At 42.1% G+C, this 94437-nt stretch carries 96 protein-coding genes and 5 pseudogenes; 14 read left to right on the forward strand and 87 right to left on the reverse strand.

The window, feature by feature from the left end:
* Positions 1-758 (forward strand): ISL3 family transposase (locus FZ952_RS04540; protein WP_148880780.1); only part of this gene is annotated, 758 nt, incomplete at its 5' end.
* A 208-nt stretch (positions 759-966) separates the two neighbouring features.
* Here FZ952_RS04540 and rplQ read toward each other — a convergent pair.
* The 31 genes from rplQ to FZ952_RS04695 form a co-directional block, all read right to left on the reverse strand.
* Positions 967-1353 carry a 50S ribosomal protein L17 gene (gene rplQ / locus FZ952_RS04545; RefSeq protein WP_148880781.1) on the reverse strand — a complete coding sequence of 129 codons (387 nt, stop codon included), beginning with the start codon at positions 1351-1353 and terminating at the stop codon, positions 967-969.
* Between the two features lie 11 nt (positions 1354-1364).
* Positions 1365-2303, reverse strand: coding sequence for a DNA-directed RNA polymerase subunit alpha (locus FZ952_RS04550; protein ID WP_148880782.1), 939 nt, complete (start codon positions 2301-2303; stop codon positions 1365-1367).
* A 45-nt stretch (positions 2304-2348) separates the two neighbouring features.
* Positions 2349-2732: a 30S ribosomal protein S11 gene (gene rpsK / locus FZ952_RS04555; RefSeq protein WP_001118386.1), complete on the reverse strand. Its 384-nt coding sequence runs from the start codon at positions 2730-2732 to the stop codon at positions 2349-2351.
* A gap of 19 nt (positions 2733-2751) precedes the next feature.
* Positions 2752-3117 carry a 30S ribosomal protein S13 gene (gene rpsM / locus FZ952_RS04560; protein WP_005591288.1) on the reverse strand — a complete coding sequence of 122 codons (366 nt, stop codon included), beginning with the start codon at positions 3115-3117 and terminating at the stop codon, positions 2752-2754.
* Between the two features lie 17 nt (positions 3118-3134).
* On the reverse strand, positions 3135-3251 hold the full coding sequence (rpmJ, locus tag FZ952_RS04565; RefSeq protein ID WP_001808836.1) for a 50S ribosomal protein L36: 117 nt from the start codon (positions 3249-3251) through the stop codon (positions 3135-3137).
* Between the two features lie 24 nt (positions 3252-3275).
* Positions 3276-3494, reverse strand: coding sequence for a translation initiation factor IF-1 (gene infA, locus FZ952_RS04570; protein ID WP_001029883.1), 219 nt, complete (start codon positions 3492-3494; stop codon positions 3276-3278).
* Between the two features lie 115 nt (positions 3495-3609).
* Positions 3610-4248, reverse strand: coding sequence for an adenylate kinase (locus FZ952_RS04575; protein ID WP_037617752.1), 639 nt, complete (start codon positions 4246-4248; stop codon positions 3610-3612).
* Between the two features lie 96 nt (positions 4249-4344).
* Positions 4345-5655 (reverse strand): preprotein translocase subunit SecY, encoded by a 1311-nt coding sequence (gene secY / locus FZ952_RS04580; RefSeq protein ID WP_062201681.1) that lies wholly within the window; start codon positions 5653-5655, stop codon positions 4345-4347.
* Between the two features lie 12 nt (positions 5656-5667).
* Entirely contained in the window at positions 5668-6108 is a 441-nt protein-coding gene (rplO, locus tag FZ952_RS04585; RefSeq protein ID WP_045498220.1) for a 50S ribosomal protein L15, read from the reverse strand.
* A 155-nt stretch (positions 6109-6263) separates the two neighbouring features.
* Complete coding sequence (rpmD, locus tag FZ952_RS04590; protein WP_003029471.1) at positions 6264-6446, reverse strand: 50S ribosomal protein L30; 183 nt, start codon at positions 6444-6446, stop codon at positions 6264-6266.
* A 13-nt stretch (positions 6447-6459) separates the two neighbouring features.
* A complete protein-coding gene (rpsE, locus tag FZ952_RS04595) occupies positions 6460-6954 on the reverse strand; it encodes a 30S ribosomal protein S5 (RefSeq protein ID WP_037617759.1) in 495 nt (164 codons plus the stop codon).
* Positions 6955-6972: 18 nt separating this feature from the next.
* The gene (gene rplR, locus FZ952_RS04600) at positions 6973-7329 is read right to left on the reverse strand and encodes a 50S ribosomal protein L18 (RefSeq protein WP_005592009.1); all 357 of its coding nucleotides are present in this window, start codon (positions 7327-7329) and stop codon (positions 6973-6975) included.
* Positions 7330-7414: 85 nt separating this feature from the next.
* On the reverse strand, positions 7415-7951 hold the full coding sequence (gene rplF / locus FZ952_RS04605; RefSeq protein ID WP_062201683.1) for a 50S ribosomal protein L6: 537 nt from the start codon (positions 7949-7951) through the stop codon (positions 7415-7417).
* Positions 7952-8144: 193 nt separating this feature from the next.
* Positions 8145-8543 (reverse strand): 30S ribosomal protein S8, encoded by a 399-nt coding sequence (rpsH, locus tag FZ952_RS04610; protein ID WP_002899666.1) that lies wholly within the window; start codon positions 8541-8543, stop codon positions 8145-8147.
* Between the two features lie 283 nt (positions 8544-8826).
* Positions 8827-9012, reverse strand: a complete 186-nt coding sequence (locus FZ952_RS04615) for a type Z 30S ribosomal protein S14 (RefSeq protein WP_001085697.1) — start codon at positions 9010-9012, stop codon at positions 8827-8829.
* Between the two features lie 17 nt (positions 9013-9029).
* Positions 9030-9572, reverse strand: coding sequence for a 50S ribosomal protein L5 (gene rplE / locus FZ952_RS04620; RefSeq protein WP_037617766.1), 543 nt, complete (start codon positions 9570-9572; stop codon positions 9030-9032).
* Between the two features lie 23 nt (positions 9573-9595).
* Complete coding sequence (gene rplX / locus FZ952_RS04625) at positions 9596-9901, reverse strand: 50S ribosomal protein L24 (RefSeq protein ID WP_015604250.1); 306 nt, start codon at positions 9899-9901, stop codon at positions 9596-9598.
* 79 nt (positions 9902-9980) lie between these two features.
* Positions 9981-10349, reverse strand: coding sequence for a 50S ribosomal protein L14 (rplN, locus tag FZ952_RS04630; RefSeq protein ID WP_002894494.1), 369 nt, complete (start codon positions 10347-10349; stop codon positions 9981-9983).
* Between the two features lie 25 nt (positions 10350-10374).
* The gene (gene rpsQ, locus FZ952_RS04635) at positions 10375-10635 is read right to left on the reverse strand and encodes a 30S ribosomal protein S17 (RefSeq protein WP_002885836.1); all 261 of its coding nucleotides are present in this window, start codon (positions 10633-10635) and stop codon (positions 10375-10377) included.
* A 27-nt stretch (positions 10636-10662) separates the two neighbouring features.
* Complete coding sequence (gene rpmC / locus FZ952_RS04640; protein WP_005591297.1) at positions 10663-10869, reverse strand: 50S ribosomal protein L29; 207 nt, start codon at positions 10867-10869, stop codon at positions 10663-10665.
* A gap of 9 nt (positions 10870-10878) precedes the next feature.
* On the reverse strand, positions 10879-11292 hold the full coding sequence (gene rplP / locus FZ952_RS04645; protein WP_015604249.1) for a 50S ribosomal protein L16: 414 nt from the start codon (positions 11290-11292) through the stop codon (positions 10879-10881).
* A gap of 3 nt (positions 11293-11295) precedes the next feature.
* Complete coding sequence (gene rpsC / locus FZ952_RS04650; RefSeq protein ID WP_021002172.1) at positions 11296-11949, reverse strand: 30S ribosomal protein S3; 654 nt, start codon at positions 11947-11949, stop codon at positions 11296-11298.
* Between the two features lie 12 nt (positions 11950-11961).
* On the reverse strand, positions 11962-12306 hold the full coding sequence (gene rplV / locus FZ952_RS04655; RefSeq protein WP_009443859.1) for a 50S ribosomal protein L22: 345 nt from the start codon (positions 12304-12306) through the stop codon (positions 11962-11964).
* Between the two features lie 11 nt (positions 12307-12317).
* Positions 12318-12599 carry a 30S ribosomal protein S19 gene (gene rpsS, locus FZ952_RS04660; RefSeq protein WP_000533766.1) on the reverse strand — a complete coding sequence of 94 codons (282 nt, stop codon included), beginning with the start codon at positions 12597-12599 and terminating at the stop codon, positions 12318-12320.
* Between the two features lie 86 nt (positions 12600-12685).
* Positions 12686-13519 carry a 50S ribosomal protein L2 gene (gene rplB / locus FZ952_RS04665; RefSeq protein ID WP_148880783.1) on the reverse strand — a complete coding sequence of 278 codons (834 nt, stop codon included), beginning with the start codon at positions 13517-13519 and terminating at the stop codon, positions 12686-12688.
* Positions 13520-13536: 17 nt separating this feature from the next.
* Positions 13537-13836, reverse strand: a complete 300-nt coding sequence (locus FZ952_RS04670) for a 50S ribosomal protein L23 (RefSeq protein ID WP_037617777.1) — start codon at positions 13834-13836, stop codon at positions 13537-13539.
* Positions 13836-14459, reverse strand: coding sequence for a 50S ribosomal protein L4 (rplD, locus tag FZ952_RS04675; protein WP_062201685.1), 624 nt, complete (start codon positions 14457-14459; stop codon positions 13836-13838). The genes FZ952_RS04670 and rplD overlap by 1 nt, the downstream gene beginning before the upstream one ends.
* A gap of 24 nt (positions 14460-14483) precedes the next feature.
* Positions 14484-15110, reverse strand: coding sequence for a 50S ribosomal protein L3 (gene rplC / locus FZ952_RS04680; RefSeq protein WP_037617781.1), 627 nt, complete (start codon positions 15108-15110; stop codon positions 14484-14486).
* Positions 15111-15191: 81 nt separating this feature from the next.
* Positions 15192-15500, reverse strand: a complete 309-nt coding sequence (gene rpsJ, locus FZ952_RS04685; protein ID WP_005591304.1) for a 30S ribosomal protein S10 — start codon at positions 15498-15500, stop codon at positions 15192-15194.
* A 185-nt stretch (positions 15501-15685) separates the two neighbouring features.
* Positions 15686-16195 (reverse strand): kinase, encoded by a 510-nt coding sequence (locus FZ952_RS04690; RefSeq protein WP_037617783.1) that lies wholly within the window; start codon positions 16193-16195, stop codon positions 15686-15688.
* Entirely contained in the window at positions 16195-16632 is a 438-nt protein-coding gene (locus FZ952_RS04695) for a CoA-binding protein (RefSeq protein ID WP_148880784.1), read from the reverse strand. Before FZ952_RS04695 ends, FZ952_RS04690 begins: the two co-directional genes overlap by 1 nt.
* 188 nt (positions 16633-16820) lie before the next feature.
* Here FZ952_RS04695 and FZ952_RS04700 point away from each other — a divergent pair, with 188 nt between their 5' ends.
* Genes FZ952_RS04700 through FZ952_RS04710 form a run of 3 tightly spaced genes read left to right on the forward strand, consistent with a single transcriptional unit; the run spans position 16821 to position 19347 of the window.
* Positions 16821-17639 carry a class C sortase gene (locus FZ952_RS04700; protein ID WP_148880835.1) on the forward strand — a complete coding sequence of 273 codons (819 nt, stop codon included), beginning with the start codon at positions 16821-16823 and terminating at the stop codon, positions 17637-17639.
* An 11-nt stretch (positions 17640-17650) separates the two neighbouring features.
* Positions 17651-18505, forward strand: a complete 855-nt coding sequence (locus tag FZ952_RS04705; protein WP_148880785.1) for a class C sortase — start codon at positions 17651-17653, stop codon at positions 18503-18505.
* On the forward strand, positions 18502-19347 hold the full coding sequence (locus FZ952_RS04710) for a class C sortase (protein ID WP_148880786.1): 846 nt from the start codon (positions 18502-18504) through the stop codon (positions 19345-19347). Before FZ952_RS04705 ends, FZ952_RS04710 begins: the two co-directional genes overlap by 4 nt.
* A 4-nt stretch (positions 19348-19351) precedes the next feature.
* Here the strand turns inward: FZ952_RS04710 and FZ952_RS04715 are convergent, their stop codons facing one another.
* The 3 genes from FZ952_RS04715 to FZ952_RS04725 all read right to left on the reverse strand — a co-directional run bounded on the left by FZ952_RS04715 (position 19352) and on the right by FZ952_RS04725 (position 25851).
* On the reverse strand, positions 19352-20287 hold the full coding sequence (locus FZ952_RS04715) for a Cna B-type domain-containing protein (protein ID WP_148880787.1): 936 nt from the start codon (positions 20285-20287) through the stop codon (positions 19352-19354).
* Between the two features lie 102 nt (positions 20288-20389).
* The gene (locus FZ952_RS04720) at positions 20390-21913 is read right to left on the reverse strand and encodes a SpaH/EbpB family LPXTG-anchored major pilin (RefSeq protein WP_148880788.1); all 1524 of its coding nucleotides are present in this window, start codon (positions 21911-21913) and stop codon (positions 20390-20392) included.
* 11 nt (positions 21914-21924) lie between these two features.
* The gene (locus FZ952_RS04725; RefSeq protein WP_148880789.1) at positions 21925-25851 is read right to left on the reverse strand and encodes a Cna B-type domain-containing protein; all 3927 of its coding nucleotides are present in this window, start codon (positions 25849-25851) and stop codon (positions 21925-21927) included.
* 447 nt (positions 25852-26298) lie between these two features.
* On the opposite strand from FZ952_RS04725, the pseudogene FZ952_RS04730 reads away from it, so the two are divergent.
* Positions 26299-27249 (forward strand): annotated as a pseudogene (locus tag FZ952_RS04730) (DDE-type integrase/transposase/recombinase); the annotation flags it as partial.
* A 522-nt stretch (positions 27250-27771) separates the two neighbouring features.
* Here FZ952_RS04730 and FZ952_RS04735 read toward each other — a convergent pair.
* Positions 27772-29589 (reverse strand): acyltransferase family protein, encoded by a 1818-nt coding sequence (locus tag FZ952_RS04735; protein ID WP_148880790.1) that lies wholly within the window; start codon positions 29587-29589, stop codon positions 27772-27774.
* 336 nt (positions 29590-29925) lie between these two features.
* A complete protein-coding gene (tgt, locus tag FZ952_RS04740) occupies positions 29926-31068 on the reverse strand; it encodes a tRNA guanosine(34) transglycosylase Tgt (protein ID WP_148880791.1) in 1143 nt (380 codons plus the stop codon).
* 150 nt (positions 31069-31218) lie between these two features.
* Between tgt and FZ952_RS04745 the strand changes: the two genes are divergently transcribed.
* Positions 31219-32058, forward strand: a complete 840-nt coding sequence (locus FZ952_RS04745) for a DUF975 family protein (RefSeq protein WP_037616441.1) — start codon at positions 31219-31221, stop codon at positions 32056-32058.
* Between the two features lie 42 nt (positions 32059-32100).
* On the opposite strand, the gene FZ952_RS04750 is transcribed toward FZ952_RS04745, so the two are convergent.
* From FZ952_RS04750 to polA, 3 genes are all read right to left on the reverse strand, one after another.
* Positions 32101-32604, reverse strand: coding sequence for a kinase (locus FZ952_RS04750; RefSeq protein WP_148880792.1), 504 nt, complete (start codon positions 32602-32604; stop codon positions 32101-32103).
* Between the two features lies 1 nt (position 32605).
* A complete protein-coding gene (locus FZ952_RS04755) occupies positions 32606-33043 on the reverse strand; it encodes a CoA-binding protein (protein WP_148880793.1) in 438 nt (145 codons plus the stop codon).
* A gap of 149 nt (positions 33044-33192) precedes the next feature.
* On the reverse strand, positions 33193-35835 hold the full coding sequence (polA, locus tag FZ952_RS04760; protein ID WP_148880794.1) for a DNA polymerase I: 2643 nt from the start codon (positions 35833-35835) through the stop codon (positions 33193-33195).
* Positions 35836-35932: 97 nt separating this feature from the next.
* Here polA and FZ952_RS04765 point away from each other — a divergent pair, with 97 nt between their 5' ends.
* Complete coding sequence (locus tag FZ952_RS04765; protein WP_148880795.1) at positions 35933-36475, forward strand: histidine phosphatase family protein; 543 nt, start codon at positions 35933-35935, stop codon at positions 36473-36475.
* A gap of 74 nt (positions 36476-36549) precedes the next feature.
* Here the strand turns inward: FZ952_RS04765 and FZ952_RS04770 are convergent.
* Both FZ952_RS04770 and FZ952_RS11900 read right to left on the reverse strand, forming a co-directional pair.
* Positions 36550-37316: pseudogene (locus tag FZ952_RS04770) on the reverse strand (Cof-type HAD-IIB family hydrolase).
* A gap of 2 nt (positions 37317-37318) precedes the next feature.
* Positions 37319-39013, reverse strand: a pseudogene (locus FZ952_RS11900) (PTS transporter subunit EIIC).
* A gap of 162 nt (positions 39014-39175) precedes the next feature.
* On the opposite strand from FZ952_RS11900, the gene FZ952_RS04780 reads away from it, so the two are divergent.
* Positions 39176-39940: a MurR/RpiR family transcriptional regulator gene (locus FZ952_RS04780; RefSeq protein ID WP_148880796.1), complete on the forward strand. Its 765-nt coding sequence runs from the start codon at positions 39176-39178 to the stop codon at positions 39938-39940.
* Positions 39941-40074: 134 nt separating this feature from the next.
* Here FZ952_RS04780 and FZ952_RS04785 read toward each other — a convergent pair whose 3' ends face one another.
* From FZ952_RS04785 to FZ952_RS04800, 5 genes and pseudogenes are all read right to left on the reverse strand, one after another.
* A complete protein-coding gene (locus FZ952_RS04785; RefSeq protein ID WP_148880797.1) occupies positions 40075-40689 on the reverse strand; it encodes an HAD-IA family hydrolase in 615 nt (204 codons plus the stop codon).
* Positions 40686-41963: an MATE family efflux transporter gene (locus FZ952_RS04790; RefSeq protein ID WP_148880798.1), complete on the reverse strand. Its 1278-nt coding sequence runs from the start codon at positions 41961-41963 to the stop codon at positions 40686-40688. Before FZ952_RS04790 ends, FZ952_RS04785 begins: the two co-directional genes overlap by 4 nt.
* Before the next feature lie 108 nt (positions 41964-42071).
* Complete coding sequence (gene thrC / locus FZ952_RS04795; RefSeq protein ID WP_148880799.1) at positions 42072-43556, reverse strand: threonine synthase; 1485 nt, start codon at positions 43554-43556, stop codon at positions 42072-42074.
* Positions 43557-43878: 322 nt separating this feature from the next.
* Positions 43879-44010, reverse strand: a pseudogene (locus tag FZ952_RS11765) (V-type ATP synthase subunit A); the annotation flags it as partial.
* Positions 44011-44268: 258 nt separating this feature from the next.
* The gene (locus FZ952_RS04800) at positions 44269-44964 is read right to left on the reverse strand and encodes a GNAT family N-acetyltransferase (RefSeq protein WP_148880800.1); all 696 of its coding nucleotides are present in this window, start codon (positions 44962-44964) and stop codon (positions 44269-44271) included.
* 392 nt (positions 44965-45356) lie between these two features.
* On the opposite strand from FZ952_RS04800, the gene FZ952_RS04805 reads away from it, so the two are divergent.
* Positions 45357-46202 (forward strand): MurR/RpiR family transcriptional regulator, encoded by an 846-nt coding sequence (locus FZ952_RS04805; protein WP_062201707.1) that lies wholly within the window; start codon positions 45357-45359, stop codon positions 46200-46202.
* 229 nt (positions 46203-46431) lie between these two features.
* Here FZ952_RS04805 and FZ952_RS04810 read toward each other — a convergent pair whose 3' ends face one another.
* The 31 genes from FZ952_RS04810 to FZ952_RS04965 all read right to left on the reverse strand — a co-directional run bounded on the left by FZ952_RS04810 (position 46432) and on the right by FZ952_RS04965 (position 78863).
* Complete coding sequence (locus FZ952_RS04810) at positions 46432-47316, reverse strand: ROK family protein (protein ID WP_148880801.1); 885 nt, start codon at positions 47314-47316, stop codon at positions 46432-46434.
* 18 nt (positions 47317-47334) lie between these two features.
* Positions 47335-48252 carry a dihydrodipicolinate synthase family protein gene (locus FZ952_RS04815; RefSeq protein ID WP_148880802.1) on the reverse strand — a complete coding sequence of 306 codons (918 nt, stop codon included), beginning with the start codon at positions 48250-48252 and terminating at the stop codon, positions 47335-47337.
* A 33-nt stretch (positions 48253-48285) separates the two neighbouring features.
* Complete coding sequence (locus FZ952_RS04820; protein WP_148880803.1) at positions 48286-48936, reverse strand: DUF624 domain-containing protein; 651 nt, start codon at positions 48934-48936, stop codon at positions 48286-48288.
* Positions 48937-48991: 55 nt separating this feature from the next.
* Positions 48992-49444, reverse strand: coding sequence for a YhcH/YjgK/YiaL family protein (locus FZ952_RS04825; RefSeq protein WP_148880804.1), 453 nt, complete (start codon positions 49442-49444; stop codon positions 48992-48994).
* Positions 49445-49469: 25 nt separating this feature from the next.
* The gene (locus FZ952_RS04830) at positions 49470-50300 is read right to left on the reverse strand and encodes a carbohydrate ABC transporter permease (RefSeq protein WP_062201715.1); all 831 of its coding nucleotides are present in this window, start codon (positions 50298-50300) and stop codon (positions 49470-49472) included.
* Between the two features lie 16 nt (positions 50301-50316).
* On the reverse strand, positions 50317-51204 hold the full coding sequence (locus tag FZ952_RS04835) for a carbohydrate ABC transporter permease (RefSeq protein ID WP_037616474.1): 888 nt from the start codon (positions 51202-51204) through the stop codon (positions 50317-50319).
* A gap of 95 nt (positions 51205-51299) precedes the next feature.
* On the reverse strand, positions 51300-52616 hold the full coding sequence (locus FZ952_RS04840; protein WP_148880805.1) for an ABC transporter substrate-binding protein: 1317 nt from the start codon (positions 52614-52616) through the stop codon (positions 51300-51302).
* A 221-nt stretch (positions 52617-52837) separates the two neighbouring features.
* Positions 52838-53974, reverse strand: a complete 1137-nt coding sequence (locus FZ952_RS04845; protein ID WP_062201719.1) for an ABC transporter ATP-binding protein — start codon at positions 53972-53974, stop codon at positions 52838-52840.
* 14 nt (positions 53975-53988) lie between these two features.
* Positions 53989-54687, reverse strand: a complete 699-nt coding sequence (locus FZ952_RS04850) for an N-acetylmannosamine-6-phosphate 2-epimerase (RefSeq protein ID WP_148880806.1) — start codon at positions 54685-54687, stop codon at positions 53989-53991.
* A gap of 260 nt (positions 54688-54947) precedes the next feature.
* Positions 54948-55946 carry an acetylxylan esterase gene (locus tag FZ952_RS04855; protein ID WP_148880807.1) on the reverse strand — a complete coding sequence of 333 codons (999 nt, stop codon included), beginning with the start codon at positions 55944-55946 and terminating at the stop codon, positions 54948-54950.
* A gap of 226 nt (positions 55947-56172) precedes the next feature.
* Positions 56173-57819: an ABC transporter ATP-binding protein gene (locus tag FZ952_RS04860; RefSeq protein WP_410468287.1), complete on the reverse strand. Its 1647-nt coding sequence runs from the start codon at positions 57817-57819 to the stop codon at positions 56173-56175.
* A gap of 227 nt (positions 57820-58046) precedes the next feature.
* Positions 58047-58820, reverse strand: a complete 774-nt coding sequence (locus FZ952_RS04870) for a hypothetical protein (RefSeq protein WP_262366332.1) — start codon at positions 58818-58820, stop codon at positions 58047-58049.
* Positions 58820-59692 (reverse strand): ABC transporter ATP-binding protein, encoded by an 873-nt coding sequence (locus FZ952_RS04875; protein ID WP_037616485.1) that lies wholly within the window; start codon positions 59690-59692, stop codon positions 58820-58822. The genes FZ952_RS04870 and FZ952_RS04875 overlap by 1 nt, the downstream gene beginning before the upstream one ends.
* The gene (locus FZ952_RS04880) at positions 59685-60104 is read right to left on the reverse strand and encodes an Msa family membrane protein (protein WP_148880809.1); all 420 of its coding nucleotides are present in this window, start codon (positions 60102-60104) and stop codon (positions 59685-59687) included. The genes FZ952_RS04875 and FZ952_RS04880 overlap by 8 nt, the downstream gene beginning before the upstream one ends.
* A gap of 14 nt (positions 60105-60118) precedes the next feature.
* A complete protein-coding gene (locus FZ952_RS04885; RefSeq protein ID WP_037616489.1) occupies positions 60119-60691 on the reverse strand; it encodes a CPBP family intramembrane glutamic endopeptidase in 573 nt (190 codons plus the stop codon).
* A 5-nt stretch (positions 60692-60696) separates the two neighbouring features.
* Positions 60697-61437 (reverse strand): amino acid transporter, encoded by a 741-nt coding sequence (locus FZ952_RS04890; RefSeq protein WP_148880810.1) that lies wholly within the window; start codon positions 61435-61437, stop codon positions 60697-60699.
* A 958-nt stretch (positions 61438-62395) separates the two neighbouring features.
* Positions 62396-63310 carry a helix-turn-helix domain-containing protein gene (locus FZ952_RS04895; RefSeq protein ID WP_148880811.1) on the reverse strand — a complete coding sequence of 305 codons (915 nt, stop codon included), beginning with the start codon at positions 63308-63310 and terminating at the stop codon, positions 62396-62398.
* A 133-nt stretch (positions 63311-63443) separates the two neighbouring features.
* Positions 63444-66095: a bifunctional acetaldehyde-CoA/alcohol dehydrogenase gene (gene adhE, locus FZ952_RS04900; protein WP_148880812.1), complete on the reverse strand. Its 2652-nt coding sequence runs from the start codon at positions 66093-66095 to the stop codon at positions 63444-63446.
* A 290-nt stretch (positions 66096-66385) separates the two neighbouring features.
* Positions 66386-68200, reverse strand: coding sequence for an acyltransferase family protein (locus FZ952_RS04905; RefSeq protein WP_148880813.1), 1815 nt, complete (start codon positions 68198-68200; stop codon positions 66386-66388).
* The gene (locus FZ952_RS04910; protein WP_148880814.1) at positions 68190-68603 is read right to left on the reverse strand and encodes an MORN repeat-containing protein; all 414 of its coding nucleotides are present in this window, start codon (positions 68601-68603) and stop codon (positions 68190-68192) included. The genes FZ952_RS04905 and FZ952_RS04910 overlap by 11 nt, the downstream gene beginning before the upstream one ends.
* 3 nt (positions 68604-68606) lie before the next feature.
* Entirely contained in the window at positions 68607-69029 is a 423-nt protein-coding gene (locus FZ952_RS04915; protein ID WP_148880815.1) for a low molecular weight protein-tyrosine-phosphatase, read from the reverse strand.
* 128 nt (positions 69030-69157) lie between these two features.
* The gene (locus FZ952_RS04920) at positions 69158-69745 is read right to left on the reverse strand and encodes a nucleotidyltransferase family protein (RefSeq protein WP_148880816.1); all 588 of its coding nucleotides are present in this window, start codon (positions 69743-69745) and stop codon (positions 69158-69160) included.
* Positions 69742-70740 (reverse strand): Holliday junction branch migration DNA helicase RuvB, encoded by a 999-nt coding sequence (gene ruvB / locus FZ952_RS04925; RefSeq protein WP_148880817.1) that lies wholly within the window; start codon positions 70738-70740, stop codon positions 69742-69744. The genes FZ952_RS04920 and ruvB overlap by 4 nt, the downstream gene beginning before the upstream one ends.
* A gap of 316 nt (positions 70741-71056) precedes the next feature.
* A complete protein-coding gene (locus FZ952_RS04930; protein WP_148880818.1) occupies positions 71057-72094 on the reverse strand; it encodes an aldose epimerase family protein in 1038 nt (345 codons plus the stop codon).
* A 21-nt stretch (positions 72095-72115) separates the two neighbouring features.
* Positions 72116-73147: a tagatose-bisphosphate aldolase gene (gene lacD, locus FZ952_RS04935; RefSeq protein ID WP_148880819.1), complete on the reverse strand. Its 1032-nt coding sequence runs from the start codon at positions 73145-73147 to the stop codon at positions 72116-72118.
* Positions 73148-73168: 21 nt separating this feature from the next.
* A complete protein-coding gene (locus tag FZ952_RS04940) occupies positions 73169-74332 on the reverse strand; it encodes an SIS domain-containing protein (protein ID WP_148880820.1) in 1164 nt (387 codons plus the stop codon).
* 108 nt (positions 74333-74440) lie between these two features.
* Entirely contained in the window at positions 74441-74845 is a 405-nt protein-coding gene (locus FZ952_RS04945) for a PTS sugar transporter subunit IIA (RefSeq protein ID WP_062201752.1), read from the reverse strand.
* Between the two features lie 11 nt (positions 74846-74856).
* Entirely contained in the window at positions 74857-75675 is an 819-nt protein-coding gene (locus FZ952_RS04950) for a PTS system mannose/fructose/sorbose family transporter subunit IID (protein WP_148880821.1), read from the reverse strand.
* Positions 75662-76576 (reverse strand): PTS mannose/fructose/sorbose/N-acetylgalactosamine transporter subunit IIC, encoded by a 915-nt coding sequence (locus tag FZ952_RS04955; protein ID WP_062201755.1) that lies wholly within the window; start codon positions 76574-76576, stop codon positions 75662-75664. The genes FZ952_RS04950 and FZ952_RS04955 overlap by 14 nt, the downstream gene beginning before the upstream one ends.
* A gap of 26 nt (positions 76577-76602) precedes the next feature.
* Positions 76603-77079: a PTS system mannose/fructose/N-acetylgalactosamine-transporter subunit IIB gene (locus FZ952_RS04960; RefSeq protein WP_037616533.1), complete on the reverse strand. Its 477-nt coding sequence runs from the start codon at positions 77077-77079 to the stop codon at positions 76603-76605.
* A complete protein-coding gene (locus tag FZ952_RS04965) occupies positions 77076-78863 on the reverse strand; it encodes a glycoside hydrolase family 35 protein (RefSeq protein ID WP_148880822.1) in 1788 nt (595 codons plus the stop codon). The genes FZ952_RS04960 and FZ952_RS04965 overlap by 4 nt, the downstream gene beginning before the upstream one ends.
* A 140-nt stretch (positions 78864-79003) precedes the next feature.
* On the opposite strand from FZ952_RS04965, the gene FZ952_RS04970 reads away from it, so the two are divergent.
* On the forward strand, positions 79004-79720 hold the full coding sequence (locus tag FZ952_RS04970) for a GntR family transcriptional regulator (RefSeq protein ID WP_062201761.1): 717 nt from the start codon (positions 79004-79006) through the stop codon (positions 79718-79720).
* 481 nt (positions 79721-80201) lie between these two features.
* Here FZ952_RS04970 and dhaM read toward each other — a convergent pair whose 3' ends face one another.
* The 3 genes from dhaM to dhaK are packed head-to-tail and all read right to left on the reverse strand — an operon-like array spanning position 80202 to position 82154.
* Complete coding sequence (gene dhaM / locus FZ952_RS04975; protein WP_148880823.1) at positions 80202-80576, reverse strand: dihydroxyacetone kinase phosphoryl donor subunit DhaM; 375 nt, start codon at positions 80574-80576, stop codon at positions 80202-80204.
* Entirely contained in the window at positions 80576-81154 is a 579-nt protein-coding gene (gene dhaL, locus FZ952_RS04980; RefSeq protein ID WP_148880824.1) for a dihydroxyacetone kinase subunit DhaL, read from the reverse strand. The genes dhaM and dhaL overlap by 1 nt, the downstream gene beginning before the upstream one ends.
* Positions 81155-81164: 10 nt before the next feature.
* On the reverse strand, positions 81165-82154 hold the full coding sequence (dhaK, locus tag FZ952_RS04985) for a dihydroxyacetone kinase subunit DhaK (RefSeq protein WP_148880825.1): 990 nt from the start codon (positions 82152-82154) through the stop codon (positions 81165-81167).
* A gap of 217 nt (positions 82155-82371) precedes the next feature.
* Between dhaK and FZ952_RS04990 the strand changes: the two genes are divergently transcribed.
* Positions 82372-82968, forward strand: coding sequence for a TetR/AcrR family transcriptional regulator (locus tag FZ952_RS04990; RefSeq protein ID WP_148880826.1), 597 nt, complete (start codon positions 82372-82374; stop codon positions 82966-82968).
* Positions 82965-83531: an NAD(P)H-dependent oxidoreductase gene (locus tag FZ952_RS04995; protein ID WP_148880827.1), complete on the forward strand. Its 567-nt coding sequence runs from the start codon at positions 82965-82967 to the stop codon at positions 83529-83531. Before FZ952_RS04990 ends, FZ952_RS04995 begins: the two co-directional genes overlap by 4 nt.
* A 44-nt stretch (positions 83532-83575) precedes the next feature.
* On the opposite strand, the gene purB is transcribed toward FZ952_RS04995, so the two are convergent.
* The 7 genes from purB to purD form a co-directional block, all read right to left on the reverse strand.
* Positions 83576-84871, reverse strand: coding sequence for an adenylosuccinate lyase (gene purB, locus FZ952_RS05000; RefSeq protein ID WP_148880828.1), 1296 nt, complete (start codon positions 84869-84871; stop codon positions 83576-83578).
* 41 nt (positions 84872-84912) lie between these two features.
* Positions 84913-85827, reverse strand: coding sequence for a DUF4435 domain-containing protein (locus FZ952_RS05005; RefSeq protein WP_148880829.1), 915 nt, complete (start codon positions 85825-85827; stop codon positions 84913-84915).
* Positions 85820-87205 carry an AAA family ATPase gene (locus FZ952_RS05010; RefSeq protein WP_148880830.1) on the reverse strand — a complete coding sequence of 462 codons (1386 nt, stop codon included), beginning with the start codon at positions 87203-87205 and terminating at the stop codon, positions 85820-85822. The genes FZ952_RS05005 and FZ952_RS05010 overlap by 8 nt, the downstream gene beginning before the upstream one ends.
* Positions 87206-87254: 49 nt before the next feature.
* Positions 87255-87482: a phosphoribosylaminoimidazole carboxylase gene (locus FZ952_RS05015; protein WP_148880837.1), complete on the reverse strand. Its 228-nt coding sequence runs from the start codon at positions 87480-87482 to the stop codon at positions 87255-87257.
* 129 nt (positions 87483-87611) lie between these two features.
* Complete coding sequence (gene purK, locus FZ952_RS05020; RefSeq protein WP_148880831.1) at positions 87612-88691, reverse strand: 5-(carboxyamino)imidazole ribonucleotide synthase; 1080 nt, start codon at positions 88689-88691, stop codon at positions 87612-87614.
* Positions 88678-89166: a 5-(carboxyamino)imidazole ribonucleotide mutase gene (gene purE, locus FZ952_RS05025; RefSeq protein WP_148880832.1), complete on the reverse strand. Its 489-nt coding sequence runs from the start codon at positions 89164-89166 to the stop codon at positions 88678-88680. Before purE ends, purK begins: the two co-directional genes overlap by 14 nt.
* A gap of 224 nt (positions 89167-89390) precedes the next feature.
* The gene (gene purD, locus FZ952_RS05030) at positions 89391-90656 is read right to left on the reverse strand and encodes a phosphoribosylamine--glycine ligase (protein ID WP_148880833.1); all 1266 of its coding nucleotides are present in this window, start codon (positions 90654-90656) and stop codon (positions 89391-89393) included.
* Positions 90657-90976: 320 nt separating this feature from the next.
* Here purD and FZ952_RS05035 point away from each other — a divergent pair, with 320 nt between their 5' ends.
* Both FZ952_RS05035 and FZ952_RS11770 read left to right on the forward strand, forming a co-directional pair.
* On the forward strand, positions 90977-92923 hold the full coding sequence (locus FZ952_RS05035) for a GBS Bsp-like repeat-containing protein (RefSeq protein WP_148880834.1): 1947 nt from the start codon (positions 90977-90979) through the stop codon (positions 92921-92923).
* 81 nt (positions 92924-93004) lie between these two features.
* Positions 93005-94383 (forward strand): annotated as a pseudogene (locus FZ952_RS11770) (IS3 family transposase).
* The last annotated feature ends 54 nt before the right edge of the window (positions 94384-94437 follow it).

Raw genomic sequence — 94437 nt, forward strand, 5'->3', positions numbered from 1 at the left:
GCTTCATTGCACAGGATTTTGATTCCAGAAAAATCGTAGCTATCTTAGATGGACGGACCCAAGCAACGATTCGCAATCACTTTCTGCGCTATTCCAGACAGGTCCGAAACGGCGTTAAAGTCATTACAATGGACATGTTCAGTCCCTACCATAACTTGGCTAAACAACTTTTTCCATGCGCTAAAATCGTCCTCGATCACTTTCACATTGTGCAACATCTCAGCCGGGCTATGAGTCGTGTTCGTGTTCAAATCATGAATCAATTTGAGAGAAAATCTCACGAATACAAAGCACTTAAACGCTACTGGAAACTGATCCAACAAGACAGCCGTAAACTCAGCGATAAACGTTTTTATCGCCCAACTTTTCGCATGCACTTGACAAATCAAGAGATTCTTGAAAAGGTTCTCTCTTACTCTCAAGAACTACGAGAACATTATGAACTCTACCAACTCTTACTTTTTCATTTTCAAGAGAAACAGGCTGACCATTTCTTTGGACTCATTGAAGATACCATTTCTTGTGTAAATCCTATTTTTCAAACTGTTTTTAAGACCTTTTTGAAAGATAAGGACAAGATCCTGAACGCACTGGAACTGACCTACTCAAACGCAAAACTAGAAGCTACTAACAACCTCATCAAGGTCATCAAGCGCAATGCTTTCGGATTTCGGAACTTTGAAAACTTTAAAACTAGAATTCTCATCGCTTTGAATATCAAAAAGGAGAGGACATTTTTGGTCCTCTCCAGGATATGACTTTTTAGTAACCCACTACAGTTGACAAAGAGCCAAAAACGCCTGCTTACGAAATTGTTTTTTCAATAAAAGCAATTTCGTAAACAAGCGTCTACCCTTTCATCATGATGATGAGTGTTCCCGCTAGGAAAATTCCTAGCGGTAGACCAGAGCTAGACTAAGAGCATAAGAACTCCACCATCATAACACTCAACAAAATTGATAAAAATTATACTAATTCAATAATTGCCATTGGCGCAGCATCCCCACGGCGTGGTTCAGTCTTAAGAATACGAGTGTATCCACCACTGCGCTCAGCATAGCGAGGTGCCAATTCAGAGAATAATTTTTGAAGAGCTGTAGTTGTAGTGTATTTGTTAGTCTCTTCATTATAGTTTTCTGATGCAATTTCGTTACGTACAAAAGCTGCTGCTTGACGACGAGCATGCAAGTCACCACGTTTACCAAGAGTAATCATTTTTTCAACTGTTTTACGGATTTCTTTAGCACGAGCTTCAGTTGTTACGATTGATTCATTGATAATCAAGTCAGTAGTCAAATCGCGAAGCATTGCTTTACGCTGTGAGCTAGTGCGTCCTAGTTTACGGTAAGCCATGTATTCCTCCTTTATTTATCATTTCTTAACCCAAGACCAAGGTCGGCAAGTTTAACTTTAACTTCTTCAAGACTCTTGCGGCCCAAGTTACGAACTTTCATCATTTCAGGCTCTGATTTTTCTGTCAAATCAAAGACGGTATTGATACCTGCACGTTTGAGACAGTTGTAAGAACGAACTGATAGATCCAATTCCTCAATAGTGCGTTCCAAAACACGATCATCTGATGTTTTTTCTGCTTCTTTCATGACATCAGTCGCAATAGCAACTTCTGTCAAGTTAGTGAACAGATTCAAATGTTCCGTTAAGATACGGGCTGAAAGTCCCAAAGCATCATCTGGAATAATGGTTCCATTCGTCAAAATTTCAAGGGTTAGTTTGTCAAAACCATCGTTGCTACCAACACGAGCTGGCTCAACTTGGTAATTAACTTTTGTCACAGGCGTGTAGATAGAATCCACCGCAAGTGTGCCCACTGGAGCATCATCTTTTTTATTTTCGTCAGCTGGTACATAACCACGACCGCTATTTACAGCCATTTTTGCTTTAAAGCTAGCACCTTCACTGATTGTAAAGAGATAATGATCAGGGTTTATAATTTCGATATCACTGTCTGTCAAAATATCCCCAGCAGTCACTGCTGCAGGTCCTTCAACATCCAACTCAATCATCTTTTCGTCTTGGACGTAAGATTTTACAGCAATCCCTTTGATGTTCAGAATAATCTGCATCACATCTTCACGGACCCCAGAAATCGTATCAAATTCGTGCAATACTCCTTCAATATTGATAGAAGTCACTGCTGCACCTGGAAGTGAGGCGAGAAGTACACGACGAAGAGAATTTCCAAGTGTTGTACCATAACCGCGTTCTAACGGCTCTACTACAAACTTGCCATAATTTTTATTTTCATCAATTTTTGTTATATTTGGTTTTTCAAACTCAATCATTTATTATACTCCCTCTTAAACGAAAAGCAGTGTAATTGTTTGTGATTATACACGGCGACGTTTTGGAGGACGAGCACCATTGTGTGGTACAGGAGTCACATCACGAATTGCTGTTACTTCAAGACCAGCGGCAGCAAGAGCACGAATAGCTGACTCACGACCAGAACCTGGACCCTTAACAGTAACTTCAACTGATTTAAGACCGTGTTCTTGTGCAGATTTAGCAGCAGCTTCAGAAGCCATTTGGGCAGCAAATGGTGTAGATTTACGAGAACCTTTGAAACCAAGAGCACCAGCTGATGACCAAGAAATTGCATTACCATGCACATCAGTAATCATAACAATAGTGTTATTAAATGTAGCGTGAATATGAGCAATACCAGATTCGATATTCTTTTTCACACGACGTTTACGTGTTGGTTTAGCCAAGACTTTTTACCTCCTTATATTATTTTTTCTTACCTGCAATCGCAACGGCTTTCCCTTTACGAGTACGAGCATTGTTCTTAGTGTTTTGTCCACGGACAGGAAGTCCACGACGGTGACGGATACCACGGTATGAACCGATTTCCATCAAACGCTTGATGTTCAGGTTTACTTCACGACGAAGGTCACCTTCAACCTTGATTGCATCCACTTCACGACGGATTGCGTCTTCCTGATCAGATGTCAGATCTTTGACACGGATGTCTTCTGAGATTCCAGCAGCCGCCAAAATTTTCTTAGAAGTTGGAAGTCCGATACCGTACACATAAGTAAGTGAAACAACTACACGTTTGTCATTTGGAATGTCAACTCCAGCAATACGAGCCATTTTTTCTCCTTTCTATCTTATCCTTGACGTTGTTTGTGTTTTGGATTTGCTGGGCAAATTACCATAACACGACCATTACGACGAATAACTTTGCAGTATTCGCAAATTGGTTTGACCGATGGTCTTACTTTCATTTCTTATCCCTCCAAGTTTTTCGATTATTTAAAGCGGTAAGTGATCCGTCCACGTGTCAAATCATAAGGACTCATCTCCACAGTAACACGATCTCCCGCTAAAATACGAATATAGTTTTTACGAATTTTACCAGAAACTGTTGCTAAAATCTGATGTCCATTTTCAAGTTCAACCGTAAACATTGCGTTCGGCATAGTATCGACTACCTTGCCTTCAACTTCAATCACATCGTCTTTTGCCACGCAAAAGCACCTCCCTAAATTTCGATAGATTCCTCTGAGCACAGAGGTAACAATTATAAGTCAGACTAACTCATTGTATCACTACTTGTCAAATATTGCAAGCAGGAAAAACGCTTTATTTCAAATTTGACAAGACTTTTTCGATATCTGAGAAAACAGCTTCAATCTCTTGATTCCCCTGAATATCGTGGACCAGTCCTTGGGCACGGTAATGATCAATAATTGGTTGACCTTGAGCAATGTTGACATCCAAACGACGTTTCACGGTTTCAGGTTTGTCGTCTTCACGTTGGTAATAGTCTTCTTCTTTGTAATCCACCGGTGGATTGAATACTTTATGGAAAGTTTCCCCTGTTTCGCGGTGGATAATCCGACCGCTCAAACGTTCTAGCAAGCTATCTGGATTCACTTCGATATTGATCACACCTTCCAACTGAATACCGAGCTCAGCAAGGATTTGATCCAAAGCATGAGCTTGATCAATTGTCCGTGGATAACCATCCAACAAGAAACCAGTTTCTTTAATATCATCTTGTGCCAAGCGCTCTTTCACGATTCCGTTTGTCACTTCATCTGGCACCAACTCGCCTTTAGAAATGTAGGATTTCGCCAATACACCCATTTCTGTTTCATTAGCCATAGCAGCACGGAACATATCTCCTGTTGAAATATGCGCAACATGGAATTGTTCTACAATTTTGGCTGCTTGCGTTCCCTTGCCTGCCCCTGGCAAGCCCATAATCAAAAGATTCATGATCTGTCTCCTTTTTTTGTTTTTAAAGCAATCTATTAAACCACTTAATAAACTTTTTTAAAAACAAAATAGAAGGTTGACTAGGTCAACCTGTTTCTATTCTGTTGTAGTATCCATAAATCCGACATACTTCCGCTTCAGAAGATAGCCTTCCAACTGTTTCATTCCTTCAATACCAGTTGAAATGATGATGAGAAGACTAGTTCCTCCAAGAGCAACCGCATCGGTCAGGCCGAAAAGGTCTTTTGCTAAGATTGGAATAATCGTTACAAATCCTAGGAAGAGGGAGCCAACTGTTGCCAACCGGCGAAGCAGCTTAGACATATAATCTTCAGTCCCTTTACCCGGCCGAACACCTGGAATGTATGCTCCGCTCTTTTGCAAATTCTCTGCTGTCTTTTCAGGATTAATCTGTACAAATGTATAAAAGAACGTAAAGAGAATAATTAAGAGAGCATACATAAACATACCACTGATGGTAGTAGTCGCAAGAAGCGACTGGGCTGTCCGAACCCAACCAGCATCATAACCCATGGCACTTACAAATTGGAAGATGGCTGCCGGAGCAGCTGTAATCGAACTTGCAAAGATAACCGGAATCACTCCAGCAGGATTGACTTTCAATGGTAAGTAAGAACTGGATGGTGCCCCTTTTGCAATTTTTGTATATTGAATCGGGATCTTGTATTCAGCTTGCTGCACAAATGTTGTAAAGTAGATAATAATCAAAACTGCAACAATCAAAATCCCTACAAAAATCGATGATGAAGTCAGCCGTTCACTTGGAACATTGACAAAATAATCTTCATAGATTCCCTTAATCATGCCAGGAATTCCTGACACAATCCCTGCAAAGATAATCATGGATACACCGTTCCCATAACCCTTATCGGTAATTTGCTCACCAAGCCAGGTCACAATCATTGACCCTGTCGTAAGCAGTGCCCCAATTAAGAGATAGGTTTGCCAGTTTGGTGTTGCTACCAACTTGGTCCGTGATAAGGTTGCAAATCCGGCGGTTATCCCAATAGATTGAACAAAAGCCAAGATTAAAGAGATATAGCGGGTTGCCTGATTAAGCTTTCTCCGTCCCACTTCTCCTTGCTTGCCCCACTCCACAAATTTTGGAAGCAAGTCCATTTGCAAGAGTTGCACCACAATTGAAGCTGTGATGTACGGACTAACACCGAGTGCGAAAACAGAGAAATTTCTCATCGCATTCCCAGAAACCAAGCTAAGCATATTTAAGAAAGGCAAATCGCTCAGACTGTTCAAAGCTTTAGCATTAATTCCTGGGACGGTTATGGTTGTACCAATACGGAATACTAAGATGATGAAAATGGTGAACAAAATCTTAGACCGTACTTGTTTTATTTTAAATGCGTCTTTTAATAGCTTGAAAAACATAGGTCACCTCTCTTAGATGACTTCGACTGAACCACCTTTAGCAGTGATAGCTTCTTCAGCTGATTTAGAGAATTTAGCTGCTTTAACAGTCAACTTCTTAGTCAATTCTCCGTTGCCAAGAATCTTAACACCAGATTTTTCAGCTTTTACAATACCTGCTTCGATGAGAACCACTGGAGTTACTTCTGCACCATCTTCAAAAACATTTAATTGGTCAAGGTTAACAATCGCATATTCCTTGCGGTTTACGTTCAAGAAACCACGTTTTGGTACACGACGGAACAAAGGAGTTTGTCCACCTTCAAAACCAAGACGAACACCGCCACCGCTACGAGCTTTTTGACCTTTTTGACCGCGGCCAGATGTTTTACCGTTACCTGATGATGTACCGCGACCTACACGGTTGCGAACTTTACGTGAACCTGCAGCAGGTTGTAATTCATGAAGTTTCATTATATTATTTCTCCTCTTTTGTAAAATGCTAGCGCTCATATAGGAGAAAAGGTGTCTCCTATATAAACTCGCCTATACATATATTTAGTTTTAGGGGCTGAGAAAGTTCTCAAATCCCCTAATGTATCTTAATAAAAGTTATTCAGCTAACCAGCTTACTTAACTTCTTCAACAGTTACCAAGTGAGATACAGCAGTAATCATACCGCGTACCGCTGCGTTATCTTCTTTGATAACTGAGCTGTTCAATTTGCCAAGTCCAAGTGCTACAACAGTTTTACGTTGTGACGGAATGCGTCCGATTGGAGACTTAGTCAAAGTAATTTTAATTTGAGCCATGAGTTCCCCTTTCTTAAGCCAAGTCAGAAACTGAAATACCACGAAGGGCAGCAACTTCTTCAGCGCGTTTAAGTTGTTTCAAACCTTCAACAGTTGCGCGAACGATGTTGACTGGAGTGTTTGAACCAAGTGATTTAGATGTAATATCTGCCACACCTGCCAATTCGATGACGGCACGAACAGCACCACCAGCAGCAACTCCAGAACCTTCAACAGCTGGCTTAAGCAATACTTTCGCTCCACCAAATTCTGAAAGAACTTCGTGAGGAATAGTTGTACCAACCATTGGAACTTCGATCAAGTTTTTCTTCGCATCTTCAACTGCTTTACGGATAGCTTCTGGTACTTCTTGAGCTTTACCAGTACCGAAACCAACACGACCGTTGCGATCACCAACTACTACAAGAGCTGCAAAACGAAGACGACGTCCACCTTTAACAACTTTAGTAACACGGTTGACAGCAACTAAGCGTTCTTCAAGTTCAACTGCATTGTCTTTAAATGCCATTTTCTAGTGTCCTCCCTATTAGAATTTCAATCCGTTTTCACGAGCTGCATCAGCCAAAGCTTTTACACGTCCGTGATAGAGATATCCACCGCGGTCAAACACCACTTCAGAAATACCTTTAGCAACTGCACGTTCTGCAACGAGTTTACCTACAACAACGGCTTGTTCAGTTTTAGTTCCTTTTGAAACTTCTTTGTCAAGAGTTGAAGCGCTTGCGAGCGTTACACCCGCTACGTCATCAATCACTTGAGCGTAGATGCCTGTATTAGAACGGAATACGTTCAAACGTGGGCGATCAGCAGTTCCAGAGAGTTTTCCGCGAACGCGACGATGGCGCTTTTGGCGGACTTTATTTTTATCTGGTTTCGTAATCACAATTTTCACCTCTTATTATTATTGACGTGCCTCAGCACAAAATCGGAAAATATATTGGCCGGCTGAGAAAATCAGCCAATCAATATTATTTACCAGTTTTACCTTCTTTACGGCGAACGAATTCACCAACGTAACGGATACCTTTACCTTTATATGGTTCTGGTGCGCGAAGGCTACGTACATAAGCAGCTGTTTGTCCAACCGCTTCTTTTGAAATTCCGCTGATAACGATAGTCGTTGGGTTTGGAAGTTCAAAAGTAATTCCTTCAGGAGCTTCTACTTCGTCTGGATGAGATTTACCAACTGAAAGTACAAGTTTGCTACCTTGAAGTTGAGCACGGTAACCAACCCCGCGCATTTCAAGTTCTTTCTTGAATCCTTCTGATACACCAACAACCATGTTGTTAAGAAGGGCACGAGTTGTTCCGTGGATCGTTTTCATTTCTTTTGAATCGTTTGGACGGTGAAGAGTTACTTCAGTTCCTTCCACACGGATTTCAATATCTTTTGAGAACTCACGAGTCAGTTCTCCTTTAGGTCCTTTTAGAGTTACAACGTTGTCATTGTTAGTGAGTTCAACACCAGCAGGCAACACGATAACTTTATTACCAATACGTGACATGTATATTTTCTCCTGTTAGATTGTCAGGCCGCAAGCGACCAGTTTTCACGGGGTTAAAGATACTTATTGTGTTCAATAGCTAAATTGAACATGCTCTAAGAATTGTGCAAAATAGATGAATTGGCTGGTTTGTAAACAAACTGCTCCAACCTCCTAATTTTGCTTTGTTCTTTACGAGCTTTGTATCTTAATTTTACCAAACGTAAGCGATAACTTCTCCACCAACGTTCTTTTGGCGTGCTTCTTTATCAGTCAGCAAACCTTCAGATGTTGAAAGGATAGCAATTCCAAGTCCGTTCAAGACTTTTGGAAGATCTTCGCGTTTCTTGTAAACACGCAGACCTGGTTTTGAAACGCGTTTCAAACCAGTGATAACTTTTTCACCGTTTTGTCCATATTTAAGGAATACACGGATGATACCTTGTTTGTCATCTTCGATGATTTCAACGTTTTTTACAAAACCTTCACGCTTCAGGATTTCAGCAATCCCTTTTTTGATATTTGATGCAGGCACTTCAAGTACTTCGTGGTTCGCTTGGTTAGCGTTACGGATACGAGTCAAAAAGTCTGCAATTGGGTCAGTCATAACCATTTTATATTTCTCCTCTTACTAGTAGTTTGCAAGTCGCACTTGCTAGTTAATACATGATACAAAGAGCGTAACAGCGCGAGCAAAAATAGGCAATTTGATGCAGGAGCGATGCTCTAAAGCAAATCGATCTTTTTTGTCGAAGCTGTAGCTCGTGTTCAAATTGGAAAGCCAAACTGAACTCGGGCTAAACTCTGTGTGAAAAAGATAAAATCGTTTTGACTCATGGAGTCTTCAACAATTTTCCTATTTTCACTTAGAGTTTTGACGCCCTTGATATCTTAAATTACCAAGATGCTTTGGTAACGCCAGGAATTTGTCCTTTGTATGCTAATTCACGGAAGCAAACACGGCACAATTTAAATTTGCGGTATACTGAATGTGGACGGCCACATTTTTCGCAACGAGTGTAAGCTTGCGTAGAGAACTTCGCTGGGCGTTTGTTCTTAGCAATCATTGATTTTTTAGCCATTTGTTTTACCTCCTATATTATTTTGCAAAAGGCATTCCAAGGCCTTTAAGCAATTCGCGTGACTCTTCGTCAGTGTTAGCAGTTGTTACGATAACGATATCAAGACCACGAGTCTTATCAACGTCATCAAAGTTGATTTCTGGGAAGATCAACTGTTCTTTCACACCAAGTGTGTAATTTCCGCGTCCATCAAATGATTTTGTTGGAACACCGTGGAAGTCACGCACACGTGGAAGTGATACAGTAACCAATTTATCCAAGAATTCATACATACGTTCGCCACGAAGGGTTACTTTCGCACCGATCGCTACACCTTCACGAAGACGGAAGCCGGCGATTGATTTTTTAGCTTTAGTGATCAGTGGTTTTTGACCTGAGATAAGAGCAAGCTCTTCAGCAGCTTTTTCAAGGTTTTTAGCGTTTGATACAGCGTCACCGACACCCATGTTCAAAACGATTTTATCCACTTTTGGCACAGCCATAACAGATGAGTAGTTGAACTTTTCAGTCAGAGCAGGAACTACTTCTTTAAGATATTTTTCTTTTAAACGATTTGCCATTATACTTCTCCTTTCCTTCGTGATTAGTCAAGCACTTCGCCTGATTTTTTATTGTAGCGAACTTTTTTGCCATCTACAAATTTGTAACCAACGCGTCCCGCAACACCATTTTTGTCAAGAACTTGAACGTTTGACACATGGATTGGCGCTTCTTTTTCAACGATAGCACCTTGAGGGTTTTCGCTATTTGGTTTTTGGTGTTTCTTAACAAGGTTAACACCTTCAACAACAACTTTGTTTACTTTTGGAAGAGCTGCAACAACAAGCGCTTCAACACCCTTGTCCTTACCAGCAATTACGCGAACTTTGTCGCCTTTTTTTACAAACATTCTTAGGTTTCTCCTTTAATTTCTTACGCCCATGAGGGCACCCTGAAAATCTTCCAGGGGACTTGTTTGATTTTTTTGATTAAAGTACTTCTGGAGCCAAAGATACGATCTTCATGAAGCCGCCGTCACGCAATTCACGAGCAACTGGGCCGAAGATACGAGTTCCGCGAGGAGTTTTGTCTTCACGGATGATGACTGCAGCGTTTTCGTCAAATTTGATGTATGAGCCATCTTTACGACGAGCACCTGATTTAGTACGAACGATAACCGCTTTTACAACGTCACCTTTTTTAACCGCACCACCAGGAGTAGCTTGTTTTACAGATGCAACGATGACATCACCGATGTTGGCGAATTTACGTCCTGAACCACCAAGAACTTTGATTGTCAGGATTTCGCGAGCACCGCTGTTGTCAGCAACTTTCAAACGAGTTTCTGTTTGAATCATTTAAGTTTTCTCCTTTCTGGTTTGATTAGATGATAACCGCTTCTTCAACAACTTCTACAAGACGGAAGCGTTTTGTAGCTGAAAGCGGACGAGTTTCCATGATACGAACGATATCACCTTCTTTGGCAACATTGTTTTCATCATGTGCTTTGTACTTCTTAGAGTAGTTAATACGCTTACCATAGACTGGGTGGTTACGTTTTGTTTCAACTACAACTGTGATTGTCTTATCCATCTTGTCAGAAACGACGCGTCCGACAAGAGTTTTACGTTGATTACGTTCCATTTTAGAATTTCTCCTTTCCCAAGTCTATTATTTAACTTCTGATTGAACAGTTTTGATACGTGCGATTTGTTTTTTCACTTCTTTCAAACGCGCTGTCTGCTCCAACTGACCAGTAGCGGCTTGGAAACGAAGGTCAAACAATTCTTTCTTCAATTCATTTTCACGCTTCGCGAGTTCTTCTTGAGAAAGACCACGAAGTTCTTTAACAAAATCTTGAATTTCTTTAAGTTTCATGCCTTCTCCTTATTCTGCTTCACGCTTTACGAATTTACATTTAACTGGTAATTTGTGGCTTGCAAGACGAAGAGCTTCACGAGCGATTTCTTCTGATACGCCAGCGACTTCAAACATCACTTTGCCACGTTTAACTGGTGCTACCCAACCTTCTGGAGCCCCTTTACCAGATCCCATCCGTACACCGATTGCTTTTGCAGTGTATGATTTGTGTGGGAAGATTTTGATCCAAACTTTACCACCACGTTTCATGTAACGAGTCATAGCGATACGGGCAGCTTCGATTTGACGGTTAGTGATCCAGTGGCTAGTAGTTGCTTGAAGACCATATTCTCCAAATGTTACTTCTTTACCACCTTTAGCTTCACCACGCATTTTTCCGCGGAATTCGCGACGGTGTTTAACACGTTTAGGTACTAACATTGGTTATTTACCTCCTTTAGTGTTTTTACGAGCTGGAAGAACTTCTCCACGGTAGATCCATACTTTAACACCAAGTTTACCGTAAGTAGTATCAGCTTCTTCCCAAGCGTAATCGATATCCGCACGAAGGGTGTGAAGTGGAACAGTTCCCTCAGAGTATCCTTCGCTACGAGCGATATCTGCACCGTTCAAACGACCTGATACTTGAGTTTTGATTCCTTTAGCTCCCGCACGCATTGTACGTTGGATTGCTTGTTTTTGAGCACGACGGAAAGCAACACGTTGCTCCAATTGACGAGCAATTCCTTCACCAACAAGGTGAGCATCCAAATCCGGTGATTTGATCTCGATAATGTTGATGTGGACTTGTTTACCAGTCAATTTATTAAGTTTCGCACGAAGTGCATCAACGTTTGCACCACCTTTACCGATAACCATACCTGGTTTAGCAGTATGAAGTGAAACGTTAACTTTGTTTACTGCGCGTTCGATTTCGATAGTTGAAACAGCTGCGTCAGCCAATTCTTTTTGAACGAATTTACGGATTGCAAGATCTTCATGAAGGTAATCCGCGTATTCTTTTTCAGCATACCATTTGGCATCCCAATCACGGATGATGCCGACACGCATACCAATTGGATGTACTTTTTGACCCACGATGTTACCTCCTTATTTTTCTGCAACGACCACAGTGATGTGGCTTGTGCGTTTGTTGATTGGTGAAGCTGAACCTTTAGCGCGCGGACGGAAACGTTTCATAGTTGGTCCTTCGTTTGCGAAAGCTTCAGATACTACCAAGTTAGCTTTTTCCAAACCAAAGTTATTTTCAGCATTAGCGATTGCAGAATTCAATACTTTTTCGATAATACCAGCAGCTTTGTTTGGAGTGAATTTTAAGATTGCGATTGCGTCAGCGACGTTTTTACCACGGATGTTGTCAAGAACTAGACGAGTTTTACGAGGTGAAACACGCACTGTACGAGCCATTGCTTTAGCTGAAGTAATTTCTGCCATTTATGTTCTCCTTATTTTCTACGTGTTTTCTTGTCGTCTGCAGCGTGACCTTTGTAAGTACGAGTTGGTGCAAATTCACCAAGCTTGTGACCTACCATGTCTTCTTGGATGTAAACAGGTACGTGTTTACGTCCGTCATAGACTGCGATTGTGTAACCGATGAAACTTGGGAAGATCGTTGAACGACGTGACCAAGTTTTGATAACTTTTTTCTTTTCGTCGTTAGCTTGAGCTTCAACTTTTTTCATCAAATGCTCATCGACGAAAGGTCCTTTTTTAAGACTGCGTCCCATTTTTATATTTTCTCCTTTAAAATAAGTACCACAGCGGCCTGCGCTGCTAAGCAGCGCTACCGAGCTGGCGGATAGATTGTTTTAGATTATTTCTCGTTGCGACGACGAACGATAAGTTTGTCAGATTTCGCTTTCTTGTTACGAGTTTTAAGACCAAGAGCAGGTTTGCCCCATGGAGTAGATGGTGCTTTACGACCAACTGGTGCTTTACCTTCACCACCACCGTGTGGGTGATCGTTAGGGTTCATTACAGAACCGCGAACTGTTGGACGGATACCTTTCCAACGGCTACGTCCTGCTTTACCAAGGTTCACCAAGCCATGTTGTTCATTTCCGACAACACCAACTGTAGCACGGCAAGTACCAAGAATCATACGAACTTCGCCTGATTGAAGACGAACAAGAGTGTATTTGCCTTCTTGACCCAATACTTGAGCAGAAGCTCCAGCAGCACGGACCAACTCACCACCGCGACCTGGTTTCAACTCAATGTTGTGAACCAAAGTACCAACTGGGATGTTAGCAAGTGGCAGTGCGTTACCTACTTTGATATCAGCTTCCGGACCTGAAACGATACGTTGACCAACTTCAAGACCTTTAGGAGCGATGATGTATGCCTTCACACCATCAGTATAGTGAACCAAAGCGATATTTGCTGAACGGTTTGGATCGTACTCGATAGTTTTAACTACTGCTTCAACAGCATCTTTGTTACGTTTGAAGTCAATCAAACGGTAGTGACGTTTGTGGCCACCACCTTGGTGACGAACAGTGATGCGTCCGTTGTTGTTACGACCAGCTTTGTTCTTAAGTGAAACGAGCAAAGATTTTTCTGGAGTGCTAGTAGTGATTTCAGCGAAATCCAAAGAAGTCATATTACGGCGACCGTTTGTTGTTGGTTTATAAACACGAATTCCCACGATATTTCCTCCTTAGATTATTCTGCTTCAACAGCTCCGAACAACTCGATTGCTTTTGAATCTGCTGTCAGAGTGATGATAGCTTTTTTAGTTTTGTTAGTAAAACCAGTGTAACGTCCAACGCGTTTAGCTTTAGGTTTTACGTTGATAGTGTTGACATTAGCAACTTTAACTCCTTCAAAAGCAGCTTCAACAGCTTGCTTGATCAAAAGTTTGTGAGCGCGAGTGTCTACTTCAAATACGTATTTGCCTGCTTCAAGCTGAGCCATTGAGCTTTCAGTGATCACAGGTTTTTTGATAACGTCATACAAATTCATTATGCAAGAACCTCCTCGATTTTAGAGATAGCTGCTTGAGTAACAAGAAGTTTGTCGCTGTTTGCGATGTCAAGAACACTTGCAGATGTTGCTGTTGTAACTTTAACGTTTGGAAGGTTGCGTGCTGAAAGTGCAGCAAATTCATTTCCTTCTTCAAGAACAACAAGTACTTTTGTGTCGATGCTCAATGCTGCAAGCACTTTTGCAAACTCAGCAGTTTTTGGAGCTGTAAATGAAAGGCTGTCTACAGCTACGAATTTGTTTTCAGCAACTTTTTCAGAGTAAACTGATTTAAGTGCCAATCTACGAACTTTACGTGGAAGTTTGTAAGCATATGAACGAGGAGTTGGACCGAAGACGATACCACCACCACGCCATTGTGGAGAGCGGATAGAACCTTGACGCGCACGTCCAGTTCCTTTTTGACGCCATGGTTTGCGTCCGCCGCCTGATACTGCAGAACGATTTTTAACAGCGTGAGTTCCTTGACGAAGACTAGCACGTTGGCTGACGATAACGTCAAAGACAACAGCTTCGTTTGGCTCAATACCAAAGATTGCGTCATTAAGAACTACTTCACCAGCTTCTTTACCAGTTTGGTCAAATAATTTTACGTTTGCCATTGTGACTGATTACCCCTTTCTTTATTATTTACCAGCTTTAACTGCTGACTTGATAGTGATAAGAGATTTCTTAGCACCTGGTACGTTACCTTTAATCAGGATAACGTTCTTCTCTGGAACAACCTGTACGATTTCAAGGTTTTGAATCGTTACGCGGTTGCCACCCATACGTCCAGCCAAGCGTTTGTTTTTGAAAACGCGGTTTGGCGCAACTGGTCCCATTGAACCAGGACGACGGTGGTAGCGTGAACCGTGAGCCATTGGGCCGCGAGATTGGCCGTGACGCTTGATAACACCTTGGAAACCTTTACCTTTTGAAGTTCCTGTTACATCAACAACATCACCAGCTTCGAATGTATCGACAGTGATTTCTGCTCCAACTTCCAAGCCTTCAATGTTTTTGAATTCACGAATGAAGCGCTTAGGAGCTGTGTTAGCTTTCGCTACATGGCCTTTGGCAGGTTTGTTGCTCAATACATCACGAAGGTCATCGAAACCAACTTGAACTGCGTTGTAACCGTCTGTTTCAACTGTTTTAACTTGAAGAACCACGTTTGGAGTTGCTTCAACAACAGTTACAGGGATTAATTCGCCAGCTTCAGTGAAGATTTGAGTCATTCCCACTTTTTTCCCTAAGATTCCTTTTGTCATGAGAAAATGTTTCCTTTTCTAAAATTTTGTTTAAAAAGTTTTTAACGAGCGTTTTTCATGCTCAAGATATCAAGCTTTGGATTAAAGTTTGATTTCTACGTTCACACCACTTGGAAGATCCAATTTCATCAAAGCGTCAACTGTTTTTTGAGTTGGGTTGATGATGTCGATCAAGCGTTTGTGAGTACGCATTTCAAATTGTTCGCGAGAATCTTTGTATTTGTGAGTCGCACGAATGATTGTGTAGAGGCTACGCTCAGTTGGAAGTGGGATTGGGCCCGCAACTTCAGCACCTGTACGTGCGGCAGTTTCTACGATTTTTGCAGCCGCTGTATCAAGTGTACGATGTTCGTAAGCTTTCAAACGGATGCGGATTTTTTTGTTTGCCATCTTTTTTCTCCTTTTCGTCTATTTAAGATAATAGGCTAGCTCCACAAGAAAACCGACAGGTGGTTGCGTGGCAATGCAACCGAGCGTGTCGCAACCTCTTGCATCAAAGCTAAAGACTGTTTTACACAGCACCATAGTATGATACCACACGCGCGGCAACATTGCAAGGGATTTGGGAAGATTTTTTAATTTTTCTTAAAAAATTGGTAATTTAAAGAAAAAGAGTCTGAGACAAAATAGTTCTCAGTCACATCACCTGTAAAAAGGATTTCCTCTTGCCAACCGAGAACGTCTTTGTCAAGCCACCAACACTTCATATCAGCAGGACTAAATTCAGCTACTTTTGAACGTGTCGCATGTCGACGAACTGTTTCTTTAAAAGTCAAATCGTAGTAATAAGCGAAAACCTTGTTATCAAAAAGCTGCCGCAAGCGCTCCAGCATGTCACCATAAATATCCGTTTCATAAAAACCTTCAACAATTACCAGCAAATCATGCTCATGACCATAATGAGCAATCGTTTCTGTTAGAAAAATAGATAAGTTATCTGGTTCCACCTTTTCCTTGAGCATCTCACGCCGGACAAGGTCTTGTGAAATCACAAGCGTCCCACGACCAAAATGATTTTGTAATTTTTTAGCTAGGCTGGTTTTCCCAGAGCCGGAATTACCCCGAATGATGACTAGTTGCGCCATTAGTCAATCTCCTTCACCAAACGATTGTACTCGCGCTTGATACAACGGTTCATGACGATATGATTGCGACCTGCCGCCCGCAAAATTTCTTCCGCTTCTTGACTTTGAAGTCCCAGCTGCGCCCAAAAAATATTGGCATCCGTCTCAATAAAATCACGCGCCACATCCGGCAAAAATTCGCTCCGCCGAAAGACATTGACAATATCCACGGAAATAGGAATATCCTGCAAACGCGCATAAGCCGTCTCGCCTAAAATCTTTTGACCCGCTAACTTGGGATTGACTGGAATGATCTGATAACCCAGCTCCTGCATGATCTTTGAAATACGATTGCTAGTCGTTTCCTCGCGGTCAAAAAGTCCGACTACTGCAATCACTTTACTCGTCTCCAAATAGGTCTGAATCATGTAATCACTAGGATTTTGAAATTCGTACATAAAATACCTCACTTATTTCCTTATGACCAGTATAGCATTTTTTGAAAAAGGAGGCAGAAATTGGGGCTAGGATTTTTTTAGGAACGAATCAGCAAATATAGCTGCCAATTATGATATAATGGTTAGATAGATAAAAATATAATAGTCTTACTAGCGACAAAAATAATTGCTAACAACAAAGGAATATGATGAAAAAATTTTTTAATTTATTAACAAACTTAACAATTATAGTCGGTATCCTCATTATCAGCTACCCTGTTATTAGCCAAATTTATTACAATTACCAGACCAAGCAAGAGGTTAAGGACTTTGACTCGTCTGCACAAAAATTAACTTCTGAAGACGTGGCGGAACGAATAAAACTAGCTACTGCTTACAACCGCTCTTTGCAAAATTTGGCAATAACAGATCCCTATACCAAAGAAGAAAACGCTAAGGGGCAGGCAGAATATGCTCGAATGCTGACGGTTCATGAAAAAATAGGTAGAATTTCCATTCCCAAAATTGATGTTGACTTACCAATCTATGCCGGTTCAAGCGAAGAAGTTTTACAAAAAGGGGTGGGACACCTTGAAGGAACCAGTTTGCCGATTGGCGGTCAGAACACTCACACTGTTCTAACTGCCCACACGGGTTTGCCCAACAATCGCCTTTTTACTGACTTGGATAAAATGAAGGTGGGCGATAAATTTTTCATTCAAAATATCGCTGAAACACTTGCCTACGAGGTTGATTCCATAACGGTGATCGAGCCGACCCAGTTTGACTCTCTAAATATTGTACCTGACAAAGACTACGTGACTTTGCTGACCTGTACTCCTTATATGATCAATTCGCACCGTTTACTTGTGCGGGGCCACCGGATCCCTTACAAACCAAGTGAAGAAAAAGTGAAAAGTCCGATTAGTCATATTTCTATTCCACCGCTTTATCTAGTCGTTTTCGCAATTCTATTTCTCATTTTCATTATTTTGGCTTGGAATAAGCGGAAATCGAAAAAAGCATAGAAAGATCTATCATGACAAGAAAAAAGAAAAACCAAAAATGGCTACAACTAACCTATAAAATACTTACCATTTTGGGTTGCTTGATGATCTGTTATCCCTTTGTCAGTCAGATTTATTACCAATATGTGACTATGCAAGAGACAAAGCAATTTGACGACGAGAAAGGTAAATTAGTTGACCAAGATGTTGAAAATCGTATTGAACTCGCCAAAGCCTATAACAGCACCTTGTCCCCAGAAAAAATAGGAGATCCTTTCTCAAGCAGGAAAAAAGAGGAAGGCGTAGCCGAATATGCTCGCATGTTGCAACTGCAAGAAAAAATTGGCTATGTCACTATCCCTTCTATCAATCAAAAAATTCCCATTCGGGCAGGGTCATCTGAGAATGTCTTGCAAAACGGGGCAGGACACTTAGAAGGAACCAGCCTCCCTGTCGGTGGAGTTAGCACCCATACGGTCATCACCGCCCACAGAGGACTTCCCACAGCCAGACTTTTCACCGACTTGGATAAGGTAAAGGTCGGAGATGTCTTTTACATCACCAATATCAAGGAAACCTTGGCTTATCAGGTAGATAAGATTTTAACTGTTGAGCCCACTGATTTCAAACCAATACTGGTTAAAGAAGGCGAGGATCGTGCCACTCTTTTGACTTGCACGCCTTATATGATTAATTCTCATCGCCTACTCGTTCAAGGCAAGCGTATTCCTTTCCACGAAGCTGAAAAGAAGAAAAAAACAAAGATTGACTTTTTTGCCCAATACAAATGGTTTATCCTTCTTGCTGCCGGACTCATCCTCCTACTCATAGGCTATCTGCTCTTTAAAATGTTAAGAAAGAAAGGAAAAGAAACATCACTTTCATGAAAAAGAAAAAACAATTACTTGGGCTGAGCATCCTGTTAATTGGAATTGCGCTCTTCCTCTTTCCTTTTTTATCTATGATTAAAGAGGACATCTGGCAATCCAAGGCCCAGCGCACCTATCAGCAGACTAGCGAAAAAACATTCCAAAAACAACGAGCAGCTGTGGAACAAACCACCGTCACCGGAGCTATCCAAGATATTTTCCTAACAAAAAAAGATACTGATCCCATGCAAAAAACGCCCTACTCAGATCTGCTAGATACCAATCAAGTTGCGGGACGCATGAGCATTCCTGCTTTAGGACAACATTTCGACCTCTATCTTGACGCCGACTATGATAAACTCCTAAAGGGAGTAGCGACCCTCGTCGGAACATCTGCCCCCTTGGGTATAAAAGGACAGCGACCGATTATTGCAGGACATAGAATTAATTATAATGGCATGTCTTTCTACTTCCTCCCCTTCCTCAAAAAGGGAGATAGAATTTATTTCGACATTCTTGGGAAAAATCTAGAATACGAAGTGACCGATAGCGAGGTCATCGATGAATACGAAAGCGAAAAACTCAAACCGATTGAAAACGAGGATATGGTCACGCTCATGACCTGTGTGAACGAACCAAGCTATGACAAACGGCTCCTTGTCAATGCAAAAAGAGTTGTTTCAGATAGTGAAAAAAAGCAAAACGTATCTGCTAATCCCTTGATTTCCTTTGTTAGCAACCAACATATCAAACTTGATTTCAAATTACAAAGGCTTGCCCCTTATTTGATTGTGATTGTCGGAACAGCGATTTTTCTCTTTTTCACCAAGCGACTATGGAATATCATAAAAAAACACTGATGAATCAGTGTTTTTTCTCGCTTTTATAAAGCTTATATCCTAGTCCGATTAAGACAACGGCAATTCCTAAAAACCAATAAATGGCTAAGGTTCCCGTTTTGATAATCGGTGTTCTTGGCGTAGTCGGTGGCACCAGTGTATTGGTAATCACAGTGCCAGTTTTATCTGCCATGTTTTTATAAGTCGCTGTATAGCCGTTAGGAACATCTTCTTCAGCTGTGTAGGTGTAGTCTTTCCCTGTCGCATCTGCTTTTTCCAAGTTCATAAAGGTATGTTCCCAGTTATTACTGTCATTCAACTCAATTTCATCAATGACTTTCCCATTTTGTTTAAGATGAACAGTGATACTGTTTAGCTTTTTACCTTTCCATTCTTTCCGAACTTTAAAACTCGTCTTGTCTTCTCTCTGTTTTAAAACTTGCTTGGGATAGACATGAACGGCGTCATTTCCTACCGTGAAATAGCTGCCATCGGGTTTTGTCACAGGCAATTCCACTTCTAATGGAACTGGTGTCGCATCACCCAACGTCTGATTTCCTGCTAACTTTGATTTTTCTTTATTGACAACAATATAGTACTTACCTGCCTTCAAAGCGCTAAAGATGAGACGACCACCATTTTCAGTTATCTTTGTTTGAACAAGCTCTCCATCCGCCTTATCCTTGTGAATATCAAAGGCAACGCCATCAATGGTTGAGGCCTCACTACCAAAATAATTCTCAATGTCTAAAGGTTGTCCAGAATAACTATCTTTTCCTCCACCTTTAGGCCAACCATTCAAATCTTTTAACTTAACCAAGGTTAAGACAATATCGTAGGTTGCATCTGACGAGGCTTGATTTTCCTGAGATGAGACGGTTGTAAATGGCCGCAAAGCTACCAAAATAACAATGGCCGTAAGTATGGATAGCAGACTACTCAATATTCTTTTTCTTGTCATAGTATCCTCCTAAAACATAGTACTTGTACTCCTCACTAGGATATTTAACTGTTTTAAATACCCTAGTGAAGAGGTAAGGATTGTCCTTACTTCTTCATTTTATTACTTAGCTGAACGACGTTTCGCAATGAAACCTAAACCAACAACCAAGACACCGGCTGCAATCACGAGAGCTGAACCGATACCACCTGTTTGTGGAATTGTTACCTTGTTGTTGACAACAGTAACAAGTTTGTTAGCATTTGAATAGCTATCATGTGAAACGGTAAACATAATTACTTGTTGCAATAAAGCGTAATCTTGAGGTGCTTTCGTTTCTTTGATTTGGTATACTGTTTCAGCATCAGTAGCGTCATGCGCTTTATTAGCAGAACCGTAAGCTAGACCCTTGATTTCAAATGTTCCATCAGTTGCTGATAGCAAGTAGATTGGTTGACCTGCTGTTGGTTGCACTGTAGAGCTAGTCGCTGCAACTGTTGTTCCACTAGTAGAGAACTTCCCAGCGTCAATAGCAGCTTTATTCGCTTTGATTAAGTCAGCAGTCCATTTGATTGATTGACCATTTTTATCTTGCAATTCAAAGATAGCTCCTGCAAGAGGGGTACTATTTTTATCGTTTTTAATAAACTTAGCACCACCTGTGTGAAGTTCAGGAGTTTCACTAGGTTTTTCTTCTTTTGTCACATTAGGATTTGTACCGTAAGTAACTTTAACATCATTCTTATTAGCTTCACCCATAACTGCATCTTCGTTGATAACAGTATCATAGGTAATAGTGATAACATCATTAGCTTTCAAAGACTTAATAAATGTTTCTTTAAAAGCAACACTTATTGTACCAGCCTTTGTATCAACCGGAGAAGTTCCAGTTGTTTCATAGTCAGTTGTAGGAACTACATCATTTCCTTTTTTAACAACAAGATTGCCTTTATAAGTCAAACCTGCTGACATCTTATCGGTAAAGGTCAAGACTTTATAATCTGCAATTCCTTTAGGCATTTTAGAAGTTACCTTAAAGGTCTTCTTTACACCAATAGTTGCAGTATCGTGTTTATCATGATCGTTTACAACTTTATCAATGCTTGGTTTGTCAACGGTATTCTTTGGATAAACATGAACAGCGTCAGTACCAGTTGTGTACCATCCACCTGTAGCCTTAAAGACTGGTAACTCAATTTCCATTGGAACCGCAGCAGATTCTGCAAGTTGTTCTTGCGATGACAATTCTGATTTTTCTTTGTTTTCAACAATCATATACTTGCCAGCTGGTAAATCCTTAAAGGTAATTTGACCATTTGCATCAGTTTGTCCTTCTTGTCCTGCTACAAGTTCACCGACTTTGTCCGCCTTGCTGTCATCATATTTGTGAACTTCAAACCAAACGCCTGGTAGTGTCTCTGAACCTGCACCAAAATAATTTTGGATGTTTAACTGTTGCCCTGTATATTCTGTACCATCTGCACCAGTTTGTTTTGGCCAATCAGTTAAGTTCGCCATTTTAACCTTAGTCAAGACGATGTCATATGTTTCTTCCGTAGTCGCAAAAGTTTTATCTGCTCCAAATGCTAAAAGCACGATACTAAGAGCTGCTAAAAACGAGAGGAAATATCGTTTTACGTTTTTCATTGTGTTGCCTCCTAAAAAGCCTTTCTATTTTTTTGCATATAATGTAAAATTACTGCCAATGTTAATGTTAAAGTTCCCATCAAGATATATGGTAGGATACCTGAGCCACCCGTATTTGGATAAGTCGGGTTCACCTTGTTCTTCACCGTCAAAGTTGCTGTTTCTCCGATATTTGCATCCGTAAAGGTTACTTTCTTTTCAGACGCCTTACTGATTTCCAAATAATACTTTGGAACAACCTCTTCAATGTAGTAGGTGTAGTACTTACCGGTGGTTTTGTCCTTAGGTGGGTAGTGTTTTGTAGATTCCCAGAGATATGGAGCAGTTGCAGTCCGCTCTAACTGAATCGTCTCAACAAGCTCTCCATTTTGAGTTTGCCCGTCCGTTGTCCGGTACAACTTAACCTCTAGTTTCTTCGGTAGCTGGTCATTTGTAATCTGATTGCCGTCCTTGTCATACCAGAGTTTCTGGATCTTGATTGGCGGATACCTCGTGTTGGTGATGACAAAGCCATTCTGAGCGTCACCACTGTAATCGACATCATATTCAGGCGGAATCTCCTTTTCCCTGACCACGTACTTAAAGTCGGTGATTTTCTTCTCTGCTGCTTCTTTTTGTAATAATTCAGCGGCAGATTCTTCATCTGGTAGTGGACTAAAGGTATCTTTCCAGTTATTGCTTCCAGAGAGCTCTTTTTCTTCTTTAAGCTCTTCTTTTACAACACCATCTTCCTTCCAAGTAGCGTAGAGCTGTGCCGTTATTTTAGAATGTGTTGTTTCAGAGTCACGCCACTTCTTCTCAACCGGAATGGTAATCCGCTTGTTGACTTTATTGGTAACTACATTAGATTCACCAAATCGGGGATCGTTATTGTATTTTACTTGGAAAGTATTAACAGCCGTCTTGCCACCAATATTATTATCCTTGTCATAAGCCGGAGCTTTCATATTTAGAATTGCATGCAAAATGGTGTACTTATGAATGACCGTTGTTGGTTTAGAAACAATCTTGATTGCTGTTACTTTTTCGTAGTCGCCTGGATTCATTGTCCAATGTGAACTATTTACCTCTGTGTCAGCATTCATGGTGGGATATTTATCCGTTCGATAGTAAATATCAAAATCTGCCGTCTTATCTTCATCACCGACTTTCACAGTGATTGGGCCTGTCAAGGTGTTTGAAAAGGCAGATTCGGCACCACCCGCTGTCGTTCGATCGCTGTCTCCAACATGAGGAAGAACATCGTAGATTTCTACTCTTGTCAGATCACGATCGTAGTAATTTCGCACTTGCAGGTCATATTGGAAATGTCCCGAAGTGGAAGTTAACCCACCGTACTCTGTTTCAATACCGTCTTTACTGAAGTCTCGACCATAATATTGATGCCCACCTTCAACCAGTGGTTCTGTGCTACGGATCATCTTAACACTCTGCAGACTTTCTGTTACATTCCCTATAACCTTTGAAGTAGCCTTTACGACCTTGTCCTTAGTGTCACCATTCATATTGATGTCTCTTTCGTCATCCACAATCTGGTTTGAATCGGAATGAATGGCATCTGGGAACGGTTGACCATTGTCTTGGTAGAAATAAAGTTCATTCGTGTTATTGAAAGTTGGGGTCTCTGCCTTACTAGGGATAATGTCACTATTGATTTTTAATCCCTTTAGTTTGAAAGCATAACCTGTCCCGTTATTTAAGTCTTTTACCAGACCTGATTTTAATTTGATTTTGATTGCTGTCCGACCACTACCATTGTAGTTTTCAATGACTGAAAATTTATCAATCATGTCCAGATTTGCTATCCCGATTGCTTCGAGCATATCTTCCGCGTTTGTTTTGTCTACACCTGGTGCAATACTAACCCCCTTAGGAAGAAGATCAACAAGCGTTGGATTCTTTAGGTAGCGTGCTTTAGAAAGCTGTTCAAAATTCAATCCCAATAGGAAGAAGACTGATTCTCCCTCAATACCTGAAGTTTGTCCATCTGTATTCTTTGATAGACCAATCTTTTCTACAAATGGTACAAACTGTTTGTTCCATTCATCGGATATATTAATTGGAACATCTTTATTTTGAGAGTTTTTCACTTTAGCTTTAAGGCCGACCACATTTTTTATATCCTTTGCAGCAGAATAAGGAACATGATAAGGGTCTTTAAAAGCCATATAGACGAAACCATCAATGTACTTTCCAACTGGTAATTCATAGCCCTTAATAAAGTGGATGGTTATTTTAGTATATTTTGGAGTAACCGCCGGTACTGCTGCTTCCGTTAACTCACCATTTCGGATCTTTTCAGCCGCAGTATTTAGTTCGTCTTGTGCATCCTTATTAATTTGATCCCCCGGAGCAAAAGTGTCATAAGTTCCATCGCTCTTATAGGCACGTATTTCCATCTTGTCATTGATAGGTTTACTATTTGAGCCTTGTCTTTCAAAGAAAGAATCAACACTAGTGAAATACAGTCTTGAATCAAACTTGCTGGCGTCCTCAACCAAAGTAATCTCTTGAAGGGGTTTTGATAGCTTATTTTCTACCTTGACTGTATAGTCTAGTCGCTGTGCGTAAAGTCCAGCTACATCGTGTTGCACCGTCTGGTGTTCTGTCCTCTTGGAAAGAATCCCTGTACCACTGAAATCATCTGCAATGAGGTTAAAAGTTATGTCGTCACTATTTTTATATTCTTCATTTGCTGACGGGTTAAAAGGAGTTGCAGTGATTTCTGCCTGATTTGTAAAATTAGGTTTGCTGTTACCGTCTTTGTACTTAGCATCAGGAAAAGACAGGTACAATGTAGCCTTGCTGACATCAATATTGTGACGGAAGTCCGTATCAAATTCACTTTCTAAGAATTCCTTTGTATAGGTCGCTGTACCAGTACTACTATCGTAGGTCCAATCAGGATTAAGGGCTTGGTCAAATTTAGCAGTAACTAACTGACCATGACTATTCATATAAGTCGGTAGCTTGTCCTTGATGACGACTTCTTTCATCATTCGCTGCTGACCTGAATTTGCCTGTACTTGATAGGTGAAACTGAACGGTATAGGCTCTGCGCCTGTTTCAGAAATCCTAGTCGGATCTCCGATCTTAGCTGTCCCTCCGTAGAGAAGCTGACCATCTTCGCTACTAGTAGCAACTACCTTTGTTAGGTTCATATTTGGATAAGTTGGAGTATACTCCTTATCATCGCCTGTATATAAAACTGTACCATTCTTATCCTTAAGAGTAACCTTTGGTTGTAGCTTATAGTCTTTTGGAACTAATCCATCTGTAAAGCTAAAAACATAAGGTATGCTAATCTTGGTTGTTGATGTAATGGAATTGAAACGAATACGATAAATCGTCTTCCCGTTTTCCACTACTTTTTCTGCGCTTTTGATTAGAGGGATACCTTCGGTCGGAACCGTAAAGTTATCTAGATAAGCATCTGTGTTTAGCACCTTACCGCCCGGATATAGAGTGGTTGGCATTTCAATATCTAGATAAGGTCCTTCTAAATCTGAGGTTAAACTAGTTCCATCAATATCCACATAAGTGGTAATCTGTTCATCTGTACGATAAGCTGTCTTTGTATTTGGCTTTATCGTGACATTTGGAACTGTTGCCGTCGGTGTAGGAGGAGGGCCTGGTGGTAATGCATCGTCATCATCTTCTGATGTAGCCGTAGCTGAAGTTGTTTGACTCGTTGAGCTGCTACTTTCTTGACTAGAACTACTAGGGGTTTCCTGACTCTCGTTGACAGTGCTTTTCTGAGTTTCACTACTAGAACTTCCCGAGTCTTCTTTTTTGGCAGTTTCAGCAGGATTACTTACTAGAGCAGAAGACGGGCTGGTCTGTTCTTGTGCGAAGGCAAGAGAAGCACCACTCACTCCTTGTAAAATTGTGTTCATAAGCAGAATCAGAACTAAAAATATACTGCCTTTTTTCTTCATTGCCTCTCCTTTTCTAAGTTTATTTCACATTCCGGACGAAATTTAATATATATATATTAAAACATTTCATAAAACAGCTCTTTATGAAATTTATTTATGTATGGAAGTCATGCTATTCCCTCTAGGACCCTGATTTAACGAAGTCCAAAAGAAAATCCCAACAAACGAGAGCCCCTCATGCTGTTAGTCAACTAAAACAAGTTAACGCTTTCTTACGCACTGAACACTTTCAATCATTGGTTGTGTTACATACTTATACAAGTGTGAAAGCTTGATAAATATAACTCTGACTATATTGTAGCACGTTTATTTAATTAAGACAAGCAAGTCAAAAAAGTTAAATGTATGTGGTTGTAGCGTTACAATAGATGTGAGACCTGAGTACCAAAAAAGAAGAAACCTTGATATGATTAGTTCTGATACAACCATCAAAAAAGGAGTCTTCTCATGAATAGTATACCACAAAACATCCGCTACCTGCCACATACTTTGGATACACGCTATCACGCTGTCAAAACCTATCGCAACGGTACCTCTGTCGCCTTTATCTGTCGGAGATACAAAATCTCAAAAGCCTCTCTTATGCGTTGGAATAAACGGTTTGATGGAAGCAAAGAATCTCTATGTGACAAATCCCATCGCCCTCTGACCCCTCATCCAAATAGTCACACCAATGAAGAAATCAATTGGATCAAACAGTGTATCCGCCGCAATCCTAAGGCTACTCTGATTGAAATCTTCTACAAACTCAAAACAAACAAAGGATACCACAGACATCCTTGCTCCCTCTTTCGTATCCTGAGAAAATTAGGCTTCTTCAAAGCTCCTAAAGAAAAGAAAAAAACCTACAAACCAAAACCCTACCATACGCCGACCGAAATCGGAGTGAAGTGGCAAATGGATGTCAAATATGTCCCAAAACACTGTTACACCGGCTCTATCCCTGATAAATTCTATCAGTATACTGTCATCGACGAAGCTTCCAGAGAGCGATTTATCTATCCTTTTAAGGAGCAAAGCTCTCATTCTACAGTTCAATTTTTGAAATTGGCTATTCGTCATTTTGGTTATCAGCCCAAAATCCTGCAAACAGATAATGGTGTTGAATTTACACACTTTAGAGAGACCAAGCAAGCCCATCCGCTTGACCTTCTTTGTGAGGAGTTGGGGATTGAGCATAAGTGTATCAAACCTCGAACACCTCGACACAATGGCAAGGTAGAACGAAGCCATCGCAATGACAATAAACGATTCTACAAACATCTCCAGTTCTATTCCTATGACGATCTCATCAAACAGATGGAGCGCTATCTCTACAAATCCAATCGATTGCCTATGCAAACTTTAAACTGGATGTCACCTATCGAAATAAGAAAAACGAGTCTGGGACAAAACTCTTGTAGAAGGTATAAAAAACGAACAAAGATGGATTTTCAAAGTTTCGAAGTCCATCTTTGTTCGTTTTAATTTCAGTTTTTTCATTAAATTTATAGTAGATAATAAAGAATTTCTAAAACGAAAATCTTTTTGTCCCAGACTCGAATACCATATCAAGTTTTTTGATAACTTTCGTTTGGTCTCACATCATTGACAAACGTACATTTGAGCAAGTTTTTTTAATTTTTTATTTGAAAACGTTCCCTTTTCTTATTGATCTTTTATCATCCTATGGAAAATCAAGAAAGTGGAAATTGAAAACCCTATTAGTCGTAACGATAAACACAAAAAATCAAGTCTCATTTAACATGAGGCTTGATTTTTACAAATCATTTTTTCTTGATATAAAAGTAGGTAGAATTACTTGGTAAGAAGACAAACTAACCCTTCCATTCTTAAAGTCAGTTTGTTTCCTACTGGCTTAGTTAAAGGACTTGTATAGATTTTTTAACCGCAAGGATGACGCCCCCATGCCTCAGGAACTTATTTGTGCTTTACAGGTCCATCTGCTGCTTTTGCGACAGCCTTTTGGATTTGCTGCGCATAGAGCCGACCACCCGCAGCAATCGTGTCTGCATCTTCTCCAAAGTGGATATGATCACTACCCACCCAGATTTCTGGATGCTCCTTGGCAGCAGCGTTCCAGTCGGCAATGGTGACGTAAGCATATTTCTTGGCCAACTCTCTGGCATATTGTGCATGCTTTTCGGCGACAGGATTGTCATATTTGTCTGAGTTACCATCGTAAGGAGTTACCAGAATAAGCCGGTGTCCCTTCGGTAGGGCCTTGACCAACTCATTCAGTTCTTCTTCGTAGTTAAAGACAATATTAACACCGGTTGCTACCACGACGGTCTTGAGCAAGCCGCCAGCTGCAGCATTATTGCTCAGAATTTCACGAGCCTGAGCTGTGTTGCGACTGCCTTGGGCATCGACTTGTGCATCTGGCAGAACTTCCTTAAGCGGGGTGCTAGCCCGCAAGGTCACGGAATCACCAATAATCGTCACACCATCTGCAATATTGTATTTACTGGCTTCTCCTTTTTCTGCAAGATTTTTAGTCTGATTTAGCTTAGTATCTGCCTGATGAAGGCCATTGACTAGCATATCTATCTCAAACGCCCCAATCTTCGGAGCGAGTCCGATAGCCAACAGGCTGATGAGAAACAAGACTACCGAACTGATTGCCAAGACCTTTTTCAACTGCGGAAAATGCAAGTCCCAACCGAGAAAAGCAGGGGATTTCCCAGCAATGATTGGCTCAATAACATAAAAGGACAGGCCGGCAAAAGCAAGGGAAAGAAGACTTGTTAACATCACCGCAGGCAGATTGCCCATCAGTTGTGAAAAAATTGTGTAGAAAGGCCAGTGGAAAAGATAGACTCCATAACTCGTATCAGCAATCACTGTTAAAACCAGCGGTTCTTTTAGGTTTGGAGTTTTCTCATGCAAGACCCGCGTGGCCAATATCATAGCCGCCGCTGACAAACTGGCCAAAAGAAAGCCAAATAAATAGGTAAAAAGCGAATCAAACTTGACCCAAAGCATCATCACGACTAAGAGACCCGCTCCCACCGCAAAGACCAGACAAGCTTCTCGCAAAGACCAAGAGCGAATCACTTTCTTTAACAGGCCTGTCGACTGCTTGATACCGGTCAAGGTCGCTAGAATACTACCGACAAAAAAGGGATAAATGTGAGTCCAGGTCGAGAAATAAAGCCCCGAAAAACTGAGTCCTAAAAGACCGCCAATAAACATACTGAGAAAGCTGATCAGCAAGCTCAACGAAGACAGCAAAAAGATACTGCCCCTCAGCTGACCGGCTGTTTTGCAATATTTGGCTAGGAACCAAACAGCCAGTCCCCAAAGTAGATAATAATGAACCTCTACAGCCAGACTCCAGTTATGTACAAATAAATGTGGAACAAACTGAGCCTCGTAGCTTCCACCCGTCATCATTTCGTAAAAATTGGTCACAAAGCCCATGACTGCCGCAATCTGCGTTCCGATACCAGACACAAAATCCCGTCGAATCAAAAAGGTAAAGGGCATGACCACCAATACCATGACAATGACAGGGGGAACAATCCGATAAAAACGCCGGCGAAAGAAGGCTAGAAGCTCTATTTTTTTACTCTGAGAAAACTCATCAATCAAGAGCGCTGTAATCAGAAAACCTGAAAAGGTGAAAAAGACATCAACACCGAGAAATCCCCCGGGAAATAATTTTTGAAAAAAGTGATACAAGAGAACCAGCAATAAGCCTGTCACTCGAACCATTGAAAACCATTTGATACGCATATTTCTCCTACATCCTTTTCACTACTGCTGCAGACCGACCAACTCCCGCAAGCCTAGATCACTGCTGAGTCAAGCAAGCCAAAAATTCTGTTAATTGCTGCATTTAGCAACGTTGCTATAAAATCTATTTTACCAAAAAATAGGCCAAAAAACCAAAAGACCTGGAATTTTATTTCCCAAGTCCATTGCTTCTTTTATCGATTTTAAAGTTCTCTCCAGTTTGGCTGATGAGAAAATTCACAGAGCGTGCTTTCGACCATCTGACAGGTAGGCGGCCACTAAGCTTTCCAACAATTCTCCGTCATCAGGCATACTTCTTCCTTTCAATGAAGACTCTTAGAAATTTCTCTTGGAGCGATTGTAGCCGTAGCGCTCAACAAAGTCTTCGCGGAATTCCAACAGATTATCATCCATAATAGCTTGACGAACCTTCTTCATGAGATTTACCAAGAAGTAGAGGTTGTGATAGCTGGTCAAGCGGAGACCAAAGGTTTCATCAGCCTTGAGTAGGTGGCGGATATAGGCGCGCGTGTAGTTTGTACAAGTGTAGCAATCACAGTCGTGATCCAGCGGCGTAAAATCTTCCTCAAACTGGGCATTTTTAACAACCAGACGCCCTTCGCTAGTCATACAGGTACCGTTTCGGGCAATCCGAGTCGGCAGAACGCAGTCAAACATATCCACCCCGCGGATAACACCGTCAATCAAGCTATCTGGCGCTCCAACTCCCATGAGATAGCGAGGCTTATTTTCAGGCAGCAAGGGCGTTGTGAAATCCAGCACCGCATTCATCTCCTCGTGAGACTCTCCGACAGCCAGACCTCCGATAGAGTAGCCTGGGAAATCCATGCTGACTAAATCCTGGGCAGACTGACGACGCAAATCTTCAAATCCAGCACCCTGAACAATACCAAAGAGACCTTGGTCGTGTAGCCGAGTGTGGGCCTTGAGTCCACGCTCTGCCCAACGGCTAGTCCGCTCGATGGACTTCTTGACATAGTCATAAGGCTGGTAGAACTGCGGGCACTCATCAAAGGACATCATGATGTCGCTGCCCAGATTGTTCTGAATAGAGATGGTTTTTTCTGGCGACAGGAACATCTTAGAACCATTGAGGTGGTTTTTGAAAGTCACTCCTTCTTCTGTGATGTTGCGGCTGTCAGCTAGAGAATAAACCTGAAAACCACCACTATCGGTCAGAATAGGCTGGTCCCAGTTCATGAACTTGTGCAGGCCACCTGCACGGGCAATCAGCTCATCACCCGGCCGCAGCCAGAGGTGGTAGGTATTGGCCAAGATGATACCAGAGCCCATTTGCTTGAGCTCCTCAGGAGACTGAGTCTTGACCGTAGCCTGAGTGCCGACCGGCATAAACATAGGTGTTGGAAAGGTGCCATGAGGTGTGATAATCTCTCCCAAGCGAGCACCTGTGTGCTTTTCTTTTTTAATCAAACGATACTGAATCGGTGAATCTGACATTTTTACCTCCGATGCTGGGAAAAACAGTCCCAGCTATTTTCTTCTATAAAATAAGCGACAAGCGCTCATAAGATACCGTATGATTTTACCAAAAAAAGTCTCGTCTGTCACGATATGTGGTATAATAAAAATCATGAAATGGAGGTCTGTATGAATTTAAGCGAAATCCGTGCCCAGGCACGCACTATCCGAAATCAAACCAATGGCATTTTCTCGCTCTTTGCTATTCCAACTCTGGTAACCATTTTATCTACCTATCTATCTCCCAACCGTCATCTGGAGGAGATTATTCCCCAGTTGGAAGTCAATCAGGCCTTTGTTGTGATTTTTGGTCGCCAGATTTTCCCACAAATCGTGGAATTTGTCATCGCCCTGCTCTTTTTATCGGCTAGCTTTAGCATGATAGAAGTTGTCCGAAAAAAACGCGATACGGTTGGTCTTGCTGATATTCGCCGAGTGTTTTCCGCAGAGCTTTTTTCACCGATTTTTATCACACAGCTGACTAAGAGCATTCTCCTCTTGTTGTGGAATTCCATCAGCCTCGTTGGTTCCTTCTTTCTTGTCTTCAGCAGTTACAAGGTACTGGCTATTTATGAAAAAATCTCAGATTTGTCCCGATTGACGACTGATAGTCCTGAGGTAGAGCAAATCGTCAGCTATGCCCCGATGATGTTTCTCGGTACTCTTATCGTCTTGGCTGGTACGGCAGTATTCCTGATTGCCAACTACGCTTACTCTCAGACCGACTTCATCCTTTATGATCAACTGAGTACAGGCACTTACCAAGGTCCTTGGCAAATCATTACGCAAAGCAGACGCATGATGAAAGGCTATAAGTGGAAACGCTTCTTGCTGGATCTGAGCTTTATCGGTTGGTATATCCTGATCGGTATTACCCTGGGAATAGCTGGAGTCGTGGCCTATCCGTACATCACAACAGCTCGGGTGCTCTTTTATGAAAAACTGAAGGAAGAGAGAAAGCTGAGTTGATTGGCCATTCATTACTGTATTACAAAAGGTTGAGCTCAAATCTCAACCTTTTTCTCTATTCAAATCCCGAACAATCCGCTCAAAGGCTACCTCTAAAGAATCTTCATTCCTAAAGAGCGATTCTTCTTGCCAGCCTAAGAAATCTCGGTCTTTCCACCAGCGCTTCATGTCAGCTGGGGAGAAGTCAGATCGCTCGCCCCTGGTCTGATGGCGACGTGCTGTTTCCTCAAAAGTCAAATCATAGTAATATGCTAGAGTTTGAGAACCAAACAAATTCCGCAGTCGCTCGAGCATCTGTCCGTAAATGTCTGTCTCATAAAACCCTTCTACCAGAACCAGCAAATCATGTTCGTAGCCGAATCGTGCCAATGTTTCCGTCAGGTCAAGAGACAAATTTCCCGGCTCAACCTTTTCCTTGAGCATATCCCGTCTAATCGTATCCTGCGCAATCAAGAGAGTTCCTCGGCCGTAGTGAGTCTGCAGTTTCCTGGCTAAACTAGACTTGCCAGAGCCGGAATTTCCACGAATGATAACTAACTTGGCCATCTTATTCGCCTAGAATCAAGCGAGTATGCTCGCGCTTAATGCAGCGGTCCATGACAATGTCGTCCCGACCGGCTGTCCGCAAAATCTGCTCAGCCTCCTCACTCTCCAAGCCCAACTGAGCCCAGAAAATCTTGGCGTCTGCTTCCAGAAAATCACGCGCCACATCTGGCAAAAACTCGCTACGACGGTAAACATCGACAAGATCCACTGGGAAAGGAATATCTTTGAGACTGGCATAAACTGTTTCACCAAAAATCTGACTGCCCGCGGCCCGCGGATTTACCGGGATAATCCGATAGCCCCGCGCTTGCATCTCCTTGGACACACGGTTACTGGTTGTTTCCTCACGGTCAGACAGACCGACAACGGCAATCACCTTGCTGTTTTCCAGATAATGCTTGATAATCCCGTCGCTAGGATTTTGAAAATGATAAGTCATAGGTTTCCTCCTCATTCATAATAAAGCTGGATATTTGTATCTTAACTGAATCCGGGCTAAACACTGTGTGAAAAAGATAAGCTTCCTCGCATTCATCGAATGCTGTGTCAGCTTTCTATTTTCACTTTGTGTTTCACGCCCTTGATATCTTATTTCGCCTCGTACCAAGTTTGGCCGGCATTTTCATCAGCCACTAGTGGAACTGCTAGCTCAATCGCGGCTTCCATGGTTTCTTTGACCAGTTGGCGGACAGCTGTTAGTTCGTCATTTGGCACTTCCAGTACGATTTCATCGTGTACCTGCAAGAGCATGCGAGACTTGAAATTCTTCTCTGTCAGAGCTCGGTCCAGATTAATCATAGCGACTTTGAGAATATCTGCGGCGGAGCCTTGGATGGGGCTGTTAATGGCTGTGCGCTCCGCAAAATTTCGGATGTTAAAGTTGCGGGAATTGATGTCTGGCAAGGAGCGACGACGATGGTAAATGGTCTCTACATAGCCCTTATCACGCGCTTCGCGGACGATGGTTTCCATATAATTCTTGATGCCAGGGAAACGCTCAAAATAAGTCTCAATATAGTCCTTTGCAGCCTTGCGGGAAATTCCCAAATTATTAGCCAGTCCGAAGTCGGAAATTCCATAAACTACTCCGAAGTTGACAGCCTTGGCATTACGGCGGTCATTAGGTGTCACATCCTCTGCCTTTTCAATACCAAAGACCCGCATAGCGGTAGCCGTGTGGATGTCTTCTCCATGCCGAAAGGCAGCTATCAAATGCTCGTCCTTAGAAATGTGAGCCAGCACCCGTAGCTCAATCTGGGAATAATCCGAGCTGAGTAGCACACTGTCTCCCCATTCCGGCACAAAAGCCTTGCGAATGAGACGCCCCTGCTCCAAGCGAACGGGGATATTCTGCAAGTTCGGATCAACCGAGGATAGGCGTCCAGTCTGAGTCAGATCCTGAACATAGCGAGTGTGAATCTTACCGTCAGCCACTATCGCCTCCTGTAGGCCGATGATATAAGTAGACTGGAGTTTGCTGATTTGACGGTATTCCAGAATCTTAGACACAATCGGTGCAATCGGTGCTAAACGCTCCAGCACGTCAACCGCTGTCGAGTAGCCTGTCTTGGTCTTTTTGGTGTACTCCAGCGGCAGCCCCATATCCTCAAAGAGAATAGTTCCCAGCTGTTTAGGTGAGTTGATATTGAACTCCTGACCAGCCAGATCATAAATCTCCTGGGTCAGACTTTCCAGCGTCTTTTCATTTTCCGCCTGCATACCTTGCAGGGTTTCCCGCTCAACCTTGATTCCCGCAATCTCCATCTTGGCTAAGACAAAGGCCAGCGGCTGCTCCATTTCAAGCAACAAATCCAGCTGGTCGTGGGAACGGAGCTGTTCTTGCATTGGCTCTTCTGTTTCCAGCAGTACTTGGACCTTACGAGCTAGATGCTCAAAGAGCAGCTCTTGCTCCGGCAGAGCGCGCTTGGCTCCCTTGCCATACACGTCATCATCCGTCGGTAAAATCGTTTGACCGTAAAGTCGAGCAATGGTTGCCAGCTCATTATCCTCGACCGTCGAAAGCAGATATTTGGCTAGACGCGCATCAAAAGACGCTGCTGGCAGTTCAATGCCGTAATGACTGAGCAGTACCTTGGTCCGCTTGAGGTCGTAGGTTTTTAGAGCTGTTTTTGCCAAAAATTCCCGAAAGAGAGGTTGCTGCAGTAAATCTCTGGTGCCGACATAAATCTGACTGTTATCGCCCCAGGCAAGACCAACAATCTCTTCCTTGTGGTAGTTGTCACCCAAGATTTCAAAATAGAAAAATTGCTCCGATGCAAGCATATCCTCTGTGACCTCAGTCACTTTGGTAAATTCAATTGGTTTGACTTCTACTGGTTCCTGACCAGTTCCTAGCTGAGCCTTGAGCTGCTTGAAGCCCATCTCGTCGTAGAACTTGCTCAGTGCCTCTACCTGTGGACCGTTGTAAACCAAATCATCCAGCCCGATTTTAATCGGAGCCTGAGTATTGATGGTGGCTAGGGTTTTAGATAAGAAGGCCTTGTCCTTGTCGTTGATCAGATTTTCCTTCATCTTGGAAGCCTTGAGCTGGTCAATGTTTTCATAGAGATTTTCCAAAGAGCCATACTCCAAGAGGAGCTTGAGACCAGTCTTCTCGCCAATCTTGGTCACGCCAGGGATATTATCCGACTTGTCCCCCATCAGCGCCTTAAGGTCGATGAACTGCTCGGGTGTGATGCCCATCTTTTCCATGAGGTAGGCTGGGGTAAACTCTTCGAATTCGGCCACACCTTTCTTGGAAATCTCCACCATGGTATTGTCATCCGTCAGCTGAATCAGGTCCTTATCTCCACTGACAATGATTACATCGTAAGGGACAGGGGTCTTTTCAGCCATCTTGTCTAAAGTCCCGATGATGTCATCAGCCTCGTACTGAGCCAAATCGTAGTAGTGAATGCCCAAGTGCTGCAGCATTTCTCGGATAAAGGGAAGTTGCTCACGAAATTCATCCGGTGTCTTGGCCCGACCAGCCTTATAGTCGGCGTACATCTCGGTCCGGAAGGTCGTCTTGCCAGCATCAAAAGCTACCAGGATATGGGTCGGCTGCACACGCTCCAAGAGATGATTGAGCATGAGGTGAAAGCCATAAATAGCATTAGTATGCAGGCCAGACGGGCTCTTGAAACGGTCGATTTGATTATAGAGCGCAAAAAAAGCGCGAAAAGCAACGGACGAACCGTCGATTAATAATAACTTATTCTTATTTTCCATAGGTTTATTATAACACGAAAGGCGGACAAAGACAGAAAAGGTGGTGTGGAAAAGGGTAAAAAGTGTCCTGAGATCCAAATTTTGCTATAATCATCCTATGAACAATACCTACTATTTTATCCGCCATGCGCATTCTAGCTATACGCCTGACGAAGTCAATCGATCTTTATCAGACAAAGGGCAAGAATCCTTAGCACAGCTTAAATTTTTAGCAGACAAATCCATTACCGCCATTTATTCCAGTCCCTACCAGCGGGCAATTCAAACTGTCGAGCCTTTGGCTCAAAGCCTTAAACTCTCCATTCAAACCGACAGACGTCTAATAGAGCGAAAACTAAGCAGCCAAGTAATTACGGACCAAGACTTTGAAAAGTGGCTCATACAACTTTGGGCACAGCCGACATTCTCACTTGTTGGCGGTGAGTCCAACCAACAAGCTCAACAGCGTGCCTTAGCTCTTCTTCATGAGCTAGAAAGCAAACATCAAAACGAAGAAATTATCATCAGTTCCCATGGCAATCTGATTTGCATCTTGCTGAGCGCATTTGACTCCAGCATTGATTATGACTTCTGGCGCAGTCTAAGTATGCCAGATGTACTGGTTTTAGATAAAAATGGGAATATCTCTCGCCTTCTCTAAAAGAAAAAGCAGGCTAAAACTGACCGTAGCTCAGTTCTAGTCTGCTTTTGTTTTTTTATTCTAAATTCTAATCTTTATAAGCTCAGCAATCCCTCCAAATGCTTGACAGCATCTGCAAAGCTGTCGACAACATAGGAAGCTGCTTCCTGGACAGTGGCTGGGGCATGTGCCATACAATAGGAAATATCGGATTTTTCAAACATCGAAACATCATTTCCCGAGTCGCCAAATGTCACAATGGGCTGATAATGCTTTTTCAAAAGCTGTAAGCCGCTGCCTTTTGAAACGTCTTTAGCAGTCACCTCTATGCGCACCCCCCTGATTGATACACTTCCAAGTGAGGAAAATGTTCTTTCAACTCTTTTACATAGATAGACGTTTCCACTGCTTCTGGACGAATGTTAAACTTGTAAATCGGCCGATTGCTGACAAAATCATAGGGATTTTCCAAGCAAAGAATGGGCATATCCCACAAACGGCGCTTGTCTTCGTGGTCAAAGTTGCCAATTCTTTCCTCACCATCAAGGGCATCAAAAACGAGATTTTCTCTTTTTAGATAGTCCAGTAGATTCTGGACATCAATCGCAGCCAAAGTTTTAGAAAACAATACCTGACCATCCTCAGTAACCATGGCTCCGTTGAAACCAATTGCGTAGGTCAAATGAAGCTTATTCCGCTGCGCAATATAGTTTATTTCCTTGACGGAACGGCCAGTGGCAATAGCAAAATCACTGTAGTCTGTCAACCTTTGATAGGCTTGCAAATCTGCTGGATGAACATCGACGGAATTTTTGACAAAAGTTCCGTCCAAGTCCGTTACACATAAAATCTTATGTGTCATGTCTACTCCTCTAAACCTAGAATATCTTGAATTTCCATTTTGAGGACATTGGCATAGGCACCATAGATGGACTGCATTTGCATGCCATTTTCCGCAAAACCAAGCGCTTCATATTGGTTGACAATCGTATCCTTATCCACTAATGATTTATCCTTGACATCAATCCGCAAACGGGTAATACAGGCATTGACATCAACGATATTTTCTGGACCACCGTGAGCAGCAATCAAGCCAAGAGCTTGTTGGTGCGTTTTTTCTTGCTTGCTAAGTTCTTTTCCTTCGTTTTTTTCTGGAGCAGGTGCCGTCTTTTCTGGCTCTGCTTGACCAACATTTTGAATCTTCAAGCCATATTTACCACGCGCTTCTTGCTTACTTGCTAATTTCACTTCGCCTGCATCTTCACGACCTGGCGTTTTGAAGTTGAACTTGAGAATCATGAATTTGAAAACATAATAGTAAAGGAAGAAGTAAGGGATACCGACCAAGAATACAAGCCACCAGTGCGTTTTAGGTCCTTGCAGAACACCATAAATCACAAGGTTAATGAAACCATGTCCAGTAGGAGTTGCTACACCAGCGCCCAGCATGTGCATTACAAACAAAGCAGAACCTGCCAAAATAGCGTGCACAGCGTAAAGCATTGGTGCGACAAAAAGGAAAGTAAATTCAGTTGGTTCTGTAATACCGGTCAAGAACGAAGTTCCGGCTGCTGCAAAGAGAAGGGAACCTGCCACTTTGCGTTTTTCTGGAGTAGCTGTCTTGTACATAGCATAAGCAGCACCAGAAAGCCCAAACATGAAGTAAACAAATTTACCACCATTGAATCGAGTGATTGATGGATCAATAGACTTGATACTAGAATCTGCCAAAGAAGCAAGGTAAGCATTGACCGTACCGACGACATGGTTCCCACCAATTGTCCATGAGCCACCAAGTTCTGTCGTACGAACTGGCCAGTTGAGTCCGTGGTGCAGACCAAACGGTAAGAGCGCCCGTTCAATCAATCCATATAAGAAGGTTCCAATTGGTCCTGATTTTAAAACAAGAATAGAAACCGTGCTAATCCCCGCTTGAATTGTAGGCCAAATAAAGAAGATGGCAATCGATACAAAGGACATAGCCACCATGGTGACAATTGGTACAAAACGCGGTCCGCTGAAGAATCCAATCATGGTTGGCAACTCTTGCTTCACAGCCCATTTGTGAATGAAATAAACAGCCACCCCAACGATAATCCCTCCAAAGACACTCAAGTCCATGGTTTGGATACCCAAAACTTTTGTCTGCATGGCATTTGACATAGCTAGTTTGGCTTCAACGCTGGACATACCAGCTATATCTACCAGTTTTCCACTGATTTACAGCAAGAAATTAAGGACATTGTGCAAAACAAGAAAGCCTAGCAGACCAGACAAGGCTGCCGAACCTTTTTCCCGTTTGGTTAGACCGACCGCAACTCCGACTGCAAAGATAACAGGCAAGTTGTTAAAGGCCGTACCACCAAGCGCAATGAAGAATTTCATGATAAACTGAAATACTGCATTATTCAGGAACGGGAACATATTGAGAGTATTTTCATTGGTAAAGGCTGTACCAATACCTTGGATAATCCCTACGCCCGGCAGCACCGAAACAGGAAGTAAGAATGAGCGGCCAAACTGCTCAAAAACAGAGATAAATTTATTCTTCTCTTTCATATTTTTTACTCCTTATATTTTTATGCTTTCATTGTAACAAAAATAAACTGGAAAACGCTTTTTTGAAAAGAAATTTCTATCTTTCATATTTTTTCTATTTAGGTAAAATTTTACTAAGAGGAAAACGCTTCCCCAAGGCCGAGTTTTAGGAAGGAGCCCCCTATGTTTCTCAATAACTTAAAGCAACACTATGATCGCTTGTCTGTCAGTGAGCAGGAGGTCATTGACTATCTCATGCGTCAGGAAGAAGTAGAAACCATCACATTAAAAATGATTGCAAACGAACTCTTCATCTCCTCATCAACCGTAATTCGAGCTTGTAAAAAGTTAGGCTATCAAACCTATAATGAATTACGCTATGATCTGCGTTTATCAAAAGAGCTGAAAAAGAACCAAGCCAAGTTAGAGCGCAATTCCTTTGAGCAACTAAAAGAACAAATTCAGGTCGAATTTGCGCATACGATGTCCATTTTGTCTGAACAAGACTTTCAGATCTTTGCAGATAAGATTCTCTCAGCCAGACGGATTTTCTGTATCGGAGTAGGCTCCAGCTATATGACCATGACTGATTTTAATCGGAAATTAAAACTGATTAATATTTGGTCCAATGATTACTTTGAGCAACACAGCATTGATCGCATCAAAGACATTGTGGCACCAAAAGATGTGATTCTCGTCTTTTCGCTCGGCGGCAGCAACAAAGATGTCAACCACAGTATCTTACAGGCCAAAGAACAGGGAGCAACGGTTCTCACAATCACCACTTTAGGAAATCATCTACTAGCAAAAATTAGTGATCACATGATTTTTGTTTACGATGCACCAAAAAAACGAGAAAAACTGCGTTCGCGTTTGATGTTCAACTTAGTTGGAAATCTGCTTTTTGAAGTCATTTTAGCAGAGCAACAACGTCATCCATCTAAATGATGTAAAACAGAGCAGGAACGTTTGATATTCTCGACTCGTTCCACTCTGTTATAAATCTAAAACAAGAAAAAAGGACTTTCCTGCCCTTCTTTGCATTGCGATAAGCGCCCAGCCACTCATCTGGCTGGACTTTTTTACTCTTCAAACAGATTTCGTATATCCATCAACTTCTCTATTTTCTGATTGATTTCCGGTCGATAGTCACAGAAGTTAATGCTCTGGATGCCACTGTTAACTGCGACATCCACATCCAGCGTCCGGTCGCCGATATAGTAGGTTTCCTGCTTGTCCAGGCCATATTTCTCAAGCAGATAGTCGACACCTTCTGGGTGGGGCTTGCGCTCAAAGCCGTTGGCAGTTGTGATGATTTCTGTAAAATAGTCATGGATACCCAAGTCTTGCAGGATATGATGGGCATTGAGTCCCTTGTGGGTATAGACGAACTGAGCAATGCCCTGCTCTTCAGCCCAGGCCAGAGTCTCTGCCGCCCCTTCCATCAGATGAACCTGAGCATTCTTCTCCTTTAGGCTTGCTCCACGAAAGGCATTCATCTCAGCAGCGTTCAGACCTTTCTCAGACGCCACTTCCTCCAAGAGCTTCTGGACAGAGTGCTTTAGGATATAGCTGTGAATACTAGCCCTGTCGAAGTCCAAATCATAATGAGCATAGGTTTCCTCAATTCCCGCCAAAATAGCATCGTAGGAGTCTAGCAAGGTGCCGTCCAAATCCCAGATAAACGTTGTTGTCATATCATTTTCCTCATTTTTCTATGATATAAGGTTTTTAAAAGCAGCCAGCGGAAGCCATTGTCCAAAAGAGTGCCGACCCAAACTCCAGCCAGCCCCCAGCCACAAGTCACTCCCAGCAAATAGCCAGCGATAATCCGAATCAGCCACATGCCCATCGTCGTAGCATAAAAGGGTAGTCTGGCGTTGCCCAGCCCCTGCCAGATAGCTGTGTAAATCACGGTCCCCACTGTCATGGGAGTTCCCAGCAAGGAAAAGAATATGACTAGAAGACTGGCTGCAAGAGCTCCGCTATTGTCCGTATAAAGCAAGGTTAGAGGCCGACCGAAGGCAAAAATCCCCAGCGCCAAGGGCAGCATGCAAGCAAAAGACAGCCAGAAGGCTCGCTGACGAATCTGACCGACCGCTTGCATATCTCCCTCGCCAACCGCATGGGCTACCAACATGACTGTTGCTGTCGCGACCCCAAAGGCTGGCATGTAGTTAAACTGTGTCAGGACTTCACCGATGGCATTCCCTGCGACTGCATCTGTCCCAAAGGTGACCACAATGGCGATGATCACTACGTCACCCGCTCGCATCATGAGCCGCTCTCCAGCAGCAGGCAGGGATAGGTGCAAGAGCTCTCGATCCAGTCCCCAGCTCCATCGGATAGTGGATAAATCCAGCTCCCCCCAAAGAAGGAGCACGCCAACCAAGCGAGCCAGCACCGTCCCCACCGCTACACCGATAATACCTAGCTGAAAGACATAAATGCCCAGACCAGAAAAGAGGGCATTGAGGACGTTGGTCAGAAGACTGACATACATGGGAAATCTAGGATTGCACGTGACCCGAACCAGAGCTCCGAAGGAAGTCATCAGGCCCAACAAGATAATAGTCCCGCCAACCAAAGCCAAATAAAGGCCGCCAGCCTCAGCCACCGCCTTTTCTGTCCCCAGAAGGTCTAACATCTGCCTGCCAAAGAACAGAGAAAGCAGACCTAAAAGAAAACTCAGAAGCAAAGTCAGTTTGATAGCCTCAGCTGTATGATAGGCTAAACGCTCCTTGTCTCCTTGAGCCAGAGTTTTGGAGATGAGACTGGAAATAGCAGCCCCCAGAGCGATAAAGATTGCCTGATAGATAGTAATGATGTTGCCGGCCACCGAGACACCGGAAATCGCAATCAGCCCAAGACTGGCCACCAGATAGCTGTCGACCATCCCCATCAGCATCTGCAAAAAGTTCTCCGCCATAGCCGGCAAGGCAATGTTCCTGATTTTTTTATAACTCGTCATAGAGAAATTTCTTCCTTTTAAGCATCAGCTACTTCACTTTCTTTCATTGGACGTCCTAAGAAAAAATCAGCCAGATATCCAGCTGATTTTAGGCTTTCTAAGTAATCTTTACAATCCCAAATAATCCTCGACTGCTGCCTGCATTTGGTCCGCAGCTACCGTTGTTTTGTGGCGAACCAGAGCTGTTTCTAAGCCATCCACGGCTGGTGGAAGAGCTACGCCAGAAAGTTCGTGCAGTTGAGCCAAAGCCTCGAAGTCACTGAGTCCTGTTTGGCCAGTCACAGCCTCAACGGCCACAACTGGGAATTTATAAGGACTAGCAGTAGACGCGATAACAGTCTTACGCCGATCCCCTGTCTCTGCCAAGTATTTTTGATAAACAGCAGACGCAACAGCCGTATGAGGGTCTTCAATGTAGTCAGATGCTTGATAGACCCGCTTGATTTCAGCTGCTGTTTCTTCTTCTGTGGCATAGTCAGCCGCAAATAGTTCTAAAATCTCAGCGTCAAAGTCCGTCAGTTCATACTGTCCATACTCATTCAGAGCCGCCATCAAGGAAGCAGTCTTCTCAGCACTATTACCAGACAGATGGAAAATCAAACGCTCCAAGTTAGAGGAAACCAGAATATCCATGGACGGACTAGACGTCACCTTGAAGCTCCGCTTCTTGTCATAAACCTGAGTCTTGAAGAAGTCTGTCAGGACATTGTTCTCATTTGATGCGCAGATCAGCTTGCCAACTGGAAGACCAATTTGCTTGGCATAGTAGGCCGCCAGGATATTCCCAAAGTTCCCTGTCGGAACGGTAAAGTTGACCTTGTCTCCTGCTGTGATTTCTCCCGTCTTCACTAGCTGAGCGTAGGCATAGACATAGTAGACAATCTGCGGCACCAAACGGCCAATATTCATGGAGTTAGCTGATGAAAACTGGAGTTGGTGCTCCAGAAGACGAGCTCGTAGGTCTGTGTCATTGAACATGTGCTTGACATTGGTCTGGGCATCATCAAAGTTGCCGTCAATGGCAACAACATGCGTATTGGCACCTGTCTGCGTCGTCATTTGCAGCTCTTGGACCTTGCTGACACCGTCTTTCGGATAAAAGACGATAATCTCAGTCCCCGGAACGTCCGCAAAGCCTGCCATAGCCGCCTTACCTGTATCACCAGAAGTCGCCGTCAAAATGACAATTTTATTTTCCAAGCCGTGCTTTTTAGCTGCGGTTGTCATCAGGTGAGGCAGAATGGACAAAGCCATGTCCTTGAAGGCAATGGTCGCTCCATGGAAAAGCTCTAGATTATACTGACCATCCAGCTTGACCAAGGGAGCAATGGCTGCATCATCAAACTTGCTGTCGTAGGCATGGTTAATACAATGGTCCAGCTCCGCTTCAGAAAAATCATCCAAAAATGCAGACAGAATCAGCTTAGCTACTTCTTGATAAGAAGCGTCTTTAAGCTTGGCAAATTCCAAATCGACCTGCGGATAGGTAATGGGCGTAAACAGACCGCCGTCTGTTGCCAAACCTTGTAAAATCGCCTGGCTAGCTGTTACTCTATTCTTCTCGTCGCGCGTTGATTGATAAACTAAGGTCATTCTTTCTCATCCTTTATCTGTAGTTCGTTTTATTATATCAAAATTTATCAGAAAATTCTCGCTTTTTATCAAAATTAAAAAGCAAAAAGAGAAGAAGACTCCTCTCTTGAACACTATTTTCTTACTTCGTTACATCAACGAACCCTATCATTCCCGTTAAACAAGCCCTGAGCTAATCTTATATCTCCTATTTTTGCTGTAAACTTTTAACGATTTTGCCATCTTACTTCACCTTCATCATCTGAACTAGCCTTTCCCATTCGACTTCTTCGAGCATCATTTTGATGTAGTAGGTGATTTCTTTGAGGTCAGAAATAGTCTAGCGACGGGTTTTCTCGATTTCACCAATCGGAGCCAAATCACCACTCCAGCTGACGTCCTGAATATTCGCTTCCTGCATCCTTGATGCCAACACCAGAGAACCAAAAATGTTGATAATCTTTCCTTGACTCACAATCTTCCTTCATTCTTGAGAGATTTTTGTTGCTACTCAACAAAAATCAAAGAGCAAACTAGGAAACTAGCCGCAGATAATTTAAAACACTGTTTTGAGGTTGTAGCTGAAACTTCTGCAAGGAAGTATTAAAAGTACGACAAAGCAATACAAACATGATGGTTTGAATTTGTTTTTTGAAGAGTAGTATTTTGATTCTTGCCACGAGTTAGAAGTCCTTCTTAGCCCGGTCTACAGCAAGGATTACTGCTTCTTATTTTAAAACTCAGACAAGGCTTTTATTTGTTGCCCCTTTTCATCGAAATTGTCTGGGCTCAGCCATTTCTCCAAACGACTCTTAACGGCCGGCCAATCGCTGTCAATCATGGACAGCCAGTCAGTGTCTCGGTTGCGCCCCTTATAAACAACTGCCTGACGAAAAGTGCCCTCGTAGGTAAAACCAAGCCTTTCTGCTGCGCGCCTTGAAGGCTGATTGAGTGCATCGCATTTCCATTCGTAGCGGCGATACTCCAGCTCTTCAAAGACATAGCGCGCCAGCAAATACTGGGCTTCAGTCCCTTGTCTGGTTCGTTTTAACTTGGGCGAATAGGTCACAGACCCCACCTCAATGACACGGTTGCCTCGGTCAATCCTCATTAAAGCGAAAGTTCCCAGCGCCTTGCCACTCTCCTTGTCCACAATGGCATAGTAAAAACGATCTGGAGCTGCCAGCATCGGATCTAGCAAGGCCGACCACTCATCCTGACTTTGAACAGGATTTTGAAAGAGATAGGTCCACATATCAGCAGGCGAATCCGGACCGTACAATTCGTATAAATCCACCCCATGCTTGTCCTTGGACAGACGCTCAATAACAGCATACTGGCCCTCTATTCGCTCCAGGTTGGGCAATTCCCCCGGCTTAAAATCCGGCAGAGCATCCCCGATGGGCTGCCCTAATTCATTCATTTTCATAAACACCTCACAATATAGTTTTACTGATTTCCACAAGTTGGACAAAGAGTATTTGAAAGAATTGGAAGCTGCATTTTTTCAAGATGCGCATTTGCCATTGATTTCACTATCTCTTTCATTTCCCAAAACAGCTGTGAATTCTTCCTGTGTAAATTATAACACTTTTCAAGCTATTCGTCGTAGTCTTGTAGTTGCTTTGCTTGTCTACTGAAGAGAGGATTCAAGGAAGTTTATTAATGAGAACCTGTGAAAGAATGAGGCGCAGATAAACACTATTTCCCCTAGTATTTCCCAGTTCTGCGTTACTTTATTCTTACGGAGCTATGTTATAATGGAGATATGTTCTGTAAAACATTTATCCTATAATATTATTAGTGAAGAAAGTAACAACTATGGAAAATAATCAAAATATCTTGACGATAATTGAAAGCTCCTTTGATAGTATGACGGACTTAGAAAAACGAATTGCCAACTACTTCCTGAACCCTAACAGTGTCTACGACGACTTATCTTCTCTTCAGGTAACTCACACTCTGCACATTTCACAAGCAGCCTTGACCCGATTTGCTAAAAAATGCGGGTTTAAGGGCTATCGGGAATTTAACTTCCAATACCTTCACCAGTTGCAGGGTCATGAAGAGAAAGTCGAAAATCTACAACATGATCTATCTCGCCACGTTTTACGCAGCTATGCACAAATCCGCCAGCAAACCGAAGAATTGGTCGACGAAGAGAAGCTACAACGAGTAGCTCAACTGATTGAGGAAGCCGATCGTGTTTATTTCTTTGGTACAGGCAGCTCTGGTCTAGTCGCTCGCGATATGAAGCTGCGCTTTATGCGGTTAGGAGTCGTCTGTGAGGCCTTGACTGACCCAGATGGTTTTGCTTGGACCAGCAGTATCCTAGATAAGAACTGTCTAGTTATCGGATTTTCTCTTTCCGGTCAGACGCTGTCTATCATTGACAGTCTGATTGATGCTCAAAAGATGGGAGCCAAAACAGTTCTAGTGACTGGACAGCCTCAGAAAGTCAAAAATGAATTTTCCGAAATCATTAGCGTTGCTATTCAAAGCAAACCGCAGTTTATCCAACGCATCTCAGCTCAATTTCCCATGTTGCTGATGATTGACATACTTTACGCTTTTTTCCTGGAAATTGACCGCGAGAGAAAGGAAAAAATCTTCAACAGTTACTGGGAAAACCACAAACTCAATGGGTATTACCGCAGACATCAATAAAATCCAGCAGAAACCTGTTGGATTTTTTGCATGTTCTTTACAGCCTTACTCTAAACAATGACTAAACTGGCTTAGAGTAAGATTCTGGTTGTACTGGTTTCCTATGTAACTCCTTAAAATCTGAACCAGACCCAACTCACCCCAGCCACTTGAAAGTCGTCTAACTGTCGATGGAAGAAGCATTACTAAAACACAAGAAACCTGAGGTCACTCCCCAGGTTTACTTGGATTACTGATGTTTATTTTTAAAATGGTAGTAGGCCCCAAACATGCCTGCCGTATTTTGGTGATAGGCAAAGGCTAGTTTGGTCTTCTCAGCTATGCTCGGCACCAGAGCATCCTTGAGAGCCGCTTGGATACGAGGTCGGAGGATGGCCTCTTGTCCCATGATACCACCTCCCAAGATGACGATTTCCGGATTGACGACATAGCAGATATTGGCAATGCCCTGCCCCAGATAGCCTACCATGCGGTCAATTCCTTTGATACAGAAGGTATTGCCCTCGGTCGCTTCTTTGAAAATCCTGCGGCCATTCCAGAGAGAGGAATCATCTCCGTGCAAGTCAGCGACATATTGGACCAAGGCTGTGGTCGAAGCCACATCCTGAAAGGCTCCGTCCGGCAGGTGCAGATAGCCTACTTCGCAGGCTGAGTTGCTAAAGCCGTGAAAAACTTGACCATCCGCTACTAGACAGCCGCCAATCCCTGTCCCAATTGTCAGACAGACAGCAATTTTTGCTCCCTTACCATGGCCAGACATGACCTCAGCCAGACCAGCACAGTTGACGTCGTTCTCAATCTCGCAAGGAATGGAAAATTCCTCCTCCAAGACCTTCTTAAATTGCGTCCCAGCATAGTTAGGAATCTGAGGACCAGCGTAAAAGATTTCTCCCTTGTCTGGGTCAACCATTCCAGCTGAGGAGATACAAATCCCCTCAATCAAACCAGCCTGTACATAGTCAGCGACAATCTTTTGAACCTTACGCATAATCTCTGGACCACCCTTATGGGCTTCCGTAGGTATTTCATGGGCTTCTACTAGCGTTTCTTTGTCGTCTATCAGGCCGTATTTGATATTGGTACCGCCAATATCAATCGTAACATAATTTCCCATAAGCATCCTTCTTTCTTTTTAGAGGAAGCGCTCCTTGGTCTCACAGATCAAGGCCGCTGCTGCTTCTACGACTGGACGGTCTGCTTCTACGACTGGCGTCAAAGGAGCACGGACAGATCCAATATTCAGGCCTTCGTTGAGCTTGAGAACCTCTTTGATAACAGCATACATATTGCCATGAGCACTGGTTAGCTTGCCGATAATGTCGTTAATGGCAAACTGCAGCTCTTTGGCTCTTTCTAGTTCCTTGTCTTCAATCAGTTGATTAAGCTTGAGGAAGAGCTCTGGCATAGCCCCGTAGGTACCACCAATTCCAGCTGCCGCTCCCATGAGACGGCCGCCCAAGAACTGCTCATCTGGACCGTTAAAGACCAAATGGTCACTGCCTCCAAGTGCTGCAAAAGTCTGGATATCCTGAACTGGCATAGAGGAATTTTTCACCCCAATCACGCGCTCATTTTTCAGCATTTCCTTATAAAGACTCGGAGTCAGCGCTGCACCAGCCAATTGCGGAATATTATAAATCACAAAATCGGTATGTGGTGCAGCCGCACTGATATCATTCCAGTACTGAGCGACAGAGTATTCTGGCAGACGGAAATAAATCGGCGGAATAGCCGCAATGGCATCAACTCCTAGAGCTTCAGCGTGTTTGGCCAACTCGATACTGTCTTTAGTATTATTGCAGGCTACGTGAGCAATGATGGTCAGTTTGCCCTTAGCAACTTTCATTACTTCTTCCAAAATTACTTTTCTGTCGGCCACGCTCTGGTAGATACATTCGCCTGACGAGCCGTTGACATAGAGACCTTGCACGCCCTTGTCGATGAAATACTCCACCAAAGCGCGAGTCCGCTCCGGGCTGATTTCACCCTCCTCATCATAACAGGCATAAAAAGCCGGTATGACACCGTGATATTTCTTTAAATCTTTCATTTTCAAATTTTCTCCAAATGTACGAATTGTAGATTATAGACTGCTGTATTTAGCGAAGATTTTTTCCAAAATAGGAAGCTGCAAAAAAGCCAGACCTGCAAAGCCGATAAAGGCAAAGAGGGAAAATCCTAACAGCAACACAAAGCCTGAACTGTAGATGATGACAAGGAGCGCAGCTACAACCGCCATCATGACAACAAACCAAGGAAAATTCAGACTTACAATCACTAAGCTGGTCTGTAAAACGTCTCTAAAAGACATGAGAAATTTACCAGCCAAGGGATAAACGCAAAGAGAAAGCAGGATTGTAAAAATAATCATTCCAAAACAAACCGCCTTTAAAACTTGGAAAGGCAGAGCTTCCTGCATCCGAAAAAGCAGGAGGTCAAAGAGACTGAAGCCGACTAAAGCCAATTCCAGCAAGCCCAGTTTGAGTCCTTGCTTCCAATTTTCTCGAAAGATTCGAGTGTAAGTTCTGATTACTTTTACTCGACGGTTTCCCTTGATTTCAAAAAGTGTTTGATAGAGGCTGATCTTGGCAATCCCAATGGTCACCAAGGGCAGACAAGACAAGAGAAAGAGAAGATTGACCGTCATCAAATCCAGGATTTTCTCACAGATTTGCATGAAAAAATTATCCGTATCAAATATAGCTCTGATGAGTCCTGTTCCTTTATCCGACATAAGTTTCTCCTTTCTCTGCTAGCCTGGCACACTCAAAAATCTCGCTAGCCTAGGACTAGTCTATTAAAACTTTAAAAAGATACTTTCTGACATTTTCTTCCAGACCCGCATAGCCATTTGGCTGATGGGCCTCTTCTGGAAAGAAAATCGCAAAATTATGGTAACCCAACAAGAGAGGATAATGATTTTGACAATGAACAAAGCCGATATCTGCCTCTTCATCAAAGGCCACTGCCTCATCGACCATCTGGCTACCATAGGCAGAATATTCATGCCCTGCTACTAACAGATGAAAATCTGCATATTTTTTATGATATTCAAATTGATCATTGGCCTCTTGATTGAGGGTATTTTCCTGAACCAAGAGAAAGACCTTATCTCCATCCACTTCATAGCGTCCCAAGTCAAAGTTGTCTTTGCGGTGCTCATAGAGATAATCAATCGCTTTATCCAGATTGGGATGAAGACCCTTGTAGCGAGTCACATTTTTTAAATCATCAAAAATCATAGTCTTATTTCCTCTATTGAATGCCTTATCCTTTGACAGCTCCCATAGTAATCCCTTGGGTGAAGGATTTTTGGAAGATGAGGAAGACTGCTACGATTGGCACCGCCGCTAAAGCCGCACCGGCCATAATCAGACCGTAGTTGGTTGCCATCTCAGCCTGCATAGTCGCAACCCCTAACGAAATCGTCAGATTGTTCCGCGAGGTCAACATTACGAGCTGCATGAAGTAGTCATTCCAAGTGTTGATAAAGGTGAAGATAGCCAGAGCAGCAAAGCCTGGTTTGACGATAGGAAAGGCTACACTCCAGAAGGTCCGGATTTCACCACAACCGTCGATCTTAGCTGATTCCAGAAGCTCTGTCGGGATATTTTCACTAAACTGCTTCATAAGGAAGACCCCGAAAGGCCAGCCAACTAAAGGTAAAATCACTGCCCAAAGGGTATCGTGGATTCCCATGAAATTGACAATCCGCACTAGAGGTACTAGGACAACCTGCTTAGGCAAGGCCATAGCTGCGATAAAGATGGCAAAGAGAATCCGTTGCCCGTAAAAGCGTTTCTTAGCCAAAACGTAACCAGCTAAAGATGACGTCGCGCACACCAAGAACATGGTCGCCAGCGAAATGAAGACACTGTTCCACATCCACTGCAAAGCTGGATTTTGAACGGCTAATTGCTGGAAGTTTTCTGCTGTCGGATTTTGTGGCCACCATTGAGGCGGAATCATAATTGTATCTGGCTGAGATTTAAAAGCTCCAGTCAGAATCCAGTAGAATGGAAAGACAAAGAGCACGGTCAAAAGTGCTAAAATCACAGATGAGAACACTTTAAATGAATTAAATTTTTGGGGTTTCATATTCCTGCTCCTTTCTTTAATATTCCACATCATTACCGAGGATCTTGAACTGGGCGAAACTGATAATCGCAATCATAATCGCCAGAAAGACTCCCATGGTGTTTGCATAGCCATATTCAGATAGCTTGAAGGCTTTTTCATATAGATAGTACATAAGCGTACTAGTTGAATAGTTTGGTCCACCTGATGTCAACAGCTGAATCAAGGCGAAACACTGGAATGAGTTAATAGTTGTGATGATAGCGATATAGAGCGTTGTTGGCAAAAGGCTCGGCCATTTGATTTTCCAAAAGACTTGCATCTCTGTCGCCCCATCCACACGCGCAGCCTCCACTAGAGAGTTGTCGATATTTCCCATAGCTGCAATGTAGAGAATGATTGGCTGACCGACAGATGTTGTCAGCAAAATAACGATGATAGCAGCCAAGGCCCACTGTTTGTCTCCCAACCAAGAAATGTTTTGGTTGATGATGTGACCAGATTTCAAAACAAAGTTCAAAATACCAGACAGGGGATCGTAGATCCACTTCCACACTACCGTCACGGCAACACTACCTGTCACAACCGGTAGGAAGAAGACAAAACGGTAAAAGGAGCGAGAAACAGCATTCATCTCATAGGTCTGTGAAGCTACAAACAAAGAGAAGAGCACAACTACCGGCACAGAGCCGATTACAATAATGACTGTATTAATGAGCGATTTCACAAAAACTGGATCATTGAACATCCGAATATAGTTATCAAAACCAACGAATGTAAATGAAGTCATTGTATAGTTAAAGAAACTAGTGATAAATCCCATTATCATAGGCGCTAAAACAAATACTGTAAAGAATACCAGAATTGGAGCTAAAAACGCATATGATACTAGGGTTTCTTTCATTCTGATTTTATTGACTTTCACAATGAGGTACCCCTCTTTCAAGATTTTCTAACAAAATACCCCTTTTTCTATTTTTAGAGACTGACAACAGAAAAAGGGGCGGATTTTAAACTTGCTTATTTTTTAGTAATCGTTTCGTTTGCTTTTTCAGTAAATGTCTTCAAAGCAGGTTCAACTTTTTCATCTCCATTAGATACAGATTGCAGCATTGGGAACCAAAGTGTTCTCATTTCTGCAAAGCCGTCAATGGTGTTGTAGTATGGTGAATAGTATTGAGTCCAGCTGCTGATTGTTTCCATACGTTTGTCATCATAGAGTTTGCCAAATGATGTACGAACTGGGAAGGCACCTGTACGAACAACGTTCTTAGGACCCCACTCTTTGTCATCAGCGATGAATTGCACGAATTTCTTAGCTGCTTCTACTTTCTTGTCGTCTTTGTTGTTAAAGACTGCAAAGCCGTTTACAAGGTATTCAAGAGCTGGTTTGCCTGAATCTGATGGGAATGGTACTTCTACCACTTCTACTTTACTTGCTTCCAAAAGTTTAGCTTGAATACCATTTTGTGCTGGTGCCCAAAGAACAGTGTAAGAAGTTTGACCGTTAGCGAAGTTTTGGATGTCTGCTCCACCATCGTATTGAGAACCATTCATCATGAGGCCATCGTTGATCCAGCTCACTGCTTTTTCAAGACCTTTGACAAATTTCGGATCATCAGTTGTATATTTAGTTACTTTTTCGTCTGTAACAGATCCACCGTAGAGGTTAGCGATGAAGGCACGAGTTCCTTGGTCACCACCTTGACCGTTACTGAAGAGAGAGCCAGGTGTATAGCCTTTGTCTTTAAGCGCTTTCAAAACTTTTTCAAAGTCATCTGTTGTCCATCCTTCTTTAACTAGATTGAGGACACCAGCATCTTCCAACATTTTCTTATTCATTGCCATGTAGAATGGAGCAGAGCTGATTGGATACATATAAGCTTTGTCTCCAGCCTTGCTGGCTTGGATAATGTTGTCGTTGTTAACATCTTTGACGAAATCATCTGTGAAGAGGTCGTTCAAGTCTGCTAACTTACCATTTTTACCGTATTGAATAATCCGGCCTGGTGCATCGAAGAGCACGTCTGGTGCTGTTCCAGCTTCGATAGCTGTCGTAATTTTTTCTGGACCTGACTTGAAGTCGATTGTTTCCAAGTTGACATGAATGTCTGGATTTGCTTTTTCAAATGCTTCTATGATGGATTTTTCATAAGTTCCCACACCATCGCTGGCATTTTCTTGAGTAAAGACTGGGAATGCCCACCAAGTAATTTCTGTCTTGCCAGATTTATCACCAGAGCTAGCCGCTTTATCTGAGCCGCCACCTCCACAAGCTGCTAACGTAAGCACTGCAGCTCCTGCTACCAATGAACAAAGCAATTTCTTCATTTTCATTTGTTTTTCTCCTTTAAAATTAAGATACCAAGCTGACCTGAACAGCTCTTATCTGCATATTTGACCGATAAAATAATTAGTCGTTTTTCCTGTGTTAGTCCTTGGGACAAATGTCCACCTATATTTGATTAAAATCCTAAACTTTTAAAAGTCTGATCACTCCTTCTCTGTGACGTTTATTTTATCCTAAAATAAAGTCAGTCAGTTCATTTTAGGTTGTTTTACAAAGTAATTCGTTTTTGAGTCTCACTGTCAAACAGATGACTCTTAGGTAATTTGAAGGTGAAGCGAAGCTTCGAACCCGGCTCCAGATAATTGGAAGCATCTACCTTGGCTGAAAACTCTTGGCTCCCCACCTTACAGTAGAGCACTGAGTCACTACCCAGCAACTCTGACACGACAACTTCTGCCTCAACCACATCGCCAGGGAAAGTATCTTCTACAATCAAGTCCGCTGAAATATCTTCTGGCCGAATACCTAAGATTACCTTTTTACCTTGGTAGCCTTTTCCTGTCAAAAGCTTTTCTTGACCACCCGTCAGAGTAAGATTGAGCTGGTCGCCGTCGGTCAGTTTATTGCCAGCTACTGTCACTTCAAAGAAGTTCATAGCTGGACTACCGATAAAGCCTGCAACAAACTTGTTAGCTGGTTCGTTGTAGAGCTCTTGCGGAGTTCCGACTTGCTCGATACGACCGATAGTTCCCGTACCTGCTTCATTTTTAGTCGCCGACATGATAACAATGCGGTCGGCCAAGGTCATTGCCTCGGTTTGGTCGTGGGTAACGTAGATAGTGGTTGCTCCGATACGGCGGTGGATCTTAGCAATCTCAGCACGCATGGATACCCGTAGTTTCGCATCCAAGTTTGACAAAGGCTCATCCATCAGGAAGACCTTGGCATCTCGGACAATGGCCCGTCCCATGGCTACCCGTTGGCGCTGACCGCCAGAAAGATCGGCCGGTTTGCGATCCAAGAATTCTTTCAACCCCAGAATCTCCGCCGCTTCATGAACCCGCTTGTCAATATCTTCCTTGCTGTACTTGCGAAGCTTGAGGCCGAAAGCCATGTTGTCATAGACTGTCATGTGCGGATAGAGGGCATAGTTCTGGAAGACCATGGCGATATCACGGTCCTTGGGAGCAATATCATTGACCAGAGTCTGATCAATATAGAGCTCACCCTCGGTGATGTCCTCCAACCCAGCAATCATGCGCAAGGTCGTAGATTTTCCACATCCAGAAGGACCAACAAAGACGATAAATTCTTTATCTTTGATTTGCAAGTCGAAATTTTCTACAGAGTAGAAATCACTATTAGGATATTTTTTGTAGAGCTTATTTAACTTTAAGGTCGTCATTGCTTTACCTCACTTTATTTTACTGCCGCAACGAAACGCTCGGTGATTTCCTTTGGTCGAGTAATGGCTCCGCCTACTACAATACCGCGGACACCTAAATCATGGATTTGCTTGGCTTGATCTGGATAGTGAATCTTGCCCTCAGCAATCACATCTACTCCTGCATCACAGAGCTTCTTGACCAGTTCAAAGTCTGGTCCGTCTACCTTAGGACTGTAGGAAGTGTAGCCTGATAAGGTTGTACCGACAAAGTCAACACCAGCTGCTACAGCTGCCATGCCTTCCTCAAAGGTACTGATGTCGGCCATCAGCAATTGCTGCGGATATTTCTCCTTGACTTGGCGGATAAAGTCCTCAATCTTCAAACCATCATAGCGTTCTCGCTGGGTGCAGTCCAGAGCGATGACCTCGATATCAAGGGCAGCCAACTCATCCACTTCCCGCATAGTCGCAGTGATAAAAGGCTCCTGTGGCGGATAGTCCCGTTTGATAATCCCGATAATCGGGAGATCGGTTACTTCCTTAATCTCCTTGATGTCTCGCACGCTATTGGCTCGAATACCAACTGCCCCACCTTCTTCAGCTGCCTTGACCAAGAGAGGGATGACCCCACCAGCCTCCGTGTAGAGGGGCTCATGAGGCAGAGCTTGACAGGAAACGATAATGCCATCTTTGATTTTTGCAATTAATTGATCTTTGCTAATCTGTGACATAAATAATCTCTCCTTTTTCTATGTTTTCTCCGTTCTTTTTATAATGTCATTATATACAAAAAATAAAGCGCTTTCAATAAGTTTTGTGATTTAGATTTTAGTTTCTAAAAACCGACTTCCTTTCTTAAAAGCTGAAACTACTTTCAGCCTTCGAAGTGTTTTTGAACAAAAAAGTTACTATAAATTTTGAATAATTTACCATAAAAAGCCTGAGATTATGCTAACCTCAGGCTTAGTTTCTTTCTTAGTACTATCTATTTTTACCAGTCGTTAAAAACTTCCAGCAAAGAAGGATGGTCAATCTTTGAGCCGCAAAGCCAGTTGAAGACCCTATCATTGACATAGACATTCATGGCTTCATGCTCGTACTCTGGCATGAGATGGTGCTCCTTAGTACACTCCAGCCGATTGTAAATCGCAAACTGGGTAATCGGATAGCAAACATCGTCAGCCAGTCCTGTTATCATCCGCACCTTACCTTGAATGCGGTGAGCCATATTTTTTACATCGATGTAGGACAAGGTCTGGATAATCTCATCCTCCGTTTCGTGGAAAGGATCGTGGAACTTAAAATAACGAAAGAGCTCATCATAGGCTTCGCTGGTATTGCCAATCTCCAACACCCGCCGAAAGTCTGACAAGAAAGGATAGATAGCCACTGTCTGCTTAATGCGCGGATTGAGAGCCGCTGCCACCAAAGCCAAGGCTCCGCCCTGAGAAGCCCCATAACTGGATAGATGCTCCTCGTCCACAAAGTCCAAACTCGCCACAATCTCAACCAAGCTGTAGATATCCAGATAGACATCCTTATAAAAGAGACGCTCTGGTCCATCCACTGCCCCACGGATAATCTGACCCTTGACCGTATTGCCCCTTACAGGCGCCCCTCCATCCAAGGAATAGCCTGACTGGCCGCGTACATCCATGGATACGACACCATAGCCAGCCACTGTATAGGCCAGCATATCGGCCCAATCCCAACCACGACCCATATAACCGTGGAAATGAAAGATAATCGGAACTTTTTTACTAGATCTGGGAAGGACCATACGTGCATAGGTTCGCCCCTGATTCGTCCCCTCAAAAACTAGCTCATAGCAGGTCACCCCAGCAATTTGAAAGTCTTTTTTAATCAGCTGATAGTCCGGCAAGCCACTCAAACTGCTAATCTGACAATCCCAAAAAGCATCAAAATCCGCTGGAACTTCATCTCTGCCTTTGTAAGCCTTTGTTTCTGCTAATAAATCTGGGTTGCGCATCTCATCCTCCAACACCATTGTTTTGTAAACCCTTACAAAAATAATAGCACAGTACCTTCCCTTTTTCAATCCTTTGCAATATTAAGAATTTAGTTTCTATTCCTAAGAAATTCTCCATCATATCTGAAACTAGTTTCAAAAATAGGTCGGAGAAGTTCCCTGACCTATTTTTTGAGATTACATTACTAAAAACAAAGAAAGCGAGGTGAGCAAAGAATCACGCCTTTCAACCTGCTCTTTGTACATTTGATAAAAATTCTTGATAGAGATGATTTCTAAGTAGCAACTGATGATGAGTTCCTTGATCCACAATCTGTCCAGTTTTATCCAAAACAAGAATCAAATCTGCTTTCTTGACTGTATGCAAACGATGTGCAATCGTCATGTGTGTTTTACCTGCTGTCAACTTATCAATTGCTTTACTGATTCTTTGTTCTGTCACACTGTCTAAACTGGCTGTTACTTCATCTAATAGATATATCGGATGCTCCAGCAATAAAGCCCTCGCAATATTAAACCGTTGCTTTTGCCCCTCGGACAACCCAGTGCCACTATCAGAAATTTCCGTATCTAAACCTTTGTCTAAATCCCTTATCAAAGATACCAAACCCAATTCTTCTAAGACTTCATTCATCCGTTCTTCTAAGACGATTTTATTTTTCCCATAGAGAAGATTTTCCCTGATCGTTCCATGAAACAAGGTATTATCTTGAGGAATATAAGCTACCATATTTCTCAGCTGCTCCTCAGATAGGTCTGCTAAGTTCTGACTTCCAATGAGAATCTCTCCCTTATAATTTTGATAGAATTTCATCAATAGAGCAAAAATGGTCGATTTCCCTGCACCGCTTGGTCCAACAATTGCAGTATGCTGTCCCGCTTGAATATTGACGGATAAATCGTTTAAGACATTTTCCTGATCATAAGAAAAATTAACATTCTTCATGATGATACTCGATCCAGATAGTTCTAATCCTTTTTCTCCTCCTACTTCTTTGTCTAACTCTACCATCTCCATGAGACGATTTGAAACACTCTGAAACTCTGTCCAATCCGTCATAAATTCAGAAATATCTGTGATGGGGTTAATCAACTGTGTCAGATAGAGAACAAAAGTCATCAGGGTACTCATGGTCATATTGCCTTTAGATACTTCCAAACCAGCTACCACCAACAGTAAAATGATAAAGGTCATGGTCAGCCCATTTGATAAGGTATTCTGAATAGAGGACAAGCCGATAATCTTTTTAAAGTTGTGGGTTAATTGATTAAAAAAGTGAGCCATGGATTCTTCTTCACTCTTTTCGCCATTGAAGGATTTCATCAAACGGATATGAGTGAAACGATGACTAATCCGACCAGAAATGTCTCCCAGTCCCTCTTGATAGCTTGTGTAATAACTTTCTAGCCGATGATTTATTGGAATAATCATAAATAACAAAATCGGAAATAGCAAGAGAGACAGCAACGTCAAGGGCAGACTGATATTTACTAGAAAATAGAGAGAACCCATAATCACAATCCCATTTAAAATAAGATTTGGCAATACCGATGTGATAAAGTTCAAAATAACAGACATATCATTTGTTAGCCGACTAGCTACATCACCCGATGGATGATTTTCTAGTTCCTTGACAGAGGTTGCTAACAGGGAGGTATAGATATGCTTTTGGAGCTTGTTTACAGCTTGACTGCCACACAAGCCAATCACATAGCGTAACGAAGCTTGGACAGAAAACACGAGCAAGAGCGATACGATGGAAACCGCTATTGTTATTGGGTTAGATATGAGCGTGATTAAAAATTCTTCATTCAGTAAGTTCCCCATAAATTGTGGAATAAATAAACTCATAATCGTTCCAATAAAGCTCAAGCCTAAGAGAGTGGGACAGAAATCGGTAATTCGTTAGAATTCGATTTTGTCGTCCCACCTCCGCACAGTTGAGTAGGGCTGTAAAAGCTGATGAAATCAGCGTAGTAGAGCCCACTCAACCACTGCGTCTTGCTCGACAATCCAAAGACAATTGAGAGACTAGGACTTTTGTCCCAGCCTCTTATTGAGGTACTTGATAATCAACTTTAAGATTTTTTTGTTCATCCTTAAAACTCCAGACTTTTAAATTTTTTTATACTTAAGGTGTTCAAAACAAGACCATAGATTGCCGTTACCGTCACTGGCCCAACCAATCCAATCCAGATGTTCTCAACTGTCTGCGTAAACTGCTGGTAACCTATTGGCAAGAGTGCTGCAATTGGGCCCCCTATTGCTGATAGAATCATCATTGTTACTGTCAATACAATGGCAATTGTCATAGTTGTCCCAGTCCCAAAACGTAAAGAGGTAAAGGCTGCTACAGAAATAGCTAAAACTCCTTTTAAGAATACTGTGAAAATACTAACCATCTCTAACAAAGTATAGTAAAGTGTATCCGATACAATTTGAGTTGTCCCAAACTCCATATGTACGACTCGTGTGTAATGAACAAGAAAGGAAGAAGCAAAAAATAATGCAAAATAAATAGAAAGAATAAGGAGAAGACTGAAATATTTTGAGAAGTAAATAGATTTTCTATCAATATCCTTGTAGAGAAACATCGTATGATCATCCGTTTCTCTCCTGAAAACAGAAATTGTCAAAAAGTATAGAGCTAAAGTCGGCAAAATCATCATATCCATCGAATTAAGCATCATATCTGCAAAGTCAATGTAGGCAACCTTACTACCATCCGCATTTGCAATTTGCATAAAATTAGACTCTCCAAAGAAAGAAGCCGCTAAATAAACGAGTGGATAAAAACTAAAAGCAAGAAAAATTTTCGTTTCTTTTCGCTTCCAGACCGATTCAAATACTGCTGAAAAAATATTCTTCATCATTATCCTTTCATAAATACTTCCTTGAGATGATTTTCTTTGACATCAATCGATTCAATCATATCATTCTCCGCAAGAACCTTAAAGATTTCATTTAAAGTAGAGCGACTACTAGCTGTAGAAATGTCCAATAGCCTACCCTCAAGCATCACGTCAGATGATAAGTAACTGTCTAGTAATGCAGTATTTGCGCTAGGATGTAGGTGAACAACTACACTTGGCTGCTCTTTCCCTTCAAACGAATCCACCAATTTCCCACCTTCAATATATACATATCGATTACACAAGGCCTCTAACTCACCTAACTGATGACTTGAAATCAACATAGAAATCTGACGTTCGCTTGACCACTGTTTCAAAATATCAATTAATTTTTGAACACCAATAGGATCTAAGCCAACAAACGGCTCATCTAGAATTAGAAAATCAGGTTCTGCTACTAAAGCAATCGCTAAAGCTGTCCGTTGTTTCATCCCAAACGAGAAACCTTTCGGTTTACGGTTGCGAGCTTCCCAAAGTTCTACTAAACGAAGTGTTTTTTCGATATTTGGGTACAATTCCTGCTTCCCGTGTAATTTGAGATAAAATTTTAAATTATCCATCACAGACATTTCTGGGTAGAAAACTGGATCAATCATAATCCCAAAATCTTCCAACACATTATCTTTGCTATTAATATCAATACCTCTATATGTTATTGTCCCAGATGTTGGTCGTTGAGATTTTGCCATCATTTTCATCAAAGTCGATTTTCCGGCTCCATTCTTACCAATTAAACCAACAATTTCTCCTTTCCCAATTTCAAGAGAGACGTCTGATAGAGAATAAAAATCATTTCCTTTAAACTGTTTTGACAGATTTTCAATTTTAAGCATGTTTTACCCCCTTACTGGAAACCTTATTTGAAATAAAATGCGATACTAATGACACTCCGTAAAATAGCAAACTAATAAACAAAATCTGTGAACTATCAAATAAGTTCAGTGCAATATCTAGTTGCATATCTTCATCTGATATCATATTCATCTGAGCAAACTCTATCCAAGTACCATTTGATGAGGTCAGATAAGCAAATAAAAGATACGCAGCCACTGATACAGTTGGTAAGACAAGAGCTGTCCAAAATTTCCATTCTCCTTTTTGAACTTTATAAACGATAAAATTCAAAAGTAAAGGAAGTGCATAAATAACTAATAAAACTAAAGGGACTGATAAAAAAGGTAGTAGGTAACTTGTAGCAAGTGCCAGCACTGCATAAATCACAACAGCAAGTAAAAGTAATAACATTTTTTCTCCTTAGATTAAATAATTGATTGATAAAGATTGTAAATCCAATGTCCACCGATAGCGTACTCCAAACCAAATTTTGTCGCCAAAATTGAAAATAGAATACCCAATGGGGTTCTGATGAGTAGATTGTCTATCATAGGATAGTTTAGATGAAGTAAAATACCGAATAACAATGACGCAATAATGATTGACCAAAGGCGGGAATAATTGTTTCTCAACACTTTATAGATGACAAATCGAAATAGAAACTCCTCGCACATGGAAATCACCATTTGATGAAAATACTCATCGCTTTTTAAAAAATAATGATTAACAAGAAAGATAAGCAAGGCAAGACATAGATAGGACTGCCAGTGAAAAACTACATCTGTTTCCTTTGAGTAGAGACCATATTTCAATGAGAAAGTATGAGGAATAAGCATAAAGCCAATTGGCATAAAACAAATGAGGGCAATAAGATAAGACAACTGTAGCTGTTGGCTAAAACTTATAAATACGATAGAAGTTCCTAATGAATAGACTAGAAATGCTATACCAATTAAACTGATTGGTGTCATTAAAGATAGAAGATTATATTTCATCATGTTTCCTAAAATTCTATATGTTTAAATTTCTGTTTTCCTTTGATGTAAAAGAAGAGTATATAAAGAACTGATATTCCTACCGCAACTAAGCAAGCTAGTGGAAAATTCTCTTGGGACAAGTCTGCATAGCCGTTTGGAAACAAATAATTAATCCCAATCAACACAGGAGCAACTGAGGCAGCTAGCGAAAAGAACACTCCCGTTAAAACTGTTTGAACCGTTTTTGAAGTCATCGAAATCATTACTACTAATAGTAGTGTAATCAGATTCAAACTAATAGTAGATAACAATGAAAAAATTGTCGAAAAAACATCTGGAATTTTTTCAGAAATAAAGTTAGCAGGAACAGCTCCTTGTGAGAATAATATACCGTAGTAAGATAGCACACTTGTCATAACCGTTCCTAGTAGAAATAAAACATATACAACTAATAAACTGCCTAACTTCGCTTTAAAAATCTGTGAGCGATTGATGTCTTTGTATAGAAATAGAATCCCCGAATCAATTTCATCTTTAAAAACAGAGGATATAACGAGTGAGAATAATAAGTTAGGCAATATCAAACGATATTGAGTGCTAATGGTTGTAGCAAGAAACTCTGAAAAATTCCCTGCCAAACCTGTGCTCGTCCCGTCCATAAATTCTGTTAAAAGTGGAACTAATAAAGGAAGAAGTATAAAAATTAAAAATATCTTAACATCCCTTCTGCTAAAAACAGATTTAAATATTGCTTTAAATAGTGTCATTGTCATCTCCTGATTCACTTATTAATAAAACTAAGACCTTCAATTGTATGCTACTTACTTAAATTGAATGACGGCCACGGGTATAGGTATAACTGATAATACCGAGGTTAATGGTATTACGTTTTGATACTTTTTTAATTTGTTTTGCCATTTGTGTCTCCTTTAATCTATTTTGTTCTTTTTAACCATGGCTTTGGATAAGATTGTTTCGTTATGAAGTCACTGTCTTCCAAAATCCAATGATTAGCTAACTGATGTTTCATGCGTTTTGTTCTCCAAATTCTTTATGTTATGTGAATTACTATCATTTAACGATAAATGTAAAACACGGATGCTTACATTTGAATGACAGTTTTTGATACACTGGAGTATAAATTATCTGCCGCATGCCTCTTCTCCCTTTTCAAATCTATTTTAATTTTTCAAAAAAATCATAATCCCTAAATGTACGATTGTATTTCAGAGTCATATCAAGTCCCTCTGTAATATCTGATACTGTAATTCTTGCAGTGGGAGAGATATTTTTCAAAGTATAAACTCTAAGAGTATTTCTTTTAACCGTAATCAAGTCTAACAAGTAGCCATTGATCCGTATCTCCACTTGTATTAGAGTATCATATAACTGTCGAATGACCAATACATCTCGTACGCCAGCTCTGTAAAAATTTGGTACATTATTGAATCGTTCGAGTATTACCACACAGTAATTTTTTGTATTTACTTCCACCAACTGATAAAGCTTAGCAAACTAAAAAATTTAAACATTTGCTTTTCCTTTCTGATGTCTTACTTACAAAATAATTATATCAGCACAACAAAAAATCACCAATGACAGAAATGTCACTATTTTTTTAATAAATAGATAGCAAAATCCGAACAAAACAAAAAACTTTCGGCAATTATTAATAAAAATGCCAAAAGTTTTATTTTTCAAGACATTGATGTCACTATTCACAAACTATCGAATATATTTTTTTATATCTTCCTGCCATTCTCTATCGAGACTCGTTATCAATTCCTCATTTCCAAATATTTGAGCAACCATTTTCGCCTCTTGATACTTACGATTTGCCTCATTAAAATCACACTGAATATAATATTTCCACTCAACCATTAAAATTAATGGTTTCTTTTGGAAATCTCGGGTTCTATTCATAATATAATTTAACTTATCTACTGCCATCTTGAAATAGGAGAACTCTCCAACAAGCTCCAAACAGCACAGTGCTGCAAACAGAGCATCCCGCAATAAATATAAATCTTCTAATTCAGTTTCTTCTATTTGATGACATAGCTTTTTAAATAGAAGAACAATTTCTTCTTGCGTAGTTTCTTTTATAAATCCTGAATTCAATCCATCCATTAATGCACAGAGAAAATAAAGTCTTAATTTCAATAATGTACTAGTATGAAACGGTTCTATGTCGACTAGATTGTCAGAACTATTCTCCAACACACCTTGTCCATATAATGAATTTTGGCCTGCCCGCACCTGCTCAATCGCCTGCAAGCAATCAATCATTATCTGCTCATCTCTTGGAAGATTGTCATAAAAGTCCTCAAAGATTTCATCAAAATACGCATCTTTTTGTTCTTGCAGTTCCTTATCCCCATAGTCAGGGTGATGAAGCAGAAAGTACTTGATTTCCTTATAACGATCTGGCAACTCTTGATAGTCAGGCATGAGGATATAGGCTGGAATCTCCAATTTTTCTGCGATATGCTCCAGAGTTTTCAGAGTGGGATGAAACTCTCCTTTTTCGATACGTGCCAACTGGCGGACAGACAAACCAGACTCATCATCACAAAAGGCCGGACGGCTCAAACCTTTCTTTTTGCGTAACTCCTCTATTCTTTTACCAACATTATTCATCAACCAGAATCCTCATTATTGTTTGAAAACTAAATAATTTAATTACCAAACTTTTATTTTCTTATTATATCATAATTCCTCCAATCACGCCAAAAAAGGTAGGATTTCTCCTACCTTGTGGTTGATAACTATATTATTTGCGACGTCCTGGACGTTCTGCATAGCCATAGTAAGCGTCAGCCATGATTTCTTCCATATCAGCTACCATTGGCAAGCGTGGATTTGCTGGTGAACATTGATCTTCATAAGCAAGAACGGCAATATCATGTAAGCTATCTTTCCAAGTTTTTTCATCAATACCTTGATCTTTAAAGTTCATCTTGATACCAACCGCTACACCAAGGTCATAAACAGCTTTAGCATACGCTTCAACCGCTTCTTCTGGTGTTGAGCAAGGAAGACCTAGCATACGAGCAATATCTTGGAATTTTTCATCAGCTTTCCAGTAATTGTACTTAGGCCATGTTGTAGTTTTAGATGGACGAGTTCCATTGTAACGGATAACATAAGGAAGTAAAATAGCATTTGTACGTCCGTGAATGGTGTGATGAACAGCACCAATCTTATGCGCCATTGAGTGACTCATTCCAAGGAAGGCATTTGCAAAGGCCATACCAGCCATTGTAGAAGCATTGTGCATCTTTTCACGGGCTTCTGGGTCAGCCGTTTTTACAGATTTTTCCAAGTATTTGAAGACTAACTTGATGGTTTGAAGAGCAATACCATCTGTATAGTCATTGGCAAAGTTTGAAGTATAGGCTTCTGTAACGTGAGTTAGAACATCCATACCTGTATCTGCTGCGATAAATGCTGGAACAGATTCTACCAAAGCTGGGTCAACAATCGCAATGGTTGGCGTCAAAGCATAGTCAGCAAGTGGGTATTTGCGGTTGTTTGCTTTATCAGAGATAACGGCAAATGGAGTCACTTCTGAACCTGTACCAGATGTTGTTGGGATACCAATGTATTTCGCTTTCTTACCAAGTGATGGGAATTTGAAGGCACGTTTACGGATATCCATGAATTTTTGAACAAGGTCGCTGAAGTCAACTTCTGGCTGTTCGTAGAACATCCACATACCCTTAGCAGCGTCCATTGGAGAACCACCACCGAGTGCGATGATTGTATCTGGTTCAAAGGCACGCATTTCTTCTGTACCACGACGGATAGTTGTGATATCTGGATCTGGCTCTACATCTGAGAAGACTTGGATTGTCACTTTATTCTTACGGAGATTCAACTGGTCAATTACACGTTGAACAAAACCAAGTTTTTCGATGGACTTATCGGTAACAATCATAACGCGTTCAATATCTTCACATGTTTGAAGGTATTGGATAGAGTTGCGCTCGAAGTAAATTTTTGAAGGAACTTTAAACCATTGCATATTATTTCTACGTTTCCCTACTTTCTTGATGTTTAAGAGGTTAATAGCGCTAACGTTATCACCAACTGAGTTACGTCCGTATGAACCACATCCAAGTGTCAAGGATGGAATGAAGGCATTATATACATCCCCAATACCACCGAAAGTAGATGGAGAGTTCCAGATAATCCGCATAGCTTTGATTTCAGTACCAAAGCGCTTAGCAAGAGCCTCATCTTTTGTATGGATAGCAGCTGAGTGACCAAGTCCGTTAAATTCAACCATTTGACGAGCTTTTGTAAGACCGTCTTCTGTATCTTCAGCTTTCAAGACAGCAATAACTGGTGAAAGTTTTTCGCGAGTCAATGGCTCATTTGGACCTACTTCCGCACATTCTGCAGCCAGGATATTTGTACCTTCTGGTACTTTGAAGCCTGCTTGTTCTGCAATCCATGCAGCTGGTTTCCCTACAATATTCGCATTTAGTTTAGCACCAGCACAGTTTTTGCTGTTTGCTTTAGCGCCAAAGCAGAATTCTTCAAGAAGGGCTTTTTCTTTTTTGTTTACAAAATAAGTGTGGTATGACTTGAATTCTTCTACAAATTCGTCATAAACTTCCTTGTCAATGATAACAGCTTGTTCAGATGCACAGACCATCCCATTGTCAAATGATTTAGACATAACAATGTCATGTGCTGCTTGACGAAGGTCTGCAGATTTTTCTACATAGGCAGGCACGTTTCCGGCACCAACCCCAAGAGCTGGTTTTCCGCATGAGTAAGCGGCCTTAACCATGGCATTCCCACCGGTCGCAAGGATCGTAGCAATACCATCGTGGTTCATAAGCGCACCTGTCGCTTCCATAGATGGTTGTGTAATCCATTGCACACAGTTTTCAGGAGCTCCTGCTGCAATCGCTGCGTCGCGTACGATTTGCGCTGCGTGAGCTGAAGATTCTTGTGCAGATGGGTGGAAAGCAAAGACGATTGGATTACGTGTCTTCAAAGCAATCAATGATTTGAAAATTGCTGTTGCAGTTGGGTTGGTCGTTGGAGTGATCCCGCAGACTACTCCGACAGGCTCTGCAATTTTAGTCAAGCCAGTAATCGGATCATCTTCAATGACACCAACAGTTTTAACTCCACGCATATTGTTGACAACGTGTTCGCAGGCAAAAAGGTTTTTTGTCGCCTTGTCTTCAAATACACCACGTCCAGTTTCTTCAACAGCATGTTGAGCAAGGATTCCGTGAGCATCCAAAGCAGCAACTGAAGCTTTTGCTACAATATAATCCACTTGCTCTTGGTTCAATTTTCTCATTTCTTCAAGAGCTACCAGACCTTTTTGAACAAGTTCATCAACATGCTTTTCAGCAGCCAATTTCTTTTCCTCAGGTGTTACAATTTTTTTATCCGCCATCATAGTCCTCCAATGGTTTCTTAGAAGGCTTGAAGAATCTTCAGCCTTTGTTAAAATTTTCACAATAACATTATACCTTATTTGCCTATCTTTGTAAACACTTTCAACAAAATTTCACATACTTTATTGGAAACTTTGTGAAGCAAATTATCACCCCCTCTAAATTCACGGCTTCCGCTTATCGCTTGTGAATATATTTTCTGTATTTTTATTATTTCACATACTTCTTAAAATGTCAGAAAGCGCTTTCATATAGTGACTATAGATAGCTCGGTTAATCCGAGCTACCTTTATGGTTTAACGTTTCCGGCCTCGGCTTGATCCAACGCTTGTTTAATCGTATTGGCATAGAGAAGTCCGCCTTCTTTCATTGATTCTGTATCTGAACCATAATGAACATAGTCTGTACCAGCCCAAATCTGCGGATTATCTATAGCTACTTGATACCAGTCTGCCACATGAACAAAATCATACTTCTGGGCAAGCTCTAATTCGTACTGGCGCGTTTTAACCAGAATGCTATTGGAGTCTCCGGCCGTTCGTCCGTCATAAGGAGTTACCAGAATCAGAGTATGACCTTTTGGCAGGTTCTCAATATACTGGTTTAGCATTTCTTCATAATTGTCAACTGTATTAGTCCCCAAAGCTAATACAACATTTTTTAAAAGAAGATGATTAGAAATATCGTTTTGATACACTTCAAATCCCGAATTAAAATTTCGGCTGACGATAGCATCTAATTGAACATTCGGAATCACTTGTTGCAGCCATTCACTTGAGCGAAGGGCAACCGAATCCCCAATCATGGTTGTGCCTGCAGCTACATTATAATCTGTGGCTGTTGTTTGATCCACATGACTGCGAGTCGCCTGCATTTTCGTATCTGCCTGATTTAAAGCATTGACAATCAGGCTTTCCTCAAAGGCTCCGACAGATGGCGCTGTCACGGTGATAGAAAACAGAATAAGTGTCAGCGGAATGAAACTGTAGAAGACCGGCTTAGTAATAGATGATAAATCCATCTCGGTTCCCATGATCTTAGGCTGTCGTCCTGCCAGAGTAGGCTCCAAAATATAGAAAGAGAGAGCTGCAAAGCTGAAACTCAAAATTGTTGTCAACAGTACAGCCCAGCCATTGCTCATCAGCTGAGTAAAGATGATGTAAAAAGGCCAGTGGAAGAGATAGACGCCATAACTGGTATCTGCGATAAAGTTGACAAATTCGGGCTCCTTCACATCTGGCAATTTGTCGTGCAACATGCGGGTTGCTGCTATCATGACGCAGGCCAGAAGCGTCGAAGCCATAAAACCAAATAAATAGGTCCACAAGCTGTCAAATTTCAAAATGAAACTGAGTAAGATAAGAATGGTAAAACTTCCGCCCAGAGCAGCTACTACTTGCTTGAGGTTGACAATTTTTTCCAGTTTCTTCATCTGAACGGCAACATTTCCGACTCCAGAAAAAGTCGCAAGTGCTGTCCCTGCAAAGAAAGGAAAAACATGAGTCAGACTTGAAAAATAAATATTAGAGTAGTTTTTGCTAACGAAAGCTCCAATAAACATAGAAAAGAAGCTGAGCAGAAAGAGAGCTGCTGAAGCGAGAGAAATCATCCCTCGATACTGAGCGACTGATTTGCTGAGCTTGCTAAGTCCCCAGGCAGCCAAGCCCCATAAAACATAGTAGTGCACTTCTAGCGCCAAACTCCAAGTGTGAATCAGCAAATGCGGTACAAACTGACTTTCATAACTTCCGCCCGACAGCATTTCATAAAAATTGGTCACAAAGCCAAGAGCAGCCGCAACCTGAGTACCAATACCTGCTATAAAATCTCGACGAATCAACAAAGTAAAGGGCATGATGACCAAAATCATAAACCCTAGGGGAGGAACGATGCGATAAAAGCGCCGTTTCAGAAAGGCCAAAATGTCAATCGTCTGGTTCCGCGCAAACTCATCAATCAACAGCGAGGTAATCAAAAATCCTGAAAAAGTGAAAAAGATATCCACTCCAATAAAACCTCCAGGGAAGACACCCTGAAAGTAATGATAGAGTAAAACTAAGACCAGTCCAGTAATCCTGACCAGCGAAAACCATCTAATGCGCATTTTGATAAATCCCTTGCTTGAATGTCCCTTCGTAGATAACATTGCCTTCTGTCGTTAGTTTGCCTTTGCCATCGGCTTGTCCATTGACAAATTCACCTTCATATTTCCAACCGGACTGTGAGGTAAAGGTACCCTTGCCACTGAAAATACCGTTTTTAAAGTTCCCTGTATAGCTGTCCCCGTTTTTAAAAGTAAGAGTGCCTTGGCCGTTCATTTTCCCGTGGACAAGACTGCCCTCGTATTTGATATTTCCCTGATCCAGCGTTAGGACACCTTTGCTAGGAATATTTGATGTAAAAACCAGAATAGCTGACAGCACAATGATGGTCACAGCAGCTATTTCTAGATTTTGACGGGTCAGATAGACCTTGTATTTATCGTAAAATTCTTTTATTTTATCCATTTTTCACCCATTTAATCGCTCTAGCCAACTGTGGCAACCAGCCAAAATCAGTTCATAAGTTTCATCGAAATCGCCCGTATACCAAGGATCCGGTACACCACGATCAGCAAACTTGTAGATTTTATCCTGAAAATCCACCGGCGCCATCCGCCGCAAATCGCGAATGTTGGACTCATCCATGCCGACAATATAATCAAATTCTGCAAAATCCTGAGCTGAAATCTGCTGAGAAGTTTTTTCTTTATCATAAGAAATAGCATATTTCTTAAAAATTGCTTGGGTTCCTTGATGAATGGGATTGCCATGCTCCCAATTAGACGTCGCTCGACTTTCAATCTGCAGACTATCGGACAAACTTTTCATTACAAACTCTGCCATCGGACTGCGGCAGATATTTCCCAAACAAACAAATACAATTTTCTTCATAAGTCTATTATATCAAAATAAAAAGAAAACTGCGGTTCTTTCTCGATTATTCTGTAACAGCGGTACCGAGAAATGAAAAACCACCACATTGGGCGGTAAAATACTAACATTAAAAAGAGGTACCTTATTTAAATCGCGGATTTCTTTTCCTCAGAAGGAAATTCAAAGCTTAATTGTGGCCATTTATCCTGCCAATTTTTCTTGCTGAGTCTTTGAGTATAGAGCTTCTTTCGCTCCTCATCCGCCAAAAAATGCGGTGTTGGTCGCACCTGAAATGCTCGAATATCCTCCAAACCATAGGGAGCAAAAAGTTCTAGTTTATCATTTGCCATCAAGCGCAGGCCAATAGCCGTACAGCGCTCAGGGTACTGAGTCATAGCATCTTTTGAGCAGCTATAAGGCTGGGTATTGGGACTATGGATGTGCATATAGACTTGATTTTTCAATTCCCAACGATAATCGGGAAAAGCTTCCCTTAGCTCCATTTCCAACTGCAAGGTTTTTTCATAAGAAATAGTCGGATCAAAGAAAATTATATCTACATCCGTGTCTGAGTCAAAACCTGGTCGCTCTGACAGCATATTCCAGATAAAATTCCTCACACATCCAGCCGCTAACCAAGAATCCTGAAGCTGTAAATTGCGAATAATTTCCAAAATCCTTCGGATGTTCTGATCCTGACTAAGTCTCTCTAAAATTTCCTCGTCTGTCATCATTCCTTCATATACTCATATCCTAGATGCTCATAGGCTTTACGAGTAGCCACGCGCCCAGTCCGTGTCCGCATGACAAAGCCTTTCTGAATCAGGTAAGGCTCATACATGTCCTCCACCGTTTCGCGCTCTTCAGCAATATTGACCGAGAGAGTACCCAGCCCCACTGGACCGCCATCGTAGACCTCAATCATAGTCTTTAAAATCTTCTGGTCTACGTAGTCTAACCCTTCCTGATCCACGTCCAGCATGGTGAGGGCCTGGTCGGTTATCTTATCATCAATCAGACCATTCCCCATAATCTGCGCATAGTCCCGCACCCGCTTGAGCAGACGGTTGGCAATCCGCGGTGTCCCTCGGCTGCGCAAGGCCAGTTCCTTAGCAGCCTCGTGGGTAATATCCATCTCAAAAATCTCTGCCGTCCGCTCAACGATTTCAGTCAGGTCGCCGGCTTCATAATACTCCATGTGACCAGTAATGCCAAAGCGGGCCCTCAGAGGATTGGACAGCATACCTGCCCGAGTGGTCGCCCCAATCAGAGTGAAAGGCGGCAAATCCAGATGGACGCTACGGCTGGTCTCGCCTGAGCCAATCATAATGTCAATGTAAAAATCTTCCATGGCACTGTAAAGTACTTCCTCTACCGCCATTGGCAAGCGATGAATCTCATCTATAAAAAGAACATCACCTGGCTCCAAGTCATTGAGAATCGCTACTAAATCACCAGCCTTTTCAATAACCGGACCTGAAGTCTGTTTGAGATTAACACCTAGTTCATTGGCAATGACAAAGGCCATTGTCGTCTTCCCTAGACCCGGAGGACCAAAAAGCAGGGTGTGGTCTAATGCCTCATCCCTCAGCTTAGCTGCTTCAATAAAAATCTTCAGCTGATTCTTGACCTTGTCTTGGCCGATATATTCTTGTAAATACTGAGGGCGAAGAGTGCGTTCCACTAATTCCTCATCACCCATCAATTCATTATCTAAAATTCTACTCATAGAACTATTATAGCAGAAAATAGAGCAGAAGAAGCAAATCTGACCCGCGTCTGAACACAAAAAAAGACCGCCCGATTGGGTGGTCTTTTTGGGAGATTATTATGAAAAAGTTTTAGGATTTCTATCAAACAAAGTTAGGAGGTCCTCATTTGATGATATTAGTATAACGCGCTTATCTTAAAATTTGCTTAAAGAAAAATACTTCTCTCAAAATTTTTAATTGATAAAAACGGCAGAAGGGGGAATCTGCCGTTTTATTGTATCTTTGGGCTAGGATAACCATTGGGATACACTTCAAATGAAGCACGTTTGCTGTTTATTTCACTCCTGCGAAGTAAACTGTGGTGCTGGTGAAAATGTGGCCTGCCTTGAGAATGACCTGATCCTTCAAGTCACTATGAATCGCATCAGGCAAGGCTTGTGCCTCCAATGCCAGACCATTGTGCTGAATCATTGGCCGTCCATTTAAGATGACTGATTCATCGACAAAATTAGCCGAATAAGTCACGACGCAAGGAGCATCTGTGCGGAAAGTCAGATAACGACCTGATGCCGCATCATAAAGACATCCTGCCTCTTCCTGCTCTTTATCTAGAGCAAAGGGGTGATCTAGCCCTGACACAACCTGAATTTGCTCGTCTTGGTCAGCAAAAATTTCTTTTAGCTCCAGACCTTTTTGCAAGCCTTTGACAAAGCCACGATTCGCATCCGCCTCTTTTGCTGGCACACCGTCAGGAGTAATCGGATAAACCCCTTTGGTATGCAGCTGGAGGACATGCTGATCAATCGGCTGACTGAAATCACCTGACAGATTGAAATAGCTGTGGTTGGTCGGATTGACCAGACTATCTTGGTCTGTCTGAACTTGATAGGAAATCTCCAGCTCCCCTTTTTCTGTCAAGGAATAAGAAATCCAGATTTTCAAATTTCCTGAGAAGCCACCTGTCCCATCTGTCCGCTCTGTATAAAATGTGACTCCGTCGTTTGTGACTCCCTCCGTTTGGAAAATCACACTATCCCAGCCAGTAGAACCACTGTGGTTGCAATTCTGACCATTATTGACTTCCAGCTGATAGGACTGACCATTCAGCTCAAAAGTAGCCTTGGCAATCCGCCCTGCAACTGGTCCCACGCTGGCACCGTGCTTAGGACTATTGCCAACATAATCATCAAATCGCTCAAAACCTAGAATGATATTGGCAAAATCACCATTTTTATCCGGCGTCCGATATTCTAAAATCGTTGCGCCATAATTCATGACCTTGAAGCAATAGCCCAGAGAATTTTCAAAGGTATAGGCTAAGACATCCTGCCCTTTAAAAGTCCCAAAAATAGATTCTTGATAAGATTTCATATAATCTCCCTCTGTTGCATCTTAAAAATCACGAACCAGCCATTGTCGGTCTTCAAAAGGGAGATTAACCTTATCTACCCAAGATACCGCTGTTTCTTTTAAGACTTTATTGAGTTCATCAATATTTTCAAATCCCGTGGTGCGCAGCCATTCCCGAGCAGCATCTGTGCCACTCTCGATATAAGCTTGCACACTGCCGGCCCAGGTCGCGCGTCCGCAGAGCACACCGTTAAAGCGAGCGCCTGACTCGTGCGCAAAGACCAGTGTTTCCTGGAAAAGCTTAGCAGACACACCTGCACTGAGGTAAATATAAGGAAGATGGGTAGCTTCATCCTGCTCTTTGAAAAAGGCTGCAGCTTGGGCTTTTGTATAAACAACCTCACCATCGCCAAAACCTTCCACATATTTGACATTGACAGGAACTTCCACTTTCAGGACATCAATATTAAACCGTGGATGAGAGAAAACCTTCATGGCTTCAATGACCTTGCGTGGTTTGACTTTAGCGTATTCCACACTTCCAGTGTCCGCATTTGTCTCATCATAGGCCAAAATTTCAAGGAAGAATGGGATGTCTTCCGCAATACATTCTGAACCGATTCGTTCAATATAGGCCTGCTTTTCCTGATTGAGCTCATCACTGCTGTCCACATCATAGTAAAGTAAAAACTTAACCGCATCCGCTCCTTGCTCTTTGATTCGTTTAGCGGACCAAAGATTTAAGCAGTCTGGCAGACGTTTGGTACTGGATGTATCGTAGCCTGTTTTTTCATAAGCCAGCAACAAGCCTGCATTTTTATCTAGTACTTTGGTTGCTGGGAGGCCATATTCCGGATCAAGCAGCATGGAGGAAGCATGAGGAGTCAACTCTTCTGCCACCAAAACTTTCAACTCTTCCATTTGAGCCACACTTGGTTCACCCTCTTGATATTGAGCCATCAAACGTTTCAAGGCTCCCCGTTGGTCAAAGGCCAAGGCTGAAATAATGCCGTTTTCATCTGAAAGTCTTTTTAAGTGACTGACTTTTCCATGACTAATGTTTAACTTTTCCATATTCTGATTCCTTTGTGATTCCTATTGGTGAAAAGGGTGGATGATGACTCCCTGAACAACCCGATTGACTGTACCTGTCGGAGACGGTGTATCTGGTCGATTTTTTACTTTCAAAGAAGTCAAGAGAGAGAATAGCTGAGCATACACAATGTAAGGGAAGGCTCGATAGCTATCTTCCAAGATGTCACTTTCAAGAACTACTTGCTCAACATTTTCCAAGTCTTCTCTGCGCTCTGTAAAGAAGACAACCTTGCGAGCAATCTGATCTCCTGCCACTTCACGCACCAAATCTAAATCATAACGTTTAGTGTATTCGTCACTTGAGCCAAAGACCAGCACGAGCGTATCTTCGTTAATCAGAGATTTTGGTCCATGACGGAAGCCGACTGGGCTTTCATACATGGTCGCAACCTTCCCAGCGGTTAACTCCAAAATTTTCAGCTGAGCTTCGTGCGCCAGACCAAAGAATGGCCCTGATCCAAGGTAGATGACACGGTTAAAGTCTAATTCTGTCAAAGCCTGAACATCAGCCACATCTGCCAAAACCTTTTGACTCAAGGCAATCAACTCGGCTACTCTTGCTTCTTTTTGAGCCAAATCTGCCGGGTCAAAAACCAAGAGAGCTGTCAACATCATAGAAGTGAAGCTAGAAGTCATGGCAAAGCCTGCGTCATTTGATGGAGCTGGCTGCAGTAAGAGGAGATTCCGTTGATCACCGTGCGCCTGCTGAGCCAGTTTCCCCTCTGCAGCACAGGTAATGGTCACCTGATAGAGCTCTTCAACCAACTGCTTGGCCAAGTCCACTGTCGCAACACTTTCTGGCGAATTGCCACTACGAGCAAAAGACACGAGAACTATTGGTATCTCCTTGTGCAGATGAACCTCTGGATCAGCCACGATATCTGTCGTCGCAACCGAATTAAAATTCCATTTGCGCTCATCATAAAGCTTTCTGAAATACGGCAACAGCGTATCGCCCACATAAGCCGAAGTTCCCGCACCTGTAAAGATAACTTTTATATAATCATGCTCTTCTTCGATACCTTTCAGAAAAGCAGCGACTTGGTCAGCTTGATCCTTGTAATGATTAAAAGCTGTCTGCCAAACATCTGGCTGTTGGTAGATTTCACGCGTCGTGATTTCAGCACCCAATTCAACCAGTTTCTCTTTTGAATAATCTAGCATGGTACTCCTTTCAAAACTAAACATAAATATATTAGTTGCTTCTATTTGAAAGAGGGAATGGGAAAATTCCCCACCCCCCTTCATTTCTTTTTCCGTTACAAAACAGTCCTACTCATCTTCATCATCTGACAAGCCTGCTAAAATATCATTAACCTTAACGATATGTTCAACTGCTTTTTTCGGATAGTCAACATCGGCTCCTGTCAAAGAAGCATTGAGAAACTCAATCACCATCGGCAGATTCATGCCTGCATATAAGTCAATGTCCTTACCTTCTAAAATAAGGCGACTGACTACATTACATGGTGTTCCTCCCAAAAGATCTGCAAACACAAGGTAATCTTCAAAATCCTTGACTGTGTCTAAGAACTTAGCTGTGAAATCATCCGGACCCTCCTCTGGTAACAAGGCAACGGCATGAATATCCGCTTGAGGTCCCATAATCATCTCAGTGGTTGTTTTCAGTTCTTCACAAAAGCGACCATGACTAATCAAAACTAATTGTTTGCTCATAATTTACACCATTATGCCATCCCAAAGAAGAAGTGACCGAATGCTGAGAATGCAACTGCAGCAACAATGATGAGCAAGATAGCTTTTGTAGAGTTCATACCCTTACGTCCAAGCAACCAGTAGATTGCACCTGTGATGATTGCTGGTACCAAACGTGGGAAGATGAGGTTGAGCATATCTTGAATTTCGATCGCTTTGTCCCCAATGTGTGGAGCCCAAGAAACTTCAACACCAATCATGCTGGCAATCAAGGCACCAACCATGAAGACACCAAGTACAGATGCAGCATCAATCAAGGCTGTCAAAGTACTTTGCATGTTGTTGATGAGGTTAACCCCTTCTTTGTAGGCAAATTCCAATTGTTTCCAACGGAAAATGTCATAAGCAACTGCCACAGCGATCCACAAGAAGATACCGGCTGGGTTTCCTGCAACAGCCAAAGTTGCCGCAATTGAACCCATAATAGCTGGTACCAATGATCCAAAGATTGAGTCTCCAAGAGGAGCGAATGGTCCCATGAGACCTGTCTTGATACCATTGACCGCATCTTTTGATTTCACACCATCTTTTTCTTCCAAAGCAAGGTCAAAACCAGTGATGATGGTGTGGAAGAATGGTGAAGTATTGAAGAATTGCGTATGCAATTTCATCATTTCTTTTAGTTCAGGTGTACCGTCTCCATACATTTTGCGCAATTGTGGCAAAATCATGTAAAGGTAACCAGAAGCCTGCATCCGTTCATAGTTCCAACCTAATTGGAAAGTAAACAAGCTACGTTTGTTAATTTGTTTAAAATCTTCTTTTGTTAATTTGTAATTAGAATTCGTCATCTTCAATTTCCCCGCTTTCTGATTCAGTTACTGGAGCAGCTACGACTGTACGTTGGCTGTTTTTGAAGTGTTGTACTGCAAGGAAGATACCGATGATGGCGATACCGATCATAGACACACCCTTGAAGTTGTTAACAAAAGTAATCATTTGTTCTTCTGGAAGTTTAGAGAACACTTCAGAACCAACAATGCTAGACACTGCAGCACCAAGGCTTTGAACATTGCTATAAAGCACTGTCAACATAGCCGTCAAACCAAATCCAAGTGCCAAGTAGTGAAGGTTGCGTTTAACCGGAAGGTAGTGGAGCAAGATTGCAAATCCGAGACCTGGAAGCATTTGACCTGCAAGTTTTAGACCATTTGCCAACCATTGTACATTAGAGATACCTGTAACAACAGCTTCTACAAAAGCTCCACCAAAAGCAAGTGCGAAGAAGACTGGGAGGGCCCGAGATGCCATCCAAGGAAGAGCACCAAGAAGATAGTTACGTTCGATACCTCTGTAGTCAAAGCGTTCAATCGCAGCATCTACACGGTGAGCGAAGTAAGTTGTAGTCATACGACCAAGAATATCAAAGTAAGTCAAGAGAGCAGCTACTGGAACAGCGATTGTTGAAATCGCGATTTCAGGTTTGATCCCTTGAGCTACTGAGAAGGCAGTCGCAAGAACCGCACCAGAAGTGGCGTCAATACGAGATGCACCACCGAAGGTACCAACACCGAGTACTACCAATTGAAGAGAAGCACCGATGAAAAGACCTGTACCCATATCTCCCATAATGAGACCTGTGATAAATCCAGCAAATACAGGTGAACCTGCTGAAGAAACGATCGTCAACTCATCACAGATTTGATAAGCTGAGTACAGAGTGAGTAATAAGATTTGCCACCATTGTATCATGACAATGACCTCCTAAAAATTTTTCCTTATTTTAACAAATTCATAAAATCCGCAACCGGATCATTTGGAACCATCTGAGCTGTCAGTTTGACTCCCTTTTCATGCAGCTTGTGGAAAGCTTCCACATCCGCATCAACCACGTTGATTGAGCGAGTGATTGAGCGAGTTTCATCTGACTGAGACATATTTCCGACATTGAGCGTTTCAAGCTGAACCCCTGCCTCTACCAAACGTAGGAAACGGTCTGGTTTACGCGCTACAATCAAAAGTCGCTGTGAATCATATTTACCAGCCAGAATGTTTTCTGCTGCTTTAGCGACTGGCAAAATGCTGAGCTTCACTCCTGGCGGTGTTGCCAGCTTGAGTCCGCTCTTTTCGATAGCATTTTCAGCTACCTCATCATCAATCACCATAATGCGCGAAATGTTGAGTTTGGTAGTCCAGAGATTGGCTACCTGTCCGTGGATCAAACGTCCATCGATACGTGCACCTACTATTGTCATAAATTTTCCCCCTTTATTGTTTTAAATGTAGGTTGTTTAACTAATTGAATGCATTCTTTATATTCCCCTTCCGTTTCAAAAATGATAATGCGGTTACTTCCTTCTTTCAGAAGGCTATGCGGAATATAAAGCGATAAGGTTGGACCGACATTCCAGAAACGACCGATATTGACACCATTTACAAAGGCAACGCCCTTTCCAAAACCGGACAAATCTAAATATGTGTCTTTAAGCGCTTTCATTTCAAAGTCAAAAGCGTAGAAAGCTGGCTGCTTGGGCTGCCATCCTTTTGAAAAATCGATGTTTTCTGTATTTTCCAAAGGAAGTGGATACTGTTGCCAATCAAGCAAGAAATGCAAATCCTTGCAGACACCAGTGCGAATTCCTTTTCGCTGTGTATCCGCCAAGAACTTGTGCCCGTAATTGACCCGACCCATATTCTCAATCAGAATATCAATCTGGTGGGTTGCCTTCTTTTTACCAGTGACAAAGATATCTTGACCAATCTCGGCTTGATACTGCGTTGTGACAAGCTCCCCATCTACAAACAGCTGCATCCGATCTCGTCCGTCAATCACCCGAATCTTTTCCTCATCAGCATCCCAGCTCGCCTCTGTATGGTAAAGCAAGTAGCCATAGCTTTGACCCAAATCCTCCATTTTGATAGGATAGAGACTCTCAACTGGCTGAGCCAAATCAGGAAGTGTTTCAAACAAGCTTACTTTCTCACTGAGAGCAATATCTCTCAGTTCAAAGGATTCTTTTGTGAGCGGTTTCATTTGTGGGTATTCAGGATAGTAGGTCTCCATCATTTTTTGCACTGCAAAATATTTCGGCGTCGGATTCCCCTGTTCATTGAGCAGGGCGTCGTAGTCATACGAGGTCACCTGTGGCAAATCCGTCACACCTCTCGCTGAGCATCCATTCATGAAGCCAAAGTTTGTGCCTCCGTGAAACATATAGAGATTAATAGAGCCTTGCTTCAAAACCTCATGGACTGCTTCAGCTAGCTCTTCTGGCTCTCTTTTAATGACCGGTTCTTTCCAACGATTGAACCAACCGTCCCAAAATTCCATGCACATGAGTGGCCATTTTTTGCCATGCTCATCAAAGAATTCTTGCATTTGAGAGAAATTGTAAGCTGCCTTAGAGCCAAAATTACCTGTGACAAATAAATCCTCATCGATCAGAGTACCGGCTTTCAGAGTCGCCCTCCAAGGGCCATCTGATGTAAAGAGCGGACAATCAACGCCTCGATCCAGCATCAATTGCCGAATCGCTCTCAGATAGTCTTTATCTTCACCGTAAGAGCCATACTCATTTTCCACTTGCATCATCAGGATGTTGCCGCCCTTGTCCAAGAGCCTTGGAACCAACCGCGGAAGCAACTCATCATAGTAATCCGCAACAGCTTGGAGATAGCTAGCATCAGAAGAGCGGATTCTCATATCCTCATTCAAGAGCCAGGCTGGCATTCCGCCAAATTCCCATTCCGCACAGATAAAGGGCGAAGGGCGAACGATGGCATATAAACCTAAATCCTGAGCCGTCTGAAGAAACTTCTCAATATCTAAAATCCCCTGAAAATCAAAATCTCCTTTTTGAGGCTCGTGCATATTCCAAGGAACATAGGTCTCAACTGTATTGAAGCCTAGAGCTTTCAGATTGTAGAGTGAGTGATACCAGTCTTCCGGCTGAATCCGAAAGTAGTGAATCGCTCCCGACAAAATCTTAAACTCTTGACCATCCAAGTAGAAAGAAGAACCTATTTCAAATCTCACCATCGCCTTTCCTCTCTTGTTTGTAACTGCTTTCATTTATTGTATTATTAATATAATAAATTTTTTCATAAATGTCAACATTTTTTTGAAAAATATGTTAAAATGATAATAAAGAGGAATAAATAAAAAGAGAGGTAATCGCCATGGCTATTCCTAAATATCAACAAATCAAGGATGAATTGAAACAGCAGATTATTTCTGGCAAGTTCGAAAACGGTGATAAATTCTACACCGAAGCCGAATTGATCCAACTGTTCAATGTCAGCTCTATCACTGTTGTCCGTGCTTTGAACGAGCTGGCCAATGATGGCTACATCATTCGTCAGCAAGGAAAAGGAACTTTTGTTTCACGTGCAAGAAAACACAAACTCGTGGAATTCTCTGACGTCGAAACCTTCCCTATCCAAAAGGATAAGGTAACGGTTCTGTCCATCAAACGTGGAAACAACTTAAAGATTCTAGAGAAGTTGGAATTAGCTCCAACGCAGTTTTACTATAAGATTGACCGTATCCGAAACACGGAAGGGAAAACTTATATCTACCACCAAACCTATATCCCTGAGCAGTATATCAACCCAAATTATCCAGATCTGGACTACTACAGCTCAATCTACAATCGCTTCAAAACAGACTATCATATCCACATGAATGATGAATATTTTGAAGAAATCAACGAAATTACCTTCCCAACACCAAAAGATGTTGCTAAAGTGCTGGATATTGACCCGAATTTCCCAACCGTTCATCAAACCAAAACGACCAAACTGGAAAATACCGGCCAAATTCTCGAATATAGCGAAACTTACAAGCGCGGGGATTTCTTCAAGATTAAGTTCATTTCTAGCAATCGCGATCACTGAAAATAAAACGATGGCTGATTTATGGCTGTCGTTTTTTGCTTCCCTGTTACCAGCTCAACCCCATTATAAACCTATCTAGACCAATTTGCAAGATATTTGACTCATAAAATATCTTTTTCTTACATTTTGTAGCTGAAACAAAACAATTTTAACCGTAAATAGCATTTTTTCTTGTTTTTTATTTGACAATCAAACAAAATCCAAACTTTACTCATGATTGTTAGAACAATATTAGAGTTTTTTTATATAAAAATATCAACTAATAAGGCTAAAAATTCTTAACTATGTCCTTTGTCGGCGTATACAAGTTTGATTGCATCTTTTTTAGAACAAAATATAGACTGATAGACTCTATGCGAAAGAGAAATAAAACAAAAAGACTCAAAATTACGTTTAGAAAACGTTGATTTTAAGTCTTTTTTATAATTCCATTTTCTATTTCTGCCGATTGAGCGACAATTCAGCTTCAAAGGCTACTGTACTACTTCTTGATTTCCAACTCCCCAACTTGCTCTAGAACTGCTTCCAAATCCGCCCCAGCCTGAAGAAGAGCAGCAGCCGTATAGGCACCTTCTACTATGGGAACATTGTTGATGATGATTTCCTTGTCAGAAAAGTCAGCGACCATTTCCAGATTCATCCGAGCCGAACCCAGATCGAAAAAGGCTAAAATAGTGTCCTTGTCATTAGCATCTAAAGCCGCCTGAATCCCTTCAAAGCTAGTCCCAATGCTGCCGTCGTCCAATCCGCCCACATAGCTGATAGCCACATCTGCTGCCACCTGTGAAATGAGGTCGAACAAGCCTTGAGCTAAATTTTTGGAGTGGGAAACGATAAGAATGCCTGTATCTGCCATCAGTCTGCCTCCGTTTCTAGAAGAGCCTCAAAGAGGAGACCTGATGACGCCGAACCGGGATCGATATGGCCAATAGAACGCTCCCCTACATAGGAAGCCCGCCCCTTGGTCGCTTTCAGATCTTTGGTCGCTTCCACTAGGGAATGAATCTTTTCATGCGTCAAATCTCCTGATTGCAACGAAATAGGAATCCCCGACCAGACATCCACCATGGTCTTCTCACCCGGCACAGCCTTGCCCCGCTTCTGAATCATGTCCAGCCCAGCTTGGATGACTTCTGACAAGTCTTTGCCATCTTTTTCAGCCTTGGCCATGCCCATAAAGGCCGAGCCATAGAGAGGTCCAGAAGCACCGCCCACCTTGCTAATCAGCTGCATGGAAACAGCCTGAAAAACCTCGGCTGCACTGGCAAAGTCCTTAGAAGCTAGACTCTCTACCGCGGCTGCCATTCCTCTGGCCATATTGCCCCCATGATCGCCATCACCGATGGGCGTATCAAGATCAGACAGGTAGGCTTTTTGTTCCTGAATCTTCTCGTTGAACAACTGCATCCATTTTTTTGCTCTTGCTGCGTCCATAAGCACCTCCTTACCAAGCGGCTGTCGTGACTGGACTGTTGAGAGCCTCCAGCCAGTCTGGCTGATCCAACTGGATAAAAGTCAGAGAAATCCCAGCCATATCAATGGAGGTCATGTAATTACCCAGCTTTTTATAGACAACTTCGACTCCAGCTTCTGCCAGAAGATTTGCTACATCTGCCGCAAAGACATACTGCTCCATGAGCGGTGTTGCCCCCATACCATTGATAAGGAGCCCAATCTTCTTACCAGATTTGAGTTCAAAGGACTGACTGAGCTTTTCGACTAATTCTTTGGCTAAGTCCTTAGACGGCTGCATCTTTTCCTTGCGATAGCCTGGCTCACCATGGATGCCAATGCCGAACTCTATCTCATTATCAGCCAAAACAAAACCAGGTTTGCCAACTTCCGGTACGGTTGCTCCGCTCAGAGCCAAGCCAACTGTGTGAATATGTTTGACCAGCTCATCAGCCAAAGCCTTGATTTCAGACAGAGATTTGCCAGCGCGCGCTGCATCACCTAGAATCTTATGGACAAGGATCGTACCAGCCACTCCGCGACGTCCTTGAGTATAGAGGCTGTCTTCCACTGCAATATCGTCATCCACGACGACACTAGCCACCTCAATCCCTTCCATCTCAGCCATTTCCTGAGCCATTTCAAAGTTCATGATGTCACCGGAGTAATTCTTGATCACCATGAAGACCCCAGCTCCCTCATCTACTTCCTTGATAGCCTGTAAGACCTGATCAGGTGTTGGTGAAGTAAAAACCGCTCCGCAAATAGCAGCCGACAGCATACCCTCTCCGACAAAGCCCGCATGGGAAGGCTCGTGACCACTGCCACCGCCAGAGATCAGGCCAACCTTGCCTATCTTCTCACTCTTGCGGGCAATGATATCAAAGCCCTCCACCCGATAAACCAAATCGCTGTGAATATAGGCCAAGCCGTCCAGCATCTCGTCCACAACCGCTGTTGGGTCGTTGATAATTTTCTTCATAGGAGTCCTCCGTTTCTCGTCGCTTCTTTCAAATTGAGCAGCCCGCCCTAAAAAGAAAGCGCTATCATTTTGATATTATTTTATCATTTTATCGGATTGAAAGCAAATTCCGCCATGGTTTAGCCCAGAATAAAGCTGTAAATTCGTTGACAAGAAAAAGTAGACAGTGTATACTAAAAATAGATAAGTAGACAGTGTATACTTTTGGAGGAGATACATGAAACGCAATACTGCCCAGCTGAAAGAAGATCTCATTCAAACGGGGATTGAAGAAATTAGAAAACACGGAATTGAACAGCTTTCGCTCAGAACTGTTGCCAAGGCCTGCGGTGTGACCCATGGCAGCCCTTATCGACATTTTAAGAGCAAAGAAGGCTATCTTAAAGTCGTTTTGACTCAGCTTTCGCTGTTTCTCAATCAGGAAATCAATGAAAATATTGATGCGACAGGTTCTGCGCGTGATCAGCTGACCCAGCTTGGTCTAAATTTCATCATTTTTGCCAAGACCTACCCTCATTTTTTTGAAGCCCTTTTTATTAAATTTCCTTTTAAATATATGAAAGTGGAACAGGACACTATTCTTTTGGAGTGTGATCTGCCTGGATTTGATAAATTTAAGGAGCTTGTTTTAAAGCTTCGCAAGGAGGAAAATTTTAGCAATAGCGAAGCAGAAAGCCTTTTTCACTTTTGGAGCTTTATCACAGGTCTGGCCGTTCTGACCAACAGTCCTATCGGCCAAGACCTTGATCCTCAAGCCATCCAAAGCACTATCGAGCACATGCTTGACATTTATATCAAAGGAGAACGATTATGAAAACCTTGATTATTTACACCTACCCCAGCCCAACTGGCTTCAATGCTGCTATTCTCAAAGAAGTTCAAAGCAACCTTTCTAAGAAGCACGAGGTGAAAACCTTGGACTTGTATGCTGAAAATTTTGACCCAATCTTGCGCTTTGACCAAGAACATAGACGCCGTGACCTGCACAAAGACCCTGAAATGGCAAAATACCGCGATTTGATTACTTGGGCAGACCATCTAATTTTCATTTTCCCTATCTGGTGGAGCGGTATGCCGGCCATTCTCAAAGGCTTTATCGACCGCGTCTTTGCGGCTGACTTTGCCTACTCTTATCAGAAAGTCGGTCTCCAAGGCCACTTGCAAGGAAAGTCCGGCTGGATTATCACCAGCCACAATACTCCAGGTTTTGCCCTGCCTTTTGTCCAAGACTACGGCAAAGTACTTAAAAATCAAGTCCTGAAACTTTGTGGTATTTCTCCAATCAAACTGACAGAGCTCAACGGAGTAGAACGCAAAACAGACCAACAACGCCAAGAAATGCTCAAGAAAATCGGACAGCTGGCCAGTCAAATTTAAGATAAAGAAAATAGGCGCTTCTTACGAAATGCCTATTTTCTTGTTTAATCCAGCCCCACACGCTTGAAGATTTCATCCACACGCTTGGTGTAATAAGTTGGATTGAAGATTTCATCGATTTCCTCTTGAGTCAGACGTGAGGTTACTTCTGGATCTGCTTCGAGAAGTGGTTTGAAATCTACTTGATTGTCCCAAGAGTAGGCTGTTTTCGGTTGAACAAGGTCGTAAGCTTGCTCACGCGTCATGCCTTTTTCAATCAAGGTCAACATCGCACGTTGGCTAAAGATAAGCCCGAAGGTTGAGTTCATGTTGCGAATCATGTTTTCTGGGAAAACCGTCAAGTTCTTAACGATATTTCCAAAACGATTGAGCATGTAGTCAATCAAGATGGTCGTATCTGGTGTGATAATCCGCTCAGCTGATGAGTGGGAAATGTCGCGTTCGTGCCAGAGGGCTACGTTCTCATAGGCTGTAATCATGTGACCACGGATAACACGCGCAAGACCTGTCATGTTTTCAGAGCCAATAGGGTTGCGTTTGTGAGGCATAGCAGATGAACCCTTTTGCCCCTTAGCAAAGAATTCCTCTACTTCGCGTTGCTCAGACTTTTGCAAACCACGGATCTCCGTCGCCATGCGTTCGATGGATGTCGCGATGCTCGCAAGCACTGCAAAGTACTCAGCATGAAGGTCACGAGGAAGCACCTGTGTAGAGATTTCTTGGGCACGGATACCCATCTTGTCGCAGACATATTGCTCTACAAATGGTGGGATGTTAGCAAAGTTCCCAACCGCGCCAGAGATTTTCCCAGCTTCCACGCCAGCAGCCGCATGCTCAAAACGCTCGATGTTGCGCTTCATCTCGCTGTACCAAGTCGCCAGCTTAAGGCCAAAAGTCGTAGGCTCCGCATGCACCCCATGGGTACGACCCATCATGATGGTGAACTTGTGCTCCTTAGCCTTGTCAGCGATGATGTTGGTGAAGTTTTCAAGGTCACGACGGATGATGTCATTGGCCTGCTTGTAGAGGTAACCGTAGGCCGTATCCACCACGTCGGTCGAGGTTAGACCGTAGTGCACCCACTTGCGCTCCTCGCCAAGCGTCTCAGAAACCGCACGCGTGAAAGCCACCACATCGTGGCGCGTCTCCTGCTCAATCTCCAAAATACGGTCGATGTCAAAGTCCGCCTTCTCGCGAATTAAAGCCACATCTTCTTTAGGGATTTCCCCCAACTCAGCCCACGCCTCGTCAGCCAAGATTTCCACCTCAAGCCAAGCACGGTATTTATTTTCTTCACTCCAAATGTTCGCCATCTCAGGGCGAGAGTAACGGTTGATCATTGTTGTTTCTCCTTAAGCTATCAAGCTACTTATAAGTATTTTTACGCTGATAAGTTACTTTCAATTATTGTTTTTATATAGTCTAATTTACGAATATCAAATGAAGTTATACATTCCCACTTGAAATCCCTTTCAGATATTACGGTTACTTTTGCAGATTTTGCTACCAATATGTTTCGAATATAAGCGATAAAACTTTTAAAAAGATATTTACCACAAATCAAATTATAATAATCTTCATTATTTATTGACTCATATTTTTCTTTGATTTTTTCCATTTCTTTAGCAAAAACATCACATAAATTATGAGTTTTTACAATCTGATTTACTCTTTCTAGTTCCGTTTCCAAAGCATCGTTATTTAGAAAACCTGTTTTAAAATCTAGGAGTTTCTTAGCACTAGACACAGTCTTCCCAATCTCTGTTGAAAATTCTGGATCGCTCTCACCATTGTTAGCAGTTAAACTTTCTATCGTCGCATATCGCAAGAAAAGTTCTTTTGATTCATCTACAATCCTTTGCTTCCACCCTTCAAAATTAAAACCACTCTCTAACACACCGTCATCATCTGTATGTAATCGACCTTTTAAAAATTTATTGGGATAGTTCCAATCAATAAAATAACTTTCTATATTATAAGTTTGTAAATATATAAAATGATCATCAAGTATCATTTTTTCGGGACATTTATATCTCCAAAAATCTCCATCAGTAATATAAAAATTTAGTTTCCCTTTCTGACTCTTTCGTCCATAGGTTTTATAATCTTGAACCACTTTAGATTTATCTCCAGAAGCTACAACTGATACAATCCTATATCCCATGCGTTTGAATATTTCTTTATACCAAAATTCATAGCCAGTATCCTCGATGTACAAATTAAAGTCATTGGCATTTTCAAGAAATTTTTGTCTAGTGTAAAGAGCAGATTGTGAGTGTTTTAATCCATTACTCATTATCCACTCGCTCCTTCTTTAATTCAAACATCTTATTTTCATACTCTCCTACAATCTCTGGAGAATGTGTCGCTAATATTATTTGTATATTTTTCCTAGATTTTAAAATATTTGGTATTAATTTTAACTGCCACAACATATGAAGTGATATTTCAGGTTCATCAGCAATAAATACATCTTTAAACTTTTTATTTCTTGAAAATCGGTTTGTCAAAACCAAGTTTGCAAAAAATATTACTATTTGTTTCTCTCCAGAAGAAAGATATTTAAAATGAATCTTTCCACTTCGACCTTTTATTCTAAAATAAGGAGCCCCAAAATTGTCAAAAATAAGTTCTTTTTTCTCCATACTATCTTCAAAAAAAGAGTTCACTATATTGGTGAAATTATTTATTCTGCCACTTATATCTGAAAGCCTCTTCTCTAATTTTTCTGCAATAGGAAGTACTTTTTTCATTCTAACAATTTCAGAAGCCTCAAATAAAAATGTTATCACGATGTCGAATGGCACCTCGTCATTAGAACTCTTTATACCCAAACGCAAAGATTCCATAACACTTGGTAATTTTTGTTTATAGTTATTCAAAAAAGAGTTTATCTTTTGCTTGTGCTCATCTGGAACATCAAGATCATCAAGCATTTTTAAATATTTATTATTTAAATTATTAATTTTATCAACATCTATAATTAATTCATTCTGTAATAGATTATCAAGTTGATCAGTATTTATATCTAACGAACTAGATAGAATTTCATTTTTAAATTCCTGATTATACCGATTTTTCCTACTTTCAATGATTCTATTTTCTTTCTCAATCAAACTAACTGCATGTTGAAGAGCATTGTCAATATTAATATTATCCAATAGATTATTTTTTCTAAAAGGATTTAGGCGAACTTTTTCTGTACTGATATTAGAAGGGATTCTATTGATTGGTAAGTAAAGTTCATTAAAAGCTCTTCTTATATCTGATAGTATTGGATAAACCACGAAAATGTCATCTCGTTCTTCTATGATATTTTCTTCAAAAACATCCAAAGAATTAATTGTAGTTTGAAAAATTCTATCAGACTTTTTCTTTCCATTTTCTGATATTTCAAGTTCCAAATAAAGACCATTTTCTTTATCAATGCTTCTTGATATGTCAATAGAATAATCTGTGTTGTCTTGATCATCTTTCCCTTGCAATGTAATCTGTTCAAACTTAATATCAAATAATTTCCAAATTTTAGCCGTTAAGACTGTCTCTAAAATTGATAAAATAGTCGTTTTACCACTACCATTCTCTCCATACAAAATAGTTATATCTTGATTAAATTTTATATCGTAATTATAAACTTTATGAAGTTTTTTTATGGTCATAGATTTTATATACATATTTAACACCCCTCGTAGTTTTTCCCAATAAATAATAATATGAACTTCCCTACTCAAACTCCTCTTTCCCAATAAGTACGGATGGGTAGTGAGGTAATTCGTTGAGATTTGTATCCAATGGCAGATCATAAATCGCCAAATAGTTTTCGGGGTATTGAGCAACTAATTCATCATATTTAGCTTGTACCTTGTCATGATCAGTACTTGCAAACAAGACTTCAACGACTGCTCCCGTCTTATCCTTCTCAACAAAAGCATTAACAATGATTTGAATCATAGGCTTCATCTAAAAATCAATCCCTTCTAGCAGTAGTTGACTGACTTCTCTTGCTGACTTTATCAGCTACGACAAGCCTAGTCAACCTTGCAGGGGTAAGACGACGGACCTTATAACTGGGGTCCTGTCTTACTCCCCAAACTCTTCCACACTATCCGGCGCATCACTAAACAAAGTCACATGCCCCATCTTACGGTTGTGCTTCGCTTCTATTTTACCATACAGGTGGAGGTGGGCGCTTGGATTTTCTGTGACATATTTCTCAGCGGCCTCGACATGCTGGCCGAGAACATTGAGCATAACGGCTGGCGCATGCAGGTGGATAGCTGGCAATGGTGCTCCCAGAACACCCAGAATATGGGTGTCAAACTGCGAGAAGTCGCAGGCTTCGATAGAGTAGTGCCCAGAGTTGTGTGGCCGTGGAGCAATCTCATTGACGATGATGTCATCAGCGGTCGCAAACATTTCCACGCAAAGGGTTCCAGACAAATTGAGCTGTTCTGCGATTCGCACTGCCATGGTTTTTGCCTTATCTGCTAGACTTTCCGAAATGCGAGCTGGCACGATTGTCTTAGACAGGATATTGTTGCGATGGATATTTTCCTGAACTGGGAAAACCGTCACGTCCTTGCCATTGCCGGATACGATGACAGAAATTTCAAGGTCAAAGTTGACAAACTCTTCCAAAACGCAGTCTGCCGAATCAGCCAGCGCATAGGATTCTTCCAAGTCTTCTGCCGAGCAAATGACCTTTTGTCCATGCCCATCGTAACCACCAGTCGCGGTCTTGAGGACATAGTTTTTCGACAGATCGATATCTGCCAAATCTTGACTAGAAGTCACGACCTTGTAGGGTGCCACGGTGACTTGAGCCTTATTTGACAAAAAGTCCTTTTCAAAAATGCGATTTTGAGAAATGCGGAGCAGATCCGTCCCTTGAGGGAGCTGACCATCCTTGATAACGGCATCCAAGCCGTCAGCATCGACATTTTCAAACTCATAGGTCAGAACATCACATCGCTCTGCCAACTGACGAAGAGCGTCCACATCATTATAAGGAGCCACGATGATCTCCGCCACGCGAGAGGCAGGGCAGCCCGCCGCAGGATCCAGTGCAATGACCTTGTGCCCCATGTAGATAGCAGAAATGGCCATCATCTGTCCCAGCTGACCGCCACCGATAATTCCGATTGTTTTAGATGAGCTCATTGGTAGACTCCTCAGCGATTTTCCCTTGTTCTTCTGCAAAATCCGCTAGCGCTGCTGCCAGGTCTTGGTCTTCAATGGCCAAGATCCGCAGGGCAGTCAGGGCAGCGTTTATCGCTCCCGCTTCCCCAATAGCCATAGTTGCCACAGGAACACCACCTGGCATCTGAACGATCGAATAAAGTGAGTCCAAACCGCTGAGAGCACGAGATTTGACTGGTACACCGATGACAGGCAGAGTGGTTTTAGCCGCTACCATTCCTGGCAAATGGGCTGCGCCACCAGCACCTGCGATGATGACCTTTATGCCACGGCTACGAGCTTCTTCAGCATGCTGAAACATGAGGTCAGGCGTGCGGTGGGCAGAGACCACTTTCTTTTCGTAGGCTACACCAAAGCGATCTAAGACTTCGGCGGTTTTTTGCATGGTAGCCCAGTCGGATTTGGAGCCCATGATGATGGAAATAATTGGTTTCATATTAAGATACAAAGGGACGATTCGCTTGCGAAAAATCCCGTAGAAAAATAGGAAAACTAACGACGACGGTTACGTCTAGGCAGTTTTATCTTTTTTCCTAGGGATTTAGTCCCGTGTTCAGTTAGGGAAACTAACTGAATACTCCTTTCTTACAGTTTTTCTTTTACTGCGACGATTATACTATAGTGGCTCGCTTTCGCTCGCCATGACAACTATAGTATCTGTTAATCTTTTATGGCCTTGCTTCCGATATCCGTTCGGTAAAAGAGACCTGTTGTGTCTTGTTTTTTTAGTTGGTTATAGATTTTTTCCTGCGCAGCTGAGACGCTATCTGCTGTGGTGACCAGCATGTACACTCGGCCGCCATTTGACAGCAGTGCTCTGCTATTATCCGCAAACTTAGCCCCAGCATAGTAGGTGATGATGTCGCCGTCGGTTTTAGCTGGCAACTCAACTCCTTTTTCATAATCTAGCGGATAGCCATTAGATGCGACAACCACGCCAAGTGTCACGCCCTCATCCAGCCAAGTGATAGCAGGCTCCTTCTTATCCAAAATGTCCGTGATGTTCTGCGCAAAGTCAGACGTCAAGCGCGGCAGGATAATCTGGGTCTCCGGATCGCCGAAGCGCGAGTTGAACTCGATAACCTTAGGACCATCGGCTGTCAGAATCAGCCCAGCATAGAGCACGCCAAGATAAGGTCGTCCCTCAGCTATCATGCCTTTGAGAACCGGCTTGATAATCGTCTCAACTGACTGCTCCACCACACTTTGTGGCAGGTGAGGCACTGGTGCATAAGCTCCCATACCGCCTGTATTGGGTCCCTTGTCTCCATCATAGGCCCGCTTGTGGTCCTGGGCCGTCGGCAGGATGTAAAACTTATCGCCATTGACAAAGGCAAAGAGAGAAAATTCCTCACCTTCAAGAAACTCCTCGATAACCACACGCGCACCCGAGTCGCCAAACTTATTGTCCAAGAGCATCTCCTGCGCGGCCTCAACCGCCTGCTCCACGGTCTCCGCCACAACAACGCCCTTGCCCAGAGCCAAGCCGTCCGCCTTGACCACGATAGGTGCTCCCTGCTTTTCTATGTAGGCTTTGGCTTCCTCAAAGTCGGAAAATGTGCCATAGGCTGCTGTCGGAACACCGTATTTAACCATGATTTCCTTGGCAAAATCCTTGGACCACTCCAGCTCCGCTGCTAAACGAGATGGACCGAAAGCCTTGAGCCCAGCTTGATTAAAATCATCTACAATCCCAGCTGCCAGGGCATCATCCGGACCGATAAAAGACCAAGCAATATCGTTCGCCTTTGCGAACTCGATCAATTTAGAATGTTCGGAAATTCCAATATTCACCAAGTCTAGCCCATCCAAGATCATGCCATCATTTCCAGGAGCGACAAAAACCTGCTCCACATCCTGAGACTCCAACAACTTCTTGGCAATCGCATGCTCACGACCGCCTGAACCAACAACTAAAAGCTTCATAGCCAAGATACCTCAATGTCCAATATCACAGGTGCTAACGCACCAAGCTAACACATCACGTAAAAATCATTGTTTTTTTACGAATTATTTATCTAAATTATATCACAATTGTTCGTTTTATTCTATGATAACCGAGAAAGAATGAAAACAATCTAATCTTACTGAAAATTTATAACCTTTAGTCAAAACATCAAAGATTTCATAAAACTAAATTAGATTAGCAGTTCAATTCCCAAAATTTTAAAAAATTACTCTATTTTCATATTTTTTCCCGAATAATCTAAATGGAATTATCCAAATTTCTTATTCAAAGGAGATCTATGAAGAAATATCAGAAACTGTTTTTATTATCTGGAGCAGCCCTTGGTCTGTTTGCCAGTCATTCCACGGCTCAGGCTGTTGCATCGACTGAAGCTGGAAGCAAAATCCTAGGCCCCACTGATCGTGCCAGCAATGTGACTGTCAATGTCACTGGGGATACGGCACAGATTCATTATGCCCGCTCCAAGGCTCAAGTTCCTTATACTATTTCCCACGCGGTCTGGTCCGACGAAAATGGACAGGATGATTTGAAATGGTACACCACGCCTCAAACATCCAGCACAGCCATTGATCTCCGGCAACACGCCGGATACGGCACCTTCCATGTACACACTTACATTAATATCAACGGGAAGATGATAGGCTTGAATGGTACGACCTTTACCCTCAATAAACCCACTAGCAAAACAAGTGTCACAACAGCTGGACAGATTGGCCGCATCAATTTTACGCGAAATAAAGACCAAGGGAACTCAAAAATTGTCCATGCAGTTTGGTCTGATGAAAATGGTGGTGACGACCTTAATTGGTATGAAGCTGGACAAGATAGTACCGAATTTAACCTTTCTAAGCATAAGGGCTATGGAAAATATTTCATAGATACTTATGAAAATAAAAATGGCAAAATGATTTACCAATCGGGCACTACTTTCCATCTCGAAAAGCCTAATCCGACCATTCAGACAAGCTTCCCTGAGTCGGGCATTATGGAAATCCTTATCAAAAACCTACCTGACACCATGTACAAGGTCACTGTGCCAACTTGGTCTGAAAACAAGGGTCAGGATGATTTGCAATGGTACGAGGCAAGTAAAAATCCTGATGGTAGTTACAGCGTCAGAGTAGAACTGAAAAAGCATCATTACGATACAGGCACCTATCATATCCATCTCTACGGTGAAAGCTATGTCAAGCCTGAATTTACAGGATTAGCAGGAACAACTGCTACGATAGATTCTGAAAAGCTCCCTTCTCCAGAAGAGCAAAAACCGCTTTTTTCTGTCGAAAATGTCAATCATGAGCAGGGAACCTATACTGTAAAAACCAGTGAGACTGCAACATCTAAGCCGATTCAGTCCGTCCGCGTTCCCATCTGGAGCACCCATAATCAAAGCAATATCAAATGGTATGAGGCAAGTAATAATGGAGATGGGACCTTTACTGCACAATTTAATATTCGCAACCACCAAGCCTTATCTGGTAATTATATCAATCATATCTACGTCAAATATAAAGATGGCAGCGAACATAGCTATGCGACAGACACCGTCACTCTCTCTGCTGAAAATATCAAAACCAAGGTTTCTGTCAATAAAATCTCTGCCTACAATTACGAAGTGACCGTGGCAGATGCTTTCGGGCCAGGAACGATTTCTCTGCCGACCTGGTCAGAAGTCAACGGCCAAGATGACATCAAATGGTACACTGCTAACAAAGTTGGCAATGGCTTGTATAAATTTACCATCAATACGCAACAGCATGCTGGAAGTGGTCTCTTCCATACCCATGTCTACCGTAATCTCAACGGCCAGTTGACTGGACTTACAGGCACCAGCTATCAGGTTGATAAACCAACTACTCCTGAGCCAACCCTCTATACCCCTGATTATGCAGGCGCCTCCTCTTACCCCCATGGTCAGTGCACTTGGGGAGCAAAAGTGCTGGCTCCTTGGGCCGGTCCTTACTGGGGTAATGGTGGCCAGTGGGCAGCCAGCGCACGCGCAGCTGGTTTCCAGACAGGAAGTATCCCACAAGTCGGAGCAATTATCTGCTGGACTGATGGTGGCTATGGGCATGTCGGTGTTGTCACCCATGTCGAATCCAACACCCGCATCCAAATCAAAGAATCAAACTATGCAGGCAAACAATACATTGGCAACTTCCGTGGCTGGTTTAATCCCTACGCCGCTGGTCAAGGAGCTGTCAGCTATATTTATCCAAAATAAATCTATTCAAAAACCCTCGGCTTAATGAACCGCACCCCAAAAGTTAGACAGAAAAAATCTAACATTTGGGGTGTTATTTTTATGAAATTAAGTTATGAAGACAAAGTCAAAATCTATGAGTTACGGCAAAATGGTGAAAGCATTAAGTCTTTGTCGGACCAGTTCAGTGTTGCAGAATCCGGTATTCAATATATGATTCGACTGATAGACAGATACGGGATGAACATTGTCAAGAAAGGGAAAAATACCTATTATTCTCCAGAATTAAAGCAGGAAATGATTGATAACGTGCTTCTGAAACAACAGTCACAGCTGACCGTTTCACTTGATTACGCCTTGCCAAACCGAGGGACTCTTCCAAATTGGATAGCGCAATACAAGAAAAACGGCTATACTATTCTTGAGAAAGCAAGAGGGAGGCCGCCAAAAATGGGACGTAAGCCAAAGAAGACCTGGGAAGAGATGACGGAGTTAGAGCGACTCCAAGAAGAAAATGAACGTCTTAGAACGGAGAATGCCTATCTAAAAAAGTTGAAGGAATTGCGCCTGAGGGACGAAGCCTTAGCGCGTGAAAGGCAGAAACAGTTAGAGAAATGGTCAATGGAGGATTCCGACTAGACCTCCTTCTAGCAACAGCTAAACTAGCTCGTGCCACCTACTATTACCAGCTCAAGCAACTAGCTACAGAGGACAAAGATAGGGACATCAAGAATGAGATACAAGCAATTTTTAAGGCTCATAAGGGCAATTATGGTTACCGCAGGGTTCATCTAGAACTGCGCAATCGTGGTTATAGCATCAATCATAAGAAAGTGCAGCGTTTGATGCAGGTGTTAGGTCTGTCTGCACGCATCCGTAAGCGCAAGAAATACAAGTCCTACAAGGGGGAGGTTGGCAAGAAGGCTCCAAATCTGATTAACAAGCAATTTGAGGGGTCTAAACCTTTTGAGAAGTGTTATACCGATGTGACCGAGTTTGCTTTGCCAAATTGCTCTGAGAAACTCTATCTGTCGCCTGTTCTGGATGGTTATAACAGCGAAATTATCGGCTTTACCTTGTCCCATTCTCCCAACCTGATGCAAGTTAAATCCATGCTTGAAAAGGCTTTTCCTAAGGAAGCTTATCCCAATACTATTCTCCATAGCGACCAAGGTTGGCAATACCAACAGGAGGTCTACCATCGTTTTCTTGACAGTAAAGGGATCTGTCCCTCCATGTCTCGCAAAGGAACTAGCACGGATAACGGTATGATGGAATCTTTCTTTGGCATTTAAAAAGCAGAGATGTTTTATGGCTTTGAACATGAATTTAGGTCATTATAAGACTTTAAAAAAGCCATTATAGACTACATTGATTACTACAACAACAAGCGTATTAAAGCAAAACTAAAACATACTAAGATTAGTAGTGAGAAAATCTCCGACGGGAGAAAGTACTCACTACTTTTTTCGTTATGTTAAAGTAGAGGTGTCTTGTTAAGTCGATGAGTCCTTTGGCGCTAGACGTCGTAACTA

This window comes from Streptococcus sp. Marseille-P7376 (assembly GCF_902460385.1).
Classification (GTDB): domain Bacteria; phylum Bacillota; class Bacilli; order Lactobacillales; family Streptococcaceae; genus Streptococcus; species Streptococcus sinensis.

Bases quoted from the DNA above. Each gene is read 5' to 3' on its own strand.
- FZ952_RS04715 (WP_148880787.1), bottom strand. From the start codon at position 20,287: ATGACAAGAAAAAGAATATTGAGTAGTCTGCTATCCATACTTACGGCC.
- FZ952_RS04670 (WP_037617777.1), bottom strand. From the start codon at position 13,836: ATGAATTTGTATGACGTTATCAAAAAACCTGTGATCACTGAAAGCTCA.
- purD (WP_148880833.1), bottom strand. From the start codon at position 90,656: ATGAAGCTTTTAGTTGTTGGTTCAGGCGGTCGTGAGCATGCGATTGCC.
- rpsS (WP_000533766.1), bottom strand. From the start codon at position 12,599: ATGGGACGCAGTCTTAAAAAAGGACCTTTCGTCGATGAGCATTTGATG.
- FZ952_RS04725 (WP_148880789.1), bottom strand. From the start codon at position 25,851: ATGAAGAAAAAAGGCAGTATATTTTTAGTTCTGATTCTGCTTATGAAC.
- FZ952_RS04735 (WP_148880790.1), bottom strand. From the start codon at position 29,589: ATGCGTATCAAATGGTTTTCAATGGTTCGAGTGACAGGCTTATTGCTG.
- ruvB (WP_148880817.1), bottom strand. From the start codon at position 70,740: ATGAGTAGAATTTTAGATAATGAATTGATGGGTGATGAGGAATTAGTG.
- FZ952_RS04970 (WP_062201761.1), top strand. From the start codon at position 79,004: ATGGCTATTCCTAAATATCAACAAATCAAGGATGAATTGAAACAGCAG.
- purK (WP_148880831.1), bottom strand. From the start codon at position 88,691: ATGAGCTCATCTAAAACAATCGGAATTATCGGTGGCGGTCAGCTGGGA.
- FZ952_RS04905 (WP_148880813.1), bottom strand. From the start codon at position 68,200: ATGCGCATTAGATGGTTTTCGCTGGTCAGGATTACTGGACTGGTCTTA.
- FZ952_RS04940 (WP_148880820.1), bottom strand. From the start codon at position 74,332: ATGCTAGATTATTCAAAAGAGAAACTGGTTGAATTGGGTGCTGAAATC.
- FZ952_RS04895 (WP_148880811.1), bottom strand. From the start codon at position 63,310: ATGAATAATGTTGGTAAAAGAATAGAGGAGTTACGCAAAAAGAAAGGT.
- rpmD (WP_003029471.1), bottom strand. From the start codon at position 6,446: ATGGCTCAAATTAAAATTACTTTGACTAAGTCTCCAATCGGACGCATT.
- adhE (WP_148880812.1), bottom strand. From the start codon at position 66,095: ATGGCGGATAAAAAAATTGTAACACCTGAGGAAAAGAAATTGGCTGCT.
- FZ952_RS04720 (WP_148880788.1), bottom strand. From the start codon at position 21,913: ATGAAAAACGTAAAACGATATTTCCTCTCGTTTTTAGCAGCTCTTAGT.
- tgt (WP_148880791.1), bottom strand. From the start codon at position 31,068: ATGTCAGATTCACCGATTCAGTATCGTTTGATTAAAAAAGAAAAGCAC.
- FZ952_RS04965 (WP_148880822.1), bottom strand. From the start codon at position 78,863: ATGGTGAGATTTGAAATAGGTTCTTCTTTCTACTTGGATGGTCAAGAG.
- FZ952_RS04800 (WP_148880800.1), bottom strand. From the start codon at position 44,964: ATGAAAATGAATGAATTAGGGCAGCCCATCGGGGATGCTCTGCCGGAT.
- FZ952_RS04575 (WP_037617752.1), bottom strand. From the start codon at position 4,248: ATGAATCTTTTGATTATGGGCTTGCCAGGGGCAGGCAAGGGAACGCAA.
- FZ952_RS04710 (WP_148880786.1), top strand. From the start codon at position 18,502: ATGAAAAAGAAAAAACAATTACTTGGGCTGAGCATCCTGTTAATTGGA.
- dhaM (WP_148880823.1), bottom strand. From the start codon at position 80,576: ATGGCAGATACAGGCATTCTTATCGTTTCCCACTCCAAAAATTTAGCT.
- rplE (WP_037617766.1), bottom strand. From the start codon at position 9,572: ATGGCAAATCGTTTAAAAGAAAAATATCTTAAAGAAGTAGTTCCTGCT.
- FZ952_RS04745 (WP_037616441.1), top strand. From the start codon at position 31,219: ATGAATTTAAGCGAAATCCGTGCCCAGGCACGCACTATCCGAAATCAA.
- FZ952_RS04855 (WP_148880807.1), bottom strand. From the start codon at position 55,946: ATGCGCAACCCAGATTTATTAGCAGAAACAAAGGCTTACAAAGGCAGA.
- FZ952_RS04990 (WP_148880826.1), top strand. From the start codon at position 82,372: ATGAAACGCAATACTGCCCAGCTGAAAGAAGATCTCATTCAAACGGGG.
- FZ952_RS04780 (WP_148880796.1), top strand. From the start codon at position 39,176: ATGTTTCTCAATAACTTAAAGCAACACTATGATCGCTTGTCTGTCAGT.
- FZ952_RS04695 (WP_148880784.1), bottom strand. From the start codon at position 16,632: ATGTACGAATTTCAAAATCCTAGTGATTACATGATTCAGACCTATTTG.
- FZ952_RS04945 (WP_062201752.1), bottom strand. From the start codon at position 74,845: ATGAGCAAACAATTAGTTTTGATTAGTCATGGTCGCTTTTGTGAAGAA.
- FZ952_RS04750 (WP_148880792.1), bottom strand. From the start codon at position 32,604: ATGGCCAAGTTAGTTATCATTCGTGGAAATTCCGGCTCTGGCAAGTCT.
- FZ952_RS04550 (WP_148880782.1), bottom strand. From the start codon at position 2,303: ATGATTGAGTTTGAAAAACCAAATATAACAAAAATTGATGAAAATAAA.
- dhaL (WP_148880824.1), bottom strand. From the start codon at position 81,154: ATGGACGCAGCAAGAGCAAAAAAATGGATGCAGTTGTTCAACGAGAAG.
- rplQ (WP_148880781.1), bottom strand. From the start codon at position 1,353: ATGGCTTACCGTAAACTAGGACGCACTAGCTCACAGCGTAAAGCAATG.
- rpsQ (WP_002885836.1), bottom strand. From the start codon at position 10,635: ATGGAACGTAATCAACGTAAAACTCTTGTCGGACGCGTCGTTTCTGAC.
- rplO (WP_045498220.1), bottom strand. From the start codon at position 6,108: ATGAAACTTCATGAATTACAACCTGCTGCAGGTTCACGTAAAGTTCGC.
- FZ952_RS04700 (WP_148880835.1), top strand. From the start codon at position 16,821: ATGAAAAAATTTTTTAATTTATTAACAAACTTAACAATTATAGTCGGT.
- rplC (WP_037617781.1), bottom strand. From the start codon at position 15,110: ATGACAAAAGGAATCTTAGGGAAAAAAGTGGGAATGACTCAAATCTTC.
- FZ952_RS04950 (WP_148880821.1), bottom strand. From the start codon at position 75,675: ATGACGAATTCTAATTACAAATTAACAAAAGAAGATTTTAAACAAATT.
- FZ952_RS04815 (WP_148880802.1), bottom strand. From the start codon at position 48,252: ATGAAAGATTTAAAGAAATATCACGGTGTCATACCGGCTTTTTATGCC.
- FZ952_RS04875 (WP_037616485.1), bottom strand. From the start codon at position 59,692: ATGCTTAAAATTGAAAATCTGTCAAAACAGTTTAAAGGAAATGATTTT.
- FZ952_RS04765 (WP_148880795.1), top strand. From the start codon at position 35,933: ATGAACAATACCTACTATTTTATCCGCCATGCGCATTCTAGCTATACG.
- polA (WP_148880794.1), bottom strand. From the start codon at position 35,835: ATGGAAAATAAGAATAAGTTATTATTAATCGACGGTTCGTCCGTTGCT.
- FZ952_RS04705 (WP_148880785.1), top strand. From the start codon at position 17,651: ATGACAAGAAAAAAGAAAAACCAAAAATGGCTACAACTAACCTATAAA.
- rplX (WP_015604250.1), bottom strand. From the start codon at position 9,901: ATGTTTGTAAAAAAAGGCGACAAAGTTCGCGTAATTGCTGGTAAGGAC.
- FZ952_RS04820 (WP_148880803.1), bottom strand. From the start codon at position 48,936: ATGTCGGATAAAGGAACAGGACTCATCAGAGCTATATTTGATACGGAT.
- purE (WP_148880832.1), bottom strand. From the start codon at position 89,166: ATGAAACCAATTATTTCCATCATCATGGGCTCCAAATCCGACTGGGCT.
- rpsJ (WP_005591304.1), bottom strand. From the start codon at position 15,500: ATGGCAAACAAAAAAATCCGCATCCGTTTGAAAGCTTACGAACATCGT.
- FZ952_RS04810 (WP_148880801.1), bottom strand. From the start codon at position 47,316: ATGGGAAATTATGTTACGATTGATATTGGCGGTACCAATATCAAATAC.
- rpmC (WP_005591297.1), bottom strand. From the start codon at position 10,869: ATGAAACTTAAAGAAATTCAAGATTTTGTTAAAGAACTTCGTGGTCTT.
- FZ952_RS04825 (WP_148880804.1), bottom strand. From the start codon at position 49,444: ATGATTTTTGATGATTTAAAAAATGTGACTCGCTACAAGGGTCTTCAT.
- FZ952_RS04830 (WP_062201715.1), bottom strand. From the start codon at position 50,300: ATGAAACCCCAAAAATTTAATTCATTTAAAGTGTTCTCATCTGTGATT.
- rplF (WP_062201683.1), bottom strand. From the start codon at position 7,951: ATGTCACGTATTGGTAATAAAGTTATCGTGTTGCCTGCTGGTGTTGAA.
- thrC (WP_148880799.1), bottom strand. From the start codon at position 43,556: ATGACCTTAGTTTATCAATCAACGCGCGACGAGAAGAATAGAGTAACA.
- FZ952_RS05015 (WP_148880837.1), bottom strand. From the start codon at position 87,482: ATGATTCAAATCATTGTTAATGCTTTTGTTGAGAAGGATAAGACGGGA.
- FZ952_RS04995 (WP_148880827.1), top strand. From the start codon at position 82,965: ATGAAAACCTTGATTATTTACACCTACCCCAGCCCAACTGGCTTCAAT.
- FZ952_RS04790 (WP_148880798.1), bottom strand. From the start codon at position 41,963: ATGACGAGTTATAAAAAAATCAGGAACATTGCCTTGCCGGCTATGGCG.
- rpsH (WP_002899666.1), bottom strand. From the start codon at position 8,543: ATGGTTATGACTGACCCAATTGCAGACTTTTTGACTCGTATCCGTAAC.
- secY (WP_062201681.1), bottom strand. From the start codon at position 5,655: ATGTTTTTCAAGCTATTAAAAGACGCATTTAAAATAAAACAAGTACGG.
- rplV (WP_009443859.1), bottom strand. From the start codon at position 12,306: ATGGCAGAAATTACTTCAGCTAAAGCAATGGCTCGTACAGTGCGTGTT.
- FZ952_RS04850 (WP_148880806.1), bottom strand. From the start codon at position 54,687: ATGTCACAGATTAGCAAAGATCAATTAATTGCAAAAATCAAAGATGGC.
- FZ952_RS04920 (WP_148880816.1), bottom strand. From the start codon at position 69,745: ATGATGACAGACGAGGAAATTTTAGAGAGACTTAGTCAGGATCAGAAC.
- FZ952_RS04805 (WP_062201707.1), top strand. From the start codon at position 45,357: ATGGAAAATAATCAAAATATCTTGACGATAATTGAAAGCTCCTTTGAT.
- FZ952_RS04915 (WP_148880815.1), bottom strand. From the start codon at position 69,029: ATGAAGAAAATTGTATTTGTTTGTTTGGGAAATATCTGCCGCAGTCCG.
- rpsE (WP_037617759.1), bottom strand. From the start codon at position 6,954: ATGGCATTTAAAGACAATGCAGTTGAACTTGAAGAACGCTTAGTTGCT.
- purB (WP_148880828.1), bottom strand. From the start codon at position 84,871: ATGATCAACCGTTACTCTCGCCCTGAGATGGCGAACATTTGGAGTGAA.
- rpmJ (WP_001808836.1), bottom strand. From the start codon at position 3,251: ATGAAAGTAAGACCATCGGTCAAACCAATTTGCGAATACTGCAAAGTT.
- FZ952_RS04885 (WP_037616489.1), bottom strand. From the start codon at position 60,691: ATGATGAAATATAATCTTCTATCTTTAATGACACCAATCAGTTTAATT.
- FZ952_RS04930 (WP_148880818.1), bottom strand. From the start codon at position 72,094: ATGAAATCTTATCAAGAATCTATTTTTGGGACTTTTAAAGGGCAGGAT.
- FZ952_RS04845 (WP_062201719.1), bottom strand. From the start codon at position 53,974: ATGACGACCTTAAAGTTAAATAAGCTCTACAAAAAATATCCTAATAGT.
- FZ952_RS05035 (WP_148880834.1), top strand. From the start codon at position 90,977: ATGAAGAAATATCAGAAACTGTTTTTATTATCTGGAGCAGCCCTTGGT.
- FZ952_RS04960 (WP_037616533.1), bottom strand. From the start codon at position 77,079: ATGACAATAGTAGGTGCACGTATCGATGGACGTTTGATCCACGGACAG.
- rplD (WP_062201685.1), bottom strand. From the start codon at position 14,459: ATGGCAAACGTAAAATTATTTGACCAAACTGGTAAAGAAGCTGGTGAA.
- FZ952_RS04615 (WP_001085697.1), bottom strand. From the start codon at position 9,012: ATGGCTAAAAAATCAATGATTGCTAAGAACAAACGCCCAGCGAAGTTC.
- FZ952_RS04840 (WP_148880805.1), bottom strand. From the start codon at position 52,616: ATGAAAATGAAGAAATTGCTTTGTTCATTGGTAGCAGGAGCTGCAGTG.
- FZ952_RS05010 (WP_148880830.1), bottom strand. From the start codon at position 87,205: ATGTATATAAAATCTATGACCATAAAAAAACTTCATAAAGTTTATAAT.
- FZ952_RS04870 (WP_262366332.1), bottom strand. From the start codon at position 58,820: ATGATGAAGAATATTTTTTCAGCAGTATTTGAATCGGTCTGGAAGCGA.
- lacD (WP_148880819.1), bottom strand. From the start codon at position 73,147: ATGGAAAAGTTAAACATTAGTCATGGAAAAGTCAGTCACTTAAAAAGA.
- FZ952_RS04890 (WP_148880810.1), bottom strand. From the start codon at position 61,437: ATGACACTATTTAAAGCAATATTTAAATCTGTTTTTAGCAGAAGGGAT.
- rpsM (WP_005591288.1), bottom strand. From the start codon at position 3,117: ATGGCTCGTATTGCTGGAGTTGACATTCCAAATGACAAACGTGTAGTT.
- FZ952_RS04910 (WP_148880814.1), bottom strand. From the start codon at position 68,603: ATGGATAAAATAAAAGAATTTTACGATAAATACAAGGTCTATCTGACC.
- FZ952_RS04880 (WP_148880809.1), bottom strand. From the start codon at position 60,104: ATGTTATTACTTTTACTTGCTGTTGTGATTTATGCAGTGCTGGCACTT.
- FZ952_RS04785 (WP_148880797.1), bottom strand. From the start codon at position 40,689: ATGACAACAACGTTTATCTGGGATTTGGACGGCACCTTGCTAGACTCC.
- FZ952_RS04755 (WP_148880793.1), bottom strand. From the start codon at position 33,043: ATGACTTATCATTTTCAAAATCCTAGCGACGGGATTATCAAGCATTAT.
- FZ952_RS04955 (WP_062201755.1), bottom strand. From the start codon at position 76,576: ATGATACAATGGTGGCAAATCTTATTACTCACTCTGTACTCAGCTTAT.
- rplP (WP_015604249.1), bottom strand. From the start codon at position 11,292: ATGTTAGTACCTAAACGTGTTAAACACCGTCGCGAATTCCGCGGAAAA.
- dhaK (WP_148880825.1), bottom strand. From the start codon at position 82,154: ATGAAGAAAATTATCAACGACCCAACAGCGGTTGTGGACGAGATGCTG.
- rplN (WP_002894494.1), bottom strand. From the start codon at position 10,349: ATGATTCAAACAGAAACTCGTTTGAAAGTTGCTGACAACAGCGGTGCT.
- FZ952_RS05005 (WP_148880829.1), bottom strand. From the start codon at position 85,827: ATGAGTAATGGATTAAAACACTCACAATCTGCTCTTTACACTAGACAA.
- FZ952_RS04690 (WP_037617783.1), bottom strand. From the start codon at position 16,195: ATGGCGCAACTAGTCATCATTCGGGGTAATTCCGGCTCTGGGAAAACC.